This window comes from Ruegeria sp. YTSA072 (assembly GCF_059610285.1).
In genome coordinates this window covers 1-113,147 of record NZ_JBXWNI010000013.1, presented here as the reverse complement: position 1 = coordinate 113,147, position 113,147 = coordinate 1, and the positions used below count along the sequence as shown (strand labels likewise).

Below are 113,147 nucleotides of genomic sequence, written 5' to 3'. Positions count from 1 at the left end.
TCGTAGTTCTCGAACGCCATACCGCATTCCTGACCTGACTGAACCTCGGCCACTTCGTCTTTGAAGCGCTTCAGCGTTTTCAGCGTGCCTTCGTGGATCACCACGTTGTCGCGCAGCAGGCGGACGCCTGCGGAACGACGTGCCACGCCTTCGGTGACCAGACAGCCAGCAACTTTGCCGACGCCGGTGACCTTGAAGACTTCGCGGATCTCGGCGTAGCCGATGAACTTTTCGCGGATCTCGGCGCTCAGCAGGCCCGATGCGGCAGCTTTCACGTCATCGACCAGATCGTAGATCACCGAGTAGTAGCGGATTTCCACGCCCTTCTGGTTCGCGGTGTTCCGCGCCGACGCATTGGCACGCACGTTGAAGCCCAGGATCGGCGCACCGGATGCTTCGGCCAGGCCGACATCGGTTTCGGTAATCGCACCTACGCCCGAGTGCAGCACGCGCACGCGCACCTCGTCGTTGCCGATTTTTTCCATCGCCTGAACGATGGCCTCAGCCGAGCCCTGAACGTCTGCTTTCATCAGAATTGGCAGTTCGTTGACGTTCTCGTCTTCCTTGGCCTTCTGCATCAGCTGCTCAAGGGTCGTTGCGGCACCAGCGGCGGCGCGTTTGTCCTTGGCGGCCTGTTCGCGGTATTCTGCGATCTCGCGGGCCTGCGCTTCGGTCTCGGTCACGTTCAGAACGTCGCCAGCTTCGGGCGTGCCGTTCAGACCCAGAACCTCGACAGGAACCGAGGGGCCAGCTTCCTTGACGCGTTCACCCTTGTCGTTGATCAGCGCACGGACTTTACCGTATTGCTCACCCACGACGAAGATATCGCCCTGACGTAGCGTACCGTTCTGAACCAGAACAGTCGCGACCGGGCCGCGACCCACGTCCAGCTGCGCCTCGATCACGGCACCTTGGGCAGCGCGATTCGGGTTGGCTTTCAGCTCCAGAATCTCGGATTGCAGCGCGATGGCTTCCAGCAACTCATCCAGACCCTGACCGGTGATGGCAGAGACTTCGACGTCCTGAACTTCACCCGACATTTTCTCGACGATGACTTCGTGCTGCAGCAGGTCGGTGCGCACCTTGTCCGGGTTCGCGCCCGGCTTGTCGACCTTGTTGATCGCCACGATCATCGGCACTCCGGCCGCTTTCGCGTGGTTGATCGCTTCGACCGTCTGCGGCATCACCGCGTCATCGGCGGCAACAACCAGAACCACGATATCCGTGACCTGAGCACCGCGCGAGCGCATCGAAGTAAAGGCCGCGTGGCCCGGCGTATCCAGGAAAGACAGCGTGGTGCCGCTATCGGTTGTCACCTGATAGGCACCGATGTGCTGAGTGATGCCACCCGCTTCGCCTGCCACAACCCGCGCATCGCGGATCGCATCCAGCAGCGAGGTTTTGCCGTGGTCAACGTGACCCATGATGGTGATGACTGGCGGACGCGATTTCAGATCTTTGTCGTCGTCTTCGACCTCTTTGATGACGTCCTCGACATCCGAATCAGAGACACGGGTCACTTTGTGACCGAATTCTTCGATGATCAGCTCGGCGGTATCGGCATCAATGGTCTGGTTCTGCGTGACCATCATGCCCATGTTCATCAGCGATTTGACAACGTCTGCCACACGCTCGGCCATACGGTTGGCCAGCTCTGACACCGTGATCGCCTCGGGCAGCTGTACGTCGCGGATTACCTTTTCGCGCTCGACCGTACCACCCATGGCTTTCTGACGCGCCCGCTCCTGCTTGCGCTTCATCGCCGCCATAGAGCGGTGCCGATTACCTTCGCCGCCCGTTGCCTGACCCAGTGTCAGCTTGCCGGACCGGCGGTTGTCATCACGGCCTTTGCCACGATTTCCGCGCTGTTCACGCTCGCGATCGTTTTTCCGCGGCGTTGCAGCCGGTGCAGGCTTGTTCGCCGGGCTGCGCGGAGCAGCCGCCTTGGGCTCTGCCGGTGCAGCCGGAGCAGCAGCGCGTTGGGCCGCAATTTCAGCCTCTTTGCGCTTGCGATCTTCTTCTTCGGCCTTGGCACGTGCACGTTCTTCGGCCTCACGCTGTTCGCGTTCCTTAGCCTCTTGCTCCGCACGACGACGGGCGCGTTCTTCTTCACGCGCTTTTTCAGCTGCCTCGCGGGCGGCGGCCTCTTCGACCTCGCGGGCTTTGGCAGCCTGCAGCGCCTTCATCCGGCGGGCCATCTCCGCATCGGAAATCCCGGCAGGGCGGCGCGACGGATCACCCGAGGGCGTTGCTCCGCCACCCGGCTTGCCGGCACCCGGCTTGGGAACCACCACGCGCTTGCGTTTGGTCTCCACCACGACATTCTTGGTACGTCCGTGGCTGAAACTTTGTTTCACATTTCCGGGGCGTGCCCCGCCACGAAGACCCAATGTCTTTTTGCCGTCATTATCGCTCATAAAGCTTCTTACCCTTCCGCGCGGCCCCTGCCGCCGTCATCCGTTTCGCGCAAGCCACGCAGGCGCTGCGCTTCCTCTACAACACGTTTGGCGAGTCCGCCAGAGGCGAGCGCCGCATGAATCACAGTTTGGCGCCCAAATGCCTGTCCCAGCTCGTCCGCCGTCAGCCAGCCGATGTATGTTCCGAAGTGCGGCGTGCTCAGTTTCGACTTGCCGCGCCCTGATCCATCAGAGGCTTGTATCAGTACCTGGGCCTCTTCCCGGTCCAGCCACGTCTTGACCTTTTCGTAACCGGCGATCGCATCACCGGATTTACGCGCAAGGCTCACCAACTCGATCACACGGCGCGCAATCTGACGCTCAACTTCATCCGCGAGATCGTTAGGCACGCTGACTTGTGCCTTGAAACCACGTGCAAACAACTTTTTGCCCACGGCCTTGTCCAACGCGCTTCGATCCGCCGCGACATAGACACCGCGCCCCGGTAGTTTCGCCGCGACATCCGGAAAGACCTGACCATCCGGCCCCGTCACAAAGCGGATCAACCCAAATTTAGGTTGAACCTCGCCCGTGGCGATGCACTTGCGTTCAGGTCCTTCGGACCGATCCTTATGGACGCCACCGCGACCCATTTGCGCCACCCGAAGCCTGAGATCAGGCCTCGGCCTCCTCTTCGGTAACTTCTTCTTCGGCCTGCTCCAACTCAGCAGGATCGACCCAGCCCAGCATGATCCGAGCTGTCATGACCAGATCCTGCGCCTCTTCCAGCGTTACACCGAAAGGTTCCAGAACACCGTCATCTTTGATTCGCTGGCCGTCGACCGTGGTCCAACCACCGGCCAGTTCCCAGTCAGCGCAGGTTGCGAAGTCTTCCAGGTTCTTCACATCGTCCTTGGCCAGCGCTTCAACCATCTGGGGTGTCAGGCCTTCGAATTCAATAAGACTGTCTTCGGCACCCAACGCGCGGGCGCTTTCCAACGCTGCCTTGGCCTGTGCTTCCAGGTGTTCGCGCGCCCGTGTTTGCAGCTCTTGCGCGGTGCCTTCGTCAACGCCGTCGATCACCAGCAGTTCTTCGATCTCCACATAGGCTACCTCTTCGAGGTTGGTGAAGCCTTCGGACACCAGCAACTGTGCAAAGAACTCGTCCAGATCCAGGCTGTCCATGAACAGCTGGGTGCGGGCTTCGAATTCTTTCTGACGACGCGCCGATTCTTCGGCCTCGGTCATGATGTCGATATCCAGATTGGTCAGCTGGCTGGCCAGACGCACGTTCTGACCGCGGCGACCGATGGCCAGCGAAAGCTGTTCCTCGGGAACCACAACCTCGATTTTACCGGCTTCTTCGTCCAGAACCACCTTGGAAACCTCAGCAGGCTGCAGCGCATTCACCAGGAAGGTCGGTTGATCTTCGTTCCACGGAATGATGTCGATTTTCTCGCCCTGCAGCTCGTTCACAACGGCCTGCACGCGGCTGCCGCGCATACCTACGCAAGCACCAACGGGATCAATCGACCCGTCATAGGAAATCACGGCGATCTTGGCGCGCGAACCGGGGTCACGGGCCACGGCTTTGACCTCGATGATGCCGTCATAGATTTCCGGCACTTCCATCTTGAACAGCTCGGCCATGAATTCCGGCGCGGTGCGCGACAGGAAGATCTGGTGGCCACGAACTTCGCGACGCACTTCCTTGATATAGGCACGCACTCGGTCATTCGGACGATAGCTTTCGCGACCGATCTTGTCATTGCGGCGTAGAACGGCCTCAGCACCGCCCAGATCGACGATGACATTGCCAAACTCTTCGCGCTTGACCGCACCGTTGATGATGGTGCCTGCCCGATCCTTGAAATCTTCGTACTGACGATCGCGCTCGGCTTCGCGAACCTTCTGAAGGATCACCTGCTTTGCGGATTGCGCCGCGATACGGCCCATTTCAACTGGTGGCACTTCTTCAACGAAGACGTCACCAACCGAAGGCGTTTCCATATACTGCTTGGCCTGCTCGACGGTCATCTCGGCCTGATAGTTTTCCAGCTCTTCATCCTCGACCACGGTGCGAACGCGGGTGAATGTCGCTTTGCCGGTCTTGCGATCGATGCTGACGCGGATGTCCATCTCGGCGCCGTAGCGGCTTTTGGCGGCACGGGCGAGCGATTCTTCCATCGCTTCGACAACCAGACCGGGGTCGATCATCTTTTCGCGGGCCACGGCCTCGGCGGTCTGCAGCAGCTCCAGCTGGTTGGCTGAGGTGATTGCCATCAGTTCGTCTCCTCTTCGGACCCTTCGGTCTCAATCTCGTCGAAAGCGTTTTCGTTCAGGGCACCGGCGTCTTTGCGCTGGCGCAGCATTTCCTTGATCAGGTCGTCGGTCAGGACCAGCTTGGCGTCGCTCAGCCAGTCGAATTGCAGTCCGATGGTGATCGTCTCGTCCCCCTCGGTGAGATTGATCAGGACCTCATCTCCCTCGATCCCTGCCAGCTCACCTTTAAAACGGCGGCGTCCGTCGATCAGTTCGGCGGTTTCGATCTTGGCCTCATATCCTTCGAACGCCTCAAAGTCCTTGAGACGGGTCAGGGGGCGGTCGATGCCGGGGCTGGACACTTCCAGCGCATAGGCGTCAAGGATCGGATCCTCAACATCCAACGTGGCGCTGACCGCGTTCGAAATCTCGGCGCAATCATCCACTTCGATACCGCCATCAGGCTTGTCAGCCATGATCTGCAGCGTGGTTTGTTTGCCGCTCATCAGGCGAATACGCACAAGTTCATACCCCAGATCCTCGATCACGGGAGTGATGATCTCGGCCAGTCGCCGGTCGATGGCTGCTTTGGCTATCAGGTCATTTGTCATCTGGTACTCTACCCTGTCAGTCGGGCACAAAAAAACGGGCGCGCGGCCCGTCGATCTTTTCCGGTGGAGCCCCGGACCGAAGCCCGACACGCCGCTGTTAACGGCCATATAGCCAAGCGACTGCAAGATTGCAAGCCCAAGCGCCAGGATGGGCAATCACAATATCAGTCTGACAAAATCCACTCGCCATTTTCACATAGGTAAGGACCAACGCGGTCCCCGTCTTCGTAGACCTCGCCGTCAAACAGGCATTGACGTCCCTGGGCATGTAATACGCCTGACAGAGTGACGGTCACAAGTGCAATAATGGCAGCGAGAACAGCAAGTTTATTCATGGAATGCTCCTATTCCGCCGAAGATGCAAAAAGCGCAGGCTGCGTGTTGCGCGGGTAAATAATAACCGAAAGAGTGCCCCTGCCCTGAAACTGCTCGGCATTCGCCGTCCGCGGTGGGAAGAGTTGATCAAAGGCCACCCGGTTCAGCCCCAGCTTCATTTCCGAACCCGACAAAAACTCGAACGGTGTCCTCGCGGCGCAGGCATGAAAAACAGGATCTTGCCGAACCGTGAACTGACGCATGATATTGGATGACCCGCCGGTCGGCTTGATCAAGACGGTGATCCCCGGTTTCAAAAAACTGTCGGGGCAGGTGTACACCATCGGTTTTTCGTTCCCATTTGCGTCATGCAACAACACGCCCTCGGCCGTTACCTCGTGCTTGAAGGGGCTGAACACGGTCTCTTGCTGAATGAAGTTCGTGTAAAGCGTCGCAAATAGCTGGCTGTCACCACGCGGTTCGGACTTTATACCCTCGTACAGATCAGCGATCGCCTGCCACATCCGTGAATCCGCCCCACGCAATGTTCCGGGCAGCGAAAACGGACCTTCCAGATCATACAGAACGTCGCGCAGCCCGGCCGACAGGGGATCCTCCTTTTTCAGCCCTCTAATCTCATGAACCAGATCCGAATCGTTCAACGCATAGTAACCATGCGACTTCAGCGTGCGGGTCAGAGCCCGCATATCGGACAGTTTCCGCGCTGTCGTCTCTGCACTATCTTCGGGGTTCGCCTCTACGGCCTCAAAACCCTTGTCCAGCAACTGGGTCAGCGACTGCCCTTCGCGGGCATCCAGCTCTATCGTCCCGTTTTTGCTGACTTTTACGGTAACGTCTTTACCTGATTTCAGGGCAAACACCGCAACAACCGCCAATGCTACGGACAAAATGGATATTGATATATTCTTTAAACTTTCAACCCTCATGGGAATTCTCCCATTTTCGAAACAATTAAGCTAATACAGCGCTTACAATAGCAAAATTTTGCACAAAGTTGAAGTCAGGCGAATTTTCGGCGTTTAAATCAACCACCAACGCTCGGCAACGCGGCCATCATCCAGGGGGCGATCCGTTCCGATCTGACGGGGCATGCCGACATGCCCTGCTACAGCCAGCGCCATATCGGATTCGCTTGGAAAAAAGCGCAATCCGCGGTGCGGGCTGAACCCTTCGCCCTGCGGCAGTGCCGCGATATCCACAAAGCCGTCTCGCAGTGCCTCGGTACGCACGCGAGCGTCGGGAATCACGATAACTTCCAGGGTTTCGGCCCAGCCAGCAAATCCATCCTTGTAGTGGCCCGCCACACGGCGCCCAAGGAAATGACGATCATCCTCCGCCCGTTCAACTCGGTAGCATCCGGTGCCGTTCGCCGCCTGCAAGGGCGTGACACCTTGCCCGTTGCGCGTAATAACGAACCTGCTGTCGGCCAAAAGGAAGGGTAGACCCGGGTTGGCCTGAGCCAACTCCAGACGCACGCGATTGTCTGACAAGGCGTCGACCTGCCCGACATCGCCCAGAACAGCCATCACATCCCCTACATCAAGGACTGCGCCATCGTGAAAACGAGCGTTCTCGCGCAGATCAAAGCTCCAGATGCGGGCTTGGGAATCAGTTTGCCAACCGGTCGCAAGCTCTCCGCGCAGGGTGCCGTCGGATGCAATCTCGGTCAGGGTGTCGAACACGGCCCCGCGGGCAACCTGCTCCAAACTGTCATCGCGCGGCACAGCCAAGCGCAGCGTACCACCCACTTTGGGCGTATCGGCTAAAGACGCACCGGTCGCCGCAAGCAGAGCGGCAGCAGCACCGGAAGCAAACAAAGCACGACGGTCGATGCGGGTCATAGCGCGCCCTCCGCCACGCGGTCCATGATGCGAACCAATTCCGCGCTAATTCCGGGTTCGGACAGCGCATGCCCTGCCTGACGCACCATCTTCAGCTCGGCATTGGGCCACAGCTGGGCAAGGTTCCACGCGGCCTGAGGCGGACAGATCATGTCATACCGGCCCTGCACGATATGGCCGGGAATATGTGCGATTCTGTCCATCTGGTCCAGAATCTGCCCGTCCTGTTCAAGGAACGCGCGGTTGATGAAATAGTGATTCTCAAGCCGCGCAAAGGCGCGCGCGTATTCACCGGGGCTTTCCCCGGTTGCGCCATGCGAATGGATCGAAGCCAGCGCGTTTTCCCAACTAGACCAAGCGCGCGCATACAGGATCTCGGTTGCGCGATCACCCGAAAACAGGCGTTTGTTATATGCGCCGATCGTGTCGCTTAGTTCACTTTCCGACAGCAGAGCAGTGAACTTCGCCCATTGCTCGGGCCAAAATTTGCCCGCGCCACCACCATAAAACCAGTCCAGCTCGGCCTGCGTCGCTAGGAACACACCGCGCAGCACCAGGCGATTAACCCGATCCGGGTGGGACTGCGCATAGACCAGCGCAAGCGTTGCCCCCCAGCTGCCGCCAAAGACAATCCAGTCGTCGATATCCAGCAGGGTTCTCAGACGTTCGATATCGTCCACCAGATGCCAAGTGGTGTTGTCCGTGACCGAGGCATGCGGGCGTGACCGTCCGCATCCACGCTGATCAATCAGAATCACCCGGTAAACGTCCGGATCAAAATAGCGCCGCATCGCGGGGCTGCAGCCACCGCCCGGGCCTCCGTGCAGAATCACCACCGGAATGCCGTTGGGATTGCCGCATTGTTCCATATAGATACGGTGTCCGTCGCCCACATCGACCATACGCTGATCGAAAGGATCGATCGGCGGGTACAGATATTGAACTGCGCGCTTTTGGTCCGGGTACTTGTCCATTATGGCCCTATATAGTCCTTAAGCGTAAAAGAGCATACGGAGACAGGAATGCAAGCGCATCCGAACACGGTTGACCCTTCTGAGATCGCAAAATTCGAAGCGATGGCCGCAGAATGGTGGGATCCGCATGGAAAATTCAAACCACTGCACATGCTCAACCCCTGTCGGCTGGATTATATCACACAGCAGATCGCGGGCGAATTCGATCGCGATTTAAAGTCGCCAAAGCCGTTCGAGGGCTTGCGTTTGCTGGATATCGGCTGTGGCGGCGGGCTGCTAAGCGAACCGATGGCCCGCCTTGGGGCCGAAGTGGTCGGAGCGGATGCCGCCGAAGGAAACCTGCCCGTCGCGCGCATCCATGCGGAACAATCCGGGCTGGAGATCGACTACCGCCACACCACTGCCGAGGACATGGCCGCCGTGGGTGAGCAATTCGATGTGGTGCTGAACATGGAGGTGGTCGAACATGTGGCCGACCCGTTGGGTTTTCTGACGGCCTCGCAGCAATTGCTGAGGCCGGGCGGCTTGCTGATCTGTTCGACCATCAACCGCAACCCGAAATCCTATGCGATGGCCATTTTCGGGGCCGAGGTCGTCATGCGTTGGCTGCCACGCGGCACCCATGAGTGGAACAAGTTCATCACCCCCGATGAGCTGTTCGACCTGCTGCGCCAAGCCGGGCTGGACCCGGTGGACCGCAAGGGTTTCGTGTTCAATCCAATCCTGTGGAGTTGGTCGATCTCGGACCGCGATCTGAGCGTGAATTATGTGACGGCGAGTGTGAAGCCGGGGTAGGATGGGTGTTCATACCCATCCTACTAGACCTCAGACCAACCTGAATTAGGCAAAATGCCTGTCATCTTATTGTCCAACATCGCTTGCAAAAGCGCATCTGAAACGAAAATGCCCGCAAAAGGCTGAAACCGAAAGTCAATCCAGGCGTTCAGGTTCCCAACCACAGACTTTCGCAACCTGAGGCGTTCCGGGCTCCTTAAACCGCTATAAGTCCAACCATGTTTACCATCTATCGGCCCTGAGACCGATTTTACACCATCAGCATTCCCATCAATTCCATCGACTACTTTATGTACCCACCAGACATAGTAGGTGTCGTAGATCGTCTCATCCTGATTCAAAATTTCAACGGGAAAGAACTGCCATCCATCATCTGGGGCTTGAAAGCCTTCGATTAGTTTCTTCAAACGCGGACTGACCAAGTAGGCTTTAGCATACTGATTGTTACTACCGGGAAATGATGTCACCAAATCAGGCAAAGCAGTTCCCTTCGTAATTTTTAGCTTTTCTGGCAAAAATTCTGCTCGCCAAGGTCTGTCAGAGCTTCGGAATTCCATAAGGTGCCCATCGCGGGTCTTCTCGAGCGCCGCCAATTCTTCCGCATCCAGCCAGTCTTTACCGGCCTGAAGGCGCACATCGTCATTCGGATCAAAGGTTTCGAGATAGAACTTCGTCCACAGACTTACATCGGTTGCGTCGTTGAGTCTTACAGCCATGTCTATTTCTTCCCGCCGGGGTTGATACCCAGCCCGATCAATTCAATCAAATGGAAGAAACTCTACTCCCCCTCCAACTGCAACCGCAAATCCCGCAACACGGGCAGCGTGCTGCGGACGCGCTCCAGCCCCAACTCTCCGACCACGCGGTTGATCAGCGGGGCAATCGACGCAATCGCCTGATCGCGCGCGCGGCGACCGGCGGGGCTGATGGCGACCATCTTGCGGCGGGCGTCGTCCCAGTCGGGGCGGATGTGGATGTATCCGGCCCATTCCAGCTTGGCCAAAGTGTTGGTCATCGCCCCTCGGGTGACGTGGAATGTATCCGCCAATTGGGCCGGGCTGCGCTCGTTCCCGACAAAAACCAGGTGATTGAGCACCGAGAAATGCGAAATCTCCATACCCTTGGGCAGCACCCGGCTAAGCCGATTACGCAACAGCTGGTCGGCGGTCAGGATTTCGCTGAACAGCGTGACCGCAAGGGCATTGTGTTCGTCAGTCATGGTCCGGTTCTGGATCAGGGTCCGTCAAAGCGACGGACGTGAGTCAACGAGGGCACCCGACGGCGCGCCTCAGACACAGAACTATCATGCATATCGAAAATGTGAATGCCCGGATCGGTCCCTGCGTCGATGACGACCTCGCCCCAGGGGGCGACAACCATGCTGTGGCCATAGGTATAGCGCGTCTTGCCGCGGGTTTTAGGGTGATCGCCAGTTTGTGCGGGGGCCAGAACCCAACAGCCAGTCTCAATCGCCCGGGCGCGTAGCAACGATTCCCAATGGGCCGCACCCGTGACCGGCGAAAACGCGGCCGGAACCGTCAGGATTCGCGCCCCTGCGTGCGCCAACGCCGCATAGAGCGCCGGAAACCGGACGTCATAGCAGACACTCATGCCAAGCTGGCCAAAATCGGTGTCGGCAATCACCGCCTTGTCGCCGGGGCGGTAATTTTTGGATTCGCGGAAGGTCTCGGTTTCGGTGACCTGCACGTCGAACATGTGTATCTTGTCGTACCGCGCCACGATCTGCCCCTGCGGGTCGATCATGAAGGACCGGTTGGCAAACCGACCGTCTGCATCATGGGTTTTGATCGCCAAAGACCCGATCAGCAGCCAGACACCCAGCGCAGCGGCCTTATCCCGCAGGCCAGCCAGCGATTGGTCATCTTCTTCGTGCTGCAAGACTTCGCGCTGCCGCGTGGTGCTGGTGGACACACAATTCGTCACCTCGGGCGTCAGGATGAACCGCGCGCCTTGTTCAGCAGCCTCGGCCATCATGGCGCGCACCCTGTCCAGATTTTCGGCCGGATCATCCGACGAGGTGATTTGCAGCAGCGCGGTCTTCATCAAGCTGCGAGCAGGCGATCCAGCTTGCCCTGACGCTCCAGCTCATACAGTTCGTCACAGCCGCCCACGTGCTGCGCACCGATAAATATCTGTGGCACGGTCCGTTTGCCACCCGCGCGCTTGATCATCTCAGGCTTGCGCTTGGGATGCATCAGCACGTCGACTTCCTTGAACTCGACGCCTTTCTGTTTCAGCAGGCGTTTGGCCGCGTGACAAAAACCGCACAGCGGCGAGGTGTAGATTTCTACCGGTTTCATATTCCGTACCTTCGCGTTTCGCATAATCTTGGGCGAATTAGGCATCCTTGGCAACGCGCGCTAGGGTCAACACGGAAATATGATTTGCTCCGGATGCAAGGCAGACACGCGCGCAAGCCGCCAGTGTTGCGCCGGACGTCATCACATCGTCCACTAGCAGGATATCGCGGCCCCGCAAGCGGTCTTGCCGCTTTGGATGGGCGATGATCGCGCTTTTAAGGACTTCAGCCCGCTCTGCCGCTGTTTTGCCATCCAGAACAGGCGTCTTTCGGCGGCGAAGTAAAAGGTCCGGGCACACCTCAAGCCCTGCCTCTTTCCCAAGGTGCTGCGCCAGTAGGGCGGACTGGTTGTACCGGCGTTTCAACAACCGGGACCAGTGTAAAGGAACCGGCGCAAGCAGCATCCCCTCGCGGAACATCTCTTGCCCGGCCCGCGCCAGCCAGCGTGCGGCGGGGCGCGCCAGTTCGGGCCTGTCACCATGTTTCAAGGCCAGCACCAGCGACCGCGCTTTGCCATCGTACAAAAGGGCCGAACGCCCATCTTGCCAGGGGCGCGGCGCAGCCAAGCAATCGTCGCACTCAATCCGGTGACCGTCTGAAACCCCCGGTAACGGCACCCCGCAGCTTTCGCAAACAACTCCACCGATAAAGAGCGTCTCGCGCCAGCAGGGCCCACACAGCCCGAAATCCGATTCGGTCAGTTCCCCGCATCCCAGACAGCGCGGCGGATAGATCAGCGCGACAGCGGTTTGAATCCGGTGCCACATGCGATAATTGCGCCCTATGAAACTGCCTGAGTCCAATACACCCTCTTTGTTTGATCGCCAGGTCCTTACCCGGCACCGCGCCCGCGCGAAGGATGAGGCCCTGTTCCTGCATCGTGCCGCTGTGGACGAAGTGCAGGATCGGCTCTCCATGGTTAACAAAACCTTTACTGCCCCGGCGATCGTGACGCCATTTGCGCATATCTGGCAGGACGTGCTGCCCGGGACGCGGATCATTGCGGATGATGAGTATCTGGCCCTGAAGCCCGGCGCGCATGATTTGGTCATCCACGCCATGGCGCTGCATTGGGCCAATGATCCTGTTGGGCAACTGATCCAATGTCGCCGTGCTCTGCGCCCCGACGGGTTGCTGTTGGTCGTGTGTCTGGGCGGAGAAACCCTGCACGAATTGCGCGCCGCATTGGGACAGGCCGAAATCGAAGTGACCGGAGGCCTCAGCCCCCGTATCGTCCCGATGGCCGAGCTGCGCGATCTTGGCGGGTTGCTGCAACGGGCGGGGTTTGCGCTGCCGGTCGCCGACACCGCGCGCCTGACGGCGGAATACCGCGACATGCAGCACCTGATGCATGACCTGCGCGCCATGGGTGAGACCAACAGCCTGTCCGGGCGCATGAAACAACCCACCAAGCGACAGGTTTTTACGCGCGCGCAGCAGGTCTATGCCGACAACTTCTCAACGCCCGGGGGACGGTTGGCCGCCACCTATGAATTGAACTGCCTGACCGGCTGGTCTCCCGATGACAGCCAGCAGAAACCATTGCGCCCCGGATCAGCCAAAGCCCGGCTTGCGGATGCGCTGGGCACAAAAGAAGGTAAACTGTCCAATTGACGACCGGGCTTTTCCGGTTATCTCAGGCCAGTACAGAGAAATCTCAGGAAGCATCAGATGTTTGACGCCACTCGCCCCGATCATGCCGCCGCAGACCATCCAAAGGTCAAAATGGGCCGCGTCGGCATTCTGCTGGCCAATCTCGGTACGCCGGATGACTACAGCTATTGGCCGATGCGCCGGTATCTGAATGAGTTTTTGTCGGACCAGCGCGTAATCGACTATCCCAAGTGGAAGTGGCAGCCGATTCTGCAAGGCATCATCCTGTCCAAGCGCCCGTTCAGCTCGGGTGAGGCCTACAAGTCGATCTGGAACCATGACAAGGGCGAAAGCCCGCTGATGACGATCACCAAGGACCAAACGGCCAAGTTGCGAGACGCAATGCAGGAACGTTATGGCGATCAGGTGATGGTCGATTTCTGCATGCGCTACGGCAATCCCTCAACCAAATCCAAAGTACGTGAAATGGTGGCCGCGGGCTGTGAACGCATCCTGTTCTTCCCGCTTTACCCGCAATATGCTGGCGCGACGACTGCAACAGCCAATGATCAGTTCTTCCGCGCGCTGATGGACGAAGCCTGGCAACCTGCGTCTCGCACCGTTCCAGCCTATTTCGACGAGTCTGCTTATATCGACGCTTTGGCCGGGTCAGTGGAAAAAGCCTATGCGGCGCTGGAGACCAAACCGGATGTGCTGGTCTGTTCCTATCACGGCATGCCAGAGCGCTATTTGCAGCAGGGCGACCCCTATCATTGCCAATGCGCGAAAACGAGCCGATTGCTGAAGGAACGGCTGGGCTGGTCGGACGATCAGTTGGTCTCAACCTTCCAATCGCGATTCGGTCCCGAGGAATGGCTGAAACCCTATACCGTGGATCACGTGGCTGATCTGGCGCGACAGGGAAAGAAGAACATCGCGGTAATCGCACCGGCGTTTTCCGCCGATTGCATCGAGACGCTGGAAGAGATCAACGAAGAGATCAAGGAAAGCTTTGAAGAGGCCGGCGGTCAGACCTTTACCTATATCCCCTGCCTCAATGACGATGATTCGCACATTGGCGCGCTGGGCAAGGTAATCGAAGACAATCTGAAGGGCTGGCTCGACTGACCGTTTCCCATCATCAAGAAATGAAAAAAGGCGGTGGATCACTCCACCGCCTTTTCTCTATATTTAGCTCGTCAAGTTAGCTTGCTGCAACAGCTGCGGCAACTACGACCAGCAGGATCAGCGGCAGGATGATACCCTGCGACGAACCCTGAGTTTCCTCTACAACAACCGGTGCTTCAACAACCGGCTCTTCCAGGTTACCGGCATAAGCGGTCGAAGCAGCAGCAGTCAATGCAGCGGCGAGAACGAGTTTTTTCATATTAACCTCCAGAGTTTGCACGGCTCCATCAATCGGATCCGCACACCTAAGACTTACCTCGTGGTTTTTTTCTAATCAGCTATATGACTGGAATGCAATTGCAACTTGAGCCACAAGCGGGTTCGTGCGCGAAAATGTCGTCATATTAGCAACACTTGCGTGCCGACCTTCGCCATCGAGAACAGTTCAGCGATATCTTCGTTGAACAGGCCGATGCATCCGTTCGACGACCGGCGACCGATTTTGCGCGTGTCATGCGTTCCGTGAATCCGGTAGTATTTCCAACTCAGGTATAAAGCATGTGTTCCCAATGGGTTATCAGGGCCCGGTGGAATATGGTCCGGCCATTCGGGATTTCGTTTCTTCATAGAAGGTGTCGGCGACCAACTGGGACCCTCAACTTTGCGGATGACGCTGGTGCGGCCCCGGCGGGTCAATTCTTCGGTCAGCGGAACGGATGAGGGGTAGAGTTTGTATACAGATTGATCATCTGACCAATAATGCAGCGCTCGGGACACCGTATCGACCAGAATGGCCCCATTTCTCGTATTCGAGAAATAAGGCTGCCAATCCAGGGCGCGGAACCCCGAGACATTGCGACGCACGTCTGGCTCGGCCTCGGGGGCTGGGCGCAGTGGGTCACCAGGAACGTACTGGGCAATCGCCGGCGATGCCAACAAGGCCGAAGCACCGGCCAGAAATGCTCGGCGGCTAGATGAATGAATGGGTTTCTTGACCATAGTGACCGGTCCTTTGCGAAAGTTGTCCTGAAATTTTCACGTATTTTATTGCCAGAATGCGTCAATCGCAAATCAAACCGGCAGAAACATGCAAGAATCAGCCATTGCAGGTTTGCCGAAGGCTGCATGGCGCGCTATGCCGTATATCGACACAATAATCAGGTCGATCATGACGCGTATTATCACATTACTGTTTCTTTGCTTTGTTGCGCTGGCTGCATGTACCCCAAGCAGCACCCCAACTTACGGATCGGATGGCCGTCCACTGCCGTCGGTCTACAAAATCCGCGGCAACCCCGAAAAGCTCCAGTTCCGTATGCTGGATTCGGTAAATGCCTTGCGCCAGGCTCAGGGTTTACAGGCGGTGCAGCTGAACTCGCAGCTGAATGCCGCGGCCGCGACCCACTCTAAGGACATGGCGCGCCAGAACCGCCCATGGCACTTCGGTTCGGACGGATCGTCGCCCATAGATCGCGCGCAACGCGTTGGTTATTACGGAACTTTCCTGGGTGAGGCGATTTCGGAAACCTATGAGACCGAAACCGAAACCTTGGCCGCCTGGATGCAGGAACCTGGCCCCCGAGCCGTGATCATGGACCCGAAAGCCTCACAAATGGGCTTTTCCTGGCATCAGGAAAGTGGCGGGAAAATCTGGTGGACGCTGGAAATGGGAGCAGGCGGGTAACCAAAAGCCGCCTCGAAGAAAAAAGCCCCCAGTTTTCGGGGGCTTTTTTATTTCAGCAAGGTCAGGCAGCCTGCATGGACTGCGCTTCGGTCAGAATCGCGTAAAGCTTGACCGGATCAGGGTTGGCCCGCAGTTTTGTGCAAACAGACGTATCACGCAGTGTACGGGACACCAGCGCAAGCGCCTTAAGGTGATCGACACCCGCCTCTTCCGGCGCAAACAGTGCAAAAGCGATGTCCACCGGCTGCCGGTCGACCGATCCAAAATCAATCGGTTTTTCGAGCATTACAAACACACCCGAGACAGAGTCCAGATCTGTCAGCCGAGCGTGAGGCAAGGCGACACCGTGTCCAACCCCGGTCGGTCCAAGGCTTTCGCGCTCCAGCAAGCAATCGACGACAGTCTGCGCATCCAGGTGCAAAGTCCCGGCAGCAACATCGCCAATCTCCTGAAACAACCGCTTCTTACTAGAAGCGGCGGACAACACACGTACTGCTTCGGGCTTTAATATGCTCGAAAGCTCCATCATCACGCTCCATGGCGGGGCCCCTGCAATTGCAGGGGCGTGCCTTGCTAGTCTTGCCTGTTACGGATCAATCCAGCCGATATTACCATCTTCGCGACGGTACACGACATTCAATCCGTCCTTGTTTTCGTTCCGGAACACCAACACCGGCGCACCGGCAAGTTCCATCTGCATGACCGCCTCTCCAACACTCAGCGATGGGATCTTGGTTTCCATCTCAGCCACGATCATGGGCTGCAGAGTATCGGGCTCGTCAGCCGTCTCCGATTCGTCAGAGGCGAGGATATAAGACGACGCTCCGAAGAGTTCAACAGGCTCGGACCGATCCTTGTGGTGGTCTTTCAGTCGGCGCTTATAACGGCGCAGTTGCGTTTCCATCTTGTCGCAGCATCCCTCAAACGCCGCGTAAATCTCGGTTGCGTGTGCCTTGGCCTGAGCGGTCAGACCAGTGGAAAGATGCACTGTGGTTTCGCATACATATTCATGCGCTGAACGGGAAAAGACGACGTTGGCATCTGTCGGACGTTGGGCATATTTGCCCACGACCTCGCCCAGTTCGGTCTGCACATGAGTCTGCAGGGCCGCACCGATGTCGATCTGTTTTCCGCTGATTTGGTAACGCATGTGATCTCCTTCACAATTCACACCCATTTCTGACGTCACGTAATGCGACGCGCTTGTTTTTATCGGGTGGGGGACATCGGCAAATCCTGCGGTAACCGCACCGGCCCCCCTTCCAGGAAGGGACGTCGTGATCCAGTCGGGAACCGAAGAAATGCCATAGTCCAATTGAGGCAAGAGACGGCGGGAGAGTCAATCAAAACAGGCGTGTATATACGTGATTTCCGCCATGCGCCTGGCGAAAATCTGCGCAAGCTTATGAAATACGGAAGTTTTCGCCCAGGTAGACCCGGCGCACGTTTTCGTTTTCCACCACTTCGTCGGGTGTGCCGGACATCAGGACCTGACCGTCATGCAGGATGTAGGCACGATCCACGATCTCTAGTGTTTCGCGCACGTTGTGATCGGTGATCAACACGCCGATTCCACGCTTTTTCAGGTCCGCAACCAGATGGCGAATATCCCCGACGCTGATCGGGTCGACACCTGCAAAGGGTTCATCCAACAACAGATATTTCGGGTCTGCTGCCAAACAGCGCGCGATCTCGACCCTGCGGCGTTCACCGCCCGACAAGGCCAGCGCGGGTGCGCGGCGCAGGTGTTCGATCGAGAAATCGGACAACAGTTCTTCCAGCCGCTCCTTTCGGCGGTGAGCATGGTTGACGGTAATATCCAGAACGGCGGCGATATTGTCCTCGACACTCATGCCACGGAAAATCGACATCTCTTGCGGCAGATATCCGATCCCAAGTCGCGCACGGCGATACATAGGCAGCGTTGTGACAACCTGACCGTCAATCGTAACAGTGCCGGCCTCAGGAAACACAAGTCCCGCGACCGAGTAGAATGTGGTGGTCTTGCCTGACCCGTTCGGACCCAACAGCGCCACCACCTCGGATCGACCCAAGGTCATGGAAACGTCGCGTATCACCGTCTTTTTTCGGTACGACTTGCGAAGTTTTTCGATTTTCAGGCCAGACGCGCCTTCGGCTACCGTCAGGTTTGGCTGAGCCATCAGTTGGCCCCCTGCTGCAGGATGGTCTTCACGTTGCCGGTCATCGTCGCTTTGCCGGTGGTCAGGTTGGCGTTCATCTGGTCGCCGCTGATCGTGCTTGGACCCTGCAACAGTAGAACGTTGCCCTTCATGACGATCTCACCTGAATCGATGGTGTATTCCGCCCAGTCGCCTTCGGCCGCATCCGGAGGGCTGACCAGAATCACATCTTCGGTCGCTTCCATCCGTTCGATGCCTGAACGGTCTTCGTTATAAATGACTAGCACGCGTTCCGCCGTCAGGCGCATTTCGCCCTGAATGACGATCACGTTCCCCAGAAACTCGGCCGAGCCGTCTTCCTGATTTACGTTCAGCTTTTCCGAGGTCACCTCGACTGGCAGGCTTGGGTCGGCATTAGCCGAACCGAAAGCAACCTGAGTTTCCTGCGCTGTCGCAGAGATCGCACCAGTTACCAGAGCAGCGCTTACAAGGGCTAATCGAAAATAGAACACAGGTTATCTTTCTGCTTTTTGAGGCTCATACACCAACTTCACGCCATCTGTAAAAATAATATGGACCGGTCCATCTTTTTTTTCAGTCCCAAATGTCATTCTGCCCGCAGTAAAATCACCAATAATACCGGTTCCGTCGACCTGACCGGGCGTGTCACCCTGAATTTCGTCCAGCGCGGTGTTCAACAGATCCGTTGTGACGACGATGCCGTCCGTTGTTGTTATAACCACATCCCCGACAAAGGTAGCCGTATTCTTGTCCGGACGGATCATGCCAGAGTTGGAATCCAAAGTGATTACGCCGCCATTCAGCAGGCCAAAGCGGCCCCGAAATTCGGCCGCTGTTGGCGCTTCGCCCTCAGTACCCTGCGTTGCCCGGCTTGCCTCGATCTGAACGTCTTCGCCTTTGCGGGTCGTTCCTTGGTAGTTGGGCTGCGTCACCACCTGATCCGCCAAACGTTCATCGATATCCTGCTGGTTGAAGGGCACGGACACATTGGTTTCGATGCTGCGCGACAGCAGGAACACAGTCGACAGCATAGCGATAGCCACCAACGGCAGCACCACCTTGAAGAACTGTACCCTGCGTGAGTGTCCGTCCACCGCACTACCCTCCGCTTAGCCCAATCCGACGCGCAGGCAGTCGTGGATATGCAACAGCCCCTCGGCTGGGCCTTGTGTCTCGGGGTCGACCACGAACAGCGAAGTGATCTTGCGGTCGTTCATGATCGCCACCGCCTCTTCCGCCATTGCGTTCGGGGAAATGGTCAGCGGATTGGTGGTCATGACCTCTTTGGTGGTCTTGTCCAGAAGGCCGTCCATGTTTCGGCGCAAGTCGCCGTCAGTCACGATGCCAATCAGGCGGCCCGTCTCATCCGTCACGCCGACAACGCCAAAGCTTTTCTGGCTCATGACCAGAAGCGCCTCGCTCATGGGGGTGCCCTCAGACACAACTGGCAGATCAGCGTGCATCAAATCCCGCACTGTGGAAAGCTGCGCCCCCAGCTTGCCGCCAGGGTGGAAGGCGCGGAAGTCCTCGGGCTTGAAATCACGGTATTTCATCAACGCAATGGCCAGGGCGTCGCCCATCGCCAACGTCAACGTGGTTGAAATCGAGGGCACCATGCCAAAACCGCAAGCTTCGCCCAGCGACGGGATCAGCAAATGCACATCCGCCTGCTTCATCAGCGTACTTTCCGGCTTGCTGGACAATCCGATCAAGGGAATGCCAAAGCGGCGGGTAAAGGCCAGTAGATTGACCAGTTCCGGCGCTTCGCCCGAGTTTGAGATGGCCAGAACCACATCGCCTTTCGACACCATGCCCAGATCGCCATGGCTGGCCTCGGCCGGGTGCACGAAATAGGCCGGCGTGCCGGTGCTGGCCAGCGTGGCGGCAATCTTGTGGCCGATGTGACCAGATTTGCCGATACCGCTGATGATGATGCGGCCCGGAGCCTGCAGGATCATCTGCACGGCTTCGGCAAAATCTTCATTCAGGCTTTCGGCAAGCACGTCCAGCGCGCGGGCCTCGTCGGTGATGACCTGACGTGCGGTTCTCAGGAATGCTTCGATATCGGTCATGAGTGCGCAAAAATATCCGTTTCGGGCCAACCGGCGAGGTCCAGTTTCGCACGCATCGGCAGGAAGTCAAAACAGGCCTGCGCCATTTCGGTGCGGCCTTCGCGGGCCAGGCGTCCGTCCAACGCCTCGCGCAGCTGATGCAGGTACAGAACATCAGAAGCCGCATAATCCAGCTGCGCGTTGGTCAGGGTCTCAGCCCCCCAATCGCTCATCTGCTGCTGTTTTGAGATATCTACGCCGATCAGCTCCTGACACAGGTTCTTCAGCCCGTGTCGATCCGTATAGGTGCGCACCAGCCGGCTGGCGATCTTGGTGCAATAAACCGGAGCGGCCAGCGCGCCAAACGCATGGTACATCGCGGCGATATCAAAGCGCCCAAAGTGGAACAGCTTCAGCACGTCAGGGTTTTCCAGCATCGCACACAGGTTCGGGGCCTCGGTCTGTCCCTTCTCCACCTGAACGATGTGGCTGTTTCCGTCGCCGCCTGACATCTGGATCACGCACAGCCGGTCCCGATGCGGGTTTAGCCCCATAGTCTCGCAGTCAATGGCCACAACAGGGCCCATATCCAACCCGTCCGGCAGGTCGTTTTTGTAAAGATGGTTTGCCACGGGGCTTGTCCTTTGTCCGGTATCGTCCCCGAGATAGGAGGTTTGGTCCCTAAACTCAACGCTATCCATGACAGTGCGGCAGGGACCCGCAGGTTACGTTGACCATATCCCTATGGGGAGGATAGGGTTATTGCATGACACAGCACAAACACGAGTCGCACCCGCAGATCCACGCGCGTCTGAAACGCGCACACGGGCATCTGGCCCGGGTAATATCCATGCTTGAAGATCAAGAGCCCTGCACCGACATCGCACAGCAAATTTTTGCGGTTGAAAAGGCGATTACCAACGCCAAACGGGCCTTGATCCACGATCATATTGATCACTGCCTGTCACCAACGACCGCAACCAAAAACCCGGACGTGGAAGATTTCAAAACCATCACAAAGTACCTCTGACCGATGCTGAGCGTCCTGAAGAACCGCGTCTATCGGCATTTACTGGCGGCTCAGGTGGTTGCGTTGATGGGAACCGGGCTGGCGACGGTTGCCTTGGGGTTGCTCGCCTTTGATCTGGCCGGTGACGCGGCGGGTATGGTTCTGGGAACCGCCCTGACCATCAAGATGGTGGCCTACGTGGTTGTCGCCCCGCTTGCCGCTGCGTATGCAGAACGGCTGGACCGACGCAAAATGTTGGTGGCGCTAGATCTTGCGCGTGCCGCCGTCGCGCTTTGCCTGCCGTTCGTAACCGAGATATGGCAGATCTATGTGTTGATCTTCCTGCTGCAATCGGCATCTGCCGGTTTCACTCCTGCCTTTCAGGCAACGATCCCGGATGTTCTGACAGATGAGCAGGACTATACCAAAGCTCTGTCGCTGTCCCGGCTGGCCTATGACCTCGAAAGTCTGCTCAGTCCCGCTCTGGCTGCAGCGCTGTTGTTGATCATTAGCTTTGACAGCCTGTTCTGGGGCACAAGCTTTGGGTTCGTTGCCTCGGCAATACTTGTCGTGTCGGTCGCCCTGCCTTCGCCCAAACCGACGAAACGCAGGGGGGGTTACGACCGGACAACCCGGGGCATTCGCCTATACCTTGGTACGACACGATTGCGCGGTTTGCTGGCGCTGACGTGGACGGCCGCGTCACTCAGCGCGATGGTCATCGTCAACACTGTCGTCATCGTGCGCGCCGATCTTGGACTGTCGGAAAGTGCTGTGGCCGTTGCATTGGCCGGGTATGGCGGCGGCTCGATGGTGGCGGCCTTCATCCTGCCGTCTCTTCTGAACAACTACGAGGATCGCAGCGTTATGCTGGCTGGTGCAGCATTCGGGACACTTACGATGGCCGTTGCAGCGGGGTTGTTCGCCTCGACCCAGATGACTTTGTGGGGGCTCGCGGTGTTATGGGCGGGTGCTGGCTTTGGCTATTCAGCCACTTTGACACCGTCCGGCCGCCTGCTGACACGCACGGCCTGCCCGGAAGACCGACCAGCAGTTTTCGCCGCGCAGTTCACCCTGTCCCATGCCTGCTGGCTGGTGCTGTACCCGTTGGCCGGGTGGCTGATGACCACCAAAGGGACCGAACAGACATTGATCTGGATGACTATTGCAGCCCTTGCGGGGCTTGGTATTGCCCTTCTGATCTGGCCGCGCTCCAAGCAGAAGATCACGTCGGGCGAACACGCTGACAAACCTTGAGCATCCCAAGGTATTTGCACTACACCTTGGCCCTATGGATCAGCTTGACCGCCGCATCATAACAGCCCTGCAGCACAACGCCCGCGAATCTACGACTAAGATCGCGGCGAAACTGGGTGTGGCCCGGACCACCGTGCACGAACGCATCCAACGGATGGAAGAACGCGGCGTGATTGCCGGGTATTCGGTGGTTCTGAGCGAGCCCGAAGACGCCCCGCGCGTTCAGGTCGTTGTCTTGCTTGAGGTTCAGCAAAAAGAGACCAAACGTATTATCAAGCGGCTGGAAACTTATCCCGAGGTCAAACTTTGCCTGTCGATCAATGGGGAATTCGACCTGCTGCTGTCCGCCGAAGCCCCCAGGATCGAGGATCTGGACATACTGGTCGACGAATTGGCAAAGATCCCCGGGGTTTTGCGAACCAACACCAGTGTCGTGTTCGGCCGCCGGATCGACCGAAACTGAGTAGTCGATAACCCTCTGTAAACCCTGACACAGCTAGCTTGGCCCGGACTGATCAGAATCCCGGACCGGCAGAATGCCATATCGAACGATCTTAGGACTGACCTTGGTGACGCTGTTGGCTGCGCCGCAGGGTTTTGCCATGCCCAACACCCAAACGGCCCGCACCTGCGACCACGCCGCCCAGCGCGCCGCCCGGTCCGAAGGTGTGCCACTGGATGTCATGCGTGCAATCGCCCGGGTTGAAACAGGCCGCACGGTTGACGGGGCACTGCAACCATGGCCCTGGACAATCAATGTTGAAGGAAAGGGCATTTGGTTCACCTCAGAGTTCGAGGCAAAGTCATATGTGTTCGACATCTTCAAAGCAGGCAAACGCAGCTTTGATATCGGGTGTTACCAGATCAACTACCGATGGCACGGCAAGGCGTTCCGCTCGATCGACGCCATGTTCGACCCAGATGAAAACGCCACATATGCCGCGCGGTTTCTGAAAGAACTGTATGCCGAGCTGGGCTCGTGGAACGCCGCCGCCGGGGCTTATCACTCGCGCACGCCTGCTTTGGCAAACGCCTACGTGACACGTTTTCAAACCGTTCTGGCTCAGTTGGGTCAGCAAACTCCAAACGCATTTGCGACGCGCGATCCGTTTACCGGGGCTGCCGATCCATTGGTTCCCCTTCGAGCAGAGCCTGCCAACACTGGCGCGATGGGATCTCTGGTGCCGGTGGCCGGCGCAGCGACTGCCTTTATCCAGTTCAACTAGGAGCTCTGTGTGCCCAAGATCGACGCCCGTTCGCTTTTCTCTCCGACCGTGCTGCTGGCGCTGGCGTTGATGACGGTCATCGTGATGATGATCCTGCCGATGCCCGCATGGGTACTGGACGTCGGCCTGTCCGCCTCATTTGCACTGGCGATCCTGATCTTTACCCTGACGCTGTTCATAGAACGCCCGCTGGATTTTTCGTCCTTCCCAACCATCCTGCTCGCCTCGCTGATGCTGCGGCTGTCGCTGAACGTGTCCTCGACCAAGCTGATCATCGGTCAGGGCCATACCGGCCCCAGTGCTGCCGGAGACGTGATTGAAGGGTTTGCGAATTTTGTTATGGGCGGCAGCATCTTTCTGGGCCTCGTCGTCTTTGGTGTACTGCTAATCGTGAACTTTATGGTCATCACCAAGGGTGCGGCCCGCATGGCCGAAGTTGGCGCGCGATTTGCTCTCGACGGAATGCCCGGCAAACAACTGGCCATCGACAGCGATATGTCCGCCGGCGCCATTGATCATCAGCAAGCGAAAGAGCGCCGCGAACGTGAACAACAGGAAACCACGTTCTTCGGCTCGCTCGACGGGGCCTCGAAATTCGTCAAGGGGGATGCGGTTGCGGGGCTGTTGATCACGCTTCTGAACCTTGTGATGGGCCTGATTATGGGCGTGATTGTGCAGGGAATGCCCATCTCTGCCGCGTTTGAGACCTATGCCATTCTGACTGTCGGCGACGGGCTGGTTTCGCAAATTCCCGCTGTGATCATCTCGATCGCCTCGGCGCTATTGCTGGCGCGGGGTGGTACTCAGGGTGCAACCGACAGCGCGATTTTTTCGCAATTGGGTCGGCATCCGGCCGCTTTGGGCACAGTGGCCATGCTGATGGTCTTGTTTGCGCTGGTGCCCGGCCTGCCTTTTCTGCCCTTCATCCTCGGCGCGGGCGTTCTGGGGTATGCGGCATACTCGGTTCACCGCAAACAAAAGGCCGAAACAGACGCGGAACAGGCACCTTCATCCGAGGATGAAACCCCGGTTTCCCAAGCCATCGGGGACATTCTGGATCTGGATGATGTTCATCTGGAATTCGCCCCTGATCTTGTCAGCATGGTTCTCAACCCCGGCACCGGGTTGGACGCACGAATTGCCAATATGCGCACATATGTCGCCTCGGGCTTTGGACTGATCCTGCCTGACATCCGCCTGACCGACCGGGCAGAACTTCCACTGGGAACCTATGTGATCAAGGTACAGGGGGTCGAGCAGGCGCGCGGTGTTCTCAACCCAGATCTGGTATTGGCGCTGGTGCAGGACGGCCATGACATGCTGCCCGAAGGCAATGATGTGACCGAACCTGTTTATGGCGCCCCGGCGCGCTGGATTATACCAAAGGATCAGGAAGCCGCGGCGCTGAGCGGCGCGACCATCGTTTCTCCCCCCGAGATTTTGGCGACCCATCTGCTTGAGATCATCAAACAGAACTTCGCGCGGCTGCTGACTTTGAAATCCCTGCGCCGCCTGCTGTCCGAGATGACACGGCTTAGCGATCCGGTTCGGGCTGAAGCGAACCGCAAGCTGCTGGACGAGCTGATCCCGGACAAGGTGCCGATCGACACGTTACATTCTGTATTGCGACTGCTGCTGGAGGAAAAAGTCTCGATCCGTAACATGGCCCTGATCCTTGAAACTGTGGCTGAGGCGCGCCTGACGACGACCCAACCCGAAGGGATTTGCGAACTGGTCCGGCAGAGATTGGGTTTCCAGTTGGTTGCCGACATGAAGCGGGGAGACGGTTCCATTCCGCTGATCCAGCTTGCGCCTGAATGGGAAGACACGTTTGCCTCGTACCAGATCGACGCGCCCAACGCCGGATTGGATGTCGCCCTGCCGCCGAACCTGTTCAACAAACTGGCAGATGGTGTCGTCGAAACCGTCTCGCAATCCGCTGATCACGGGGTGTTCCCGGCCGTCGTGACCTCGACCCGCCGGCGTCGACTGCTGCGCACGATCATGCAGGCGCGGGGGGTGTCGAATCCGGTCCTGTCCTTTGAGGAAATCGGGCTCGAGGCCAGACCCGCTTTGGTCGGAACCATACCCGCATGATCGCCGTGCCGCTCGCATTGCTACCGGAACTGGCAGATGGCCTGTGGCACCTCTTTGCTGTCTTCCTGCGCGTGTCGGCGCTGGTATCGCTATTACCCGCCTTCGGGGAACGCAGCATTCCAACCCGCGTCAAGCTGGGGATCGCCGCGGCATTTACACTGATCGTTACGCCCGCTGTTCCTGCGCCCGACCACGGGCAAGGTGTGTTGCCTTTGGTGCGGATGATTGGCACCGAAACACTTGTCGGATTGGCAATGGGCATTGGTTTGCGTTTGTTCGTGCTGGCCTTGCAAACTGCGGGGTCCATCGCGGCGCAATCGACATCGCTGTCACAGATTCTGGGCGGGGCCGCTGTCGATCCTGTTCCTGCAATGGGATATCTGTTGGCACTCGCAGGTCTGACATTGGCGGTTCTGCTGGGCTTGCACATCCGCGTTGCGCAGTTCTTGATCCACAGTTACACGCTGTTTCCAATGGGCGTTGTTCCACTGGCACCGGACCTGTCGCAGTGGGGCGTGCAACAAATCGCGCGCAGTTTTGGTCTGGCGTTCAGCCTGGCCATGCCCTTTGTCATCGCGTCGCTGATCTATAACCTTGCGCTTGGGGTCATAAACCGGGCGATGCCGCAGTTGATGGTGGCCTTTGTCGGCGCCCCCGCGATCACCTTCGCGGGTTTGTTTCTGCTGTTTGCGGGCACCCCTTTGATCTTGTCGGTGTGGTCCGATGCCCTGTTCGCCTTCATTGTGAACCCGATTGAGGTTGCAAGATGAGCGGTCAGGACGACGACAGTGACAAGTCCTTTGAGGCGACACCGCAAAAGCTGCAGAAGGCGCGCGAAAAAGGGGAAATCGCCAAGTCCAACGATCTGAACGTCGCGGCGGCCTATGTCGGTTTGCTGATTGCCATGCTTGCTGCGGGGCAATTCGCTGTGGACCGTATGGGCACATCGTTCATCGTATTGATTGATCAGGCAGATGATTTTGGCCAACTGCTGACAACAGGTTCGGCTTCCAGCCCCGTGGGGGGGATGCTGCAGACGGCTGCTTGGTCTATTTCGATCCTGTTTGGCCTACCTGCTGCCGCCGTCCTGCTCAGCCTGATTTCGCAACGTGCGCTTGTTTTTGCGCCCACCAAACTGAAACCCAAGCTGTCGCGCATTTCGATACCGTCCAATGCGAAGAACAAATTTGGACGCAGCGGCTTGTTCGAATTTGCCAAGAGCTTTGCAAAACTGGTGATCTATTGCACATGCCTGGCGCTTTTCCTGCGGGCCAACCTCAGCGAGATTCTGTCCGCAAGCGCGACCCAAGCCCAGTCTTCAGTGATGTTTATGATGAATCTGCTATTTCGGTTCATGTTCATCGTCATTGCGGTGGCTCTGGCCATCGGGGTGATCGATTTTATCTGGCAATACGCCGAACATATGCGCAAGAACCGAATGTCGCGCAAGGAAATGCAGGATGAGACCAAAGATGCCGAAGGCGACCCGCATGTAAAACAACAGCGCCGCCAGCGCGCCCAGGACATCGCAACCAATCAGATGATGGCCGAAGTGCCAAAAGCCGATGTTGTAATCGTCAACCCAACCCATTTTGCCGTCGCGCTGAAATGGTCCCGGACCGCCGGATCGGCACCGGTCTGCGTGGCAAAGGGCGTGGATTCCGTCGCAGCCGCCATTCGCGAGGCCGCCGGGCATGCCGGCGTCCCAATCCACCCGGATCCGCCAACGGCACGTGCATTGCATGCCACGGTCGAGATCGGGCAGCAGATCTCGGAAGAACATTACCGCCCCGTCGCCGCTGCGATCCGGTTTGCCGAGGCGATGCGCAAACGGGTGAAGGGGCAAATCTGATGCAACGCACACAGCTGCAGGATCTGGCCAAAGTGACCGAAGCCTCGTTTCAGCAAGAATACCAATCCCTGCACCCGCTGCTGGAGGCCGAGGCACGGGTACAACAGCAATTGGCCCGACTTGACGCCCAAGTCCAACAAACCCGGCAAGAGACAGCGTCTGCAGAAGGCTACCGTGTTACCGGAACGGATGTTCTCTGGAACGGGTGGGAATCGGCGACACGCAGGCAGCTCAACATGCAACTTGCGCGGTTACGAGCACAAAAGCTGACAGCCCTTGCGAATCTGCGCGTCGCATTCGGGCGCAAGCAGGCGGTTTCAAATTTATGCAAAAAACCCCAGTAAGGACCTGCCCGTGATCCAACCAAGGGCCGCCGACCCGTCACGTATCCTGACGGTTCACACTCATGATCAGAACCTTTGAAACATCGTCCCCCAAATCCTTGCGCGCCTCATCCAGCAGCGCCTCGCGTAAGACCCCCAGGTTATCCGAGCGGGTGAAGTTCCCGTCAAAACCACCGGTATTGGCGTGGTCGAACAGCACCTGTAAAAAGCGGTCACGCAGCTTGGGTTCCGAGGCATAGAAAGGCTCGGCCATTCCAGGTGTGACCTCAAGGCTTAGCGACATGGTGACAAGTGCTGCAATCCGATCAGATTCCACGATCGGAACCACGAATTGCTTGGTCAGCTTCAGATACTCATAAGAACCCGAACCTTCCTTTTTGTCCGCTTTTCCAGACCTTTTTGCCGTGGCTTTCGGGTCTATCTTCTTAGTCTTGTCTTGTCTTGACTCGACGTTCATATCTTTGGCAACTTCTGCCTTTTTGTCCGAAGGGGCCAGAAACACGCCTGCCGCGATGCCGCCACCCAAGCCCGCGAAAAGAAGGACGACCGAGATCAGTTTTTTCATCACTCTCTCCTCAGAATGGCAAAATTGAATCCAGGATTTGCTGCCCGTAACGGGGCTGCTGAACGTCAGTGATCTGACCGCGACCACCGTAGGACACGCGCGCCGACGCGATCTTGTCATAGGTAATCTCATTCTGGCGCGAGATATCCTGAGGGCGCACATAGCCCGCGACCAAAAGCTCACGCAGTTCAAAGTTGACGCGCAATTCCTGCGAGCCCGAGATCGAAAGCACCCCGTTTGGCAAAACATCAATCACGGTCGCGGCCACCCGCAATGTCAGCTTTTCTTTTCGCTTCACTGATCCCTTGCCTTTGCTGGTCGACGAGGAATCGATCGACACGGCTTCGTCCAGGGATGCGCCATTTGGCAGGTGCTCGGCCGCGCGTTGCGGCAAGCCAAACAGCCCCGGCACCTCAAGACTTTCCGAGCCGCTACGGGATCGGTTGGTGTCATTCGATATCTCGGCCTTTTCGTCCAGCTCGATCACGACCGTCATGATGTCCCCTTTCTTGATCGCGCGCTGATCTCCCAGCAGGGACTGCTGGCCACCGCTCCAAAGCGAGGACTTGTCAACGTTACGCGCCGGCTGCGTATGCAAGGGCAAGCCGGGCCAAAGCATCGCCACATGTTCCGGCGATTCATCATTGGGCGTAAAGCTTGGCGGTTTGCCAAGGTGATCCACGCGGCCACAGGCCGACACGATGAGAACGGCAACCAACAGAGTTTTTGAAAGTGCAGACATCATTTTACCTCAATCTGGCCGTTCGGCCGGATACTTCCGGTGACGGTTGTGCGTGACGACAGGTTCATGACCCGGATACGATCCCCGACCGCGCCGCGGCCCAATGCGCGACCTTCGGCGGTGATGGACAGGGGGCGGCGGTCAAAAACAAGAACGACAAGATCGTTTCGATCCACAATTGCCGGAGGACCGAAATCGCCCTCACGAATAGGACGCCCGGGGTAGAGGGCGACGCGCGCCTCTTGTCCGATCAGAAAGTCCGCATCGCTCACCGCGCTTGGAACAATCTGATCCTTGGTTTCCAGGTCAGTGGCTGAAATGATTTCCTTGGCCCGGATGGTGCGTTTCGACACCACAATTTCAGCCATTGCCGGGATCGGAGCCGTCAAGGCCAGAACAAAGCTCAAAACCCGCATCACCGCACCTGCGTCGTTGCGCCCATCATCTGATCGACGGCGGAAATGACCTTGGCATTCATTTCATATCCTCTTTGTGCCTCGATCAGTTCGGTGACCTCGCGCACCGCATCAACCGAGCTGTCTTCGAGATAGCCTTGCCGCAGCGTGCCCATCCCATCCTCTCCGGGTGCGCCAACCACGGGCGCGCCCGAAGCTTCGGTTTCCTTGAACAGGTTGCTGCCAATCGCCTCGAGCCCCTTGGCGTTGGAAAAACTGGCCAGGGTGAACTCTCCCAGCAGTTGCCCCTCTGGCGCGTCGTCGAAATAGGCATAAACCTCGCCCGCTGGGTTAATCGAGATCGATAGCGCATCGTCAGGAATGGTAATTTCGGGTGCGACAGCAAACCCGTCCGAGGTTACGATCAACCCCTCAGCGGATCGATTCAGGCTGCCATCGCGGGTATAGCCGGACTGTCCGTTGGGCAGCGTCACCTCCAGATAACCGCGCCCTTCGATTGCAACATCCAGATCGCTTCCGGTGGCTGACAGGGCGCCCTGCGACAGCTGCGCGGTCACGGCAGCCGGGCGGACCCCAAGGCCCAATTGGATACCCGTTGGTAGAACCGTGCCGTCAATGGCATTGACCGCACCCGCCCGTGCCATCTGCTGATAGTGCAGATCGGCGAACTCGGCCCGCCGCGCGTTGTAGCCCGTGGTGTTCATATTCGCGAGGTTGTTCGAGATCGTCTCGACCCGCATTTGCTGCGCCGTCATTCCTGTTGCCGCAATTTTCAATGCCCGCATGTCAAATTCTCCTTGTTCAAATCAGCGCATCAGCGCCTTTAGCGCGCCGCGCACCCGTTCGTCTTCGGTTTCCAGAAAGCTCTGACCCAATTCATAGGCGCGCTGGATTTCGACCATGCGCGAGACCTGCGCGATGGCATTCACATTCGATCCTTCGAGAAAACGGTGAACGACCACCGGCTCTTCGACCGGTTCAATGTCACCATCGGCTCGGAACTGCGTGCTGCCTTCACGCTTCAGCGTTTTAGGATCGGCAACGCGGTAAACCCCGATCTGGCCCAGCAATTGCCCGTCGACACTCAGCGTGCCGTCGCTGCCGACATCTATGGATGCCGCGTCAGGCGGGATAAAAACGGGCGCGCCATTGCTGTCCAGAACGCGGTGCCCATCCATGGTCACCAGATCTCCGTCCGCACTGGACGAGAAAGCACCAGCCCGGGTCAGCCGATTGCCCGCCGGGGTTTCGACCATAAAGAACCCATCCCCTTCGATGGCAAAGTCGAACTGCCCTCCGGTTTCGGTCAGCACGCCTTGCTTCAGCGAAGTATTACGCACTTCGGCACGGCTCATGGACAGGGATGGATTTCCGGGCATATCGCGTACGAATTCCGAGAACACCAAACCTTGCGCGCGGTAGCCGGTGGTGTTGGCATTGGCGATGTTGTTCGCGACTAACCGCATTTCGTTCATCAGACCCGATTGCCGGGACAGGGTGACATAGGCGGTATCCATCAGCGACCTCCTGCGATTAAAGGGATGAGTGTTCCTGAAAAAAAGGTGACCAGCGTCTGGGTCATGAATCCCATGGAAATCCAGAACACGATGACGATGGCGATCAGTTTGGGCACGAAGGTCAGCGTCATCTCCTGCACCGAGGTTAGCGCCTGGAACAGGCCAACGATCAGGCCCGAAACCAGCGCCACCGCCAGGATCGGAACCGAGGTGATGACCGCGACCCAAAGCGCCTGACGCACGATGTCATAGAACAGACCTTCGCTGAGCATTGCGTCAGACCGGCATCCGCAGGATTTCCTGATAGGCCTCGACCACCTTGTTGCGCACGATCACAGCCGTTTCCACGGCCAGTTCGGTCTGCGCCAGCGCCTGAACCAAGGCATGCGGATCCGCCTGCCCGGTCATCGCGGCCTGCGACATCTGCTCGGACTGTTTCAGCGTCGCCGCAAAATCCTGAAACCCTGACCGCAGCCCCTGCGCCATTCCGGCATGGTCTGGATCAGCCTGTGTCGCCGGGCGCGCGCCCGCGTAACTCTGGGCCGCATTGATTGCTCGGATATCCATTCTGGTGTCCTTTATTTTCTGAGGAGGTCCATCAGGCTCGACGACATCTGACGTGTCTGATCGAACATCTTAAGGTTGGCTTCGTAACTGCGCTGCGCCTCGCGGGCATCCGCTATCTCGATCATCAGATCGACGTTCGAGCCGCGAAAATGGCCTGTGTCATCGGCCATCGGATGGCTTGGGTCATAGACGCGCGACAAAGCGCGGCGGTCCAGCTTGACCCGCCCTGCCTGCACCATTTCTTTGCCGTCTTTGTTCACGGTTTCAAACGGTACCGTCTTGCGGCGATAACCCGGTGTATCCGCGTTCGAGATGTTTTCGGACACATGGCGCAAACGTGCGGCCTGCGCGCGCAGAGCGCTGGCCGAGGCGGTCAGGGAATGGAAAAAGTCACTCATCCTATGGCCCCCTTATGCCCGGCCGACGCTGCTGCGCAGAATGTTCATTGAAGATTTGTAGATCGCCAGGGCGCGATCATGCTGACGCTTGACCTCAACGCCCTTTAGCATCTCTTCCTCGACGGAAACGCCATTGCCGTTTGGGTCACCCGAAGGAGTGGCTTCAACCTCAGCCCAGGGCTTTGGGCCACCAACACCATTCAAATGCCCCGCCCGCGTGGCAGTCATCGCGACCTCACGACCCGAGCTTTCGAATACTCTTTGAAAGGCCTCGATATCGCGGGGCTGGTAGCCTGGCGTATCCGCGTTGGCCATGTTTCGTGCAATGACGGATTGCCGTTGCCCGGCATGGGTTGCCATTGCGTACGCGGTCTTAAAGACGTTCAGGTCATAGAACATCGGGGCTTCTCCCTCGATCAATTTCAATCAAGGCTTAACCCCGATTCCTTTAAAAACCGTTTTCAGAAACCGTTGGAGAACCCACGATGTCCGATCTCGACCCGATGCTATTAAAATGTGAAATTGACCGCCTGACTGCCACACGCCATATGGGGCATGTGGCCAGCGTCGCGCGTGGGGTTATAGAAGTTGAAGGCCTCGCAGCGCATGCGCGGATCGGGGATCATGTGACCTTACGCCGACGCAATGGGCCGGATCTGGCAGGCGAGATATTGTATGTCGAATCGGATCTGATTTACATGCTGCCCGCCACGGCACCGGACGGGGTCTGCCTTGGTGACAGAGTGATTCTGCAGCAAACGCCCGCCTTTGCGCCGGGTATGCACTGGTTGGGACGCGTGATTGACCCGTTCGGTCAGCCGCTGGACGGAAAACCGCTGCTGCAGGGCGTCCAAACGCAGGACATCATGCGATCCCCACCAGCGGCAGTCGATCGCAAACCTCTGGGTGGCCGAATGGAAACTGGTCTTGCTATGCTGAACACCATGCTGCCATTGGTTCAGGGACAGCGCGTTGGTTTGTTCGCCGGTTCGGGCGTGGGAAAGTCCACTTTGCTGGCGACTCTGGCGCGGTCGATGCAGGCGGATGCAGTTGTCGTCGCGCTGGTCGGTGAGCGTGGACGCGAAGTGAACGAGTTTGTCGAACACGCGTTGGGTGCCGAGGGGATGAAACGGTCAGTCGTCGTGGCCGCAACGTCTGATCAGTCCGCCCTGGCGCGCCGCCGATGTGCCTGGTCCGCGATGTCGGTAGCAGAGTATCTGCGCGACCGGGGGCTGAATGTCCTGTTCCTGGTCGATTCCGTCACCCGTTTTGCCGAAGCGCATCGCGAGATTGCTGTTGCTACAGGTGAACAACCGTCGCTTCGCGGGTTTCCACCTTCAGTGACCCCATTGATCGCGGGCCTTTGCGAGCGCGCGGGTCCGGGCACCGGCGAACAGAGCGACATCACCGCCGTATTTAGTGTTTTGGTCGCAGGATCGGACATGGATGAACCAATAGCCGATATCCTGCGCGGTGTACTGGACGGCCACATAGTCCTGAGCCGCGAGATTGCCGAGCGTGGCCGGTTTCCCGCGATCGACCTCAGCCGCTCTGTCTCGCGCAGCTTGCCCGGTGCGGCCACAGAGGAAGAAAACCTGTTGATTTCGCAAGCCCGCCGACTGGTTGGCAGCTATGAACAGTCCGAAGTCATGATAAAAGCCGGGCTCTATTCCGAGGGCGCCGATCTGCTGTTGGATCAGGCCGTGCGCGTGCATGATGAGCTGGACGCCTTTTTCGCCAAGCCCGAAACGGATGGAATCAAAAACAGCTTTGATCGCCTGCAACTGATCCTGCGCCGCGCCGGAGCCACCTTGGTGTAGCAGCGATATCGCGACAGTTTTAAACGTTAAGCCCGCCTTAAGACCTGCACTGCTAACCCGGTAGCGGGTGATAAAAAGGTGGTGGAGATGGGTGCGCAATCCAATGCGGCGCCAATCATCATCAAGAAGAAACGTGTGTCCGGTGGCGAAGGTCACCACGGTGGCGCGTGGAAAGTCGCATATGCCGACTTTGTCACGGCCATGATGGCGTTCTTCATGTTGATGTGGCTGCTGAATGCAACGACGGAGAAACAACGCAAAGGACTGGCGGATTACTTTTCGCCAACAATACCGGTGAATCCGGTGTCAGGCGGCGGTGACGGCGCCTTTGGCGGCAACAATATGTTCTCTGAAAAGACCATGGTGATGGATGGTTCGGGCGCCAGCCAGAAAAGCCCGACGGTTGCCCGGCAGGCACGCGGTTCGGTCGGCGTGAACGCAGAAGGTGGTAAAGAGACCGTCGAGGATTTTTCGACACTCGAAGCCGAGCTTCTGGGGCGCACGGGCGAAAGTCTGGTTTCGGACAAGGTCCGGAAACATTTCGTCACACGCGTCACTGACGAAGGCTTGGTTGTCGAGCTGTTCGATACCGAGGATCAACCGCTGTTCGAATCGGGAACCGACAAGCCCACCGCCATGATGCGCGCGCTCGCCTTGCTGGTGGCGCGATCTTCGGACCTGGTGCAGAACTCCATTGCTGTCGAGGGACATGTGCGTGCCTCGCCGGTCGTTCTGGCGCAAAACCCGGCCTGGGATTTGTCGACGACCCGCGCTCAGGCCGTGCGCCAGATGTTGCAAGGCAAGGGTCTGGCTGCCGAAAGGCTGGATCGGGTCACGGGGCACGCAGACCGCGAGTTGACGGCCAAAAACCCGATGGCGGTTCGCAACAACAGGATCGAGATCATTTTTCTGCGCACGCCGTAGAATTCAAAAGGATAGAACGCATTTTACCTGTTAGCGTGCTGTTAAGGGCCAGTACGTTAGCTGTTGCATCACGTTTTGACGCAACAGAAGGGCGTGCCAATGACAATTTCCTCTTCGCTGAATGCCGGTGTGGCCGCTTTGAAGGCCAACGCGAACCGGCTGGCGACCATCTCTGACAATATCGCCAACTCGTCCACCTTTGGCTACAAACGGGTTGAGACCGACTTTCACTCGATGGTCACCTCCGGTCAGGGCGGAAGCTATTCGGCAGGTGGTGTCAGAACCACAAGTCAACGCATGATCGACCAGCGCGGATCGCTGGTCACAACGAACAATTCAACCGACCTGGCAGTGCGCGGCCGTGGCCTGCTACCTGTGCGGCCCAGCTCTCAGGTGGCGTCAAACTCGAATGAAATGCTTCTGACCACAACCGGCTCGTTTCGCACCAATGAGCAGGGTCATCTGGTAACGCAATCGGGGCTTGTTTTGTTGGGTTGGCCCGCTGGCCCGGACGGATCGATCCCTAATGTGCCAAGGGATACACCAGCTGCGCTGGAACCCGTCAAACTCAGCGTCAATCAATTGACCGGCTCGCCGACCACAAGCATGAACCTGCGCATGAACCTTCCGGCCACGGCGACGGATGCCGGCGCACCGGGTGACGCACAGCCTTTGTCGGTTGAATATTTTGACAACCTCGGAAAATCAGAATCCGTAAACATTGAACTGGTCCCGACTGTGCCCGGAACAGGATCCAGCAATGAATGGACCATGACGCTGCGCGATACCGCATCTGGCGGTGCGGTGATCGGAGAGTACCGCCTGACCTTCACCGACAGCCGAACCGCAGGCGGCACGCTGGCCAGCGTGACTACCATTTCAGGTGGTGCTTACGATCCGGCAAATGGCAGTTTTGTGGTAAACGTAGATGGTGGGCCGATGGAGATTAATATCGGTCAGATTGGCGACAAAGATGGGATTACCCAGCTGTCGGATACATTTGCCCCAGTATCAATCACGCGCGACGGTGCCCCGGTTGCGACGATGACCGGCGTAAAGGTGAACGAAAACGGTTACGTCTACGCGCAATACGACAGCGGTGTCAGCCGGCGCGTGTACCAGATTCCGCTTGTCGATGTTCCCAACCCGAATGGGCTAACGGCGCTGGATAATCAGACCTATGCCCCATCCCGCGACAGCGGAACGTTCTTCCTTTGGAACGCGGGCGATGGGCCAACGGGCGATCTGGTGTCCTTTGCGCGCGAAGAATCGACGACAGATGTTGCAACTGAACTGACATCAATGATCCAGACGCAGCGGGCATTTTCCTCAAGCGCCAAAGTGATCCAGACAGTCGACGAGATGCTGCAGGAAACGACGAATATCAAACGTTGATCTGGGGCATTCAGCTAGGGAAAGGACCTATCCAATGAACATGACGACAGCATTGAACAACGCGTTGGGCGGTCTGACCGCCGCAAGCCGCGGGGCCGCAGTTGTCTCGGGCAATATCGCCAACGCCCTGACACCGGGCTATGCGCGTCGCTCGCTGGAATTGGCGACAAGTCCGATCTCAGGCAACGGCGTGCGCACCGTCGGCGTGGCGCGCCATCAGGACCCGGCCCTGATCGCCAACCGGCGCGATTCCGACGCAAAGCTTGCTGGTACAAGCGCAATTTCAGAGTTCTACACCCGTTTTGAAAAGGCCGTGGGTTCGGTTGATGACCCCAAATCCATTGCCTCTCGGTTGACCGAATTTGAGAACGACATGACAACGGCCGCCAGCTTGCCCGATTCCAAAGTGCGGCTGGATCAGGCGGCCCGCGCTGCCCGGGATTTGGCGGACAGCCTTAACGCGGCATCCGAAGGTTTGCGTCAGGCACGGTCGGACGCAGACAGGACCATCGGCAAGCAGGTCAACCGCCTGAGCCAGTCCTTGCAGGACATCGAAAACCTGAACAACAAGATCCCCAGCATCAAGAATTCTGGAGGCGATATCAATGCCTTGCTGGATCAGCGCCAGATATTGATTGATCAAGTGAACGAACTGATGCCGGTCAATGTCGTAGCGCGGGATAACGACCGTGTGTCGCTATATTCAGACGGCGGCCTGATCCTTTTAGAGGGGCAGGCAGCAGAATTCAGTTTTACGACTACCGGCGAAACCAAGCCGCACATGACAATTGCCAACAGCCTTTTGTCCGGTCTTGAAGTGAACGGGCAGCCTGTGCGCACCGGCGGCAATAGTGCGCAGCTTAGGGGCGGCGCGCTGGCGGCTCAGTTCGAGATTCGCGATGAACTGGCGGTTGAGGCTCAAGTACACTTGGACACCGCCGCCCAAGACCTGATCGAACGGTTCGAGACCGCCGGTCTTGATCCGACCGTCGCGGCAACTGATCCCGGCGTGTTCACCGATGATGGCAATCGCTACGACGCAACTGCGGAAATCGGATTGGCTTCGCGCATACGCTTGAACGTGACGGTGGACCCCGATGCTGGTGGTGACAGCTGGAAATTGCGGACGGGCCTCGGCGCCGCCACTCCGGGGGATCCGGGCGATGCAACGCAGCTGAGGGCCTTTAGCGCGGTCCTGAACGATGCCCGTCCCGTTGCCGGGGGGTTATATGGCACCGGCAACATGCGAGCTGCGGAAATTGCCGAGGCACTGCTGTCTAAGGCCGGGGCAAACGCCCATGCCGCCGAGGGGCGCATGACATTCGCCAAGCACTCACAACTGGAAATGGCCAAGATCGAAGCCGAACGCGGCGTGGATACTGACACCGAACTGCAAAATCTGATGCAGATCGAAAAGACATATGCCGCGAATGCGCGGCTCATCTCGACGGTGGATGAGATGATGGACACTCTGCTGAGGTTATGACGATGAACTTGACATCCATAGGTGATCTGGCGCGCGGATTGACGCTGAGAACCCGGTCGACCGAGATCAAAAATCAGATCGAAACACTGTCCTACGAATTGTCATCCGGACGGGTTCAGGACTTGTCTGGCCATCTGGACGGTGATTACTCTCATCTGCTGGATCTGGATCGCAGCCTGTCCAGACTGGATGCGTTCAAAGTATCGACCGCCGAAGCCGGGTTGTTCACGGATGCGATGCAGCTGAGCCTGAACACAGTTGCCGGCGCTGTTGAGGGGATTACCGCCTCACTTCTGTCCTTTGGCACCTCAAATCAGGCGGTGACCCACGAAAACGCATCGGCTCAGGCCAGAAACGAACTGGACGCGATCGTATCTGCGTTGAACACCCGCGCCGGAGGACGCAGCCTTTACTCGGGCACCGCAACGGATGTCTCTCCGCTTCCGTCCGCTGACACGCTGATCACCGCGCTAGAGGCCGAGTTGACGGGCGCAGCTACTGTTGTGGACATCCGGCAGAGGGCAGAGGATTGGTTCAACGATCCTACCGGTTTCGATGCGGTAATTTATCAGGGATCAGGCACAAAACTGGCCCCCATGCAAATATCCGAGAATGAAAGCGTTTCAATTCCTGTGACAGCAACCGACCCAGCCATCAAATCTGCACTTCGCGACATCGCTGTCGCAGCCGTGGTCGCGGACAGCGGTCTGAATGTCCCGATGCAACAAAGAACGGCCTTGTTCAAACAATTGGGCGTCGATCTGGTCAACGCCAAGGATCAGTTGGTGGGACTGCGCGCCGATGTCGGCGCGACCGAGGCTCGAATCGAACAGGCGCAAACGCGAAATAATGCGGCGCAGACTAGCCTGCAAAGCAGCCGAAGCACATTGATCGCGGCGGATCCCTATGAAACCGCCGCTCAGTTGCAAACCGTGCAGTTCCAACTGGAAAGCCTGTATTCGGTCACCGTTCGCAACGCGAACCTGTCGCTGGTGAATTTTCTGAGATGAGAGTTCTTGTTTTTCTTCTGATGTTGCTTCCTAGCCTGGCCTCCGCCGGCGCGATCCGACTGAAAGATCTGGTGGACTTCGACGGAGTCCGCGGAAACGATCTGGTCGGTTACGGTCTGGTTGTGGGGGTGAATGGAACCGGTGACGGGCTCAGGAATTCGCCCTTTACGGAAGAGATCATGTCCAACATTCTCGAAAGGTTGGGCGTCAACGTCAACGGCGAGGATTTCCGCCCCAAAAACGTAGCCGCCGTTCTGGTAACTGCAAGCCTGCCGTCTTTTTCGCGCGTTGGGGGGCAGATCGACGTGACGGTTTCTGCCATCGGAGATTCCAAAAGTCTGCTGGGCGGTACGCTGGTCATGACGCCATTGAACGCTGCCGACGGGCAGATTTACGCTGTTGCGCAGGGCACCGTTTTGGCAGGCGGCGTCGCGGTTGAGGGAGAGGCTGCCTTGGTGGTGCAGGGCGTTCCTACTTCCGGAGTGATCCCCTCCGGAGCAAGGGTGGAACGTGAAATCGATTTCGAACTTTCGGCGCTTACCCAGATGCGCCTTGCTTTGCGAGAGCCTGATTTTACTACGGCAGGCAGGATCGAGCTTGCCATCAATACCGAGTTCAACAGCGCAGTGGCCATCATGCGCGATTCCGGGACGGTTGAGCTGAACATCGCGGCAACGCAGGCAATTTCGACGGCCCACGCGCTTGGGCGGATCGAGAACATTCTGGTCGAACCCGAAACCAAGGCCCGCGTCGTGGTCGATCAGCGTTCGGGCACGATTGTGATGGGGCAGGAAGTGCGGATATCCCGCGTGGCGGTCTCGCAGGGCAACCTTACGCTAACAGTCGAAGAGGCGCCGATTGCGGTTCAACCCAACCCCTTCGCGCGCGGCGAGACCGTTGTGGTGCCCAGAACAATCGCCGGAATAGAAGAAGAGGAAGGCACCGGGTTGGCTGAAATACCCGAAGCGGCAACCCTGTCCGAAGTCGTGGCAGGTCTGAACGCGCTTGGGGTGTCGCCCCGGGACATGATCGACATTCTGAAGACGATCAAAGCCGCCGGGGCGTTGCACGCCGAATTTATCGTCCGCTGAGGAACTCCGATCAGCGGGTCACTGCCAAGACTGGCGGAGGGGCCAAACGGCCCCTCCAAAACTTATTTGGATTTCCAACTGTTCAGCCACTTTCGGAACCTGCTGCCCTGCTCTTCTATGGCGTCGCCGGCGGCATAAAGGCCATCTTCCATATTCTCGATCACGGGATCAACCCGCGCCTCGCGAAACCGGCGCCAGCGGACCCAAAGGGCCCAAACAATCGCGAAGAAAACGGTCAGAAAAATGATGTTGAACCAGGGAATGATCCGAACGTCTTGGCTATCTACTGACCAAATCTTCACTGCATTCGGGAAAATCGACAGGAATTCACTTCGCCAACCGTAGTGGCGAACAACCACCCAGCGAGGCGCTTCGGTTGTTGACTTCAAGTCTGCGGCTTCGGCCTGAAGGTTCGACGAGTTTAGTTTGAAATAAGGTGGCCAGCCCCAGCCGGTGTCTTCGTTCCGATACACCATGACCTTGCCGTTGGTCTTGCGGGTCTGAATGAAAAACACATCGCGGTTTGGTGTTGTCGCATCACTGCCGACGTCATGAACCGACCAGAAGATGCTGTTCTCACCGGGGTCGATCCGTTTCTCATAGGTATCCGAAATCCGAACCACATCGTGCTGCGGAAGGGTGTAATTCAACACCGCCGCAATCGTGCCCCAGAACAGGATGATGATAGCCCATTTGACGTAACGCATCAGCGAAACCCTCACATGAAATTCGTAACATAAATCAGGATTGCGATAAGGCCCAGCGGCACCACGTAAATCCCAAGGATCAGTTTGCGTCGAAACGATCCGTCGTATTTTTTTAGCCCGCGCTGGACAAATGCATCGCGGTCGCCGGTCAGACCCTTTTTCTCCCAATGGGCGATCAGCTTACTGCGCCGTACCCAGCGGGAATAGATTGATACGCCCACATAAATGACCGTCAGAACGACCAGCAACGGGATCAAAAAGCGCAGTGCGACGAACATTTAACTTCTCCCTACTGCGCCCCAGGGGCCGACGCGTGCGATGATGTCTTCGCTGACCCGGTCATTGCCGCTCATATCCGGTTCGTGGCCGAATAGTGCGGCCCGGGCGCCAGCCTTATCCACCTGATACTCGCGCGCAAGGAAGTCGGCAACATAGGCTTTCTTGGCCTCGGGCCATGTCGCATAGGTGCGGTAGAACAGCTCCTTATGGCAAATGAATACCTGACGCGGGTCCAACGGGGCCAGTTCCGCCAACAACATGTTCACCAGATCGCGGTTCGGTGTGTTGGTTGCGCGCAGCGTATAGAAATAGGCCGGGTGATCTGACGTGATGCGCGGCCACGGCCCGCCATCCTTTGCCCAGCGCAGCAATTGCGCCAGACCGTGATAGGCGTCGGGCAGACGATCCGAATGGTTTCGCGCCAACCTTCGCATATCGCCACGGTCCAACCCTGTCAGGTCAACGCCTGCATCGGCTGCGGCATCCACGGTCAGGAAGTCCATTTTCTGCTGCAGGATTGCGGCGGAATTGACACCGCGCGCCTCGATGATCGTTTCGACTAAGTCGTTTAGCCCGAGGAACTTGGCGATCTGGTTCCGCTGAGATGGGTCAAAAACGTATTTGATCGGCATATCGTCGGGCTTTGCGCCCATGCAGATCGCCGCCGGATGATCCAGATCGGGGAACAGGTAGAGCCCATCGAAATGCGCCGTCCAGAAGTTGCGCTGTTCAAACACGGTATGTCGCAGGCGGACAGGGTTGCGGGTTACGTCGCCGGTTTCCTTGGCTGTCTCGATCATCTTGGCGATCAGCACATCGTCGAACCAGGCGTCCTCTTCGGTCTTGAACTGTTCCACCATGCCCGCCAGTTGCTGTGCCTTGCGCAGTGTGCCGCCTGCGGTGTCAGCCTCAACCTCGATCTTGCGCAGGTTCAGCAGATCGCGTGGGGTCGTGAGTTTGATGACCGAGTTCACCAACTCGCCAGCCACCGCATCGGTGGCGGTCAGGGCAAACAGTTGCGCCTCGTTCATTTCGATGAATTCGCGCAGGATATCGCGCGAGGTCGAGAATTTGACGTTCAGCAGAGGCGCGCGTTTCTGCTCGGTCGTCAACAGGATGAACTGTCGGTTGACCCCGTTGGGGTTGAGGTAGAGCTCATCCTCCAGCTCAATCCCCACCTCTGGCGAATAGCCCGAGATATCGACATGGAAATCCGTCAGCGCCGTGGTCTTGCCCGCCAGATGCTGCAGCGCGCGGTTGTACCGCTCGACCAGAGCCGGGCTGGAGATGTGGACGAGATTGCCGAACATCAGGCCTTTTTTGATGAGGCGGATCATTCGGCCCACCTATGCGATGCCTGCAAATTGATGCCATTTATCAAACCTGCCCAATAAGGCGCAGTCAAAACCAACCCTCCTAGCAACAGTACTGATGAATCCAACCTTTCGTCCAAATTCAAGATCTCGAAAAGGTAATAAGCCACTGAGGCGATCACACCGATGTACGCGGCTACTGCCATAAAAAGAGTGAGGGTCCACCAGAAGAAAAACCGCAGCCACATGAATCTACCGAGAGGAACTGGTAAGCTAAAACGAAAAGCCCAGAGGACAAACTTGATTCCAGCATAGGCTAGAAGAACACATGTTATCAGAAAGACGACATCAAGCACTCAGGCACTCCTTACAAACGGATCGAGCATGTGTTGCACTCAGTTTACTCTCCGGCTGAGCCTACCTACAAATACGGCGGCCAACGCGAACAAAGGCAATGCAAACGCTCGTGCCGTGATCTGCAGGTTGAAACCTATGTAAGACGCCAAGCTGCCCTCAAATAGGATCAGCGATTCTTCCCATGTGGTGCCCTCGAACCCGCTGCCGGTGTTCACACCGAACTGGGTCAGGAACAGAACCACCACCGCGCCCAGAAAGCCGAGCAAACCCCAGCGCAGGGGCTGGATCAGACCCAAAACAAGGGCCAAACCAGTGATTGCGAGTGTCAATGTCACGTCTGTGCCTCCTTTGACCGACGGCGCGTATACGCATACGCGCCTCCGGCCAAGATCAATGCGGGCACGAACCAGAAAAATGCCATCCCAAGGATATGTGATGGCATTTCACCGGGACCAAAGGCGTGGAGCAATGAGGTCGGGCGTAAGACAGACGCGCCGTTCATCCAGATTTCGAACAAGGCACTCCAGATATAAGCGACTGCAAAGACGATCAGCACCAGCATGCCAAAAGCGCGCAGGGAGGGCGGTCGACGGCGCGCGACCGAAATGCCGAAAAACAGGCACGAACCGATCATCGACCCGAAGATCAGGATCAGGCTGCCGATCATATTTTGTCCTCCAAATACCGCCGCTTGGCCTCTTCCATCCGGCCCATCTCACGCACCGCGTTCTCAATGGCGACCTCGTCGCTTTTGTCGGCATAACGGAACTCGCTGTCGGCGTAGCGGTTGATTTCCTGGATCACCATTTCAACCGTGATCGGCTGGCGCAGGTCCTCGATCATCGCCTTCTTGGTGTCGTAGTCGCGGAACAGGAACAGGTCGGGGTTTTCCATCCATTCGTCGGGCAGTTCGAAATCCATCGCGCGGACCTTGACGGCATCGGTGATGTTCTTGATCGCGCGGCCGGTAAAGCGCTCATCCGCCTGCTGGATTGCCTTGAGATAGGTGCCCATCTTGGCAATCGTATCCATCTGGCCGATATCGCCGGTGACCCGGTCATAGACCTGCAGTAGAGCCTCTTCGTGCGGGCGGGAATGACTTTCGAAACTGGCAGCGACAGCCTTTTTGATTTCCTGCGCGGCATAGGCCTCGTGTTCGCCCAGCGGGATTTCGTGATTGCGGCCCATCAGCAGGTGCAGGATGTCGATGTAATCCTCACGCGTCTGCGGCCCGTCCACCAGGAACCGCGCGCCCGCCCGTTGACGCAAGGCGTCGTCCACATTCTCGGGGTAATTCGAGAACATGCCAAAGGTACAATTGCCGCGCACGACAGTGTTGGCGCCGGCAAAGCTCTCCATCAAAACGGCGGTGATTTCCAACTGCCCGGCTGAGGACTGCCGGTCGCCGCGTTTGCCTGCTAATTGGTCGATGTCGTCGATGGTGCCGAAGCCGATGACCGAGGGGTCGATGATCGTGTTGATAAAGGCCTTCGCGTTTTGACCGGATTTGCCCTGATAGCTGTCGATATTATCGGTGCTCAGGTTCTGATAGCGGAACGGATAGCCCGCGTTCTGGCAATAGTCGTTGATTAGCCCGGCCATCATCTGGATCAGAGTGGTCTTGCCGGTGCCCGGCTTGCCGTCGCCCATGAAGGTAAAGATGAACCCGCCGAGTTCCGCGAACGGGTTCAGGCGGCGGTCGAAGTCATAGGCCATGACCATCTTGGCCAGCTTCATCGCCTGATATTTGGCGATATGGTTGCCGACCACTTCGTTTGGTTTCTTGAACGTCATGGTGAGGGTGGTGGATTTGGCCTTTGAGGCCGGTTCGAATCCCCGGATCGTCAGATCATCAGCCTCGATGTGCCATGCGGCGTTCTGGAACGGGGCCAGATGGCCTGCTGACTGCGCGCGCAGCGCGGCCTTTTCCATCAGTTGCTCGGCATAGGCGCTGGTGGCGGCAATCAGGTGGGCATCGTCGGGGGCATGTTTGGCGAGGGTCTGGTCCAGCTCCCACAGCGTGCCATGCAGGGCAAGTTGGCCGTTATCGGTCAAAACCTCTTCGATCTCACCGATATCGGCGGTGGTTTCACCCAAATGCGAGGACATCAAGTATGCGAGCGCATTGCCGAACGTGTGAGAGGTGATCAGAGCCTCCGCCGTCAGCAGTTCCGAGAATTCGGTCTTGCGTGCGGCGGGCAAGTCTCCAGCGAGATTCGCGCGTTTCAGATCAGCCAGCGAGGTCTGTTCCGCGTAGGTCTCAGCCACAGCCAAGGCGATGGCAATGGCGCGGCGAATGGCCTGCTGCGTGGTCGCCTGAGGCGGCGAGACCAGCGTATCGCCATCATCCGAGGCCTCGATCCGTTCGACCAGATGCACTCCGGCTGCGCGCACGGTTCGGCGTGTCACCAGCCCCGGCGTCGTGGAGCGAAACCGCCGTCCAGTTGAAACTCCCGGAGACCGTTCGGTCGCCACCTCAACCGCTTTGGCTATCCGCGGCGCGTGTTCAAACCCGTTCAGCAAGGCGGTCGCCGCTGGATAGTGTTTGCGAATGTCGTCTTCGCGTAACTCCATTTGATCTGACGTCAAACTCATTTGAAAATAGCCTTTGTTGTCTTCAATATCTCAGCACCTGCCCGCTCTTGCTGACCACGAATTTGCGCACATCACCAAATCCCGGCGGGTTACGCTCAGCCAGCACCTGAAACGGGCGTTGGGGCAGAATGATCGACCGTTGGGTGCGCGTGGCCCCGGTTTCGGCCCCTTGCCCGCCGAATGGGTCCAGCACGAAGACCTCGCGCTCGACTGTGGAAAACCATCCGGCGCGCTCTTCGATCACCTCTTCGCTTTGCAGCTCTTCGGTGGTCCAGGCCAGTGCCCAGTCCTGACCTTGCGGTGCCTGTGCGTCCTCAAGCACCTGCCGCAACGGGCCGGTTTGCTCGGTATAGGCCGAGGAATACATCGGCCCCACGTGGATGCGGCGCAGGTGTTTGGGGTGCAGGTCGTCGAAATCCTGATCGAAGCCTTTGGCAATAGTCACCAGTTTTAGACCGCCTAAGCTTTGCGCCATCAGATGCGCCTGAACTTCGGGCCAACGACGTTGGTCCTTGGGCAGGGCGGTTTTGCCGCTGTCCTCCAACTGCATCAGGTAGATGACCGGCAGGTTGATTTGGCTGTCATAGACCGCCCAGTGGATCATGAACTTGCGCCGTTCGCCCTCATTCCCGATCCAGTGGCATTCGGGATCGTTGCGGGCCCAGAACAGCTGACCTTTCAGCAATTCCTCGTAATAGAGCCTTTGAGACAGTGCGAATTGCAGCTTTGTGGGAATTTCCTGTTCGCTGATGATGGTGCGCACCATGTCGGTCTTCAGGTCATCCTCGGACGGCATGTTCTCCAGATGCACCTGCGCCTGCTGCGCGTCATTGGCCATTGTCAGCAACTCAGCCGCCACCGGAAATCCGCTGTCACGCTTGTCCATGGCGAGACTGCCAAAGAACCGCCCCGTATCGCGCCCGACCAGCAGGTACTTCATGCTGAGCGCGCGGAAGGTGTAGAGCAGCCCTGAAAGGTAGCGCGACACGATCCGCACCTCTTGTTTGCTGATCGTGCCCTCCGCCTCCATCGTCGCAGCCACGCGCAGGAGGTGGACGGTGATCACCTCGAATTTGCGGAAATAACGGCGCGAGGCGAAGGTGTCGGTCAGGCCGATATGGTCTTGGGTGGGGTCGGTCATTTCATCTTCTCAAATCCAAATCGCTCTGCAACCACGTATCAAGCTGAGCAGTCTTCAGACCAAGCCAAGGCCACCAATAACTAAGAATGCGAAGGAAAAGCGGTACAAAACGCACGACAAATGGTGTTGCGAAGGCAACGAAAAACCCCAATGCGCCAACCAGTTGTAGCAGCTTCACATCGACGACGTTACCTATCCACACCACGACTAAAAATGGGAAACATGACAACACTGCCCAAAAACAGATTTTGAACCATCTTGGCTGTGCCTTCGGTTCAAGATCTTTGAGGCTAATAATTCTAGTAGGCTGATTTGAGTTCTTGAAATCGAACAGCATCACCCACCATACAAATTCTTATCATGCTTCTCGACAATCGAGGCGAACCGGCGGGCAAAGCGTTCGTCTGCCTTGGCCTTTTTCTCCAGCACATCACGGGCAAAGACCATGTGGTCCTCATGCGCCTCAAGCATGTCGGCCATCTTCTGGTTGGTCGCGGTGCCGATGGCGGCCATGGCGGTTTGCGCCTCTTGATCCGTCTGTACGCCGATCTCGTTGATGCGGTGGGCGACGTCCTGCTGCTGAGCGGTTTTCAGCGATTTGGTCAGGGCGTCATACAGCACCACACGCTGTTGCGTGTCTGTCTGCAGCTTGTTGATCAGCACCATCTGCGTCGCCGCCTGGTTCTGTAGGGAGTCGACCCAGGTCTTGCCCTTTTCGATGTAGCGTTCGAGCGTTTGTGACTTGGCCAACTTGACCTGCTCTTCCTGAACCTTGGCGTTGTATTGCTTGTTCAGCTCGGCCAGTTCGGTTTCCAGCTGCGTGCGCGCGGCGGCGTCCTGTTCGACACTGATCTTGTTTTCCAGAGTGATAATCGTCGGATCCATATCCTGAATCTCGGCCCGCAGCGCCTCTAGTTCAGCAACAGTGGCCTCGCGGTCATCCAGCGTACCAGTCAGGTTTTCCTCGACCTTCACCCGCTGTTCTTCCAACACGGATAGCTGCCCTTGCAGCAATTGAACGATTACGTCGGATTTGGCGATCAGGTCCTGCAGCTTGTCGTCGATATTGGCGGTGCGCATGCGTTCCTGCCGCATAGACTCGGATTTGCCCTTGGAGAAGATGCCGACAAACGTCTCCCACCCGGACTTCGAGCGCATCTCGTCAAAATCCTTGGAAAAGGCGCTGGTGACGTCGTCCAGACCCATGATCAACTCAGCGATATTGGCGTTCATCACCTCGGTATGGGCGTGCACATCCTCAAGCGTGGCGTTTTCGATGTCGATATCGGCCTCGGCAGAGCCGATCTTAGAACGCGCAGCTTCAATCCGGGATGTCAGCCCTTCGATCTGAGACTGGCTTTCGCGCACTTTTTGCTGCGTTTCCTCAATCAACGCATCAAACTGCTGGTTCGACATCTGTCCTATTCCTTTTTTAATTATGCACCCAACAAGATAGGAGATGTTACGATCATTTACATCCCCTTTGGCATCCAATCCTGTGGAACTTTGGCAAACTCCGCCAAAAAAAGATAGGCGGGTTGACACTTTGGCCTCAGATCGCATGAATGCGCCCCGGTAGGCAAAAAACGTCACGTTTACCATATGAAAACTGGATTGATCTGACCCCACGGGTGGCCATAGACAATCCGGGAGGCACATGTTTGAGTGCTAACAAATTTTTATTGCCGGAGGCTGACCCATGCTGGACGCGACAACCGACCTGAAATCAATCCTGAAAAACCCCGATCTGCTTGTAACCAAAGCCTATATCGGCGGTCAGTGGGTCGACGGGGACAATGGCACCTTTGCCGTGACCAACCCGGCGCGCGGCGACGTCGTAGCCGAAGTCGCAGACCTGAGCCGTGCGCAGGTCGCCGGCGCGATCGCACAAGCTGAGGCCGCGCAAAAGGAATGGGCCAAGCTGACCGGCAAGGAACGCGCCGTGATTCTGCGTCGCTGGTACGACCTGATGATGGAAAACGCCGAAGATCTGGGCAAGATCCTGACCGCCGAGCAAGGCAAGCCGCTGGCCGAGGCCGTTGGCGAGATCGGTTATGGCGCGTCATTCATCGAGTTCTTCGGCGAAGAGGCCAAGCGCGTTTATGGCGAAACGATCCCCGGTCACCAGCGCGACAAGCGGATCATGGTGCTGAAACAGCCGATCGGTGTTGCGGCCTCGATCACGCCGTGGAACTTCCCCAATGCGATGATCACCCGTAAGGCGGCTCCGGCGCTGGCGGCAGGCTGTGCATTCGTCGCACGTCCGGCCAAGGAAACTCCGCTGTCCGCATTGGTCATGGGCGTTCTGGCCGAACAGGCTGGCATCCCGGCTGGTGTGTTCAACGTATTGCCGTCCTCCAGCGCCAGCGAGATTGGCAAGGAATTCTGCGAAAACCCCGGCGTGCGCAAACTGACCTTCACAGGCTCGACCGAAGTCGGTCGCATCCTGCTGAAACAGGCGGCCGATCAGGTCATGAAATGCTCGATGGAACTGGGCGGCAACGCGCCATTCATCGTGTTTGACGATGCCGATCTGGATGCGGCTGTCGAAGGCGCGATGATGTGCAAGTTCCGCAACAACGGCCAGACCTGCGTTTGTGCCAACCGCATCTATGTGCAGGCGGGCGTGTACGATGAATTCGCGGCCAAACTGAAAGCCGCTGTCGAAGCATTGAAAATCGGCGACGGTCTGGCTGAGGGCACAACAACCGGCCCTCTGATCAACGCCGAAGCAGTGGTCAAGGTCGAAGAGCACATCAAAGACGTCACCGACAAGGGCGGCGCGGTTCTGACCGGCGGTCTGCCGCACGATCTGGGCGGCACCTTCTTCCAGCCCACCATAGTGACTGGCGTGACCCAGGACATGATGGTCGCACAGGACGAAACCTTCGGCCCGCTGGCGCCCCTGTTCAAGTTCGAAGACGAAGATGACGTGATCGCAATGGCCAACGATACGATCTTTGGTCTGGCGTCTTATTTCTACGCCAAAGACCTGAGCCGCGTGTACAAAGTGGCCGAGGCTCTGGAATACGGCATCGTCGGCGTGAACACCGGTATCATCTCGACCGAGCTCGGCCCGTTTGGCGGTGTCAAACAATCCGGCTTGGGCCGCGAAGGCAGCCATCACGGCATGGAAGATTATCTTGAAATGAAGTACGTCTGCCTGTCGGTCTGATCTGAAATGGCCCCGGTGCACAGCGCCGGGGCCATTTGGTTTGTCACAAAACTGCAAACAAACCGTCACATCCCTGCAATGACCCGCGTTCATCCCCCTCTCATCCAAGTGAGAGAGGATACCACCCGATGTCGTTGCGCTTTGTCTGCCTGACATCTGCCCTTGCCCTGACCGCCGGTCAGGCTGTGGCAGAAATGAATTTCAACCGAATTGCGTCTTTCCCCGTCGTCAAAAACATGGCCGAGGGGACGGATACCACCCGTGAGACCTCGCCCGAGATCATCGCGACAACCGCGGACGGTATGACGCTGGTCTATACCGACAGCCCGTTGGGTGTAGTTGGCATGGTCGACATCACCGACCCTGCGAACCCGGCGCCTCTGGGTGCGATGGAGGTGGGTGGTGAGCCGACGTCGGTTGGGATTGTTGGCACGACGGCTTTTGTGGGCGTGAACACTTCGGAAAGCTATACCGCCCCATCGGGCAAGCTGATCTCGGTCGACATTACGGGCAAAGCCGAAACCGGTGCCTGTGACCTGGGCGGTCAGCCCGACAGCGTCGCCATTGCTCCCGATGGCAGCTTTGTCGCCGTGGCGATCGAGAACGAGCGCGACGAAGACTTGAACGATGGCGTCATCCCGCAGCTGCCAGCTGGTTCGTTGGCGCTGGTGCCGTTGATTGAAGGTGCTCTGGATTGCGCGGGCATGAAGATGGCCTCGCTGACCGGGCTGTCGGAGGTTGCGCCTACTGACCCAGAACCGGAATTCGTGGACATCAATGATCTGGGTGAAACAGTGATAACCCTGCAGGAGAACAACCACATCGCCGTCGTCGACAAGGACGGCAACGTGATCAGCCATTTCTCGGCCGGCGCGGTTGATCTGGAAGGCATCGATGCCACCGACGAACGCGGCGCGCTGATCTTCACTGAAAGCCAAAAGGGCCGCCTACGTGAGCCTGATGCGGTGAAATGGATCGACGACAACCACTTCGCCACCGCCAACGAGGGCGATTATAAGGGCGGTTCGCGTGGCTGGACGATCTTCCACAAGGACGGCACCGTTGTTTACGAGAACGGCACCGATTTCGAGAAAGCCATCATCCAGATCGGCCACTACCCTGACAAACGCTCGGACGCCAAAGGTGTTGAGCCTGAAAGTGTGACCGCAGCGACCTTCGGTGACACACCAATGATCTTTGTAGGAGCCGAGCGCGCCTCGGTCGTGGGTGTCTATGACGCCACCGATCCGGCCAACCCGGTTCTGAAACAGCTTCTTCCCTCGGGCGTTGGCCCCGAAGGTTACGTTGCGATCCCAGAACGGAACCTGCTGATTTCGGCCAATGAAAAGGACTTGATCGAAGACGGTGGCCCGCGCGCGCATGTGATGATCTACGAATATCAGGACGCCCCGGCCACCTATCCGCATCTGACATCCGCAGGGGCGGATGAACTGATCGGCTGGGGCGCTCTGTCCGGTCTGGTCGCGGATAAGGACGGCATGATCTATGCGGTCAATGACAGCTTCTACGGCTTCCAGCCTTCGATTTTCAAGATCGACCCCAGCCAGCAGCCCGCCCGGATTGTGGATGTGATCCGCATCCACCGTCAGGACGGCAACCCGGCGCAGAAGTTGGACCTTGAGGGCATCACGCTGGACGGGAAAGGCGGGTTCTACGTCGCCTCCGAAGGGCGCACCGACCGTGTTATCCCGCACGCGATCTACCACGTGTCCGCTGATGGCCTGATCAAGGACCGCAAAGGCGAGATCGGTCTGCCACCTGAGCTTATGGCCGTCGAAAAGCGCTTTGGGTTTGAGGGCATCACCCGCGTTGGCAACACCCTGTGGATGGCCGTTCAGCGCGAATGGAAGGACGACCCCAAGAACCACGTGAAACTGGTCGCCTATAATCTGGACACCAAGGAATGGGGCGCGGTGCACTATCCCAAGGCGGAGCCGGAAAATGGCTGGGTCGGTCTGTCGGAAATCGTGGCCTTTGGCGACCACGTCTATGTCATCGAGCGTGACAATCAGCACGACCACCGCGCCGTGGCCAAAAAGGTCTACCGCATCCCGCTGTCAGAGATGACCCCGGGCCCACTCGGCGGCCCACTGCCCGTCGTCAGCAAGCAAGAGGTCCGCGACCTGTTGCCTTACCTGACCTCGACCGGTGGCTACGTTCTGGACAAGATCGAAGGTCTGGCCATCCTGCCCTCGGGCGAAGCGTTTGTGATGACCGACAATGACGGTGTCGACGACGCCTCAGGCGAGACGATGTTCTGGTCCATCGGGTCGGTGACTGGCGGGAACTAAACTCAACAGGAAAATGCAGAGAAGCCCCGCACGAAATTGTGCGGGGTCATTTGTTTTCAGACGTCAGCTATGAGCCCAGACCAACAAAAATCTCCTTCGCAGCCAAAGTCTGCTTTGATCGCGCCGCGCCGTTACGTTGCAACAAGCCGGTTGACGTTTCAAAAATCGAAGACTAAATACGGCGAACGCTTTAGGCGAGTTGCCTCTAGCAATGGAGATTTTATGAAAGAGAATCGGGGCTAACGCCCGTTCCTGGCGAAGCAAATTCAGGAACACTAACATTAATAGGCTCACTCACGCGCGACGCTGAGTGTCCTGTTTCTGTACTTTCATAAATTCGAGACATCCCATGAACATCTCAAAGCACGAGCAACGTGTTTTGCATGAACTCGCCTTAGGTGGCGAGATAAAATACGCGCGCGCCGACAATGGTAAGGTGCAGTCCGTCGAGTGTTACACACGTGATGGCTTTGTCTTCTCTGCCTGCACGATGGACGTGTTCAAACGCCTAAAAGACAAGCGCTTCATCAAATCAAAAAATGGCCGCCCCTATCGGATCACCCATTTAGGGAACCAGTCCGTTCGCGCGCAAACGAACCAACGATAATCAAATCAAGAAGGAGAGTTTTCTATGAAAACACCTCATCAAATCCAATACGACGCTTTCGCGGCGGCCGGAGGCTTATACGATGAACGACATGCGAAACTGTATGCCGATTTTGCGGATGACCTGATCGCAGACGGCAGCTTTTCCATCGTTTATGAGGGGGTTGCACATGCTTGCTATACCCCGCTCACAATCGACACGGCACCGCACTTGAAGTGCTTTGTGCTCGCTCCATTGGCTGTGCTGCCCGAGTTTCAAAGAATGGGCTATGCCACACGCCTGATGGAAGAGGCGGAACGACAACTTGATGCAGATGTGATCTTTGTGATGGGGGAACCTTTCCACTATGGGAACCGATACAACACCCCCCACAAAGTCCTGCCACCTGTTAGAACTCGGGCTCCGCTTGAGTGTTGGTTTGCGCGCGAACTTACACCGGGCGCTATGGATGGCATCGGAGAAAGCACTTCCAGCGTGACAGGCCCATATGCTGCGCCGCTCATGTGGGGTCATCCAAGCGGGCAAGTTTAGAGCCGAGTTCTGAAAACCAGAAAACGCAACTCTGCTTCGCGCACTGGAACATGAGCTCACGACTATGGGGGCATTTGGTGCGCGAATAAACTCACTAAATCTAGGAATGAACTATGAAACAATCAGAATTCGACGCCATTTTGGAAGTCCACAGACTTGCGTTTGGCGAAGCAGAAGGCGAGGAAACCGCTCGACTCGCAAAAGACTTCCTTGATCACCCAGACACAATCTCGATCAGTGTCAGACGTGACGGGCGGATCGTAGGCAACGTGCTGTTCACACCGTTTGTCTTCGAGGATCACCCAGAAGCAAAATGCTACCTACTCGCACCTTGTGGCGTGTCGCCGAAATATCAAGGTTTTGGCATCGGCAGGGAGTTGATGGAAACCAGCATCGAACACCTAAAGTCCATTGGAACGGACGCTGTGTTCGTTCTGGGCGTCCCGACCTTCTACCCGCGATATGGTTTTGTCCCAACTGACAAACAGACGCCTTATCCTGATCTGTTGACGGCGCATGAAGCATGGATGGCCCTAGAGCTGACAGCCGGAACGGTCGAGTGCTTGAACGGCACGACGATGGCGATCCCTCAGTTCATGCAAGCGCATTGGTGGGACACCTCAGGGCGCGAGTGACGCGAATACCGAGAACCAGACATTGGGCATTGATTGTTTAATGTCTGGTTTGTCCGCAGAGCAGACATCCCGGTCTTACAAAAACAACGCCCCGCGTCTGGAGGAACGCGGGGCGTATGGTGCGATAATCCAGAGAGGAACGATTATCGCGGCGTATTGCCGTCGCCTTAGTTCACGGCTTTGGCGTCGACCACGTCCTTTTCGATGGCATTGGCCGAAGAAATCTCGATCCGGCGCGGTTTCAATGCCTCGGGCACTTCGCGCTTCAGGTCGATGTTCAACATGCCGTTTTCATGGCTCGCGCCGATGACCCGTACGTGATCAGCCAGAGCAAAGCGGCGTTCGAAAGCGCGGGTGGCGATGCCACGGTGCAGGTAGCTGCGCTCTTTGTCCTCGGCGGCTTTTTTGCCAGCAACGATAAGGGCGTTTTCTTTCATTTCGACCGAAAGGTCATTCTCCGAAAAACCGGCGACTGCAACGGAGATGCGATAAGTGTCGGCATCGGTCTTTTCGATGTTGTAAGGCGGGTAGCTCGGCTGAGCCACATCATTGGTCAGCACGCGATCCATCATGTCGGCGATCTGGTCAAAACCAACGGTGGCACGGTGCAGGGGTGCAAAATCAAAACTACGCATGTGTCATATCCTCATATCAGAGCGATCTGTGTTCTGCCCTCCGTTCGGACGGGCATCTGGTTGATACGGGCCCCGTTCGTGGCGACCCGATACAGTTCACATGGGTAGCAATTTGATCGAGTTCAACCCCCGCCCGAGCTGATGAATTTCGCGCCGGAATTCGACTTGCCGGACCCGACCTGCAACCGGCGGATCGTTGCCTGTGGACGCGGCGCATCGCGTCGCAGGTCCGCCTTTAGTTCGGCAACGATTCCAGATAGTTCCATGCCAAATCCTACTTTCTGATACCCGTTGGACGCGACTGCGGAAACCACAGACAGAATCTGCCAACGCGGGCCGTTTTTGGCAAGTAAGGCAGAACCGGAGGACCCAAAGGTGATATCGCAGTTGAAAGTGATCAATCCCTGGTCTCGATCCAATATCCGACAGGACCTTTCACGTGTAATCGCCTCGGACCGGCCGCGCCCGTATGAGGCCAGGCTGACCTCATTTCCCGAGACCCTACCCTGATGCAGGGCAAAAGGATCGGCGATGGAATATGGGATTGGCTCGTCCAGACGCATCAGAGCCACATCAACCTTCACCCGCGGTGCCGACACCGGGCCGTTTGCCACGAAATCCGGGTGCGCCGCGATTTGAATTACCTTACGGTCGGCTAATGCGTCCTCGCCGCTTAACCCCGCCCGAAAAGTCACCATCCCCGGCGGGTACGGTTCGCCGGTGGCCTTGTCCAACGCACAGTGCGCAGCGGTCAAAACCAGATCCTGCGCAATCAGGGTGCCTGTGCAAAACCCGTCATCGCCGATGTCCAGACGTCCAACCGCCTCCCACCCATAAAGGTCATCGCGGTCCGTCAGTTTACGCTTGGCGGTCTGGGCGTAAGTTGCAGAAGCGGAAATTGAAAGAAACAAAAGAAAATTCAGAAAAAAGCGACTCATGGTTTTATGAACCTTGCTCCAATATTGCGGCGTGTCCCTCCTTGGGAGGAAGATACGCCAAATCCGCGGCCAGCCGACAATTCTGCCTGCAGCAGTTTCAATGAATCTTCGACTGCGGTGCCGACAGCCACGCGCTGCCCGTTGAATTCGGCCTTGGCTGCGACGACCGAAACGATGCGCGGCCGGTCCCCGTCAAAGGAAAAGACCGGTGCGCCCGACGACCCGAACTCGACGTCACAGGACAACACCAAAACGTTGGATGTACGCGTCATGACCGAGCACACTTCTTGCAACGAAGGGGCCTCGGCCCGATCCTGCGCGTAGGACACGACCCCCACTTCGGCACCTCGGGCCGGGCGGTCTCCGGTCTCGAACGGAATTACGCTCGTATTGCGGATCGGTTGCCACAACTCGATCAGCGCGATGTCATTGTACAGCCGCGAGGCCGTTGCCTCGGTGCTGTATTCGTAGTCCGGGTGAACAACAGCGCGACGTGCGGCCCGATAGGCCGATGCACGCCCAAGACGCCAGGCGGCCAGAAACTCGACCTCTGCCAGGTCAATTCGCTGACCAGTTACCTTATCGAACAGACAATGGGCAGCCGTCAAAACCTGGGTCGGAGAAATCAGTGTCCCGGTGCAAAACCCGGCGCCGTCCTTGATATCCAGGCGCCCGACCGCCATCCACGCGCGCCCCGCATCGGTGGTGTCCAGGCTTTTCAACCCGGTATCCTGGGCTACGGCGGACAACGGCGTCAAAGCCAGCGCCAATGCTGTGATCCAGTTTCGCAAACGGCACTCCGGCTTTGCTGTTGACGTATTTTCCTACGTCTCCGGTGCGGCAAAAATAGGGCGATGACGCCCGCGCCCGTTTAACGGGGCGAGTGGTGCGCAGTTGCATCAGCATGGTCTATCTAAGGACCGGAACCACAGGTTTGGCCGGTTCACGCAATGCCCGCGGCACCGGACCGCCTGTTGCCCAATCCAAAAGCTCGACCGTGTGCAGCACGGGAATGTCCGTGCCAGAGCCGATCTGCATCATGCATCCGATATTGCCTGCCGCGATCACGTCCGGCTTTTTGGCTTCCAGCGTTTTGACCTTACGGTCCTTCAGCTTTCCCGAAATCTCGGGCTGCATCAGGTTGTAAGTTCCCGCGCTGCCGCAGCACAGGTGACTATCCAAAGGCTCTAACACGGCAAAACCGGCCTGTTTCAGCAGTGTTTTAGGATGAGCTTTGATCTTTTGACCGTGCTGCAGAGAACAAGCTGCATGATATGCAACGGTCAGGCCCCTTTCTTCACCTTCAGGCAGTTCCAGCTGGATCAGCAGTTCGCTGATATCCATTGCAATCGACGACACCCGCGCCGCGTCTTCGAATATGGGATCGTTGCGAAACATATGGCCATAATCCTTGACCGTCGTGCCGCAGCCCGAGGTGTTGATGATAATGGCGTCCAGCCCGTCGCCGTGCATTTCTGCTGTCCAGGCCCTGATATTGGCCTTTGCGGCCTCATGGCTTTCACGGGTCTTGCCCATGTGATGGGTCAGCGCGCCGCAGCACCCTGCCCCTTCGGCCACGACGACCTCGCATCCCATCCTAGTCAAAAGTCGAATAGTTGCGTCGTTAATGTCAGTATTCAAAGCTTTTTGCGCACAACCCGTCATCAGCGCAACGCGCTTGCGCTGCGGTCCTTTGGCCGGAAATCTCTGCGGGTCGTCATTGCGACTGACGGGCGGGATATGTTTGGGCGCCATATCCAGCATGGCACGCAACCGGGCGTCGGGCATCAGAAAGCGGAATGGCCGCCCCAGCTTCGCCCCGATCAATGCCCAGCGGAACCGCATCGGATAAGGCAAGATCTGTGCCAGTACCCAACGCAACGCACGATCCGAGAAGGGGCGTTTATAGCTCTCTTCGATGTATTCGCGCGCATGATCGACCAGATGCATGTAGTGCACACCCGATGGACACGTGGTCATACAGGCCAGGCATGACAGGCAGCGGTCTATATGCTTTACCGTTTTCTCATCCGGTACACGCTCGTTTTCCAGCATGTCCTTGATCAGGTAAATGCGCCCCCGTGGACTATCCAACTCGTCCCCCAGCACCTGATAGGTCGGGCATGTGGCTGTACAAAACCCACAATGGACGCAGTTTCGCAGGATTTCATTTGATCTTTGGATCGCGGGATCTTGCAACTGCTCTTCGGTGAACGTCGTCTGCATCGGCTTACCCCATCAACCCCGGATTAAACAAACCGCGGGGGTCGAATCTTTGACGAATACCCTTGGTTAGAGCCGAAATACCGGGTGCTTCCGGTTGAAAACGCCCCAGTTCGGCCAGTGTTTCCTGCCCTGCCCGCACGATGTTTGCGTGACCGTCAAACGCGCCTAATTGCGCCCGCAGATCAGTTCCAACCGGCACCAAGGCCCAGATCAACCCACCGCCCCAATCAAACAACGTTCGATCTGCCCGGATGCGCGCAACGATGCCCGGCGCATCCGAGGGTTTGACCGAAATGCGCCAGACATCACCGCTTTGTTCGTGGAAACCGGCTGCGTCACTCAGGTCGGCCCACAATGTGCCGGGCTCCCCAAGTTCGGCAACCTCGCCGAAACCAGACAGTAGGGATTTTAGTTGATCCGACCTGTATGTCACCGAACCCGCAAATCCTTCGAGGCGCAGTAAGGCGCTTCCCATATCCGGGTCGTACGCTGCTCCGCTGACTTCAAAAGGGGATTTCAATGCGGTGGACAGCGTCGCAATTGCGGTGGTCACATCAGGTACCTGAACAGACAGCGTTGCGGCGACTTCGGGCTTGGGCAGTACCTTCAACGACACTTCGGTCAAAACACCCAGAGTGCCCCAGGATCCCGCCATTAGTTTGACCAGATCATAGCCGGTAACGTTCTTCATGACCCGACCGCCATTCTTAACGACCTGCCCCATGCCATCGACATAGCGCACGCCCAGCAGAAAATCGCGGCATGCCCCAGCCTGTACCCGCCGGGGCCCAGATATGTTGCCCGCCACAACACCGCCTATGGTCGGTGTGCCACTGGTTCCCAGCAGTCCCCGGTGATCCATCGGCTCAAAGGCCAATTGCTGACCTTCAGCGTCTAGCGCGGCCTCAATCTCTCCAACCGCCGTGCCGGCCTTCGCCACCAGCGTCAGCGCGCCGGGTTCATACAGCGTGATCCCGGTCAGCCCGCTGGTTTGAATCGCCATGTCCGGCCCCGCGACGCCACGCGTACCACCCCCGGTAATTCGCACTGGTTCATCTAACCCGGCCACCATCTCGACCAGTTCGGCTTCTGTCTTTGGTTTCATGACAATTCTTCTTTGTTAGAGCCGATTATTCAGCGGCAATCCGCGCGATGCGTCGGGATTCAGACGCACTCAACGGAAAAACCTTGGCGGGGTTCAGCAACCAATTCGGGTCGAACACATCCTTGATGACCATCTGAGCCTCAAGGTCCGCAGGCGCGTATTGGTGGGACATCAGATCGCGTTTTTCGATCCCAACGCCGTGCTCACCTGTCAGGCAGCCACCCACATCAACACAAAGCTTCAGAATATCGGCTCCGAACGCCTCGCATTTCTCAAGATCACCGGGTTTGTTGGCATCGAACAGGATCAATGGGTGCATGTTGCCATCGCCTGCATGAAACACATTTCCGACCGGCAAGCCGTATTCTTCGCTCATTTCACCAATCCGGCGCAGCACTTCCGGCAAGGACGACACCGGGATCGTGCCGTCCAGGCACATGTAGTCGTTCAACTGCCCCATCGCACCAAAGGCTGACTTGCGCCCCAGCCAGATTTTCGCGCTTTCCTCGGCGGATTGGCTTTCGCGCAGTTCGACCGGATTGTGACGCTTGGCGATTTCGATGATTTTTGACAACTGATAGTCCATCTCGGCCGCGGACCCCTCGACCTCGACAATCAGCAAAGCGGTGCAGTCGGGGTAACCGGCATGGGCGAAGTTTTCGCAGGCGTTGATGCACAAGGTATCCATGAATTCGATCGCAACCGGCAGAATGCCGGACTTGATAATGTCCGAGACGCATTGCCCGGCAACTTCGTTATCATCAAAACCCATTAATACAGGCCGGGCACCTTCAGGTTTGCGCAGAATGCGCAGCGTGGCTTCAGTCACTACGCCCAACTGCCCTTCAGACCCACAGATGACACCCAGCAGGTCCAAGCCGCCAGAGTCCAGATGCGCGCCGCCAATCTCGACCACGCTGCCATCCATCAGCACCATCTTTACGCCCAACAGGTTGTTGGTGGTCACGCCGTATTTCAGACAATGCGCCCCGCCTGAGTTCATGGCGATGTTCCCAGCAATGGCACAGGCGAGCTGTGAGGACGGATCTGGCGCATAGAAGAAATCGTCTTCCTCGACCGCGCCGGTCACGCTCAGGTTCGTGCGGCCTGATTGAACGCGAATGAAGCGGTTGTCATAGTCGACCTCCAGCACCTCGTTCATCCGGGCGACTCCAAGGATGACGCAATCCGCTGTTGGCAACGCGCCACCTGCCAAGGAAGTGCCCGACCCGCGCGGAACCACTGGAACGCTTTCCTCGTTGCAGATGCGTAGAACGTCCGAGACCTCTTGCGTGGTCGACGGCAACACCGCCAGCATCGGAGGGCACCGATACGCCGTCAGTGCGTCGCATTCATAAGCGCGTGTCTCGGACGGTTCATGAATAACCGCCTCTTCGGGCAAGACCTGCAACAAACGTTGAAGAACCACGACCTTGCGGCGCAGAACGTCAGGATTTGGCGTTGGCATTTCCATGGCTGATCCTCCATTTGGTAAAATAATATTACCAATTTCTCCATCTGGCAAGTTCTCATGTCTGGCCCTAAGGTCGCCGCATGACGTGGATTGATCGGGCACAACTTTTTTCACCGCTGGACTATGCGGCAATTGCCGTGCTGCTGGTTGCTTGGCTCTGGATCGGGTGGCGGATCGAAAATCCCTCCCCTACCAAGAGTTCTGTTACGATGATGATGGATGACTATCGTCGAGAGTGGATGCGGGAAATGGTCACTCGGCAGCCCCGAATGTTCGACGCGCAGGTGGTCGCGGCGATGCGGCAGGGCAGCACGTTCTTCGCCTCGACTACGATGATCGCTGTCGGGGGCGGGTTGGCTTTGCTGGGCAATACCGAACGCCTTGCCGGTGTCGCCAATGATTTGGCCATCGGCAGCGCACCGGCCATGGTGTGGGAGATCAAGATTCTGATCATCATCCTTTTTCTGGCCAATGCATTCCTGAAATATGTCTGGGCGCACCGGTTGTTTGGCTATTGCGCGGTTCTGATGGCCTCGGTGCCCAATGAGCCATCGGACCCACAAGCTTATCCGCGCGCAGCACAAGCGGCCGAGATTTGCGTCACCGCGGCGCGCAGCTTTAACCGCGGTTTGCGCGTGACCTATTTTGCCCTGGCTTCCGTTGCCTGGATACTTGGGCCTGTGGCGCTGTTGCTGGGCACGGCGATCACGTTCGGTGTCCTATACCGACGCGAGTTTGCGTCGCATTCCCGGCTGGTCCTGCTGTCCCAACCGGGCGACACGGATTCGTGATCGCGAAGCCGACGGACAAAGCCTAGGATCGCCACATGCGGTATTTGATTCTCAGCCTTCTTCTCGCCAGCCCGGCGCTTGCCGACCCTTCTGTGATTGAAAAAGTGGCGGCCAGCCAAAGCGGTGACACGTGGCGATTCGACGTGACGATCCGCCATCCCGATACCGGGTGGGATCACTATGCTGATGACTGGCGTGTTTTAGACATGGACGGCAATGAACTGGGCATGCGCGTATTGCATCATCCACATGAGAATGAGCAGCCCTTTACACGTTCCCTATCCGGGGTGGCAATTCCAGATGGCGTGTCTCAGGTTCAGATTCAGGCGCGGTGCAGTGTCGATGGCTGGGGTGACGAGACGACGTTGGTCACACTGAACTGATCTTCAGAACACACCCAGTGCCAGACCCGCACCCAACGCAGCCCCAATATCACGGCACTCATCCAGTTGGTTTTGCGGGATCGTCTTTTCTGCAAGTATAGCCTCGGGCGTCTGCGCATGGGTACAGATGATCAGCGGCGACTGAACCTCTTTCAAGCGCCAACCAGTGGCAATCCGCGCGGTTTGGCGGGCCGCATTCTCGCCATCAGACCCGGCACAGATCATCTGGGCATAGGGCCGTCCTTCGATCTTGCCCAGAACAGGGTAGTAACAGCGATCAAAGAACTCTTTCATCAGACCGGAAATCGCCGCCAGATTCTCGGGCGCGCAGAAAATATACCCATCCGCGGCCAGCAAATCCTCAGGGGTCGCCTGATCTGCAGTTTTCAGAACCGTTTCCGCTTCGTTCCGCGCTCCTGCCGCGGCGGCTTGGGCCATTTGACGGGCTCCGCCGGTGCGCGAATGGTAGACGATCAAAAGCTGCGCCATGTCAGACCCGGTGATAGGGACCGCCCGACAGGATGGTCGCGGCCCGGTAAAGTTGCTCGGCCAGCATCACACGGACCAGCTTATGGGGCCAGACCATCGACCCGAATGAGATGGAAAAATCGGCCTCGGCCCGCAGATCAGGGTCTATTCCGTCCGCACCGCCAATGATCAATGCCAGATCCTGCCGCCCGGCATCGCGCCAGCCACCCAGTTTCTTGGCAAAATCAGGCGAGGACATCACCCGCCCGCGTTCGTCCAGTGTGCAGATCACCGCACCCTTGGGCAGGGCTTTGCGCAGCAACGCGGCCTCGGCCCCCATGCCTGCGTTTTTCTTGTCTTCGACCTCGACCACCTGTGCAGGACCAAGGCCCAGGCTACGGCCGGTCCGGTCAAATCGGGTCAGATAATCGTCAAGCAGGGACTTTTCCGGTCCGGCACGCAATCGCCCGACCGCACAAATGCTTATACGCATATTTCTCTCGCCTCCGGCCTGTTAATGCAGGCCGGGATGGCGCCTCAGTTGGCCGAGGCGCTGCCGCCCTGAGGCAGCCACATCTTTTCCAGCTGATAGAATTCACGCACTTCGGGGCGGAAGATATGGACGATCACGTCGCCCGTATCGATCAGCACCCAGTCGCCGGCATCTTTGCCTTCGACCTTCGAGGTGAAACCGAATTCCTGCTTGATGCGATCCGTCAGCTTTTCCGCCATAGCTGAGACCTGACGGGTCGAACGACCCGAAGCAATCACCATGTGATCCGCAACCGACGATTTGCCTTGCAGGTTGATCTGCACGACGTCTTCGGCCTTATCATCGGAAAGTGAGGAAAGGATACGTTCAAGCAGCTTGTCGCTGATTGACTGAGAGTGGGCCATTACATTGGCCCCATCATCGGCGGGCAAACCCGCCTGTGTATGTAGAGACAGGACATAGTCCTCCTTTGTTGCGCGCCGCCAAACCCCGGCGCAGGGGTACTAATAAGGTAACAAGGGGAATGCAACATTTCAATGAACGGGCGCTTTAGGGGCCGCACAGGCGCTCACTCTTTGGCGATCTGTTGCTGCTCTGCGCCGTCCGACAGCAACCGAACCTCGCGCTGAGGGAAGGGAATCGATATCCCCTCGGCCTTGAAGGCGTCCCAGAGGGCGAGGTAAACATTACCACGAATGTTGGTCAGCCCCTTGGTCGGATCACTGATCCAGAACCGCAGCACGTAATCCACGCTGCTGTCTCCGAACCCGGTGATATGGCAGACCGGCTCATGCGCCCCCCCGCTGAGAACACGTTTCACTGTTTTGACCGACCGGATCGCCGTGGCGCGCACCTGATGCGGGTCGTCGTCGTAACTGGTGCCAAAGTCCAGATCCAGACGCACATAACGGTCCGAATGCGACCAGTTCACCACCTGATTGGTGATCAAGTCTTCGTTCGGGATCAGGTATTCACGCCCATCCCGCGTGACCACCGATACATACCGCGCGCCCAGCGCGTTGATCCATCCGAATGTGTCACCCAACGAGATCACGTCGCCCGGTTTGATCGAGCGGTCCATCAGGATGATGATCCCCGAGATCAGGTTTGACACCACTTTTTGCAGGCCAAACCCGATGCCCACGCCGATCGCACCTGACAAAAGCGCGATACCTGTCAGATCAAACCCAAGCGTGCGGATGGCCGCCATAAAGACAGCTCCGTACAGCAGAACTTGAATGCCCTTTGCCAACAGAACCTGCATCGAAGGCGTGATGTCGTCGTTCCTCTGCAATCCCCGCTCGGCCGTGCGGGTCCCGATGCGGGCCAACGTCAGCAGCACGCCGATCAGCAAAGCGGCCTTGAGAATCCCCAGTGCCGAGATGTGCAAATCACCGATGGAGATCGCTACGCCGTCCAGAAACTCGGCCACGTCATCGGTCAAATTCAGCGCAACCAGCGTTGCATAGACCCACATTGCCCATTTGAAGATCCGCCGCAGCGTGCGGTTACGCACCAGTCGGGCCACCAGCGCAATCGCCAGCCATGCGGCGGCCAATGTCGCGATCACGCCGATAATGTAACTGTGCGACGGCCAGGTCACATTCTGCATGATCAGGTAAAGCGTCCAGGACAACAAAACGAAATAGACCAGCGTCAGGCGCTGCATCAGCTGAACCAGAGTGCGCAGCCGCCATTTGGGCCAACCAGTGCGGGCACGTGCCCAGGTTTCCCACCGGTTTTGCGTGACCAGCTTGAGCACATATGCCAAAGCCCACAGAGCGAGAATGATGATCAACTGGTGCCGCCGCCAACCCGGCGTGACGATCAGATCGACAAGTTTGCCGAACTGCACGGAAAACCCCGCGACCATGTTTTCATAGAGTTCCGACAGCGAGCTGGGGATCAGGTCTTGGTTCATACAGGTCTCCTGACACGCAGCTTGGACAGCAACTCGGGGTGATGCAAGCCCGAGGCCGGATTGAACCTTGATTGACGGGCACACGCGATATATCTGAGGCGCATGAGAGTCTTTTTGGCCCCTGCTCCGACACTGCAAGACCGCACGCGCCTGCGTGAACGGTTCTTTGGGGCCGCCCGCACGGTTCTGGCCCGCCTATAAGCGGCGCCCAGCCACTCGCCAGCCATTTCTCATTACATACGGGAGAGGACCGATGTCCCCCAAAACACTCTATGACAAGATCTGGGATGCCCATGTCGCGCACGAAGCCGATGATGGAACCTGCCTGCTTTATATCGACCGCCATCTGGTGCACGAAGTCACCAGCCCGCAAGCCTTTGAAGGGCTTCGCATGGCGGGTCGTCCAGTACGCGCGCCGGAAAAGACCATCGCCGTGCCGGACCACAACGTTCCGACCACTGCGGATCGGGTGAACGGGATCGAAAACCCCGAATCACGCATTCAGGTCGAAGCGCTGGACAAGAACGCGAAGGATTTCGGCATTCACTATTACCCGGTGAATGACGTTCGTCAGGGCATCGTGCACATCGTCGGCCCCGAACAGGGCTGGACCCTGCCTGGCATGACCGTTGTATGTGGCGACAGCCACACGGCCACTCACGGCGCGTTTGGTGCTTTGGCCCACGGCATCGGCACGTCCGAGGTTGAACATGTTCTGGCCACGCAAACCCTGATCCAGAAGAAATCCAAGAACATGAAGGTGGAAATCACCGGCAAGCTGCAGCCGGGTGTGACCGCCAAGGACATCACTCTGGCTGTGATCGGTGAGACCGGTACTGCCGGCGGAACCGGCTATGTTATCGAATATTGCGGCGAAGCGATCCGCGATCTGTCGATGGAAGGCCGCATGACCGTCTGCAACATGGCGATCGAAGGCGGTGCACGTGCAGGCCTGATCGCGCCGGACGAGACCACCTATGAATATGTCAAAGGTCGCCCCCACGCGCCGAAAGGTGCCCAGTGGGAAGCTGCTCTGACATGGTGGAAAACGCTGTTTACCGACGATGACGCGCATTTCGACAAGGTCATAACCCTGCGCGGCGAAGATATCGCACCTGTCGTGACCTGGGGCACCAGCCCCGAGGACGTACTGCCGATCACCGCAACTGTACCGAACCCCGAAGATTTCGAAGGTGGCAAGGTCGACGCAGCCCGCCGCTCGATCGAGTACATGGGTCTGGAAGCTGGTCAAAAGCTGAGCGATGTCGAGATCGACACCGTTTTCATCGGATCCTGCACCAATGGCCGCATCGAAGACCTGCGCGCCGCGGCCGAGATCCTGAAGGGCAAAAAGGTCAAGGACGGCATGCGTGCCATGGTCGTGCCAGGTTCGGGTCTGGTTCGGGCGCAGGCCGAAGAAGAAGGTCTGGCCGAGATTTTCAAGGATGCCGGTTTCGAATGGCGTCTGGCCGGATGTTCGATGTGTCTGGCGATGAACCCTGACCAACTGCAGCCGGGCGAACGCTGTGCAGCGACCTCGAACCGCAACTTCGAAGGCCGTCAGGGCCGGGGCGGACGCACCCATTTGCTGAGCCCTGCAATGGCTGCCGCAGCGGCAATCACAGGACGGCTGACAGACGTACGTGAATTGATGTAAGGTCCCATCACATCTAGATATTCGAGGGATTGAAAACATGAGTGACTGGGTCAAATGGCTCCTGCTGGGGCTTCTGTCCATAGCGTTCGGTATCTTTGTACTGGGCGCGCCAGTTGTGGCGTCTGTCGCCGTGACGGTGGTAACCGGTGTGTTGCTGCTGGTCTCGGGCGCGCTGCAAGTTGTTGGCGGCTTTACGGTTGAAGGTACCGGCAACAAAATTCTGTCACTCATCATGGGTGCGGTGATGCTGTTTCTGGGCTGGTCCTTTCTGGATCACCCGCTGCAGGGAACCCTGACACTGGCAACCGTGATGCTGATCCTGTTCATGGCAGGCGGCATCGCGCGGGTCATTCTGTCGTTCCAGATGAAGGGAACACAGTTTTTCTGGCCCACGATGATCTCGGGCGTCTTGTCGATCGTCCTCGCGGGCATCATCTGGACATATGTGGGAAGCGATCCTCAGGTGCTGCTGAGCATTTTGGGTATCTTCCTGGGCATTGAGATGCTGTTCAACGGGTTCGGATTGGTCTTCATGGCGTTCTTCATCCGGAACGCACCCAACGACGCAACAACAGAAGCGAAAGAAGCTTAAACGCGGGATACGGGCGCGGCCCTCTCCTGCAGGAGTGTAGACATGGAAAAGTTTGACAAAGTCCACGGGGTGGCCGCCCCAATGCCGCTGATCAATATCGACACCGATATGATCATCCCGAAAGTGCACCTGAAAACCATCAAACGGTCCGGCCTTGGTGTCGTGCTGTTTGATGAGATGCGATACCATCAACATGGTGGCGAAAACGAAGACTTCGTGCTGAACAAACCCGCCTATCGTCAGACAGAGATTCTGGTTGCCGGTGACAATTTCGGCTGCGGCTCGTCGCGCGAACACGCGCCCTGGGCGATCAAGGATTTCGGCATCAAGGTTGTGATCTCGACCAGCTTTGCCGACATCTTCTTCAACAACTGCTTCAAGAACGGCATCCTGCCCATCGTGGTGGAAGAGGAACATCACGCCATTCTGATGGATGACGCACATAAGGGCGAAAACGCCCGCATGACCGTGCATCTGGAGGATCAGCAGATCACCACCTCGGATGGCGTTGTGATCGAGTTCAGTGTCGACCCACATCGCAAGCATTGCCTGCTGAATGGTTTGGACGATATCGGCCTGACGATGGAGAAAGATCACCACATCGACAAATTCGAGGATCACGCAAGTCAGGCCCGCCCCTGGGTGTGATTCCAAGAACGAATCTGTCGATACTCAACCTATCGGGGTCGCATAGGCGACCCCTTTCGCGTTCTTGGGGTTATCAGCCCAGCAACCACAACATGTGGTGCGCCCCCTCTGATACACGCCGAATTTGCGACGAAAATGATGCAACGGCGCACCAGTTTTGCCATCATTTTGCCCAAAATCACATGTTTTCTGCACCTTGGCTTGAGCGGATTGTCGCTGATCGTCAATGTTGGCGATAATGGAGGTCTCTGGCAATAAATACGCCGGACCCAAGATGGGACGAAGCCGCCAAAGAAAAAGAAACGGTCAATCCGTTTTGAAAGGGTTTGGATAGTGATTGCGCGCACAACAGGGGCGGCGATTCGGGGATTATTGGTCGCACTTATGGTGCTGACACCCGCGTTGTACCTGCCTGTAACGTCTACGAATGGGACCGAGATAGTCGTCTTTCTCGCCATTCTCGCGTTTTTTCTGACGTTCGCTGAATACAACTCTGCCTTTCCCAGCTTTATCGAATTCCGCGATGCGCCACCTGTGAACCGTTTGCGCTTTGTCGGACTGATGTCGATGATCACGTTCCTGACGTTGATCTGCAAGAACGCGTACACGCCGACCGGCCTGACGACGACCTTCTATTCCTTTGGCCTGGGCGTCGCGAATGTGGTCGACTTCCCCTATTCGCCGGTAAGGTTGATCATTCTGATGCTGCCGGCTGACGCGAGTGCACCCCTGATCGAACTTGTCCGTATTTCTGCCAGCGTCGCGTATGTCGCTGCTTTGGTGACGATCGCCAGCTTTGCCTACGCGGTGAAAGTGCGCGGCTGGCCGACAGGAAACGGTGCCTTCAATGTCTGGACCAATCTTCCGTTGTTCGACCCCACCAAAGGCGGTGACGTGGTCACCCGCCTGCAGCGTGACGGACGGCTGAACATTTGCATCGGTATTCTGCTGCCGTTCCTGATCCCGGCGCTGATCAAACTGCTGACTGACTATGCCGATCCGATCTCTCTGAGCGATCCTCAGACCCTGATCTGGACGCTCAGCGCTTGGGCCTTCCTACCGGCCAGCATGATCATGCGTGGCATGGCGACCCTGCGCATTGCCAATCTGATCGTCGAAAAACGGCGCGCCTATTCCACAGCCGAGTCTACGCAGACCGCATGATCCGCATCTTGATCCTGCTGCTGTTGCCCGTTGTGGCGCAGGCAGAGACGATCCGTATTGCCACCTACAACACAGAACTCAGCCGCGATGGACCGGGGTTGCTGCTGCGGGATATTCGCCGCGGAGATGATCAGGTTACGGCAGTCATCGGGGTTTTGGCGCAAACTCGTCCCGATATCATTGCGCTGCAGGGTATCGACTGGGATTTTGAGGGGCAGGCGCTTGCAGCCCTGGCAAGTCGGTTACGCGAAGCCGGTTTAGACTATCCCTACACGTTCGCAGGTCAGCCAAATTCCGGTCTGGAAACGAATCTGGATATGGACGGAGACGGCCGCACCAGTGGCCCCGGCGACGCACAGGGCTGGGGGCGGTTCACCGGTCAGGGTGGCCTGGCTGTAATGTCCCGTTATCCTATCGCTTTGGATCAGGTTCAGGACCATTCAGATTTGTTATGGCGGGACCTTCCCGGCGCTGAACTTCCCCACCACGGCACGGCGCCCTTCCCATCAGAACAGGCCCAAAACGTTCAGCGACTGTCTTCGGTAGCTCATTGGGTTGTGCCCATCGAAACTCCCCGGGGGCCGCTGGATTTGATGACCTTTCATGCCTCACCCCCTGTGTTCGACGGACCCGAGGATCGCAACGGTCTGCGAAACCGGGATGAGATTCGCCTCTGGTCTGCAGTGTTGGACGGGGATGTCGGGCGCGCACCCAGTGGCCCGTTTGTCATCGCCGGGGATGTTAATCTGGACCCAGAACGGGGCGATGGGCGAAAAGAAGCGATCCGAAACCTTTTGAATGACCCGCGCGTTCAGGACCCTTCACCTGAAAGTCCCTCAGGTGAGTTGACGACAGTGGTCTGGAAAGCGGTTGGCGCGATGCGGGTTGATTATGTCCTGCCGTCCGCGCATTGGCAGGTGGCAGATTCAGGTGTGCACTGGCCTGCCGCAGGCACCTATGAACGCAAAACTGCGGAAACTGCCAGTCGTCACCGGCTGATCTGGGTCGACCTGAAATTACCGCGCTGATACGGCCGCGTGCGCCTTGTTCTGGCCTGCAAAGCAGGCCTGACGCAATTTTCAGACGCTAACGGAAACAAACCTGTATTTTCCTTGCCGTCAGACGGGATCGTCTCATTGACCCGATGCCGTGCAGGCGCTAGGGCCTGTGCTGTAAAACGCAAGGAGATCCTTCATGTCCAACCCCTCGCTCCTCATCCTGCCCGGAGACGGAATTGGCCCCGAAGTCATGGCCGAAGTGCGCAGAGTCATCGACTGGTTCGGTGCGAAACGCGGCTTGGAATTCGACGTGAGCGAGGATCTGGTCGGCGGTGCCGCGTATGATGCGCATGGCAAGCCCCTGTCGGACGAGACGATGGCCAAAGCGCAAGATGTTGACGCGGTTCTGCTGGGTGCTGTTGGCGGCCCGAAATACGACGATCTGGATTTCAGCCTCAAGCCCGAGCGCGGCTTGCTGCGCCTGCGCAAAGAGATGGACCTGTACTCGAACCTGCGCCCGGCACAGTGCTTTGACGCGTTGGCCGATTTCTCGTCGCTGAAGAAAGACATCGTTGCCGGCCTCGATATCATGATCGTGCGCGAGCTGACCTCGGGCGTCTATTTCGGCGAGCCGCGCGGCATCTTTGAAGAAGGTAATGAGCGTGTGGGCATCAACACCCAGCGCTATACCGAATCTGAGATCGAACGCGCCGCGCGCTCAGCCTTTGAGCTGGCAATGCGCCGGAACAAAAAGGTCTGCTCGATGGAGAAGGCCAATGTCATGGAATCGGGCATCCTGTGGCGCGAAGTTGTGAACCGTGTGGCCAAGGACTACCCCGAGGTCGAGTTGAGCCATATGTATGCCGACAATGGCGCGATGCAGTTGGTGCGCGCGCCCAAGCAGTTCGACGTCATCCTGACGGACAACCTGTTCGGCGACATCCTGTCGGACTGTGCCGCGATGCTGACCGGCTCGCTGGGAATGCTGCCGTCGGCCTCGTTGGGTGCTCCTATGGCGAATGGCCGCCCCAAGGCGATGTACGAACCGGTCCATGGTTCGGCCCCGGATATCACCGGTCAGGGCAAAGCCAACCCGATCGCCTGTATCCTCAGCTTTGCCATGGCGCTGCGCTACAGCTTTGATCAGCTTGAAGAAGCAGATCGTCTTGAAGCCGCGATCGAGAAGGTTCTGGCCGACGGTGTTCGCACAGGCGACCTGCTGGCAGATGAAGGCGTCACGCCGGTTTCGACCACGGAAATGGGTGATGCGATTTTGGCCGCCCTTGACGACAGCCTCTGATCAGACCCACATTCAATTCAAAAGGCGGTGCCCAGCGCACCGCCTTTTTTAGTTTCCGCCGAAGATGTTGTTCAGCAGGTTGTTGATGGCCCGGTCCAACCCGGTTTGATTCTTACGGCGCTGCTGCTGCGGTTGCGCTGTTCTGACCGGTGGGTCCGGGGCCAGCATCGGCAACGGTGTCGGTGTCATGCCTTCGGTCACGCGCAGCATGGTTTCTTTCCAGATTTCAGCCGGCAACCCGCCTCCGGTAACACCGGATAATGGGGTGTTGTCGTCATAGCCCATCCAGATGCCCGTTACGTAATCGGCCGTGAACCCGATGAACCACGCATCCCGCGCAGCCTGCGTCGTGCCGGTTTTACCCGCCACCTGCCAACCAGGCAATTGTGCGCGCGCACCGGTTCCCTCAGACACAACACGCTCCATCATCCAGGTTAGTTGTTTGGCGGCTTTGTCGTTGATGACCCGCTCACCAATGCCGGTTGTCGTCACCATGACCGGGGTTTGATCGCCCAACAGCTTCAATTCGGTCAGCCCATAGGGTTCCACCGCCGAGCCACCGTTCAGGATGCCGGCGTAAGCCCCCGTCATCTCGATCAGCGTGCTTTCCGACGCGCCCAGCGCCAATGCGGGGCCCTGCGCCAGATCGCTATCAATCCCGAACTCGCTGGCCACCGTGCGGACATTGTCCAACCCTGAAATCTCGGCCACTCTGACCGCCGGGATGTTCAGCGAGTTTTTCAATGCATCTGCCAGTGTGACGCGCCCGTAAAACTTGTTGGTGTAGTTCTTGGGACACCATTGGCCAGAGCCCGGAATGTTCACGCAGTACGGCTCATCCACCACCGTATCCAATGGCGAATAGCCAAGCTCAAGCGCGGTAGCATAAACGAAGGGTTTGAAGGAAGACCCCGTTTGCCGCAGCGCCTGCGTGGCGCGGTTGAATGCACCGGACACGCGGGTCTTGCGCCCGCCAACCATGCCGCGCACAGCCCCGTCCGCCGACATCACCACGATCGCGGCCTGCGCCTTTGATCCTTCGCGGACCTTCTCCTGAAAGATGAACTGCAACGCCTCTTCGGCTGATTTTTGGATACGTTGATCCAGCGTGGTGCGGATCACCACATCTTCGGTCGTGTTGCGTGTAAAGAACTCGGGCCCGCTGGCCATCACCCAATCGGCGAAATAGCCCCCCGCCCGCGCAGCCGCGGCTTCGGACAGTTGCGCGGGGTTGCTGCGCGCACTGCTTGCTTGTGCCGAGGTCAGATATCCTTGCACCTCCATCAGGCCAACCACCAGCCGCGCCCGATCCTGCGAACGTTGAAGGTTATTCGTCGGTGCATAGCGCGTAGGTGCCACCAGCAGACCAGCCAGCATAGCAGCCTGCGACGGGCTGACCTCAGCCGCCGAAATCCCGAAATAGCGTTGGCTTGCGGCCTCGAACCCGCGTGCACCCGCGCCCAGGAAGGCCCGGTTTAGATAGATGGTCAGGATCTCGTCCTTGGAATACTTGACCTCCATCGCCATCGCATAGACCGCCTCTTTGGCCTTACGCCAGAGCGAGCCCTGACGGCAATCGGATTCATATGCAGCCTCAGATTCCCATTCGCTAGGCTCATATGGCACACCCAGACATAACAGCTTGGCCGTCTGCTGCGTGATGGTCGACCCACCATGCCCCGACAGCGGTCCGCGCCCTTCGCTCAGGTTGATGCGCACAGCGCTTGCGACACCGCGCGGGCTGACGCCGAAATGGCGATAGAACCGCTTGTCCTCGGTCGCGACGACGGCGTTCTTCAGATGCGGCGAGACAGTATCGGCCGTGATCACCCCACCAAATTGGTCCCCACGCCAGGCAAAGACCTTGCCGTCCCGATCCAACAGGGTCACCGACCCGCGCGCCCGACCGTCTAGCAAAGCATCGACGTCAGGCAGAGAGGAGTAGACAACCCCAACCGCCAAAGCCAACAGCATGGCAGCCACCGCGCCCACACGCCAGGTCACACCCCAAATCAACCGCCAAATCCAACGGAACATGCGGCGAAAGAAGCCGCCGCCACCACCGGACGTCTTGCGGGTTTTCTTTCGGGCGGTTTTGCGCGTCGACGTTTTACGCGCCGTCGCCTTTTTGCCGGCGGGCTTTGTCGTCCGCTTTGTGGTTGCGGGTTTGCGCCCTTTGGAAGGGTATCTTTTGTCCGCAACAAGCGATGTCTTGCGGCGCTTGGACTCAGTCATGCTCAAACTCTGCCCGGTTATCGTTTTGAGGCACCATACCCTGCCCTAGACATGAAGTAGAGGTATGAATTTCCTCTATGCCACCTCCATAGCCTGCCCAAAAATCGGGCAGAAGCGCTTTTTTGTGCAAAAATTGTGCACCTGACCCCCAATTTCCCCTGCGTTCGGCCGTGCGAACCGTTTCTTATGACAGTCAGTCACGCTCTTTTTCTGCAGGTGCAAACAAACCGGTTCCGCCGGACAGGAAGAGGGGACAGACGTGAAACTGATCATTGCGACAATCAAGCCGTTCAAGCTGGAGGAGGTGCGCGAGGCACTGACCGAAGCCGGCGTGCGCGGCATGATGGTGACCGAGATCAAGGGCTTCGGCTCGCAATCGGGCCACACCGAAATCTATCGTGGGGCCGAATACGCGGTGAATTTCGTGCCCAAGATCAAGCTTGAAATCGTGGTGCCTGCCACGATGGCCGACCAAATCGTCGAGACCATCACCAAAACCGCCAAGACCGGCAAGATCGGTGACGGCAAGATTTTCGTCCTTGATGTCGAGCAGGCGCTGCGCGTGCGGACCGGGGAAACGAACGAAGAGGCGCTGTAAGCGCCGCCACTCCAAAGCATTCGAGGACTGACAATGAACCTGATGAAATCTCTCATCCCAGCCGCCGCGCTAGTCGTGCTGCCGCAGATGGGTCTGGCGCAAGAGGCCGCCGAGGGCGAAGCAGCGCTGCACACCCAGTATATTTTTACCACCCTGCTGTTCCTGATGGCAGGCTTCCTTGTCTTCTTCATGGCAGCAGGATTTGCCATGCTCGAGGGCGGTCTGGTGCGTTCCAAGAACGTTGCCATGCAGATGATCAAGAACATCGCGCTGTTTTCGATTGCCGCGATCATGTACTGGCTGGTCGGCTTCAACACGATGTATCCGGGCGACTTCAATGGTTTCTTTGCCCTTGGCGGTCCGACCGTACTTGATGCCGTGGGTGTTGCGCCCGCAGACGCGGCGTTAGACTACGCGTCTATCGGTTCGGACTTCTTCTTCCAGCTGGTCTTTGTGGCGGCAACCGCGTCCATCGTGTCCGGTGCCGTGGCCGAGCGCATAAAGCTGTGGCCCTTCCTGGTCTTCGTCATCGTGCTGACTGGTATCCTCTACCCAATCTCGGGGTCGTGGAAATGGGGCGGCGGCTGGCTGGATGCCATGGGCTTTTCCGACTTCGCCGGTTCGACAGTTGTGCATTCGGTCGGCGGCTGGGCCGCTCTGGCGGGCTGCCTGATCCTTGGCCCGCGTGTTGGCAAGTATAAAGACGGCAAAGTCCACCCTATGCCCGGTTCCAATCTTGCGCTGGCAACTCTGGGAACGTTCATCCTGTGGCTGGGCTGGTTCGGTTTCAACGGCGGATCGCAACTGGCGATGGGCACCGTAGGTGACGTATCCGACGTGTCGCGCATCTTCGCCAACACCAACATGGCCGCCGCATCTGGTGCTATCGCAGCCCTGATCATGACGCAGGTGCTGTACAAAAAACCTGACCTGACCATGGTGCTGAACGGCGCGCTGGCCGGTCTGGTCTCGATCACTGCAGAACCGCTTGCCCCGACCCTGTTCGGAGCGCTGTGGATCGGCGCAGTTGGCGGCATCATCGTGGTCTTCGCGGTTCCGATGCTGGACAAGTTCAAGATCGACGACGTCGTCGGTGCCATCCCGGTTCACCTGTTCGCAGGCATCTGGGGCACCATCGCCGTGATCTTCTACGGCGAAGCAAACCTGATCACACAGCTGACCGGTATCGTAGCTTATGGTGTGTTCACATTTGTTGGCGCGTTGATCCTGTGGACAATTCTGAAGGCGACGGTCGGCATCCGCGTCAGCGAAGAAGACGAGATCAACGGCCTCGACATGGCAGAACTGGGTATGGAAGCTTATCCAGAGTTTTCGAAAGGCTAAGAGCCTGCCACTCGAAAACAAAAAAACCCGGGCGTTCGCGCCCGGGTTTTCTGATTTATTGGCTTGAATCAGACACCGACGTCAATGATCGCCTTGGCCAGAATCGGAACTGTCGTCGCGTTCAAGCCGGCAATGTTCAACCGGCTGTCACCGACCATGTAGATGCCGTGGTCCGCGCGCAGCTTTTCGACCAGTTCCGGTGCCGCCCCCAGACGCGAGAACATGCCGCGGTGCTGGGCGACAAACCCAAAGCGATCGGACCCACTTTGGGCCTGCAGCTCGTCTGCCAGTTGTTGGCGCAAGCCCAGCATGGACAGGCGCACCTCTTCCAGCTCAGCCGCCCAGTCAGCGCGCAGGGCTTCATCATTCAGGATCGTCGTCACCACCCGTGCGCCGTGATCCGGCGGGAACGAGTAGTTCTGACGGTTGAGGAATGCCAGCGTGGACTGGTTAAGGGCTGTTTGCGCCGGGTCATCACTGATCGCCATCAACAGGCCGGTCCGCTCGCGGTAGACACCGAAATTCTTCGAGCATGAGGCCGCGATCAGGCAGCGCTTGACGGATGAGGCCACCAAACGGGTTGCCTGCGCATCCTCTTCCAGTCCGTCGCCAAAGCCCTGATAGGCGATATCGATCATTGCCACGAGGCCGCGCTCGTTGATCAGGTTCACGACCTCCTGCCACTGCACCATGTTCAGGTTGGCACCGGTCGGGTTGTGGCAGCAACCGTGCAGCAGGATCACGTCGCCCGCATTCGCGGTTTTCAGGTCCTCGATCATGCTGTCGAAATCTACGCCACGGGTTTCACCGTCGAAATACCGGTATTGGACCGTCTCCATCCCCAGGTAGTTCAGGATCGACAAGTGGTTCGGCCAAGTGGGGTTAGACACGAACACGCGGGCCGATGGGTTGGCCATGCGGATCATCTCAAACGCCTGACGGCAGGCACCGGTTCCGCCGGGCGTCGCCACGGCAGCGATGTTGCCGCGTGGAACCGAGGTGCCCAGGATCAGGCCAATCATCGCATCGGCATAAGCCGGGTCGCCCGCCAATCCGGTGTAGGCCTTGCTCTCTTGCTCTTCCAGGATGCGCTTTTCGGCCGCTTTCACCGCACGCATCACCGGGGTCACGCCCTCGGCATTTTTGTAAACACCAACTCCCAGGTCGATCTTTTGATCGCGCGGGTCTTCGCGATACGCCTGCATCAGCGCCAGAATCTTGTCGGCAGGCTGCGGTTTGAGGTTTTCGAACATCAGTTCTCTCCGGTTGCGACGGGCAGGGTCGGGAAGGCACCCCATTCGGCCCAGGAGCCGTCATAAAGCGAGTGGTCTTTCTTGCCCATGCGCTCAAGCGCAAGGCTGAGGATCGCAGCCGTCACGCCAGACCCGCACGAGGTGATCGCCGGTTTGGATAGGTCGACGCCAGCGGCCTCGAAGATGGCGCGGCATTCCTCGGGGGATTTCATCGTGCCATTCTTGTTCAGCAAAGTGCCGAAGGGCACATTGCGCGACCCTGGAATACGGCCTGGGCGCAGACCTTCGCGCGGTTCTGTCCCGGTTCCGGCAAAGCGGTCCGCAGAGCGCGCGTCGATGATGTCATGATTTCCCAGCTTGGCGGCGGCGGACACCTGCGTGACGTCACGGACCAGATGGTTCTGGACCCGGACGGTCATGTGGCGGTCGCGGATCACCGGCGGCAGATCTTCGATCTCATGTCCCTCGGCCTGCCATTTCGGCAGACCACCATCCAGAACGGCGATGTTTTCCTGCCCCATCAACCGGAACAACCACCAGACGCGGGCGGCAGACATCAAACCGGCCCCATCATAGACGACAACCTGATGGCCGTCGCCCACGCCCATCGCCCTCAGGCGGGACATGAACTTTTCGACCGGGGGCGCCATATGCGGCAAGTCCGAGCGGTGGTCCGAGATATCATCAATATCAAAGAACCTCGCACCGGGGATGTGGGCCGCGTCATATTCGGCCTTTGCATCCCGCCCTTGCTGAGGCAGATACCACGACCCGTCCAGCACCCGCAGATCCGGGTCCTTGAGATGGGCGGCAAGCCATTCGGTAGAAACGAGGGTTTTCGGATCGTCCTGCATAAAAGCCTCCCCTAAACGCGTTTGGTTTTTCCCTATACTTGGTGGGATGCTGGTTCAAGGCTGGATAACGCTAGCGCCCAAGTCGTTCTGGATTTACCGCACCCGACGCAGGCGAAAATACTGAATAATCCCGATGACGCTGATTATAATCCAGAACCCTTCGATCAGCATCGACGCCAGATTGAAGTTCTGCATCAACGAAAACACGATCAGAATCGAGCCGATCAAGTTCACCATCGGAAAAGCAAGGTCATCCGAGTTCATCATTCGCATCTGGGTGGCAAAATAAGCCGCAACTACAATCAATGCCCCGAAAGAACCAATAGCATCCACGAAGGTCAGGCTGTCAAAAAATGCGGTCATTGAAGTGTTCGGTCCTGCTCTGGAAACTCAATTGGTTGCGAATAGTGATGCATGTTGAGGAATGCCGCCCCACGATCACCGGCGCGGTACCCGTGCGGCACGTCAGCTGCGAACCGCAACCCCTGACCGGCTTGTAGTGGAACCCAGTTTCCATTGCGCAGGACGTCCAGTGTTCCGTTCAGTACAAAAACCTCTTCGGTCACGCCGGCTGCATGGGCGGGTGATTCATGACTTTGATTCGGCGACAGATCTACGTGAAATGTTTCGGCGCCCAACGCGGGATCAAAGGGGAAGACAATCTTGACCTCGATGCTGCCCGGAAAAGTTACAGTGCTAAATACGCCGGTATCCTTTGTGTCGCGCATCGCAGCGGTGCCGATCAAAGCACTTAACGGAAGCTGGAAGCCTTTTGCGATCTTCCACAAGGTCGCGATCGTCGGGCTTGATTCGCCGCGTTCAATCTGACCCAGCATGGCTTTGCTAACCCCGGTAAGTTCGGCCACTTTGGACAGGCTCAGCCCTGACGCTGCGCGAACATCCCTGAGTTTAAGTGTTAGTTCGTCCGATTCCATACCCAGGCCTTGCGATTTGTCTTGTGCGTTATAACGTACATATGATACGTGCGCTATAACGTACACACCCAATATCGCAGCTTGGGTAATAGGGAAACAGCATCATGCCAATGTACCGATCCAGAACCTCTACCCATGGCCGCAACATGGCCGGTGCCCGCGGCCTATGGCGCGCCACCGGAATGGGTGACGACGATTTCGGCAAACCGATCATCGCTATCGTCAACTCTTTCACCCAATTCGTGCCGGGCCACGTGCACCTGAAAGACCTGGGCCAGATGGTCGCGCGCGAGGTTGAAGCCGCTGGAGGTGTTGCGAAAGAGTTCAATACCATCGCGGTCGATGATGGTATCGCCATGGGCCACGACGGAATGCTGTATTCTCTGCCCTCGCGCGAAGTGATCGCGGATTCGGTCGAATACATGGTCAACGCCCACTGTGCTGATGCGATGGTGTGTATTTCGAACTGCGACAAGATCACCCCCGGCATGCTGATGGCCGCTATGCGCCTGAATATCCCAGCGATCTTTGTCTCGGGCGGCCCGATGGAGGCTGGCAAGATCGACATCGCCGATCTGGACGCCAAGAAGATCGACCTGGTTGACGCAATGGTCGCCGCCGCCGATGACAAGTTCACCGACGAACAGGTCCAGCACATCGAAGAAAACGCCTGCCCAACTTGTGGGTCATGTTCCGGTATGTTCACCGCAAACTCGATGAATTGTCTGGCCGAGGCGCTGGGTCTTGCTCTGCCGGGCAACGGCTCAACTTTGGCCACACACGCCGATCGTAAAGAGCTGTTTCTCGAGGCCGGTCGTCGGATCGTGGAAATCACCAAGCGTCACTATGATCTGGATGAAAAAGGCTTCCTGCCCCGAGAAATCGCCACGTTCGACGCGTTTGAGAACGCGATGTCGCTGGATATTGCCATGGGCGGTTCGACCAACACGGTTTTGCACCTGCTGGCCATCGCGCATGAGGGTGAGGTGCATTTCACCATGACCGACATGGACCGCCTGAGCCGTCAGGTGCCGTGTCTGTGCAAGGTCGCGCCCAATACTGAGAATGTTCATATGGAGGACGTGCACCGCGCCGGTGGCATCTTCTCGATCCTCGGTGAACTCAGCCGCGCGGGACTGCTGCACGAAGATTGCAGCACCGTGCATTCGGCAACCATGGGCGAAGCGATTGCCAATTGGGACATCAAGGTCGCCAACAACCCCGCAGCGCAGGACCTGTTCAAGGCCGCGCCCGGCGGCGTACGCACGACGCAGGCTTTCAGCCAGTCGAACCGGTACAAGGAACTGGACACCGACCGCGAAGGCGGTGTGATCCGGTCCAAGGAACACGCGTTCAGTCAGGATGGCGGTCTGGCAGTCTTGTTCGGCAACATCGCGCGCGAAGGATGTATCGTGAAAACGGCAGGCGTTGACCCCAACAGCCTGACGTTCACCGGCTCTGCCTATGTCTGCGAAAGCCAGGATCAGGCCGTGAACGACATCCTGACCGGCAAGGTCAAAGAGGGCGACGTGGTGGTGATCCGCTACGAAGGCCCGCGCGGCGGTCCGGGGATGCAGGAAATGCTCTATCCGACGTCTTACTTGAAATCCAAGGGTCTGGGCAAAGCCTGCGCCCTGCTGACCGATGGGCGTTTCTCGGGTGGCACTTCGGGCTTGTCGATTGGCCACGTTTCACCAGAGGCCGCCGAGGGTGGCGAAATCGGGCTGGTCAAGCAAGGCGACAAGATCGAGATCGACATCCCCAACCGGACGATTCATCTGGCCGTGTCTGACGAAGAACTGGCCGCCCGCCGCGAAGAGCAGGACGAAAAGGGATGGGTGCCCGCCGCACCGCGCAAGCGCAAGGTGTCAACCGCGCTCAAGGCCTATGCCAAGCTGGCGACAAGTGCCGCGAAAGGTGCCGTGCGCCAAGTCTGACGAAGCGGTTTCCAAACCACCCAAACTGCAATAACTTCAAAGGTCTCGCTAGTTCGTTTAGCGAGACCTTTTTCTTTTGTATTCAACGATATCCATAGCACAATCGGTGAGAAGCATGACATTCTGGCGCCCGCATAACGGTATCCGTGTCAAAGCCATCGGCTTACATTGGCGGGGGGACCGCCTTCTTGCTGCTGAAGTCCCAAATGACGACGGTCGCATCAAGGGTGTTCGCCCGTTGGGCGGATCGGTCGAATTCGGCGAAACATGGCGTGACGCGCTGAGACGTGAGTTCCGCGAAGAACTCGATGTGACGGTTGAAGTCAGAGGGCAACCGCTGGTGATTGAGAACCTGTACCAGCATGAAGGGCATCAGGGGCATGAGATAATCTTTGTGGCCGAGATTCAGTGCCCCGAGCTTTTGAACTGGCCCGACGCGCCGATTTCATTCACCGAAGACAATGGCCTGAGCTGGACAGCAGGATGGTTCAGTCTGGATGCTCTGGATACCGGCGGCCCAGAGCTATACCCGTCTGGCCTGAAAGAGTGCCTGATCAATCGCTGACTCGTTCGCCTAGTCGCCCAGTTTGGCGTGAACTTCGTCCAGATCAATCTCACCAATTGGCATCTTGTTGCCCGGGTTCTCAAAATCGTATTTGAACAACTCGAAATCGTGTTTGTAGATTTCGTAGACCAGATGCATCGACAGGTCGTCAAAGTAGTCCTCGACCGGATGCGCACGTTTCGGCCCGTGGCCTTCGGATTCATTGAATCGCGGGATTTCGGACAAATTCACAGCGTGCGGTGTCTCTAACCGATCAAGGACACTTTGCATTCCTTCATTGAACTGCTCAGTCCAAAAAATCTGATCGTACTGCCCACCATTCACGATGAAAGTAGAAACATGCCCGGACATGGCCGACCAGTGAATGTCAGGGTCCATCGGACGCCGCCAGCGGATCGTATCACGTGCAAACAGCAAAAACCGGCGGAAACTGGCGATCTGATCGAACTCACCCTTACCGTCATCACCGCCAACCTCGATCCCGTAGTTGTAGATCAAGGTCGGCACCAGATTACCCCGATACCGCTTGCCATTGCGCTGAATGCCGCAGATCTTGTCGAAGAACGAGCTTAGAATTCGGGTGTAGGGGTTGCGCACGCACGTGAAGGCCAGGGATTTGTGATCCCGCACATTGCCCGAGATCTGATCCTGACTTGGGCCGAAGGCCCATTTGTGCATCCCGTCCTTCGCGTCATGGATATCACCGTCAAAAAACTGCCCGTGATCCGAATAAAACATGATCTGACCAATGGTCGAACAGGCGCATTTCGGCACCACACGGTAAACCATGCTTTCGCTTTCGGTCATCCATGTACCGGGAAAACCCATCTGCTGTGCCTCCTTTGCTGATCTGGTCTCAATATTGACGCGCCAGCATTTGAAACCAAAAAACCAAAAATATTCTATTTATTCAATCGCTCATCCTCAGTATCACGGTTGGAAACGGGCAGAAACGGAAAACAATAGGCCAATATGGCAAGAATTGCCTACATATTGCTATGTCACAAAGACCCTGACGCAATCATCGCGCAGGCCGAGCAATTGACCGCCGTCGGGGATTGCATGGCGATCCACTTTGACGCGCGGGCCAGTGCGAATGCTTACGCACGCATTCGCGAGGCTTTGAAAGACAACCCCAATGTCACCTTTGCCAGCAAGCGCATCAAATGCGGCTGGGGGGCGTGGTCACTGGTTCAGGCCACGCTGAATGCCCTGCAGGCCGCTGTGGATGCGTTTCCCCGCGCCACTCATTTCTACATGGTGTCGGGTGACTGCATGCCGATCAAATCGGCTGAGTACATCCACGACTTTCTGAACCAGCACGACGTTGATTTCGTCGAAAGCCATGATTTCCTGGAAAGCAACTGGATCAAGACCGGCATGGTTGAGGACCGGTTGATCTATCGACACTATTTCAACGAACGCACACAGGCCAAGCTGTTTTACGGGTCGTACAATCTGCAAAAAAGGTTTGGTTTGACGCGCGAGATTCCGTCAGACGTTCAGATAATGATCGGCAGTCAATGGTGGTGCCTGCGCCGCAGGACTATCGAAATGATCCTGGATTTTCTGCAAAAGCGCCCGGATGTGAAACGGTTTTTCTCGACCACCTGGATTCCGGACGAGACCTTTTTTCAGACGTTGGTGCGCCATCTGATCCCCAAGACTGAGATCGACAACCGCACTCCCACATTTCTGATGTTCTCGGATTATGGCATGCCGGTGACGTTCTACAACGATCACTATGACTTGCTTCTATCGCAAGATTACCTGTTCGCCCGCAAGATCAGCCCCGAAGCCCATGAGCTGAAGGACAGGCTGGGTCAGATGTACGCAACCGAAGGGATGACCTTTCACATCTCGAACGAAGGCCGCAACCTGTACAGCTTTCTGACAGGGCGTGGCCGGGTGGGGCGGCGCTATGCGCAACGGTTCTGGGAGGCGGGCAATTCACTGGGCCCTGAGCGCGAAGTGTTTCTGATCGTGAGTAAGAAATGGCATGTTGCCAAGAGGTTGGTGGATCAGGTCGTCTCGGAAACCGACATTCCCTGCGTGGAATACCTGTTCAACGAAGAAGACACTTCTTTGCCTGATCTGGGCGGCATTGAATCGTCTCTGGCCAAGCGCACGCGGCACCGGCGCGCGGTGGCGCGCATGCTGTTTGAAAGCTTTGATTCCAACAAGCTGGTCATGTGCGTGGATCCCGCAGATCTGGATATCATTCAGGATTTCTGCTCGGTTCAGGCCCGCAGCCATGTTCTGGAAATCGAGTGCGAGTACTCCGACGATTATCTGATCGGCCACGCCCGCCGGGTGGGGTTGGCCGGAGAAAGCAGTCCTCGGGAATCCGTGGCCCGTCTGATCCCAGCACTGCGCAGTTCACTGGTGCACGAATCCGAATTGATCCGCGAGGCAGAGTTCGACGGATACCTGCGTATCCGCGAGACCAACTCAAATATTGAGAATGAGACCGCGATTGCCGAGTTTCTGGGCGTGTCGCTGGACAAGGCGCAAGCCATCATGAGCCTTGACTATCTTTTTGCGGATTAACGCGGATCGTCCAGCGGCGCGCCGAGGCGCCGCTGGGTAATTAGTTTAGATGTCGAATTTGACGCCCTGTGCCAAAGGCAGCTCAGCCGAATAATTCACAGTATTCGTCTGACGACGCATATAGGCTTTCCACGCGTCCGAGCCGCTTTCGCGCCCGCCACCGGTTTCCTTCTCACCGCCGAAGGCTCCGCCGATCTCGGCACCCGACGGGCCGATATTGACGTTGGCGATGCCGCAATCCGACCCGGCTGCGGTCAGGAACTGCTCGGCCTCGCGCATGTTCAAGGTAAAGACGCAAGAAGACAGGCCTTGCGGGACGTCATTCTGCAGCTCAATCGCATCATCAAAATCGTCATAGCCCATGACGTAGAGGATCGGCGCAAAGGTTTCGGTTTTCACAACCGCCGTCTGGCCTGGCATTTCGACAATGGCCGGTTCCATATAGACGCCCGCAGGCACACCCTCGGTTACGCGACGTCCACCGTGCACGGTGCCACCTTCAGTCTTGGCGGCCTCAAGCGCTGCGGTCATGGCCGCGCCCGAGGCTTCGTCTACCAACGGGCCTATCAGCGTGCCTTCGACCAGTGGGTTGCCGATGGGCAATCCCGCATAGGCTTTTTTCAAACGGCCGACCAATTCTTCGCGGATCGAGTTATGTACGATCAGGCGACGCAGCGTGGTGCAGCGCTGACCGGCCGTACCGACGGCCGAGAACACAACCGCACGGACAGCCATTTCCAGATCGGCCGAGGGGCCAACGATCATCGCGTTGTTGCCACCCAGTTCCAGAATGCACTTGCCAAAGCGTTGCGCCACGATGGGGGCCACGGCGCGACCCATACGGGTGGACCCTGTGGCCGAGATAACCGGAACGTCTTCGCTTGCGACCAAGGCTTCGCCCAGCGCTGCGCCACCGATCAGGGTCTGCAGCAGGTTGTCCGGCGCATCGCCGAACCGGGCCAGCGCGCGTTCAAAAATCTTCTGACACGCCATCGCGGTCAGCGGGGATTTCTCGGACGGCTTCCAGATCACCGGATCACCGCAGACCAGAGCCAGTGCCGCATTCCACGACCACACCGCAACCGGGAAGTTGAAGGCCGAAATCACCCCGACCGGGCCTGCCGGATGCCACGTCTCCATCATCCGGTGACCCGGACGTTCCGACGCAATGGTCAGACCATACAATTGACGCGAAAGACCGACCGCAAAGTCACAGATGTCGATCATCTCCTGCACTTCGCCCAGACCTTCCGAGGTGATTTTGCCAGCCTCCCAACTGACCAGAGCACCCAGATCGTCCTTGGCGGCGCGCAATTCCTCTCCCAACAGGCGGATCAGCTCACCCCGGCGCGGGGCCGGTACTGTCCGCCATTCTTTGAACGCCGTTTTAGAACGGGCAAAGATGGCGTCCATGTCGGCAACGGGTGTCTCATGCACGTCGGCCAACACGCTGCCATCAATCGGAGACGTCACTTTGAGCGTGCCGCCGGTCAGTTCGGCCTCGGTCAGATCCAGGTTGGCGAGGGTGGTTTGGGCTGTCATCACGATGTCTTTCATATCTTAGGCCGCCTTGTTCTGTTCGGTTACGTCGCCGGCACGATAGAGCCGGCCAAATTCGGTGTTCAGGAAATCGGACAGGTTCACCTGTTCCTGCCGGACAAAGCCCTTCGCAGGCAGTGCGCCGGTCCGCATCAAATCAACCACACCCAGAACGCCTGCGGCTGTGGTGACCTGAATGGCGCTCCAGACCTGGCCGTTGATCGTGCGGGCAAAGCTCTTGTTGATCAGGGATTTCTCGCGCAGCGCGCCGTCGATCATGCCCTTTGCGGTGCAATAGACCAGCACCACATCCTGGTCGGTGCGTGGCAGCGCGGTCTCAAAAATATCCTTCAGCAGATCGCGGCGATGTTCCAGGCCAAGGTCCTTGAGAAGCAGTTTCAGGATATCGCAATGGCCCGGATATCGGATTGAGCGGTAGGACACCGCCCGCGCCTTGCCATCCAGCGTTTCGGGCAAGGTGCCCAAACCGCCTGAGGTGTTGAAACATTCGTACTCCACCCCGTCATGGCCAAGCAGCTCATAATCTTCCAGCGGAGCGGTCTTGACCCGTTCACCATTCACAATGGCATCGCAAGGGTTGCAGTATTCGTTGATCAAACCGTCGGTGGACCAGGTCAGATTGTATTTCAGCGCGTTGGTCGGATAGAGCGGCAGCGCCCCAACCCGCATATGCAGGCTGTCGATTTCATCGAATTCCGCGGCCAGCGATGCCCCTGCAATACCGACAAAACCCGGTGCTAGACCACATTGCGGCATGAATGCCGTATCACTGCCTTGTGCCAAGTCACGCACGGCATTGGTCGCCGCAACGTCTTCGGTCAAATCAAAGTAATGTGCACCAGAGGCCTTGGCCGCCTTGGCAATCTTCGGCGTCAGAAAGAACGGGGCCGCCGAGATTACGGCATCGAACTCACCCAGACCTTCGGTTAGTTGCGCTTCGTCGCTCACATCGATTTGCCGGGTCGAAATGCCCTGCTTGTTCAATGCTGATAACGCAGCCAAATCCCGATCCGCCACCGTGACCGAGTAGTTGGCCGATGACTTCAGCAAGGTCGCAATCATCTGACCGATCTTGCCTGCTCCGATGACACAAATGTTCCAGCTCAAAACGCGCCTCCTCTTTCATTTTTAAAAGTATGAGGCCGCTTCTGTCCGAAACGCAGGGGCAATCTTGACGAAATCGCGGTCATACCTGTCATATTGACGGAGATCTTGTCAATTTGCCGTGTTACCTGTGCGACCCTCCGCACTCGGCGGTACGATGAACGACGTGATCACCCCATGGCAGCAACGCAATTGGTCCAATCAACAACGTCAGTGATTTTTATATTCAGATATTATACAGTGCGCTCAATTGGACCCTTTTGTTCGCGCATATCAATGTGTTCAATCGGTCCGCCCAGCGCGGGAAATTACGTCAGGCCGGTTTTCTATTCTGTATGACCGATGGGTGCCTGACCCAAAAACAAGCTACTGCGTTGGGTCTTTGACAATTTTCACGCCGAAGTTCAGGGGGGACCAGACGTGCCTAAAGATCCAATTGAAAGCTCTCAATCATTCAATCCATCCCAAGATGATCTGAAATTGATAGATGAGGTCCTGCCATCCAAAGATCCATCAGTCATTCATTCGAAATTAGAATTCTACGAAGTATCCGAAGAAACAGTCCTGCCCTCAGAGGGTATGTTTGTGGTCCTTGGCGGCATGGTTCAGCTAAGGCAGGACAAAGCGGTTTTGGCGACCGCAGACAGCGGGGATTATTTTTACGAAGAACATCTCGAAATCGAGGACATTCCCGTCAGTCTTCAGGCGCTGGCCACCCCGGGCACCCGATTGGCCTATCTGCCCAAACACCAATGGAAGGCAATCCCGAAAAAGATCAAAGACGCCTGTGAAGATACGCTGTTTGGCGATCTGGTCAGTGTGCATCTGAAGAACTATCAACAGCCAATCAATTGCTGCAGCGTGACCGCCGCAGCCCTTAGCATGTCGGCGCTTGGATTCAGCTACGAAGTCAATGACATCTTTCGCGAATGCGGCTTGCCGACCTCGTTTGTCGTGAACGACGGAATATCGCTGGGCGAGCTATTCGATGTCGCCTGCACATTCATCCATACCCAGGACCTGCGCGATGTCATTCAGGTGCAGGCCTATTTCATGGATGAGGCCACGACATCCGTGGATCTGTTGCTTGAGGCAATAGACGAATCCAATCGGCTGGGTGGAAAGAACGATATCCTTGTGGCGAACTTTCAAGTCGGTGTCGCACATGGCAAGGAAAACATGCCGGGCGGCCATTTTGCCATTATCGCAAAGTGCAACCCCAGCACCGGCCTTGTGCATATGATGGACGTTCACCCGGAAAAGTACGGCAAGCTATGGGTGACAACCATCGATCGGTTGTGGGCCGGGATGACCGACCGCGATGGAACATCGATGCGATCACGGGGGATGCTGCGGTTTTCGGCGCTAGACGCCGTCAAAACATACCTGCAAACCCTGAAGCAGGACTGCAATTATGTCGACAGTACGCAATACTTGGCCAAGGACCCAAAAAAGCGGCGTAACCTGTTCCGACGGGCCAGCCCGAACATGAACTCGATGGGCGTTCTTGCCGAAAGTCTGGCCATCCTTGGGGATGAACAGGTTGACGAAGACAAACTGCTGAGAGCAACGCAAACCGATTTGGCCGAAGCGCTTAGCCGTGTGTCGACAGCCCGGGAAATGCACGCGATGGCGCAACGGTACCTCAGTCAGGAACCGGACGTGCATCTGGGCAGCACTTTCCGCAGCTACGCCAAACGTTCGGACAAAAACGTCAGTTCACCCGAAGACTGGTTCCACCACCAATTGCAAAGTCTGAACGAACACAAAGATCTTCGTCATCTGATGATCAATATCGATTTCAACAAGGTACTGGGGTCTGAGGTCATTCGCCCCCCGAAGAATGCGTTCCGCGAAACGGCCCTGTTGGAGGAGTTCTGGTGCCTGTGTATCGCATATAAAGAGGCCACCGATATGGTGACGGTTGTGGACATGAGCCCCGCAACCTCACAGGTATGGCAGGCACCGCGCGGGCATTTGTTCCGCGGCCTTCGGGACCTCAAGGACCCGGCCTTGCTCGTGATCGAAAAACAGGACCCACCAGAAGACCCCAGCGACGTAGACCAGATCGTCAAAAACAACCCACTTGTTCTGTTTTATGCGGATGAAGACCCCTGGTCCTACATGCTGCGCAGTATCCTGGCCAATATCGGCATCACCGACATCAAGCTGATTGATGTCGAGGGGCACGGTGCAAATGTCATGAAAATGCGCCGGCAACTGATCGCCCGAACCGGCAAGGAAACCGTTCCGTATCTGTTTTTCAATGGCGTTTGTCTGGGCCGGCGAAACGACATCGTGGACAGTATCCTGAAAGGTGAATTTCAGAAGGACGTGGAAAAGGCCGGGTTGCCGGTTCTGCTGCGTCATGAATCCCCCAGCCTGGACAAGAACATCTTTGGGTACCCCAAGGGTGGGCTGACAGATGCCCCCAGCGAAAAGCGCAACGTATTGCTGTGTGCTTGCGGATCTTCTGCCGCAGACAAGGTGCCGCAACTGGTGAAGAAAATTACCGCCGCTGGCCACAACGTGAAACTGATCCCTTCAGTGTCCGCTGAAAGGTTCTTTCGCGATATTGAGATTGAAGCGGATGTCGAGATTGAAAGGGGGTATGAGCCCGAGAAGGTCGAGGACTATATCTCGCACAACGACTATTACCGCGACGACGACGAATGGAACTTTCGATACACCAAGTTCGGCATGCCGCTGCGCGCCTCACATCTTGCGTTGTGTGATTGGGCCGATTGCGTGATCGTGGCACCCGTGACCTGCAATACAATGGGCAAGATCGCCAATGGGATTGCCGACAACCTTTTGACCTCGGTCTTTGTCGCCTGGCAGTACCGGAACAAACCGGCGATCCTTTGCCCGGCGTGTAACACCAACATGTGGAACAACGTCACAACCCAAAGGAATGTCGAAAAGCTGCGCGATCTGGGTGTTGATCTGGTCGGTCCCCGCAAAGGGCGGCTGTCGAACGGCATGATGGGGATCGGTATGATGGCCACCCCGGACCAGATTATGGAAGTTCTGGACGAAGCGTTCGAGGAACTGGCCGATCAGGAGCACAACATCTGCAAATGGGCGCAAGAAGCCGCAGCTTCGGATGAGTTCGCGCAATGGCGCCGTGTTTTCGACGCGATTGAAAACGGGATGGCCGGGATCGACATCGTGGATGAGCACAATGGCGATACGCTGTTGCATTACGCAGCTGGCGGCGAAGGTGAGTTGCATGAAAACGGAAAGGGCTTGGGCAAACCTGACATTGAGGCCGCGCAAGAGCTGATACGGCGCGGCATCAACGTGAATGCGACCAACGACCATGGGTTTACCAGCCTGCACGTGGCGGTGATGAACAACTCGGTTGATATGGTCAAAACACTGTTGGCCGCAGATGGCATTGACGCAAGTTCGTGCATCCACTTCCTGCAAGGCCCCAAAAACGCCGAGGACGTCAATGAAGCCAAAATCTCGAATGAAGTGCTGGCCATGCTGGATGACTGGGCCAACAGCCACACGCTTGCGGAGATCGAGGAAGAGAGCGAAGACGATGTCGTAGATGACCGTGAACGTACCTATCTCTACTTCACCTATGGCTCGTTGAAGAAAGGCTTCCCAAACCACGAAGCCCACACAAACGTGCTGGATGATTTCGTTGGCAAGGCCGTTACCCGACAGCGAATGCCCCTGATCGTGCCGCATGAGCCGCATTGCGATAATCCGAATTGTGGTTATCTGCATCGGATGGCCACGCTGGTCGACCAGAAAGGCCGTGGCAAACCAATCCACGGAGAGGTGTATCGGGTGACTTCGTCCGGTATGAAAGAACTCGACAAGCTCGAAGGTTTTCACGGACCCGGATCACCCGAGAACGTCTACGTCCGTAAGCGGATCAACGTGCTGATCGAGGGCGTAATGAAACCAGCATATGCCTATGTGATCGCGCAGCCCACCAAGTATCTGGATCAGTTGGAGAAGGGCGCAGCCGAGGTTGTCGGGGAATACACGCTGGACATGGCCACAGGCACAATAAAACCCGGGTGGCAGCCGCCCGCCTAGTTTTGAACCTGTATCCCGACCTCATCCTTAGGGCTGTCCTTGAGGTTGAGGTTATAGGCCGTGATGATCACCATGCACGACAGGACAAAGGGCCAGAAACAGGCCTTGGGAATCAGGTTGTCTTTATAGTGGATGAACCACAGGGACGGCACGGCCTCGGCTGCAAAGAAGTAGGTGTTTACCGACACTGCCAGCAGCAGGAAATACATCAGGAAAAAGAACGATTCCATGTAGATCACGGGCGATCCGGCGAACCCTTCACGCAATTGTACATGCGCCAGCAGGATCACGAAAAACAGGACTGAGCATGTGCCGATAACACTGGACGTGCTAAAATCGTGCCGTTCCACCAGATTGGGGCGTCGCGTGACTGTCATGACAGCCCCGAACAGCAGCATCGTCACAACAATCAGCGGGATCATGTGGACGATAAAAGCATTCGCAAAGTTCCGTTTGATGACGAAGTTATAGTGCAGCTCAGGCAGGTTGGTCTGATATTCGTTCTTGCCGATGCCAAGGGTCGTATCCAGATCGGACAGCCGGTAGTCGAAATAGGTGTTTTCACGCTCCCACGTTCCCATGACGATCCGGTTGTCGATGCCAAAGATATCGTTCGGCCCCGTGGCCGGATAGGCCGAAAAGTCAGGGATTAGAGCCACATTGACGTCAAACTCACCCGGCCAGAAACGGACCCAGACGGTTTTGTGGTCAAACGGATAACTGGTATAGTCAAAGGCCTGGCGCAAGGTCTGTTCAAAATACCAGCCGATCAACTCGGACCCGCCCTGATCTATCCTGTAGGCTTCTTCAATCAGGCCACTCGCTGCCTCGGCAGCTTCCGGCAGGATGAACCCCACTTCGCCTTCGGCTGGTTTGATGGCGTCATGCACACCGTCCTCATAATGCTGCCAGATATAGCCGCTGACATGCACATCACTGGCACCGGTGAAACTGAAGGATTTGATAAATATGCCAGTTTTGACCTGATAGCTTGGCAAATTTGGAAGGTCTTGCAAGTAAGCGTCGACCGACGCCTGATCTGGCAGTTGCGTCGGATCCTCGTCGAAATGGTTCAGTTCAATCCAGAGTTTAAACAGAACAAGGGCCAGACCCAGCGTAACAAAACCCGAGATCAGCCAGACTTTCTTTTCTATGCTCATTCAGCCCCTCACCTGATTAGTCCAGCGGCCCGACCAGCGATTGTTTGATGCCCAGGTTCTGAAACCGCGCCCTCAACTCATCGAACGCTTCATGTGCCGTCAAAGGAATGCCCCACCCCCCACATTCAGCCAGTGTTCGAGCCTGCAAGATCGACAGATCGACCATCGGCAAGGGCTCATCCGCTGTGAAATCGGCCAGGGCATCTGCGTACCGCGTGACTTCGTCCCACTGCTTGCGCGCCAGCATGACGGCAGCGGCGTCCGTATAGAAATGCAGGTGGCTATGGCCAACACAGCCTTCGGCGATGATCTTCTCGCCAAGCTTTAGGTTTTCATCCTGCGCAGTTGGGTCCTCTTCGGCCATGGCCAAAGCTGACAGCGCTTTTGGTCCGACAAAATTCCGACCGTGCTCAAGGGCAATGTCGACCGCGCGGCGACCGGTTTCGCGCGCCTGTTCCAGTTGTCCGGCATAGACCTGCGTGCGGGCAAGATGTTCAAGCGCCTGCGCCTCAAGGCGTTTTGCACCAACTCGGTTTGCGATCTCGGCAGACAGGGTGAAGGCGTCCAGCGCCTGATCTATTTCTCCTAAAAAAGTGTGTGCAACACCCAAACAGGTCTGCGCAACGCATTCCGGAACAAAGGCAAAATACTTCTGTGACACCTCGATGGCTTCCTGCGCATCCAGCTTTCCTTGTGCCACATCACCGGTATAGCTGCGCGCGACGCTCAGATTGTGCAGGTTTGCGGCCAGATCGCGGACCAAACCCTTTTCTCGCGCCCGTTCGACTGCCTGCGTGTAGAACCCTGTCGCAGTCTGCATCGTGGCATTCATGAAATTGGCATCGCCAAATCCACTGAGCGCACCAACCTCAAGTCGCGCGGATTCAAGCTTTCTGGCCAGTGTTAGAGCCTTTTCGTTACTCTCAAGCGCCTTTGTCACCTGCCCCAGCGGGAAGTATACATTGCCGCGCACATAGTTGATCTGAGCAATGTCGCGGTCAGACCCGCAGCGTTCCGCAGCTGCCTCGGCAATGTCCAGACTTTCCAGAGCTTCCTGGTACAGGCTGGCCTGCCGCGCGGCCTGCGCCAGGCCGATTTGCGCCCGGCAGATTTGTTCATCCGTCTCGGCCAGTTCTGCGGCCTCTTTGAATTCACGCAGGGCATCATTGGATAGGCCCTGCAGCCGGTGCGTCTCACCCCGGGCGCAGAACAGATCAAAGCGAACGCCTGCGGGTGCTGGCAGTTCCAGCCCCCGTTCGATCAACGGGCTGGCATCGTCGAACTGAAAAACCTGTATCAGCTTGTCCGCGGCTTCCAGATAAGCCTGGGCCGCATGGGTTGCACCCGCGCGATCCAGATGCTGTGCTCGCAGGGTGGCGTCACGGTCCTCAAACCAACTCGCGGCCTGACGATGCAGGCGCGCGCGTTCGGATTTCACCAAAGTTGCATAAGATCCGTCGCGGATCAGCGCGTGGGCAAACATCAGATCGGCCTCAGCCTCGCGGATCAGGGCCGAGCGGATCAGGGTCGAGGTATCCAGATGCCCTTCACCCAGAACAAAATTCAAAACTTCGGGCGAGAACCGCTGCCCCAGCACGGATGCCGCCTGGATCGATGTCCGACTGGATCTGTCCAGCGAATCCAGACGGGACTGAACAATGCCCTGAATGCTGCCGGGAACGGATTCCTGTTTCAGCACATCGATATTGCGCAATAACTGCTCAAGAAACAGCGGATTGCCCCCGGCGCGTTTCACGCAGGCGTCTAACAGTTCAGGATCGATCCCGGTGAACTCTTCGACCAGTTGTCGGGCTTGTTCGTCCCCCATCGGCGCCAGTTCCAGCTTGGATATCAGGGCACCATCCGTCGCAAGTTGCCATTCGCGGTCGATCGGATCGCCTTCCACGCGGCTGGTCATTAGCAACACGCAGGGCAGATTACGCGTCATCGCCGCGATATGGGCGCAAGCTGTCAGGATCTCGGGTGCAGCCCAGTGGATATCCTCGATATGGATCAACAAAGGCGTTTCCTGGCTGCGGGCCGAGATCAGGTCGTCGATGACCTGACGCCGCCCCCGCAGACGGGTTGCATTGTCCATCACCGCATAGACCTCGGCCAGACCGGGGTCTTGTTCAAGCTCAAGCAGCGCATTCAGATGCGCGGCATTCGCCGCTGTTACCCAACCCTTGCTAATTGCATCCTTCGCGACAGATGCACAGGTTTCCGTATCATCCGTCGGCTCCAGCCCCAGAATACTGCGTGTCACGGATTGGATAGCTGAATGCCCCTCGCGCGCGCCGAAATCCATGACCACGCCATTGTGGACGGAATAGGACAGGCTGTCGGCCAGCTCAGCCACCTGTTCCGACAGGTGGGTTTTGCCGATGCCCGGCTCGCCCAGTACGATATGGACTTCACCCTTACCGTGCCGCTGGCATCGATCGAACGTTGCCGAAAACAGGGACAGCTCTCGCTCGCGGCCCACAAAGCGATGCCTGCGCGACCGGATGTTGCGCGCCATCCGGTCCAGCCGCCACAGCTCAACCGGATCACCAAGGCCTTTGATCGCCTTTTCGCCCATCGATTCACCGACAAAAAGCGGCCCTAACGCACGCTGAATGTCATGTGAAACCAAAGTTTCCCCCGGCGCCGCCATGTCGGTGATGCGCGAGGCCAGGTTCACACCATCACCGGTCACTGTGTATTCCGTATGCGCCTGACTGCCTGTCGTACTGGCAATCACCTGCCCTGATGCAATCCCAATATGGCAGGTCAGCGGAGGGTTCAGGCCGGGCAGAACCGTGTGAATTTCCAGCGCGGCCCGCGCGGCCCGTTCGGTATCGTTCGTGTGCGAGATCGGCGCGCCGAACACGGCCATGACCGCATCGCCAATATGCTTGTCGATCCGGCCACCGTATTTTTCGACGACTTTATCCACCCTGGTGAAAAACGCGTTGAGCAGCGCGTGCATGTCTTCGGCATCCAGTTCGCTGGTCAACCGGGTAAAACCGGTCAGATCGGCGAACATGACTGTCACCTGGCGCTTCGCAGGCTCCAGCGATTCCTCAGGCTGAAATGGCGGGGCGGTTTCGAACGTCTCAAGCTCGGCAATCGCGCGCAAAAGCCGCCGGCGGTCGCCGACAGCAGTGACTCCGATTTCGATCAGGTCTTCACCCGTCAAATCGGGTAAAATTCCAAAATCAATTTTGTTATCCAAAAAGGCCTGCGCGTAGTCAGATAATCCAAGTGCGCTTAGCCAGTCCCTAAGGTCTTGAGACATTTCGCCCCTCTGAAGCCCCCAACTCCAAAGACAGACGTAGCACAACAGACCCGGATGAGTCTGCAAAGTTTGAATATTTTAATGTATATGCACACCCAATTGCCCGCGTGACAGGCAATTGGGTTTTTGGAATTAGATCTCGGCCTCTAGCCCGTCCGTCGACAGATCGTCCAGTTTCGGCATTAACCGCAGCAGCTCGTTTGCATATTCGGTCTGCGGGTTGGCGAAGAGTTCGTTGGTTTCTTGAAGTTCAACCACTTTGCCCTGCTTCATCACGGCCACCCGATCACACATCTGGCGCACCACCGGCAGGTCGTGGCTGATAAACAGCAGCGTCAGACCCAGATGTTCCTGCAAATCCTTCAGGATGTTCAGGATTTGCGCCTGAATGGACACGTCCAGGGCGCTGGTCGGTTCGTCACAGATCAGGAACCGCGGCTGCGTCGCCAGCGCACGGGCAATCGAGATCCGCTGTCGCTGACCGCCCGAGAATTCGTGCGGGTATTTCAGCCCGGCCTCATGGCCCAGCCCGACCTGATCCAACAGCTCGTCCACGCGGCGCTTGATGTCGGACCCTTCCATCAGTTTATGATGGCGGATCGGTTCGGCCACGATATCATCGACCCGCATCCGGGGGTTCAGCGACGAATAAGGGTCCTGGAAGATCATCTGGATGTTCTTGCGATAGGCATCCAACGCGGCCCTGTTGGTCAGATCACTAACCACCTGCCCTTCAAAGGTGATCGTACCGCCATCAACAGGGTACAGCCCCGCGATCATCCGCGCGATGGTGGACTTGCCAGAGCCGGATTCACCGACCACCCCGAATACCTCACCCGCACGAATGTCAAAGCTGACATCGTCAACGGCAGTGAAATAAGTGCGGTCCCACGGCAGCAGGCCTTTGCGCTGCAGGAACTTCTTGGTCAGATTGCGAATCTCGAACACCGGTTTGCTGGTGTCGTTGTCCACCTTGGGCCAGTGCCGGGCCATATCGTCGATGGCAAAACGGGTCTCACGCCCGCCATAGCTGATCTGCGGGAAACGGTGCAGTTTCAGAGTCGGGCGCGGAACAGCGGCGATCAGTGACTTGGTGTATTCGTGCGTGGGCTGACCCATGACCTGAGACGTCGGGCCGGTTTCCACCACCTTGCCCGCATACATGACCGTCACCTTATCCGTGGTATCCGCGATCACGCCCATGTCGTGAGTGATCAGGATAACGCCAACCTGCCGTTCCAGCGCCAGCTCTTTGATCAGGTCTAGGATCTGCGCCTGAACGGACACGTCCAGCGCCGTGGTCGGTTCATCCGCGATAATCACGTCCGGCTCGGTGCACAGCGCAAGAGCGATGACCACACGCTGCCGCATCCCGCCCGAGAACTGGTGCGGATATTGGTCCAACCGCGTGTCCGGGTCAGGAATGCCCACCCGGTCGATCAGATCACGGGCTCGCTGGTTCGCCTCGGCATCCGTTCCGCCCAAATGGGCCTGGATCGTCTCGGTCAGCTGTTCGCGCACGGTAAACAGCGGGTTCAGCGAGGTCAGAGGATCCTGGAAGATCATCGAGATTTTCTTGCCACGCAGGCCGCGCATTGCGACGGCATCCAGACCACTGATTTGGTCGCCGCTCAGCTTGATGGTGCCGCTGGCAATCCGGCCGGGCCGGTCCAGCAGACCCATGATGGCCGCTCCGATTGTGGATTTGCCCGCACCGGATTCGCCCACCAGACCGTGGATCTCGCCCGGTTCAACGGACAGGTCCACGTGGTCCACGGCGGTAAACAGTTGGCGGCGCGTCGGGAATTCGACCGTCAGGTCGTTGATCGTCAGAAGGCTCATGTTATCACCGCAGCTTGGGGTTCAGCGCGTCGCGCAGCCAGTCGCCCAGCAGGTTGACAGACAGGGCCAGCGCCAGAAGGGTGCAGGCCGGGAAGAACAGGATCCACCACTCACCCGAGAACAGGAAGCCCTGTCCGATACGGATCAGTGTTCCCAGCGACGGTTGGGTCGGCGGTGCACCGACACCCAGAAAGCTGAGCGTTGCCTCGGCGATAATCGCAAGCGCCAGAGAGATCGTGGCGATCACCAGAACCGGGCTGAGGACATTGGGCAGTATATGGCGGAACATGATCGGAATTGGCCCGCGCCCGATCAGACGGGCGGCCTGTACGTATTCCTTGTTCTTTTCCACCAGCGCAGCACCGCGTACGACCCGCGCAAATTGCACCCAATCGGACAGGGCAATCGCGATGATCAGAACATAAATCGCCATCTCGTTGCGGTATTCGGGGGGCGTAACGCCCTTGGCGATACCAAAGATGAGCATCGCGACCAGAATGGCCGGGAAGGTCAGCTGCACATCGGCAATCCGCATGATGAGCGTCTCGACCCAACCGCCAAAATACGCTGCAACCAGCCCAAGGATGACACCTATGATCAGCGCCAGCATCACGGCTGACACGCCGACAAACAATGAGATTCGCATGCCATATAGAATGGTCGAGAATACGTCGCGTCCCTGATCGTCGGTCCCCAAAAAGAAGGTTTCCTGCGTAAAGGCATTGGGCGTGCCCGGCGGCGTAAAGCCGTTCATCAGGTTCAGCGATGCCGGATCAAACGGATTATAGGGTGCGATGACCGGGGCAAAAACGGCGGCCAGCAAAAGGATCAGCACCACCAGTGAGGCGATCAAGGCAACCGGAGAATGCCGGAAGGACCACGCAAAATCGCTGTCCCAGAACTTGGCAAATCGCGATTTGGTTGGGGCGGTCGGGGTTTCGATGGTATCGGTCATGTGGCCCTCGCGTCGACACGCAGGCGCGGGTCAATGGCATAATAAAGAAGATCGACGATCAGGTTGATCGAAACGAACATGACCGAAATCAACATCAGATAAGCGGCCATGACAGGGATATCGACAAACTGGATCGCGTTGATGAACAGCAGGCCAACGCCAGGCCACTGGAACACCGTCTCGGTGATGATGGCGAACGCGATGATCGAGCCCAGCTGCAGACCGGTGATCGTGATCACGGGAACCATAGTGTTCTTCAGCGCGTGGCGGAAGTTGATCACCCGGTCCGACAAACCGCGAGCGCGTGCAAACCGGACATAATCGGCACGCAACACCTCAAGCATTTCCGATCGGACCAGACGCATGATCAGGGTCATCTGATACAGGCCCAGCGTAATCGCGGGCAGGATCAGCGCCTTGAGGCCAGAGGCCGTCAAGAAGCCGGTGGACCAGTTGCCAATCATAACTGTCTCGCCCCTCCCGAAGCTGGGTAAGAGGTCTAATTCAACCGAGAAAATGTAGATCAATAAGATCCCGATCAGGAAAGTCGGTAGGGACACCCCGATCAGGGAAACGGTCATGATGACATTCGCAGCAATCCCTTGTCGTCGAATGGCTGTGAACACGCCCAGCGCAATCCCCATGGTGATTGCCAGAAAGCCGGAAACAAAAGCCAGTTCCAGTGTGGCCGGCGCGCGCTCGGCTATGATGGTCGAGACAGGACGTCCCTGACGATAAGACACACCGAAATTGCCTTGAACGGCATTTTTCAGAAACTTGTAGTACTGAACCGGAAACGGCTGATCCAGCCCCAGTTCAGCCCGCAGCCGGTCGATATCGGCTTGCGTACGCTCCTGACCCAGCATGTTGTCGATCGGATCGCCGACAAACCGGAACATAGAAAATGCAACCAGACCCACGACCAACAGTACGATCACGGATTGGAGCATCCTTCGGACGATATATGCGAACATTCACTTTCCCCATTGATCCGCTTCTCTATGCACGGGTCGGCTAAATGGTCAAGGTATCGCTAACGGGATGGTATCAGAGCGATCCTTATTTCCTGCGTCATCGGCTTTGAGCAGGGTACGATGCGGATTGGCGGTGCCGAACCGGCCCTCGCCAATCCAATGCTAAAACGTCTTCAGTTTACGGTTACCCAGCGCAGCAAAAAGAAGTTGTCGGGGCGCTGTGTCAGCTCGACATTGCTGCGCGTGCCCCAGACCAGTGGCTGCACATACATGGGCACATAGACCTGTTCGTCCTGAATGATCTTAGCCACTTCGTCCAGCATGGCCTGACGCTTGGTCTCATCCAGCTCGGATTGGATGGCAGGCAGCAGTTCATCCACCCGTGCGTTCGAGAAGCCGCCGAAGTTCCAGCTGCCCAGCTTTTTCTCTTCGTTTGGCGTCGCGACAAGGAACCGAACGGGGTGTTCCGCGTCAAATGTGCCGGGGCTCCAACCCAGCAGGTACATGTCATAGTTATCCTCGCGCAGCTCGGGCCAGTAGTTGCGCACGGGCATCGCTTCCAGCTCAGCCGAGATCCCGATCTGGGCCAGCATGCTGACCACAGCCTGACAGACGGCTTCGTCATTGAGATAGCGGTCATTGGGACATTTCAGTCCGAATGAGAACCCATCGGCATATCCCGCCTCGGCCAGCAGAGCCTTGGCACCCTCAACGTCAAATGCGGGACGTTCGGCATGGGCCGCAGAATAGCCGCTCATGGCTGGGCTCACCAATTGCGAGGCCGCTTCGGCATTGCCGCGCATGATGGTGGCCAGAATGGCATCGACATTCACCGCCTGCGCCACTGCCTTGCGGACGCGCGGATCGCGGAACGGGTTAGGCTTGCCCTCATCGTCTGTGTATTTCAGCGTCTCAGCCTCGTGATCAAAGCCCAGCATGATTACGCGGGCCTCGATCCCCTTGATGACCTCGACATCACTGTCTTCTTGCAGGCGCGCGACGTCCTGGATTGGCACCGGGTTAATCATATCCACATCGCCCGACAACAGCGCGGCAACGGCGGTTGCGGGGTTCTGGATCGGGTTAAATTCGGCGCGGGTGATGTTGTGTTCAACGTCCTCCCACCAACCTTCGTGGGGTTCCAGTACGGTTTTCAGGCCAGGTTCACGCTCGGTGACCTTGAAGGCCCCTGTGCCATTGGCGTTGATCGTCGCATAATTTCCGGCCTCTTTGTCCGGAACGGCGGCATCATTGGCTTCGGTCCAGCCCTGATCCATTATCATCCAGTTGGCAATCGAGGATGGAAACAACGGGTTCGGCGCGGTCGTCATGAAGTCTACGGTATAATCGTCAACGACGATGACTTCACTGATGGGCGCAAACCAGCTGCGCGTATCCGCGGCCTCGCCCGAGGCGCGTTGATAGCTGAACAAAACGTCCTGCGCGTCAAAGGTACTGCCGTCGTGAAAGGTCACGCCCTCACGCAGCTTGAAGCGCCAGCCGTCGCCTTCGCCAATCGGTTCCCAGCTGACGGCCAGGGCAGGCTGAACGCTCATATCCTTGTCGCGGCGGACTAGCCCTTCGTAGACGTTGTTAAGAAATCCCAGAACCGGAGCCGAATTGACCGCGTGCGGGTCCATGGTTTGCGGGTCCGTGGTGGAGGCCCATTTGAAATCTGCAGCTTGAACACTGGTGGCAGCCAGCATTGTAATGCCAATGGCGCTGTTCCTGAGGATCATTGTTATGTCTCCCTGTTTCTGGGGTCGAGTTTTCTTGGTTTTTGCCGCATGCGCAAGGAAATCTCAGATCGCAACAAAAAACAGGGCGCGAAAATCGCGCCCTGTCTGATCGTCAAAGGTTTTGACTTACTTAATGGTGAAGTATTTGACCTTGGGCTGGTCTTCGGCATCCACTTCGATGCCGACACCGTCAGCCATACCCCAGTTCAGAACCTGGTGATGAATGGGGATGTAAAGCGCCTCATCCTGCACGACACGCCAGATGTCCGCGATGTCGGCATTCCGGGCGTCCAGGTCGGTGTTCGAGGCGAGCGACTTGATCTTCGAGTCCAGCGCGTCGTCCTGATAGCCGGTTCCGTTCCATGTGCCGATGTCGTCTTCGCGACCGTGGACAAGGAAGTTGAAGATATACTCCGAGTCATATGTCGGAACACCCCAACCCAGCATGTAGAAATCTGTCTTGCCGTCGGTGATCAGCGGGAAGTGCTGGGCCTTGGGCTTTGCGTCCAGATTCACGGTCACGCCGATCTGGCCCAACATCCCAACGGCCGCCTGACAGATCCCTTCATCGTTGATGTATCGATCATTCGGGCAGTCCAACCGGAGCGAGAAGCCATCGGCATAACCTGCCTCTGCCATCAGTTCCTTGGCTTTTTCCAGATTAGTGGCGGATTCGCCGTCCATCGCTTCGGTCCAGCCGTTCACGAAAGGCGGTGCGATCATGCCCGCAGGCTGCGATTGGCCGCGCATCACGACCTGCTTGATCGCATCACGGTTTATCGCCATCGACATCGCCTGACGCACACGCACATCGGCCAGAGGATTCTTGCCGTCTACGTTGTCTGCTTCGATATCGTCCGCACCCTGGTTCATGCCAAAGAAGATCACACGGTTCTGTGGGGCTTGCTTGACCATCAGGCCATCGGCGCCATTGACGCGGTCAATGTCTTGCACCGGCATATCCTGCAGGAAGTTCACCTCACCCGACAACATCGCCGCGACACGGGTCGCAGCGTTCTGGATCGGGGTATAGACGATTTCGGTCACTTCCATGGGGAACTGGTCGATGCCCCAATAGTTGTCGTTGCGCACCATCACGGTTTTGACGTCAGGCTCGCGGCTTTGAAGGACATAAGGCCCCGTACCGTTGGCGTTGGTGGTGGCAAAGGTGATCTCGCCACCCTCGAAATCTTGCACATTGACAGTGTTGTTTGCCTCGGCCCAGCCTTTGTCTAGAATGAACAGGTTGGTCAGGTTCGACGGCAGGATCGGGTTCGGACCATCGGTGACGATCTCGACGGTGTAATCGTCGACCGCGCGCACTTCGGTGATCGAACCGATCAGCTCTTTCATGTCCGAATTAGGCTGCTTGGCCCGTTCAAAGCTGAACACCACATCTTCGGCGTTGAAGTCCGCGCCGTCATGGAATTTCACGCCCTCGCGCAGCTTGAAGACCCAGACATTCGGGTCATCAGCCTTGGGACCCCACTCGGTCGCCAGCCCAGGTTCAAACGCGCCTGTTACGTCGCGAATGATCAGCGGCTCGTACATCTGGTGCCGTATTGTGTGTGACGGGCCTTCGTTTTGCGAGTGCGGATCCAGCGTCAGCGCGTCACCAGCACGTGCCCATCGCAGCGTTTCCGCCGATGCGGCACCCGCCATCAATGCGGTCGCACTGGCAGCGATCATCAAGTTCTTCAGGATCATCATAATCTCCCCGTTTTTTCGTTGGTACCGTTCCGTGGAACGGCAGACCGGTTTTGTCGGTCTTGGTAGTGCTGATCATCCAGATCATTCTGAAGGTTGCAACACCAGATTGTGAACTATTTGGATTTCCGATCAAATTTGAAAAGCCGACATATCGCGAACACCCGTTTCAGCGCAAAATGACCGAGCGCTGATGCAGATCATCCGGGAAAACGCGCCCGGATTGGACACATTGAAAAATATGCCGGAACACCAGGCCCGCCTCGCCGCCCGGCGAAACCAGACCAAAATACTTGTGGCCGGTGGGGGTGTCATAGGCCGTATTGATATCGTCACAGTCGACCTGAAATATGTTATGCGGCGTTCGATCGATATTCTCTGGCCCCGTATGTCCCAAACGGCGAGACGCCACTTTGTTCTTGAGGTTTGCTGCCTTGCTGGCCCGCAGCGCGAGATCGTCGGATGCGAAATAAACAACCACGTTCCGCGACGCATGGCTGACCAGCACACCGGGCTCATGTTCATGCACGGTTTCATTGACGACATCTGCGGCGACCATGAATGTGTTGCGAAACAACAGCGGCACGCCCGACGCCAGATCATACCGATCCCATTCCATCAACGTCTGGCGCAAAACCCGATTGCCCATCGAATGCGCCAGTAGGTTGATCCGTTTCAGGCAGGGGGCAGATTCGGGCTCGTTATCCTCACTGTTGCGCCATTCCAGGAAACGCTCCAGCACCCGCGCAAAGGAAAAGCCGCTTTGGTCCGCGGACTTCTGGTCATCCCAGTATTTCTGAACGATCCCCTGCTTGGCGTCGCTGGGCCAGATCAGAGGCAACACCATCACTTCACCGGGTTTGGCCTGATCGCACAGACGCTGAAGCTCGGCCGTTGTTTGAAACACATCGTCGGGCAGGTTGTTGAACCCGTGCAAGTATAACAGGATCTGACGGCAATCGCTGTCGCGCACCCGCCGCAAGAGCTCTTTGCTGGTAATTTCGGTGTGGTGTTCATCTTCACCCTTTTCACAGTAAAACACCGAATTTGAAGGCGCGTTATTGTCCAGATCAAAGGTAAAACGGCGTCCTTTGCGGGTGCGAATACTCTGGGTCGGAAATCTATTGGTAATAAAAAGCATAAAACCCCTCCTATTCAGAATAGGAACAGACTAACAAGCCGCCCGCGGGGGTGACAAGAAAACCTGGAACTCCGGCAATTGCCGCCGGTAAGAATCGTTGGCTGATATGTCCTATGCCCGATGCCCAGAGTTCTTGCGGGTGTTTTGTTTTTCTCGACCGCAATGCTTTGTGCGAAGCACACATGCGCATTTACAATCGGTAAGCAATACAGCAGGTGAAGTAGTCACCGGCTTGCGAATATGAGGGCAAAGGTATGAAGATTGCAGTTGTAGGTCTTGGATATGTGGGATTGTCCAACGCGGTGCTAATGGCACAAAACCACGATGTCACGGCAATCGACATTTCTGAAGAGCGGGTCCAAATGGTCAATTCCGGCCAATGCCCCATCGTCGATGCTGAGCTTGAAGACTTTCTTGCCAACCGAACGCTGTCGCTCAGGGCAACTACGGAACCTTCCTTCGAAGATGCCGAATTCGTCGTTGTTGCAACCCCTACAAATTATGATGCCAAATCCAACTACTTCGATACATCCAGTGTCGAATCTGTCGCCCGGCAGGTGAATGCGATTAACCCCAAGGCCACCGTCATCATCAAATCGACGATTCCGGTAGGGTTTATTCAGTCGCTGCGCTCTGACCTGGGCAGCGACAACTTCATCTTCTCGCCGGAGTTCCTGCGTGAAGGGCGCGCGCTTTATGACAACCTGCACCCGTCCCGCGTAATCGTTGGCGAACGTTCGGACCGGGCGCGGGTATTTGCCGAGCTTTTGCTTGAGGGTGCCCTGACCAAAGACGTGGACGTCCTGTTCACCGACCCGGATGAAGCCGAAGCGATCAAGCTGTTTTCCAACACCTACCTCGCCATGCGAGTGGCCTTTTTCAACGAACTGGACAGCTATGCCATGGCTGGCGGTATGAACACACGCCAGATCATCGAGGGGGTCTCGCTGGATCCCCGAATTGGCGATCACTACAACAATCCGTCCTTCGGGTATGGAGGGTATTGCCTGCCAAAAGATACCAAACAGCTTTTGGCCAATTACAGCCATGTTCCGCAAAACCTTATTCGTGCCATCGTGGACGCGAACCGGACGCGCAAGGATTTTTTGTCAGATCGAATCCTGATGAAAGGCCCACGCGTCGTTGGTATCCACCGGCTGGTCATGAAAGTCGGCAGCGACAATTTTCGTCAGTCTTCCATTCAAGGCATCATGAAGCGGCTGAAAGCCAAAGGCGTCGAGGTCATTGTTTATGAACCAACGTTGGAGGAAGATGAGTTTTTCCGCTCTCGTGTCGTGCAGGATCTCGAAACCTTTAAATCCGAAGCCGACTTGATCGTTGCCAACCGGCATAGCCCCGAACTTGAAGATGTCGCGGACAAAGTGTTCACCCGAGACTTGTTTGGCGCGGACTAAACGGTTTTCACTTGTTCTGCACTTCTGGGCACTGACCTTATTGATCGGTTTGACAGGATCAAAAACCGACGATCAGCTTTGCTTGATAAGTTAGGTTTGCAAGGCTGCAATCCCTGCCGCGCGTTTTCAAACCAATGTCACACAGATCCCGGTGCGCAGTTCAGCCCTTGGCCCCCTGCCCGCGCGCGTATTTATCTTCGTAACGCACGATATCATCCTCGCCCAAATACGTGCCGGTTTGCACCTCGATCAGGACCATCGGGACCGTTCCCGGGTTTTCCATCCGGTGCATTGCCCCAAGAGGGATATAAACAGATTGGTTCTCGGTCACCAACTTCTCACGATCATCGATTGTCACGCGGGCCGTTCCCTCGACAACAATCCAATGTTCGGAACGATGGAAATGGCTTTGCAAGCTCAACGATGCACCAGGGTGCACATAGATACGCTTGACCTGAAATCTCTCTCCGACCACCAGGCTTTCGAACCATCCCCACGGGCGGTGATCCTTCGGGAACGCCGTCGCCTGCGGCGCGCCTTTTTCCTTTAGCGCGCTAACCGCTTTTTTGACATCTTGCGCCCGCGATGCATCGGCAACCAGAACCGCATCATTCATCGCCACAGCGATGATGTTATCCAACCCGATACCCACGATTTCCAGCTGTTCGCTGTCCGACCGCAAAAGGGTGTTCTGGCAATCAATCGCCGTTGCCCCCCCACTGGTCACCACACCTTGCGCGTCCGGGCCGCTTTCGCGCCATACGGCGTCCCAGCCGCCCAAGTCCGACCATGCGGCGCCGAAGGGCACAACCGACAAGTTCGTTGCCTTTTCCATCACGGCATAATCGATCGAAATGTCTTCGGCCTGCGCCCAGCTTTCAGGGTCGAGGCGCAGGAACCCCAGATCTTGCTTTGCTTTTTCTACCGCTGCCTTGACCGGCTCGATCATATCAGGGGCATGCGCCTGGAAGGCTGCGATGATGTCCACCGCCCGGAACAGGAAAATCCCCGCGTTCCATTTGTAATTCCCGGCCTCCAGCATTTCGGTCGCACGGGCGAGGTCTGGCTTTTCGACAAATTTCTTCAACGGAACAGGCGCACCGTCACCGTCCGAACCAGCGGCCAGTTCAAGGTATCCGTACGCTGTTTCCGCATGTATCGGGGTGATGCCAAAAGTCACCAGTTTGCCCTGCGCAACTGCCTCCAAACCCCGTGCAACAGCGGCCTGAAATTCAGCTGCATCCGGAACCACGTGATCGGAAGGGGCAACCAGCAATACAGCAGCCTCATTCTTGGCATAAGCATGCACCGCCGCCGCAAGAACCGCTGGCGCTGTGTTGCGACCCTCAGGTTCAATCATGATCGTGCCGGGGTCAATTCCGATAGCCTGCAGTTGTTCCGCGACAATGAACCGAAAATCCGAATTGGTCAGAACAACCGGTGGTTCAAACTCCAATTCCGCGTTTGCCCCCGACAATCGGCGGGCAGATGCCTGAAACAGGGTCTCTTCTCCGACCAACGGAACGAATTGCTTCGGGTAGCTCTTTCGGGACAAAGGCCAGAGGCGCGTACCGGAGCCTCCACAAAGAAGGACAGGACAGATCAACATAAAAAGCTCTATAATTTAACGCGGTTCCTAATTTTCCTATTGAAACCGTCATGACCTGACAAGGCCCGGCTAGGTTTGGTCGGAAAAAAGGTTTACCCGTACCGCGAACGCCGGTGAGGATCCGAAACTACGCACCATCAAAATTTTCAAGAGTTTTCAAGCGTGTATTTGCATGAAATCCGCTGTGAATCGACACTGATGAATCTAGGCTCGCCACCGCCCAGAAAACGGCACTCAGAATGCCGGTGGCAAAGGCCCCGGTATCCATGGCAATCTGTCCGTGCCGCGCCGTGGGTTAGTCGACAATTGTGTGACCGTATCGACGGGTCAGTTCGATCATGTCGACCACCAGTCGGTCTTCGTCAGCGCGACCTTGTGGGACTCACCGTTGTTCGGACCGGTGTTGCTCCGGCACGTGGTATCCAAAATGCAACTTCAAAGATAAGCAACCAATCCACGAATCCTGATGAGTATTTTCGCAAGGATTTCGAAGGGTCCTGCTTCTAAACTGTAGACTGTGGCTGAGCCAACCATGCCAAGCTGTGCGGCGTGGCCGGGCAAGCCCTCAGGCCAGTCCAGAATGACCAGAACCTCGGAACTTGAACCGATGGACGCAGCCGAGAGCAGTTCCGAACTCACTGGTATCTGCCCGCCTGATGTGCCTGGCGAGACTTGGGAAACGCTGGAAGTCAGGATTTTTCCCGGCACCGCATCCAGTACTATTTCTGCTGGCATCCCCGCCATTAGGGTGGCCGAGCCATTCTGGTCAAACACACCGACCAAACGCAATGAATCCGTTTCTATGAAGGGCATCACCCCAGCCGAGGATCTGACCTGATTGCCAGGCGACAGGTTAACGGCTGTGACGATCCCGTCCTTTGGCGCAAAAACTGTAGTGTTTTCGAGGTCGATTTGTGCCGATTGTAGCCGCGCTTCGGCGGCATCGAGAACCGCGCGGCTTTCGTCCAGATCCTGTTGTGAGATCGACAGCCCGGGATTTTTGTCATAGACGGTTTGCTGCCGCCGCAGAGTCAGGGATGCAATCTCCACAGAAGCTTGAGCCTCGGCGACAGCGGTCTGAAACGGTGCTGGATCTATTTGGAACAGCACTTCTCCTGCAGCCACAGACTGGTTGGGTTTGACCGGAACCTCTATAACTTCTCCGCGCACCGTTGGCGCAATTTCCACAACCACGCCCATGACGGCAATCCGACCCGAAGGCGTCGTCGTGTTTAGCTGGGCAATGACATACAGGCAAATCCCCAGACCGACCAGAGCGGACATGATTTTGCTGGGCCGATTCCACGGTAGCAGCTTCAGCTTAAAAAAAACGAGCCATAGAAGCCCAAAATAGATCAGTAGGATAATTACCATTTGGCGCCCCAGGCTGCCTGACGTTCATACACCTCAATAGCACTATAGGAAAAACTTAGCCCGTTCGACCACCCAGACCATTGCGACCAGACTGGCGCAGACGGCGACAGCGGCGCGGGAACCGACCCAGACGCGACCGGGCTGCTTTCGCAGGAACAGAACCAGCGGCCAGACCAGCAGGACGATCATCAGCTGACCGGCTTCGACACCCACATTGAAGGCCAACAGGCTGTGCCAGACATTGGGTGCGTCCACGCGTAGAATCTGATGCAGCATGAAGGAGAAGCCGAAACCGTGTAGCAGCCCTATGCCCGAGGTGACTGCAAAGGCCTTGAGGTCTCCGTGGTCTTGTTCCGGTGGTAGGACAGCCAATATCGCAGCATAGATGATCGACAGCGCAATCAACAGCTCCACCGTTGAGATGAACCACGCACCACTGGGGGCAAAGCCGAAGAAGCCGAGGATCAGCGTGACTGTGTGACCAAGGGTGAATCCTGTGACCCGCGCCAGAAGACTGTGCAGGTTTAGCGCTCCAATAATCATGCACAGAACGAACAGCACATGATCGGGACCTTCGAGGATATGGCGGATCCCCTCGGCAAAGAAAGTCGAGGCCGCAGCTGTTGCTGATCCGGACACGTGGACCGGCTCGTGCATCAGGCCCGTGGCGCGATAAGTTCGGATCTGATCGCCGTCATAATCGAGGATCAGGTTTGCCGTATCCTCCTGACCTTTTAGGCCGGGGTCAGACCTGTATGACAGGGAGTAAGCTGCGACCGGCCCAGCGGCATAGTGAAGGTGCAAGTCTACCATAACGTCACCCACATAGACGTCACCTGTCAGCGGAATTACATCTCCCTCTGCCAGCGCGGTCTGTGCCTCGGATAGAGTCGCAAAACCCGGTTCTGATCCCAGAGGATGCAGGCGCAAGCCGACTATTGATGCATCCTGTTCCTGCCCTTCAACCGCTAGTTCGAAGCCAGCTTCTACAAGTGCCGCCAACCCGTTCGGATCATCACGCAACGCCCCTTGATCTGCGTAGTGCATTAATAGGCCGTCTTCGATCTGATTGTAGGTGTAGGGGGCCGGTTCAGGCAGGCCATCCGACCCCGTTGGGCCGACCAATTCTGCCACCACGTAGGACATCGGCAAACGCAGGTACACGTCCAAACCACCTTCCGAGTGCAACACATGGTGCACCCGTACGTTCTAGTTCAGCTTGAAATGAGCAAGGGCAGGCTGACTATGAAGACTAATCAGCAAAATAAAAGCGATATGAATGGCTCTCATGAGTTGCCTCCCTCTGACGAAGGTTGGTTTTTCATTCGAGTTTCAAGAATTGTGAGGCCGGACAGAAACCAAGCGTCCCCGTCAAGCTTGACGTCAAGCAGCGCACGGTAAGAAACATTGCGCCGATGCATGTGCCCCCAATGCCCGCCGCTAACCACCGCATCCCAGCGCGCCAGAATCCTATCGCCGCCATCGGCCATCGGTTCGATGCCCTCCACTAACAGCTTCTCGGTGGGTCCGATAATAGCAGTGGCACCCGATGGCAGAACTACGGACAAACCCCGGCGGGTTTCCGCCGCAACGTCATTCAGGCTTTCTTCCGTAACGAATTCAGCCAGTGCCTTTGTCATTTGAGGGCCTTGCGTTTCCATTCGGGCGATTGCCAGATTTGCGACAATCGCTTCGGTAACTTGCGCGGCTGCAGCTGCATCAGGGATGGCTTTGGTTGGAAGGGTGACCTCAAACATCGTCGATCTTAGGGCACCTGATGCCAGACAGACCGACAGCACTCCCACAGCCCAGCCATGCCAATGAGTGGACCGATTCTTCCAAGCGAGGGCTGAGAAAAACAATGCGACTGCGACAAGGCCAAGTGATAGAACCGGCACCTGAGTGGTCCGCAAAGTTGCGACCGTCACAGGCTGAGTTCTGGGATCGCTCCATCTCAGGATGTAGTTGGCCCACGAGATTTCAGGCGAATCTCTGGTCACCTGTCCGGGCACAGCCCCGGCGGGGTCAGTTATCTGAACGGGGATTGTGTCTGTGTCTTTCGTAAATAGTTCCCACGTTAGAGACAGATCTTTGGGCAACGTATCTTGTGGATAAGACAGAACGATGCCAAGTATTGCAGTGGCGCGGTTTGTTTGGGGCGGTTTTTCCAAAACCTTCAAACCTTCAACACCGACGATTAACTGTTTGGCTTTTGCCGAACTGGGAAGACTGGTTTTACCGTCAATTGTTAGTGGATTTCTTTTCGAAAACAGATCAATGGCCTGTTGTTCGACCCTTGCCATAGTGTCGGAATCAAGGACCGCCGTTTCTTCAAGATTGAGATCAAGCCAGCCTTCCAAATCGCGCAACCGAAAGATAACTTCGTGGCGAACCTCCCGCGGCTCAACTGACACGAACGACATCAGCGCCGATTTATGGTGACGGGTCAGGTTTGGGTTTTCGAACTTGCTGTACCAGGGATCGTCCCAGTCGGGATAAAAGACCTCCGACCGGGAAAGGTATCGGTAATCTGTCACAGCTACACCAAGGTGATCGAAGATCACTCCGATAGCTGCTGCGGGTATTCCCTCAGGTGTTAGCGGTGGCTTAAAGGTGATCGCGGTTGGTTTGTGATCAAAGCGGTAGTCAAGGACGACATAGACAACCTGGGCAGATCGTTCGTCCTGTAAGGACACGCCATAACTTGGCCTGATGGCCGTTACCCGCGGCTTTCTTGCTCGGACTTCAAGGTGAAGCGTTACGGGCATTAGTGCCACACCATCAGCGAAAACCTCAAAAGCTTTGCCTGTGCGTTCAGAAAGATTGCCTGTCGGGTCTTCTCCTGCCTTTGGGTCCGCCAGAAATGCGTGCACGTCGTCCAAGTCAATCTCCAACGCGACCTGGACTCGATCCTCAAGCACAGAGACTTCCGCAAAATTGGCGGCCGTTTCCGCACCGTTAGCGGGCAAGAGGTCGGCGTGAATTGCCAGCGGAAGCAACAACGGGAAAACCGCCAGAATGATACAACGTTTGAGATACATCATGAGGGAACGCTCCTATACCGGCTCCGCTCTGTGCTTCTGGTTCCAAACACGAGGCACAGTCTGAAAAAAGAAACACAGAGAGACCGGCGCCGGATGGCAACGCCAACAAGCGACGGGTTACTTTCAGGATTTACTTGGGTTCTGATTTTTCAGGGTAAGGGAATTCCTGACCCAATGCTTCGCTGGCATCTTCGTAGATTGGCCGCAGAACATCATCTACGTCCCAGACGCCACTGGCGATGAAGTCACTGAAATCAAGGGTTTCCACTCCCAGCTGTTCAGCCATCGCAGTTTTGTCTTCTACTTTTGGTGCCTCGGCCGGGGCCGCCAGGGGCGGTGCCCATGTCCGCTCCTCAGTTGCTGCCATCCGTACGAGGATGTCATCCTTGGTTACGTTCCAAACCATGAAGTCTTCTGACAAGCTGAGCGGGCCGTCATAGGTGGACCGGATGCGCTCATACACTCCATTGACGGTGTCGAAGTCGTTAAAGAAGTGATACGCAACCGCCATGCGAGGCTTTATTTCGCTCATGACCTTTCCGAATGCCTCCGGCGCGGTGCGAACTTGGGTGCCTACCTGCAAGGCCGATTCCGGTGTGAACTTCATCTTGCTGACCAATTCGGGCACAGCAATGAAACATTCATGGATGACCAGATCGGCGTCTTTGGAATATTCGACGAACCATTTGTTTGGATAAGTGTCCGAGCTGAAAACAAACTTCAGATCGTTCCACTCCAGTGCATAGCTAACCGAGCCATCAATGGAATGGATCGCAGGAAAAGTGCGAATGACAACGCCGTTTTCTTCATAGATGGGTTCATTCTCGAGCTTGTAGTCAAACTCGGTCACGTCCAGCACGTAGCCGCGGAAATCGACATTTCCGGCCCGACCCGCCAGATCCCACGATAGCATCTCTTGCATGCGGTCCAGAGCGTAAGCAGTACCAAGTTCTGGAACCGCACCGCTGGGCCCCCAGACGCGCAGAGGAACATTGCGCCCCATCAATGCACCGCCAATAAACAGGTCATGCAGCGCGCCAAAATGATCGGTGTGCAGGTGGCCGATGAACACTTTGTCCAGATAGTTGTAGGGGATTTGCAGTGAAGAAATCCGTTCAGCCGAACCCGACCCTATATCGAACAAGAACTTGTCGCCGTTCCCTAGCTCGACGAGGAAACAAGCCGCCGCCTGCGCCGCGCGGGTGGTCGGCATTCCGGTTCCGCAGGCAATCACCCTCATTTCATCAGGTTGAAGGTCTTCACTGTTTGGGTAGTATGTATCTCTCTCCCTCGCCTTGACCGGAGATACTTCCGGGGTTGCCTCCTGGGCCAAGGCCATAGAAGGGCCGAAAGTGTCGCTAATGATTTTCACCCCCCCGTTCGGGGCGGCCAGCCAGAACCCAAAGGTCACCCCGGCCACCAGATAGATCGAGTATTTCAATAATCGCTTTCGTCTATTCATTATGTGCGCTCCCTTGCTTGCCAAGCCACCGACGAAAAGGAATGAAAGTACTTGCGTCGACGACGAGGCATCAATTGCGATGCTAGGCCAGTGTCTCGTAAGATTTTCTCATAGGTAACGGAATCACTGTGACACAGGGGTGACTCACGGCCTGTTCTTGTTCATTATGTTATCTGAATGCGTTCTTCATTACCTTAGAAACAAATGGTTTTATGGGTTTCGATATTGAGAACATCGACAAGACCAGAGCTTTACAGTCCGTTTGTGAAAGCGAATTGTTTTCCCATTTGGACCGCCTTTGTGCTTTTCTGACATACATCGTTACAGAGGAGTCAGAAGGACGCGGCGAGCTTATCATGGGCAAAACAATTGCTCAGGATGTGTATCGCCGGGATCCAGCCGCGATGGGTGACATCAACAATGTGGTCAGAGTGGATGCGCGGCGACTTAGGCAAAATCTGGACCATTACTATGAAACTGCCGGAAAAGCTGATCCAGTCAGAATATTTGTGGACACGGGAGGGTACAGACCGCGCTTCGAACGGGCCAAGATCGTCTCGTCTGGCAAGAAAGAGCATTCTCTTCGCGCTTTTGGCTGGGCAGTACTTTTCTTTGTGATTGGGACATTTATCGGCTTAGCGATTGCGCTGGGCCCCCTGCAGAGCAAATTCCAACCACAGGTTCAGGAGTTGCACCGGGAACCTACGCAGGAAGTGTTGAAGCGTCAGGCGGTGATTGAACATTCAGCGTCTTCGTTGCAGGCCATGAATTTGGCCGATCAAGCGAGAAGTATGATGTTCCCCATCTTTGACCGGCCCCGCCAACAGTTGGTCACGGAAGTTTTCCGCCGCGATATTGATCTTGGCCCGAATTATTTCGGCGGTTATGCCGGTGCGGCTCAGGCGCTTGGAACTCTTGCTATCATGACAGCTCCGGGTCCTGAAAAAGAAGTGTTGATCAGGGAAGCCTATTTCATGGCAGGTAATGCGGTTCGTCTGGCACCCACTGACCCTTGGGCTCAATCAGCCCAGGCTTGGGTCAAATTCGCGAACAGAGAATTTGATGAGGCGATAAGAATATCAACAAGAGCAGTGGCAATAGCACCCGAAGATGAACATGTTTTAGATATTCACGGCTCGATTGCGCTGTTTTCAGGTCATTTTGCCGAGGCCGCGAGTTCTGCCGAAAAAGCCATGAATGTAGGCAATAGTAACCAGCGATTTGCGAACCGCAATATATATGGTGCCGCAAACTTTCATCTGGAGCAATATCAGAAATCTTTGGAAGCCTTTTTAGCAGCGGCAGACTACGGAGATCCGATCAGCGCTCCATCCTTCGCGTACCAGACCGCTGCGTTGTACGAATTGGGCAGAATTAAAGATGCCGCTCGCAAATATTCTGAACTAAAGAATTCGTGGCCTGAAGCAGATGTGGAAAGGATGCTGACTGGGATATTTAGTGATCCATCGCATGTCGAAAAAGTTATGAGAGGCTTGAAAGGCGTAGAAGCGGAGCCGAACTAAGCTTGAGTTTAATGATGTATTCAGACGTAGGTCCGATTACCCCAATCCAGATAGGTTGCAGTTCGTTTTACCGATGTTCATCATGTTGAACAAACTACCTTGATCTGGGAATATCAGTATTACACTTTGTTCAATCGGTTCTGTTCTCGGTACGCCGAACTGCAAAGAACTCAATCTAGGTTCGAATGCGGAGTGGTACACGCTTTGTGTTGGAGTTAAACATACCCGGATTGCGACGTGCTCTGTTGCGCTACTTCATGAACTCTCTGGATGACCGCTCGAGAAAGTTGCTCTAGCACTGTTCAGTTGCTTTCCATTACGCTGCTGTCGCAGCGTGTGATTTTGTTATATGCGATGCGCTCCAAGCCCCATCTCAGCCAAACTTGAGCGTAGACGCTATTGAGCTCTGTCGTCTCGATCCGGGCTTAAGATTTGCGTCTTCGACGTTGCGGGTTATGAGCCTGACGAGGTGAGGACGTTAAGCAATTGATCCAGTGGATCAATTGTTGTCTAAACGGGCTATTTTGTATTATCTGACGTTGGTTGCGGGAGTAGGATTTGAACCTACGACCTTCAGGTTATGAGCCTGACGAGCTACCGGGCTGCTCCATCCC

General features: G+C 57.2%; 111 protein-coding genes (1 of these 111 running past the window's edge). 39 read left to right on the top strand and 72 right to left on the bottom strand.

Annotation, left to right across the window (positions count from 1 at the left end; genetic code table 11):
* The 8 genes from infB to pip form a co-directional block, all read right to left on the bottom strand.
* Nucleotides 1-2,417 carry the 5' portion of a translation initiation factor IF-2 gene (infB, locus tag AC2FIB_RS18685; protein ID WP_058272980.1) on the bottom strand. 67 nt of this gene lie to the left of the window's left edge, so 2,417 of the gene's 2,484 nt are visible here — the first part of the coding sequence; it begins with the start codon at nt 2,415-2,417; its stop codon lies beyond the left edge, outside the window.
* An 8-nt stretch (nt 2,418-2,425) separates the two neighbouring features.
* On the bottom strand, nt 2,426-3,049 hold the full coding sequence (locus AC2FIB_RS18680; protein ID WP_496736866.1) for an RNA-binding protein: 624 nt from the start codon (nt 3,047-3,049) through the stop codon (nt 2,426-2,428).
* A gap of 22 nt (nt 3,050-3,071) precedes the next feature.
* Nucleotides 3,072-4,679: a transcription termination factor NusA gene (gene nusA / locus AC2FIB_RS18675; protein WP_496842591.1), complete on the bottom strand. Its 1,608-nt coding sequence runs from the start codon at nt 4,677-4,679 to the stop codon at nt 3,072-3,074.
* A complete protein-coding gene (rimP, locus tag AC2FIB_RS18670; RefSeq protein ID WP_058272983.1) occupies nt 4,679-5,269 on the bottom strand; it encodes a ribosome maturation factor RimP in 591 nt (196 codons plus the stop codon). Before rimP ends, nusA begins: the two co-directional genes overlap by 1 nt.
* Before the next feature lie 164 nt (nt 5,270-5,433).
* Nucleotides 5,434-5,604 (bottom strand): hypothetical protein, encoded by a 171-nt coding sequence (locus AC2FIB_RS18665; protein WP_496736867.1) that lies wholly within the window; start codon nt 5,602-5,604, stop codon nt 5,434-5,436.
* Between the two features lie 9 nt (nt 5,605-5,613).
* Nucleotides 5,614-6,531 carry a hypothetical protein gene (locus AC2FIB_RS18660; protein ID WP_496736869.1) on the bottom strand — a complete coding sequence of 306 codons (918 nt, stop codon included), beginning with the start codon at nt 6,529-6,531 and terminating at the stop codon, nt 5,614-5,616.
* A 93-nt stretch (nt 6,532-6,624) separates the two neighbouring features.
* A complete protein-coding gene (locus tag AC2FIB_RS18655; protein WP_496736871.1) occupies nt 6,625-7,446 on the bottom strand; it encodes an ABC transporter substrate-binding protein in 822 nt (273 codons plus the stop codon).
* Nucleotides 7,443-8,420, bottom strand: coding sequence for a prolyl aminopeptidase (gene pip / locus AC2FIB_RS18650; RefSeq protein WP_496736872.1), 978 nt, complete (start codon nt 8,418-8,420; stop codon nt 7,443-7,445). Before pip ends, AC2FIB_RS18655 begins: the two co-directional genes overlap by 4 nt.
* A gap of 48 nt (nt 8,421-8,468) precedes the next feature.
* Here pip and ubiG point away from each other — a divergent pair, with 48 nt between their 5' ends.
* Nucleotides 8,469-9,215, top strand: a complete 747-nt coding sequence (gene ubiG / locus AC2FIB_RS18645; RefSeq protein ID WP_496736874.1) for a bifunctional 2-polyprenyl-6-hydroxyphenol methylase/3-demethylubiquinol 3-O-methyltransferase UbiG — start codon at nt 8,469-8,471, stop codon at nt 9,213-9,215.
* A gap of 23 nt (nt 9,216-9,238) precedes the next feature.
* Here ubiG and AC2FIB_RS18640 read toward each other — a convergent pair whose 3' ends face one another.
* The 5 genes from AC2FIB_RS18640 to AC2FIB_RS18620 form a co-directional block, all read right to left on the bottom strand.
* Nucleotides 9,239-9,931 carry an imm11 family protein gene (locus AC2FIB_RS18640; protein ID WP_496736876.1) on the bottom strand — a complete coding sequence of 231 codons (693 nt, stop codon included), beginning with the start codon at nt 9,929-9,931 and terminating at the stop codon, nt 9,239-9,241.
* 62 nt (nt 9,932-9,993) lie between these two features.
* Nucleotides 9,994-10,434, bottom strand: a complete 441-nt coding sequence (locus AC2FIB_RS18635; protein WP_472722373.1) for a MarR family winged helix-turn-helix transcriptional regulator — start codon at nt 10,432-10,434, stop codon at nt 9,994-9,996.
* Nucleotides 10,435-10,448: 14 nt separating this feature from the next.
* Nucleotides 10,449-11,279, bottom strand: coding sequence for a carbon-nitrogen hydrolase family protein (locus AC2FIB_RS18630; protein WP_496736878.1), 831 nt, complete (start codon nt 11,277-11,279; stop codon nt 10,449-10,451).
* The gene (gene grxC / locus AC2FIB_RS18625; RefSeq protein ID WP_058272991.1) at nt 11,279-11,536 is read right to left on the bottom strand and encodes a glutaredoxin 3; all 258 of its coding nucleotides are present in this window, start codon (nt 11,534-11,536) and stop codon (nt 11,279-11,281) included. Before grxC ends, AC2FIB_RS18630 begins: the two co-directional genes overlap by 1 nt.
* 37 nt (nt 11,537-11,573) lie before the next feature.
* Complete coding sequence (locus tag AC2FIB_RS18620) at nt 11,574-12,302, bottom strand: ComF family protein (RefSeq protein WP_496737001.1); 729 nt, start codon at nt 12,300-12,302, stop codon at nt 11,574-11,576.
* A gap of 16 nt (nt 12,303-12,318) precedes the next feature.
* Here AC2FIB_RS18620 and AC2FIB_RS18615 point away from each other — a divergent pair, with 16 nt between their 5' ends.
* Nucleotides 12,319-13,149, top strand: coding sequence for a methyltransferase domain-containing protein (locus AC2FIB_RS18615; RefSeq protein ID WP_496736880.1), 831 nt, complete (start codon nt 12,319-12,321; stop codon nt 13,147-13,149).
* A gap of 57 nt (nt 13,150-13,206) precedes the next feature.
* The gene (gene hemH / locus AC2FIB_RS18610; RefSeq protein ID WP_496736882.1) at nt 13,207-14,256 is read left to right on the top strand and encodes a ferrochelatase; all 1,050 of its coding nucleotides are present in this window, start codon (nt 13,207-13,209) and stop codon (nt 14,254-14,256) included.
* 76 nt (nt 14,257-14,332) lie between these two features.
* On the opposite strand, the gene AC2FIB_RS18605 is transcribed toward hemH, so the two are convergent.
* A complete protein-coding gene (locus AC2FIB_RS18605; RefSeq protein WP_010442520.1) occupies nt 14,333-14,515 on the bottom strand; it encodes a hypothetical protein in 183 nt (60 codons plus the stop codon).
* 140 nt (nt 14,516-14,655) lie between these two features.
* Nucleotides 14,656-15,255: a L,D-transpeptidase gene (locus AC2FIB_RS18600; RefSeq protein ID WP_496736884.1), complete on the bottom strand. Its 600-nt coding sequence runs from the start codon at nt 15,253-15,255 to the stop codon at nt 14,656-14,658.
* Between the two features lie 169 nt (nt 15,256-15,424).
* Between AC2FIB_RS18600 and dalA the strand changes: the two genes are divergently transcribed.
* Entirely contained in the window at nt 15,425-15,940 is a 516-nt protein-coding gene (gene dalA, locus AC2FIB_RS18595; protein WP_058276578.1) for a divisome-associated lipoprotein DalA, read from the top strand.
* 61 nt (nt 15,941-16,001) lie between these two features.
* Here the strand turns inward: dalA and AC2FIB_RS18590 are convergent, their stop codons facing one another.
* From AC2FIB_RS18590 to AC2FIB_RS18560, 7 genes are all read right to left on the bottom strand, one after another.
* Nucleotides 16,002-16,466, bottom strand: coding sequence for a PTS sugar transporter subunit IIA (locus tag AC2FIB_RS18590; protein WP_058273066.1), 465 nt, complete (start codon nt 16,464-16,466; stop codon nt 16,002-16,004).
* A gap of 60 nt (nt 16,467-16,526) precedes the next feature.
* Nucleotides 16,527-17,090: a ribosome hibernation-promoting factor, HPF/YfiA family gene (hpf, locus tag AC2FIB_RS18585; protein ID WP_058273067.1), complete on the bottom strand. Its 564-nt coding sequence runs from the start codon at nt 17,088-17,090 to the stop codon at nt 16,527-16,529.
* Between the two features lie 253 nt (nt 17,091-17,343).
* Nucleotides 17,344-18,102, bottom strand: coding sequence for an LPS export ABC transporter ATP-binding protein (gene lptB / locus AC2FIB_RS18580; protein ID WP_058272996.1), 759 nt, complete (start codon nt 18,100-18,102; stop codon nt 17,344-17,346).
* Nucleotides 18,102-18,593, bottom strand: a complete 492-nt coding sequence (locus tag AC2FIB_RS18575) for an LptA/OstA family protein (protein ID WP_058272997.1) — start codon at nt 18,591-18,593, stop codon at nt 18,102-18,104. The genes lptB and AC2FIB_RS18575 overlap by 1 nt, the downstream gene beginning before the upstream one ends.
* A 3-nt stretch (nt 18,594-18,596) precedes the next feature.
* Entirely contained in the window at nt 18,597-19,196 is a 600-nt protein-coding gene (gene lptC / locus AC2FIB_RS18570; protein ID WP_058272998.1) for an LPS export ABC transporter periplasmic protein LptC, read from the bottom strand.
* A 15-nt stretch (nt 19,197-19,211) separates the two neighbouring features.
* Nucleotides 19,212-20,174 carry a KpsF/GutQ family sugar-phosphate isomerase gene (locus AC2FIB_RS18565; RefSeq protein WP_496842589.1) on the bottom strand — a complete coding sequence of 321 codons (963 nt, stop codon included), beginning with the start codon at nt 20,172-20,174 and terminating at the stop codon, nt 19,212-19,214.
* Nucleotides 20,171-20,785, bottom strand: coding sequence for a ribonuclease D (locus tag AC2FIB_RS18560; RefSeq protein WP_108861705.1), 615 nt, complete (start codon nt 20,783-20,785; stop codon nt 20,171-20,173). Before AC2FIB_RS18560 ends, AC2FIB_RS18565 begins: the two co-directional genes overlap by 4 nt.
* A gap of 134 nt (nt 20,786-20,919) precedes the next feature.
* Between AC2FIB_RS18560 and AC2FIB_RS18555 the strand changes: the two genes are divergently transcribed.
* From AC2FIB_RS18555 to AC2FIB_RS18520, 8 genes are all read left to right on the top strand, one after another.
* Nucleotides 20,920-21,183, top strand: a complete 264-nt coding sequence (locus AC2FIB_RS18555; protein ID WP_496842587.1) for a metal-sensing transcriptional repressor — start codon at nt 20,920-20,922, stop codon at nt 21,181-21,183.
* A gap of 3 nt (nt 21,184-21,186) precedes the next feature.
* Nucleotides 21,187-22,419, top strand: coding sequence for an MFS transporter (locus AC2FIB_RS18550; RefSeq protein WP_496842586.1), 1,233 nt, complete (start codon nt 21,187-21,189; stop codon nt 22,417-22,419).
* 34 nt (nt 22,420-22,453) lie between these two features.
* Complete coding sequence (locus tag AC2FIB_RS18545) at nt 22,454-22,882, top strand: Lrp/AsnC family transcriptional regulator (protein ID WP_109311283.1); 429 nt, start codon at nt 22,454-22,456, stop codon at nt 22,880-22,882.
* Between the two features lie 73 nt (nt 22,883-22,955).
* A complete protein-coding gene (locus AC2FIB_RS18540; protein ID WP_496842585.1) occupies nt 22,956-23,645 on the top strand; it encodes a lytic transglycosylase domain-containing protein in 690 nt (229 codons plus the stop codon).
* 9 nt (nt 23,646-23,654) lie between these two features.
* Nucleotides 23,655-25,742 (top strand): flagellar biosynthesis protein FlhA, encoded by a 2,088-nt coding sequence (gene flhA / locus AC2FIB_RS18535; RefSeq protein WP_496842584.1) that lies wholly within the window; start codon nt 23,655-23,657, stop codon nt 25,740-25,742.
* Nucleotides 25,739-26,512, top strand: a complete 774-nt coding sequence (locus AC2FIB_RS18530) for a flagellar biosynthetic protein FliR (protein ID WP_496842582.1) — start codon at nt 25,739-25,741, stop codon at nt 26,510-26,512. The genes flhA and AC2FIB_RS18530 overlap by 4 nt, the downstream gene beginning before the upstream one ends.
* Nucleotides 26,509-27,594 (top strand): flagellar type III secretion system protein FlhB, encoded by a 1,086-nt coding sequence (gene flhB / locus AC2FIB_RS18525; protein WP_496736895.1) that lies wholly within the window; start codon nt 26,509-26,511, stop codon nt 27,592-27,594. Before AC2FIB_RS18530 ends, flhB begins: the two co-directional genes overlap by 4 nt.
* Nucleotides 27,594-27,938, top strand: coding sequence for a hypothetical protein (locus AC2FIB_RS18520; RefSeq protein ID WP_496736896.1), 345 nt, complete (start codon nt 27,594-27,596; stop codon nt 27,936-27,938). The genes flhB and AC2FIB_RS18520 overlap by 1 nt, the downstream gene beginning before the upstream one ends.
* A gap of 37 nt (nt 27,939-27,975) precedes the next feature.
* Here the strand turns inward: AC2FIB_RS18520 and AC2FIB_RS18515 are convergent, their stop codons facing one another.
* From AC2FIB_RS18515 to AC2FIB_RS18475, 9 genes are read right to left on the bottom strand one after another with little or no spacing between them, the layout of a single operon-like run.
* Complete coding sequence (locus AC2FIB_RS18515) at nt 27,976-28,503, bottom strand: flagellar basal body-associated protein FliL (RefSeq protein ID WP_496736897.1); 528 nt, start codon at nt 28,501-28,503, stop codon at nt 27,976-27,978.
* Nucleotides 28,504-28,513: 10 nt separating this feature from the next.
* Nucleotides 28,514-29,245 carry a flagellar basal body L-ring protein FlgH gene (flgH, locus tag AC2FIB_RS18510; protein WP_496736898.1) on the bottom strand — a complete coding sequence of 244 codons (732 nt, stop codon included), beginning with the start codon at nt 29,243-29,245 and terminating at the stop codon, nt 28,514-28,516.
* Complete coding sequence (gene flgA, locus AC2FIB_RS18505) at nt 29,245-29,661, bottom strand: flagellar basal body P-ring formation chaperone FlgA (RefSeq protein ID WP_496736900.1); 417 nt, start codon at nt 29,659-29,661, stop codon at nt 29,245-29,247. Before flgA ends, flgH begins: the two co-directional genes overlap by 1 nt.
* Nucleotides 29,661-30,446 carry a flagellar basal-body rod protein FlgG gene (gene flgG, locus AC2FIB_RS18500; RefSeq protein ID WP_496736901.1) on the bottom strand — a complete coding sequence of 262 codons (786 nt, stop codon included), beginning with the start codon at nt 30,444-30,446 and terminating at the stop codon, nt 29,661-29,663. Before flgG ends, flgA begins: the two co-directional genes overlap by 1 nt.
* Nucleotides 30,447-30,467: 21 nt before the next feature.
* Complete coding sequence (locus tag AC2FIB_RS18495) at nt 30,468-31,178, bottom strand: flagellar hook-basal body complex protein (RefSeq protein WP_496842578.1); 711 nt, start codon at nt 31,176-31,178, stop codon at nt 30,468-30,470.
* Nucleotides 31,178-31,450, bottom strand: a complete 273-nt coding sequence (locus AC2FIB_RS18490) for a flagellar biosynthetic protein FliQ (protein ID WP_282170851.1) — start codon at nt 31,448-31,450, stop codon at nt 31,178-31,180. Before AC2FIB_RS18490 ends, AC2FIB_RS18495 begins: the two co-directional genes overlap by 1 nt.
* A gap of 4 nt (nt 31,451-31,454) precedes the next feature.
* Complete coding sequence (gene fliE, locus AC2FIB_RS18485; RefSeq protein ID WP_496705886.1) at nt 31,455-31,745, bottom strand: flagellar hook-basal body complex protein FliE; 291 nt, start codon at nt 31,743-31,745, stop codon at nt 31,455-31,457.
* 11 nt (nt 31,746-31,756) lie between these two features.
* Nucleotides 31,757-32,143, bottom strand: a complete 387-nt coding sequence (gene flgC, locus AC2FIB_RS18480; RefSeq protein WP_496736903.1) for a flagellar basal body rod protein FlgC — start codon at nt 32,141-32,143, stop codon at nt 31,757-31,759.
* 12 nt (nt 32,144-32,155) lie between these two features.
* Complete coding sequence (locus tag AC2FIB_RS18475) at nt 32,156-32,542, bottom strand: FlgB family protein (protein WP_496842576.1); 387 nt, start codon at nt 32,540-32,542, stop codon at nt 32,156-32,158.
* Nucleotides 32,543-32,628: 86 nt separating this feature from the next.
* Here AC2FIB_RS18475 and AC2FIB_RS18470 point away from each other — a divergent pair, with 86 nt between their 5' ends.
* The 6 genes from AC2FIB_RS18470 to AC2FIB_RS18445 all read left to right on the top strand — a co-directional run bounded on the left by AC2FIB_RS18470 (nt 32,629) and on the right by AC2FIB_RS18445 (nt 39,869).
* A complete protein-coding gene (locus AC2FIB_RS18470) occupies nt 32,629-33,963 on the top strand; it encodes a FliI/YscN family ATPase (protein ID WP_496736906.1) in 1,335 nt (444 codons plus the stop codon).
* 87 nt (nt 33,964-34,050) lie between these two features.
* A complete protein-coding gene (locus tag AC2FIB_RS18465) occupies nt 34,051-34,887 on the top strand; it encodes a flagellar motor protein MotB (protein WP_496736908.1) in 837 nt (278 codons plus the stop codon).
* Nucleotides 34,888-34,986: 99 nt separating this feature from the next.
* The gene (locus AC2FIB_RS18460) at nt 34,987-36,282 is read left to right on the top strand and encodes a flagellar hook protein FlgE (RefSeq protein ID WP_496736910.1); all 1,296 of its coding nucleotides are present in this window, start codon (nt 34,987-34,989) and stop codon (nt 36,280-36,282) included.
* A gap of 34 nt (nt 36,283-36,316) precedes the next feature.
* Nucleotides 36,317-37,768, top strand: a complete 1,452-nt coding sequence (gene flgK, locus AC2FIB_RS18455; RefSeq protein WP_496842574.1) for a flagellar hook-associated protein FlgK — start codon at nt 36,317-36,319, stop codon at nt 37,766-37,768.
* Between the two features lie 2 nt (nt 37,769-37,770).
* Nucleotides 37,771-38,778, top strand: a complete 1,008-nt coding sequence (locus AC2FIB_RS18450; protein ID WP_496736914.1) for a flagellin — start codon at nt 37,771-37,773, stop codon at nt 38,776-38,778.
* Entirely contained in the window at nt 38,775-39,869 is a 1,095-nt protein-coding gene (locus AC2FIB_RS18445; RefSeq protein ID WP_496736915.1) for a flagellar basal body P-ring protein FlgI, read from the top strand. Before AC2FIB_RS18450 ends, AC2FIB_RS18445 begins: the two co-directional genes overlap by 4 nt.
* 62 nt (nt 39,870-39,931) lie before the next feature.
* Here the strand turns inward: AC2FIB_RS18445 and AC2FIB_RS18440 are convergent, their stop codons facing one another.
* The 10 genes from AC2FIB_RS18440 to AC2FIB_RS18395 are packed head-to-tail and all read right to left on the bottom strand — an operon-like array spanning nt 39,932 to nt 47,677.
* Complete coding sequence (locus tag AC2FIB_RS18440; protein WP_496736917.1) at nt 39,932-40,576, bottom strand: DUF1523 family protein; 645 nt, start codon at nt 40,574-40,576, stop codon at nt 39,932-39,934.
* Nucleotides 40,577-40,587: 11 nt separating this feature from the next.
* Nucleotides 40,588-40,854, bottom strand: a complete 267-nt coding sequence (locus tag AC2FIB_RS18435) for a hypothetical protein (protein ID WP_058276531.1) — start codon at nt 40,852-40,854, stop codon at nt 40,588-40,590.
* Nucleotides 40,855-42,192 carry a DUF6638 family protein gene (locus AC2FIB_RS18430; RefSeq protein WP_496842570.1) on the bottom strand — a complete coding sequence of 446 codons (1,338 nt, stop codon included), beginning with the start codon at nt 42,190-42,192 and terminating at the stop codon, nt 40,855-40,857.
* Complete coding sequence (locus tag AC2FIB_RS18425) at nt 42,189-42,524, bottom strand: hypothetical protein (protein ID WP_496842568.1); 336 nt, start codon at nt 42,522-42,524, stop codon at nt 42,189-42,191. Before AC2FIB_RS18425 ends, AC2FIB_RS18430 begins: the two co-directional genes overlap by 4 nt.
* Nucleotides 42,525-42,563: 39 nt before the next feature.
* Nucleotides 42,564-42,860 carry a hypothetical protein gene (locus AC2FIB_RS18420; RefSeq protein WP_496736923.1) on the bottom strand — a complete coding sequence of 99 codons (297 nt, stop codon included), beginning with the start codon at nt 42,858-42,860 and terminating at the stop codon, nt 42,564-42,566.
* Nucleotides 42,857-43,192: a hypothetical protein gene (locus AC2FIB_RS18415; protein WP_496736925.1), complete on the bottom strand. Its 336-nt coding sequence runs from the start codon at nt 43,190-43,192 to the stop codon at nt 42,857-42,859. The genes AC2FIB_RS18420 and AC2FIB_RS18415 overlap by 4 nt, the downstream gene beginning before the upstream one ends.
* A complete protein-coding gene (locus AC2FIB_RS18410) occupies nt 43,189-45,120 on the bottom strand; it encodes an AAA family ATPase (protein ID WP_496736927.1) in 1,932 nt (643 codons plus the stop codon). Before AC2FIB_RS18410 ends, AC2FIB_RS18415 begins: the two co-directional genes overlap by 4 nt.
* A gap of 22 nt (nt 45,121-45,142) precedes the next feature.
* Nucleotides 45,143-46,261 (bottom strand): hypothetical protein, encoded by a 1,119-nt coding sequence (locus AC2FIB_RS18405; RefSeq protein WP_496736929.1) that lies wholly within the window; start codon nt 46,259-46,261, stop codon nt 45,143-45,145.
* Between the two features lies 1 nt (nt 46,262).
* On the bottom strand, nt 46,263-46,598 hold the full coding sequence (locus AC2FIB_RS18400) for a hypothetical protein (RefSeq protein WP_496736931.1): 336 nt from the start codon (nt 46,596-46,598) through the stop codon (nt 46,263-46,265).
* The gene (locus AC2FIB_RS18395; RefSeq protein WP_058276579.1) at nt 46,598-47,677 is read right to left on the bottom strand and encodes a coiled-coil domain-containing protein; all 1,080 of its coding nucleotides are present in this window, start codon (nt 47,675-47,677) and stop codon (nt 46,598-46,600) included. The genes AC2FIB_RS18400 and AC2FIB_RS18395 overlap by 1 nt, the downstream gene beginning before the upstream one ends.
* A gap of 283 nt (nt 47,678-47,960) precedes the next feature.
* On the opposite strand from AC2FIB_RS18395, the gene AC2FIB_RS18390 reads away from it, so the two are divergent.
* The 5 genes from AC2FIB_RS18390 (at nt 47,961) to AC2FIB_RS18370 (ending at nt 53,521) form a co-directional block, all read left to right on the top strand.
* Nucleotides 47,961-49,436: an NAD-dependent succinate-semialdehyde dehydrogenase gene (locus tag AC2FIB_RS18390; protein ID WP_496736932.1), complete on the top strand. Its 1,476-nt coding sequence runs from the start codon at nt 47,961-47,963 to the stop codon at nt 49,434-49,436.
* 128 nt (nt 49,437-49,564) lie between these two features.
* A complete protein-coding gene (locus AC2FIB_RS18385) occupies nt 49,565-51,748 on the top strand; it encodes an esterase-like activity of phytase family protein (RefSeq protein ID WP_496736934.1) in 2,184 nt (727 codons plus the stop codon).
* Nucleotides 51,749-52,097: 349 nt separating this feature from the next.
* On the top strand, nt 52,098-52,355 hold the full coding sequence (locus AC2FIB_RS18380) for a YjhX family toxin (protein ID WP_496736936.1): 258 nt from the start codon (nt 52,098-52,100) through the stop codon (nt 52,353-52,355).
* Between the two features lie 24 nt (nt 52,356-52,379).
* On the top strand, nt 52,380-52,886 hold the full coding sequence (locus tag AC2FIB_RS18375) for a GNAT family N-acetyltransferase (protein WP_496842564.1): 507 nt from the start codon (nt 52,380-52,382) through the stop codon (nt 52,884-52,886).
* Nucleotides 52,887-52,999: 113 nt separating this feature from the next.
* Entirely contained in the window at nt 53,000-53,521 is a 522-nt protein-coding gene (locus tag AC2FIB_RS18370) for a GNAT family N-acetyltransferase (RefSeq protein ID WP_496736939.1), read from the top strand.
* Between the two features lie 167 nt (nt 53,522-53,688).
* Here the strand turns inward: AC2FIB_RS18370 and AC2FIB_RS18365 are convergent, their stop codons facing one another.
* The 6 genes from AC2FIB_RS18365 to AC2FIB_RS18340 all read right to left on the bottom strand — a co-directional run bounded on the left by AC2FIB_RS18365 (nt 53,689) and on the right by AC2FIB_RS18340 (nt 59,899).
* Nucleotides 53,689-54,156, bottom strand: coding sequence for an Hsp20 family protein (locus tag AC2FIB_RS18365; RefSeq protein WP_058276541.1), 468 nt, complete (start codon nt 54,154-54,156; stop codon nt 53,689-53,691).
* 122 nt (nt 54,157-54,278) lie between these two features.
* On the bottom strand, nt 54,279-55,094 hold the full coding sequence (locus AC2FIB_RS18360) for a trypsin-like serine peptidase (RefSeq protein ID WP_058273017.1): 816 nt from the start codon (nt 55,092-55,094) through the stop codon (nt 54,279-54,281).
* On the bottom strand, nt 55,091-55,885 hold the full coding sequence (locus AC2FIB_RS18355) for a trypsin-like serine peptidase (protein WP_496736941.1): 795 nt from the start codon (nt 55,883-55,885) through the stop codon (nt 55,091-55,093). The genes AC2FIB_RS18360 and AC2FIB_RS18355 overlap by 4 nt, the downstream gene beginning before the upstream one ends.
* Nucleotides 55,886-56,003: 118 nt before the next feature.
* A complete protein-coding gene (gene glcF / locus AC2FIB_RS18350; RefSeq protein WP_496736943.1) occupies nt 56,004-57,320 on the bottom strand; it encodes a glycolate oxidase subunit GlcF in 1,317 nt (438 codons plus the stop codon).
* Nucleotides 57,321-57,324: 4 nt separating this feature from the next.
* On the bottom strand, nt 57,325-58,425 hold the full coding sequence (locus tag AC2FIB_RS18345; protein ID WP_496736944.1) for an FAD-binding protein: 1,101 nt from the start codon (nt 58,423-58,425) through the stop codon (nt 57,325-57,327).
* Nucleotides 58,426-58,450: 25 nt separating this feature from the next.
* A complete protein-coding gene (locus AC2FIB_RS18340; protein ID WP_496736946.1) occupies nt 58,451-59,899 on the bottom strand; it encodes an FAD-linked oxidase C-terminal domain-containing protein in 1,449 nt (482 codons plus the stop codon).
* An 80-nt stretch (nt 59,900-59,979) separates the two neighbouring features.
* Between AC2FIB_RS18340 and AC2FIB_RS18335 the strand changes: the two genes are divergently transcribed.
* The gene (locus AC2FIB_RS18335; protein ID WP_058276546.1) at nt 59,980-60,690 is read left to right on the top strand and encodes a DUF599 domain-containing protein; all 711 of its coding nucleotides are present in this window, start codon (nt 59,980-59,982) and stop codon (nt 60,688-60,690) included.
* 35 nt (nt 60,691-60,725) lie between these two features.
* A complete protein-coding gene (locus tag AC2FIB_RS18330) occupies nt 60,726-61,073 on the top strand; it encodes a hypothetical protein (protein WP_496736948.1) in 348 nt (115 codons plus the stop codon).
* A gap of 3 nt (nt 61,074-61,076) precedes the next feature.
* Here AC2FIB_RS18330 and AC2FIB_RS18325 read toward each other — a convergent pair whose 3' ends face one another.
* The 4 genes from AC2FIB_RS18325 to AC2FIB_RS18310 form a co-directional block, all read right to left on the bottom strand.
* Complete coding sequence (locus tag AC2FIB_RS18325) at nt 61,077-61,562, bottom strand: flavodoxin family protein (RefSeq protein ID WP_496736950.1); 486 nt, start codon at nt 61,560-61,562, stop codon at nt 61,077-61,079.
* Nucleotide 61,563: 1 nt separating this feature from the next.
* Nucleotides 61,564-62,034, bottom strand: a complete 471-nt coding sequence (gene rlmH / locus AC2FIB_RS18320; protein ID WP_496736952.1) for a 23S rRNA (pseudouridine(1915)-N(3))-methyltransferase RlmH — start codon at nt 62,032-62,034, stop codon at nt 61,564-61,566.
* A 44-nt stretch (nt 62,035-62,078) separates the two neighbouring features.
* Nucleotides 62,079-62,438, bottom strand: a complete 360-nt coding sequence (rsfS, locus tag AC2FIB_RS18315; protein ID WP_058276550.1) for a ribosome silencing factor — start codon at nt 62,436-62,438, stop codon at nt 62,079-62,081.
* 164 nt (nt 62,439-62,602) lie between these two features.
* Complete coding sequence (locus tag AC2FIB_RS18310) at nt 62,603-63,955, bottom strand: mechanosensitive ion channel family protein (RefSeq protein WP_496736953.1); 1,353 nt, start codon at nt 63,953-63,955, stop codon at nt 62,603-62,605.
* Nucleotides 63,956-64,208: 253 nt separating this feature from the next.
* On the opposite strand from AC2FIB_RS18310, the gene leuC reads away from it, so the two are divergent.
* The 6 genes from leuC to leuB all read left to right on the top strand — a co-directional run bounded on the left by leuC (nt 64,209) and on the right by leuB (nt 70,314).
* Complete coding sequence (leuC, locus tag AC2FIB_RS18305) at nt 64,209-65,612, top strand: 3-isopropylmalate dehydratase large subunit (RefSeq protein ID WP_058276552.1); 1,404 nt, start codon at nt 64,209-64,211, stop codon at nt 65,610-65,612.
* 37 nt (nt 65,613-65,649) lie between these two features.
* Nucleotides 65,650-66,204, top strand: coding sequence for an HdeD family acid-resistance protein (locus AC2FIB_RS18300; protein ID WP_496736955.1), 555 nt, complete (start codon nt 65,650-65,652; stop codon nt 66,202-66,204).
* Between the two features lie 42 nt (nt 66,205-66,246).
* On the top strand, nt 66,247-66,852 hold the full coding sequence (leuD, locus tag AC2FIB_RS18295; RefSeq protein ID WP_496736957.1) for a 3-isopropylmalate dehydratase small subunit: 606 nt from the start codon (nt 66,247-66,249) through the stop codon (nt 66,850-66,852).
* Between the two features lie 333 nt (nt 66,853-67,185).
* A complete protein-coding gene (locus AC2FIB_RS18290) occupies nt 67,186-68,016 on the top strand; it encodes a hypothetical protein (RefSeq protein WP_496736959.1) in 831 nt (276 codons plus the stop codon).
* A complete protein-coding gene (locus tag AC2FIB_RS18285) occupies nt 68,013-69,044 on the top strand; it encodes an endonuclease/exonuclease/phosphatase family protein (RefSeq protein ID WP_496736960.1) in 1,032 nt (343 codons plus the stop codon). The genes AC2FIB_RS18290 and AC2FIB_RS18285 overlap by 4 nt, the downstream gene beginning before the upstream one ends.
* A 166-nt stretch (nt 69,045-69,210) precedes the next feature.
* Nucleotides 69,211-70,314, top strand: coding sequence for a 3-isopropylmalate dehydrogenase (gene leuB / locus AC2FIB_RS18280; protein WP_496736962.1), 1,104 nt, complete (start codon nt 69,211-69,213; stop codon nt 70,312-70,314).
* Nucleotides 70,315-70,362: 48 nt separating this feature from the next.
* On the opposite strand, the gene AC2FIB_RS18275 is transcribed toward leuB, so the two are convergent.
* Nucleotides 70,363-72,549 carry a transglycosylase domain-containing protein gene (locus tag AC2FIB_RS18275; protein ID WP_496736964.1) on the bottom strand — a complete coding sequence of 729 codons (2,187 nt, stop codon included), beginning with the start codon at nt 72,547-72,549 and terminating at the stop codon, nt 70,363-70,365.
* Nucleotides 72,550-72,808: 259 nt separating this feature from the next.
* On the opposite strand from AC2FIB_RS18275, the gene AC2FIB_RS18270 reads away from it, so the two are divergent.
* Nucleotides 72,809-73,147: a P-II family nitrogen regulator gene (locus AC2FIB_RS18270; protein ID WP_058273036.1), complete on the top strand. Its 339-nt coding sequence runs from the start codon at nt 72,809-72,811 to the stop codon at nt 73,145-73,147.
* Between the two features lie 33 nt (nt 73,148-73,180).
* Nucleotides 73,181-74,491 (top strand): ammonium transporter, encoded by a 1,311-nt coding sequence (locus AC2FIB_RS18265; protein ID WP_496736966.1) that lies wholly within the window; start codon nt 73,181-73,183, stop codon nt 74,489-74,491.
* 68 nt (nt 74,492-74,559) lie between these two features.
* Here AC2FIB_RS18265 and AC2FIB_RS18260 read toward each other — a convergent pair whose 3' ends face one another.
* The 4 genes from AC2FIB_RS18260 to AC2FIB_RS18245 form a co-directional block, all read right to left on the bottom strand.
* Entirely contained in the window at nt 74,560-75,744 is a 1,185-nt protein-coding gene (locus tag AC2FIB_RS18260) for an amino acid aminotransferase (protein WP_496736968.1), read from the bottom strand.
* The gene (gene sseA, locus AC2FIB_RS18255) at nt 75,744-76,598 is read right to left on the bottom strand and encodes a 3-mercaptopyruvate sulfurtransferase (RefSeq protein WP_496736970.1); all 855 of its coding nucleotides are present in this window, start codon (nt 76,596-76,598) and stop codon (nt 75,744-75,746) included. Before sseA ends, AC2FIB_RS18260 begins: the two co-directional genes overlap by 1 nt.
* Before the next feature lie 93 nt (nt 76,599-76,691).
* Nucleotides 76,692-76,961, bottom strand: coding sequence for a CBU_0592 family membrane protein (locus tag AC2FIB_RS18250; RefSeq protein WP_282120956.1), 270 nt, complete (start codon nt 76,959-76,961; stop codon nt 76,692-76,694).
* Nucleotides 76,958-77,533 (bottom strand): helix-turn-helix domain-containing protein, encoded by a 576-nt coding sequence (locus tag AC2FIB_RS18245; RefSeq protein ID WP_472722419.1) that lies wholly within the window; start codon nt 77,531-77,533, stop codon nt 76,958-76,960. The genes AC2FIB_RS18250 and AC2FIB_RS18245 overlap by 4 nt, the downstream gene beginning before the upstream one ends.
* A gap of 104 nt (nt 77,534-77,637) precedes the next feature.
* Between AC2FIB_RS18245 and ilvD the strand changes: the two genes are divergently transcribed.
* Both ilvD and AC2FIB_RS18235 read left to right on the top strand, forming a co-directional pair.
* A complete protein-coding gene (gene ilvD / locus AC2FIB_RS18240) occupies nt 77,638-79,470 on the top strand; it encodes a dihydroxy-acid dehydratase (protein WP_058276562.1) in 1,833 nt (610 codons plus the stop codon).
* A gap of 115 nt (nt 79,471-79,585) precedes the next feature.
* The gene (locus AC2FIB_RS18235; protein WP_496842562.1) at nt 79,586-80,035 is read left to right on the top strand and encodes an NUDIX hydrolase; all 450 of its coding nucleotides are present in this window, start codon (nt 79,586-79,588) and stop codon (nt 80,033-80,035) included.
* Between the two features lie 9 nt (nt 80,036-80,044).
* Here AC2FIB_RS18235 and AC2FIB_RS18230 read toward each other — a convergent pair whose 3' ends face one another.
* Nucleotides 80,045-80,863, bottom strand: a complete 819-nt coding sequence (locus AC2FIB_RS18230; RefSeq protein ID WP_109311313.1) for a sulfotransferase family protein — start codon at nt 80,861-80,863, stop codon at nt 80,045-80,047.
* A gap of 144 nt (nt 80,864-81,007) precedes the next feature.
* Here AC2FIB_RS18230 and AC2FIB_RS18225 point away from each other — a divergent pair, with 144 nt between their 5' ends.
* Nucleotides 81,008-82,585, top strand: a complete 1,578-nt coding sequence (locus AC2FIB_RS18225; RefSeq protein ID WP_496736974.1) for a DUF5928 domain-containing protein — start codon at nt 81,008-81,010, stop codon at nt 82,583-82,585.
* Between the two features lie 45 nt (nt 82,586-82,630).
* Here the strand turns inward: AC2FIB_RS18225 and amaB are convergent, their stop codons facing one another.
* Nucleotides 82,631-84,127, bottom strand: coding sequence for an L-piperidine-6-carboxylate dehydrogenase (amaB, locus tag AC2FIB_RS18220; RefSeq protein ID WP_496842560.1), 1,497 nt, complete (start codon nt 84,125-84,127; stop codon nt 82,631-82,633).
* 18 nt (nt 84,128-84,145) lie between these two features.
* On the bottom strand, nt 84,146-85,252 hold the full coding sequence (locus AC2FIB_RS18215; RefSeq protein WP_496736977.1) for a saccharopine dehydrogenase family protein: 1,107 nt from the start codon (nt 85,250-85,252) through the stop codon (nt 84,146-84,148).
* 417 nt (nt 85,253-85,669) lie between these two features.
* Here AC2FIB_RS18215 and AC2FIB_RS18210 point away from each other — a divergent pair, with 417 nt between their 5' ends.
* Nucleotides 85,670-89,308, top strand: coding sequence for a flavoprotein (locus AC2FIB_RS18210; protein WP_496842559.1), 3,639 nt, complete (start codon nt 85,670-85,672; stop codon nt 89,306-89,308).
* Here AC2FIB_RS18210 and AC2FIB_RS18205 read toward each other — a convergent pair.
* The 8 genes from AC2FIB_RS18205 to AC2FIB_RS18170 all read right to left on the bottom strand — a co-directional run bounded on the left by AC2FIB_RS18205 (nt 89,305) and on the right by AC2FIB_RS18170 (nt 102,106).
* On the bottom strand, nt 89,305-90,468 hold the full coding sequence (locus AC2FIB_RS18205; RefSeq protein WP_496842558.1) for a hypothetical protein: 1,164 nt from the start codon (nt 90,466-90,468) through the stop codon (nt 89,305-89,307). The two genes, AC2FIB_RS18210 and AC2FIB_RS18205, sit on opposite strands and share 4 nt — an antisense overlap.
* Before the next feature lie 16 nt (nt 90,469-90,484).
* Nucleotides 90,485-93,748, bottom strand: coding sequence for an adenylate/guanylate cyclase domain-containing protein (locus AC2FIB_RS18200; protein WP_496842557.1), 3,264 nt, complete (start codon nt 93,746-93,748; stop codon nt 90,485-90,487).
* A 132-nt stretch (nt 93,749-93,880) separates the two neighbouring features.
* Nucleotides 93,881-95,590, bottom strand: coding sequence for an ABC transporter ATP-binding protein (locus tag AC2FIB_RS18195; protein WP_282170889.1), 1,710 nt, complete (start codon nt 95,588-95,590; stop codon nt 93,881-93,883).
* Between the two features lie 4 nt (nt 95,591-95,594).
* A complete protein-coding gene (locus AC2FIB_RS18190) occupies nt 95,595-96,545 on the bottom strand; it encodes an ABC transporter permease (RefSeq protein ID WP_058273051.1) in 951 nt (316 codons plus the stop codon).
* On the bottom strand, nt 96,542-97,519 hold the full coding sequence (locus AC2FIB_RS18185) for an ABC transporter permease (RefSeq protein WP_109311321.1): 978 nt from the start codon (nt 97,517-97,519) through the stop codon (nt 96,542-96,544). Before AC2FIB_RS18185 ends, AC2FIB_RS18190 begins: the two co-directional genes overlap by 4 nt.
* Before the next feature lie 173 nt (nt 97,520-97,692).
* Entirely contained in the window at nt 97,693-99,258 is a 1,566-nt protein-coding gene (locus AC2FIB_RS18180; RefSeq protein WP_496842556.1) for an ABC transporter substrate-binding protein, read from the bottom strand.
* Nucleotides 99,259-99,384: 126 nt separating this feature from the next.
* A complete protein-coding gene (locus tag AC2FIB_RS18175; protein ID WP_496842555.1) occupies nt 99,385-100,965 on the bottom strand; it encodes an ABC transporter substrate-binding protein in 1,581 nt (526 codons plus the stop codon).
* Between the two features lie 169 nt (nt 100,966-101,134).
* Nucleotides 101,135-102,106, bottom strand: coding sequence for an alpha/beta hydrolase (locus tag AC2FIB_RS18170; RefSeq protein ID WP_496842554.1), 972 nt, complete (start codon nt 102,104-102,106; stop codon nt 101,135-101,137).
* A 254-nt stretch (nt 102,107-102,360) separates the two neighbouring features.
* On the opposite strand from AC2FIB_RS18170, the gene AC2FIB_RS18165 reads away from it, so the two are divergent.
* The gene (locus tag AC2FIB_RS18165) at nt 102,361-103,521 is read left to right on the top strand and encodes a nucleotide sugar dehydrogenase (protein WP_496736988.1); all 1,161 of its coding nucleotides are present in this window, start codon (nt 102,361-102,363) and stop codon (nt 103,519-103,521) included.
* A 160-nt stretch (nt 103,522-103,681) separates the two neighbouring features.
* Here the strand turns inward: AC2FIB_RS18165 and AC2FIB_RS18160 are convergent, their stop codons facing one another.
* From AC2FIB_RS18160 to gntH, 5 genes are all read right to left on the bottom strand, one after another.
* Nucleotides 103,682-105,130 (bottom strand): mannose-1-phosphate guanylyltransferase/mannose-6-phosphate isomerase, encoded by a 1,449-nt coding sequence (locus tag AC2FIB_RS18160; RefSeq protein ID WP_496842553.1) that lies wholly within the window; start codon nt 105,128-105,130, stop codon nt 103,682-103,684.
* A gap of 435 nt (nt 105,131-105,565) precedes the next feature.
* A complete protein-coding gene (locus AC2FIB_RS18155; RefSeq protein WP_496842552.1) occupies nt 105,566-106,414 on the bottom strand; it encodes an efflux RND transporter periplasmic adaptor subunit in 849 nt (282 codons plus the stop codon).
* Nucleotides 106,415-106,546: 132 nt separating this feature from the next.
* A complete protein-coding gene (locus tag AC2FIB_RS18150) occupies nt 106,547-107,668 on the bottom strand; it encodes a HupE/UreJ family protein (protein ID WP_496842593.1) in 1,122 nt (373 codons plus the stop codon).
* A 122-nt stretch (nt 107,669-107,790) separates the two neighbouring features.
* Nucleotides 107,791-109,548, bottom strand: a complete 1,758-nt coding sequence (locus tag AC2FIB_RS18145; protein WP_496736998.1) for a hypothetical protein — start codon at nt 109,546-109,548, stop codon at nt 107,791-107,793.
* Between the two features lie 130 nt (nt 109,549-109,678).
* The gene (gene gntH / locus AC2FIB_RS18140; RefSeq protein ID WP_496842551.1) at nt 109,679-111,010 is read right to left on the bottom strand and encodes a guanitoxin biosynthesis MBL fold metallo-hydrolase GntH; all 1,332 of its coding nucleotides are present in this window, start codon (nt 111,008-111,010) and stop codon (nt 109,679-109,681) included.
* Nucleotides 111,011-111,222: 212 nt separating this feature from the next.
* Here gntH and AC2FIB_RS18135 point away from each other — a divergent pair, with 212 nt between their 5' ends.
* Nucleotides 111,223-112,533, top strand: coding sequence for a tetratricopeptide repeat protein (locus AC2FIB_RS18135; protein ID WP_496842550.1), 1,311 nt, complete (start codon nt 111,223-111,225; stop codon nt 112,531-112,533).
* Nucleotides 112,534-113,147 lie beyond the last annotated feature (614 nt).

What these genes read in the sequence shown, in the direction of transcription:
- AC2FIB_RS18680 (WP_496736866.1), bottom strand. Translation starts at nt 3,049, where the DNA reads ATGGGTCGCGGTGGCGTCCATAAGGATCGGTCCGAAGGACCTGAACGC.
- nusA (WP_496842591.1), bottom strand. Translation starts at nt 4,679, where the DNA reads ATGGCAATCACCTCAGCCAACCAGCTGGAGCTGCTGCAGACCGCCGAG.
- rimP (WP_058272983.1), bottom strand. Translation starts at nt 5,269, where the DNA reads ATGACAAATGACCTGATAGCCAAAGCAGCCATCGACCGGCGACTGGCC.
- AC2FIB_RS18665 (WP_496736867.1), bottom strand. Translation starts at nt 5,604, where the DNA reads ATGAATAAACTTGCTGTTCTCGCTGCCATTATTGCACTTGTGACCGTC.
- AC2FIB_RS18660 (WP_496736869.1), bottom strand. Translation starts at nt 6,531, where the DNA reads ATGAGGGTTGAAAGTTTAAAGAATATATCAATATCCATTTTGTCCGTA.
- AC2FIB_RS18655 (WP_496736871.1), bottom strand. Translation starts at nt 7,446, where the DNA reads ATGACCCGCATCGACCGTCGTGCTTTGTTTGCTTCCGGTGCTGCTGCC.
- pip (WP_496736872.1), bottom strand. Translation starts at nt 8,420, where the DNA reads ATGGACAAGTACCCGGACCAAAAGCGCGCAGTTCAATATCTGTACCCG.
- ubiG (WP_496736874.1), top strand. Translation starts at nt 8,469, where the DNA reads ATGCAAGCGCATCCGAACACGGTTGACCCTTCTGAGATCGCAAAATTC.
- AC2FIB_RS18640 (WP_496736876.1), bottom strand. Translation starts at nt 9,931, where the DNA reads ATGGCTGTAAGACTCAACGACGCAACCGATGTAAGTCTGTGGACGAAG.
- AC2FIB_RS18635 (WP_472722373.1), bottom strand. Translation starts at nt 10,434, where the DNA reads ATGACTGACGAACACAATGCCCTTGCGGTCACGCTGTTCAGCGAAATC.
- AC2FIB_RS18630 (WP_496736878.1), bottom strand. Translation starts at nt 11,279, where the DNA reads ATGAAGACCGCGCTGCTGCAAATCACCTCGTCGGATGATCCGGCCGAA.
- grxC (WP_058272991.1), bottom strand. Translation starts at nt 11,536, where the DNA reads ATGAAACCGGTAGAAATCTACACCTCGCCGCTGTGCGGTTTTTGTCAC.
- AC2FIB_RS18620 (WP_496737001.1), bottom strand. Translation starts at nt 12,302, where the DNA reads ATGTGGCACCGGATTCAAACCGCTGTCGCGCTGATCTATCCGCCGCGC.
- AC2FIB_RS18615 (WP_496736880.1), top strand. Translation starts at nt 12,319, where the DNA reads ATGAAACTGCCTGAGTCCAATACACCCTCTTTGTTTGATCGCCAGGTC.
- hemH (WP_496736882.1), top strand. Translation starts at nt 13,207, where the DNA reads ATGTTTGACGCCACTCGCCCCGATCATGCCGCCGCAGACCATCCAAAG.
- AC2FIB_RS18605 (WP_010442520.1), bottom strand. Translation starts at nt 14,515, where the DNA reads ATGAAAAAACTCGTTCTCGCCGCTGCATTGACTGCTGCTGCTTCGACC.
- AC2FIB_RS18600 (WP_496736884.1), bottom strand. Translation starts at nt 15,255, where the DNA reads ATGGTCAAGAAACCCATTCATTCATCTAGCCGCCGAGCATTTCTGGCC.
- dalA (WP_058276578.1), top strand. Translation starts at nt 15,425, where the DNA reads ATGACGCGTATTATCACATTACTGTTTCTTTGCTTTGTTGCGCTGGCT.
- AC2FIB_RS18590 (WP_058273066.1), bottom strand. Translation starts at nt 16,466, where the DNA reads ATGGAGCTTTCGAGCATATTAAAGCCCGAAGCAGTACGTGTGTTGTCC.
- hpf (WP_058273067.1), bottom strand. Translation starts at nt 17,090, where the DNA reads ATGCGTTACCAAATCAGCGGAAAACAGATCGACATCGGTGCGGCCCTG.
- lptB (WP_058272996.1), bottom strand. Translation starts at nt 18,102, where the DNA reads ATGGCTCAGCCAAACCTGACGGTAGCCGAAGGCGCGTCTGGCCTGAAA.
- AC2FIB_RS18565 (WP_496842589.1), bottom strand. Translation starts at nt 20,174, where the DNA reads ATGACCGATATCGAAGCATTCCTGAGAACCGCACGTCAGGTCATCACC.
- AC2FIB_RS18555 (WP_496842587.1), top strand. Translation starts at nt 20,920, where the DNA reads ATGACACAGCACAAACACGAGTCGCACCCGCAGATCCACGCGCGTCTG.
- AC2FIB_RS18550 (WP_496842586.1), top strand. Translation starts at nt 21,187, where the DNA reads ATGCTGAGCGTCCTGAAGAACCGCGTCTATCGGCATTTACTGGCGGCT.
- AC2FIB_RS18545 (WP_109311283.1), top strand. Translation starts at nt 22,454, where the DNA reads ATGGATCAGCTTGACCGCCGCATCATAACAGCCCTGCAGCACAACGCC.
- AC2FIB_RS18540 (WP_496842585.1), top strand. Translation starts at nt 22,956, where the DNA reads ATGCCATATCGAACGATCTTAGGACTGACCTTGGTGACGCTGTTGGCT.
- AC2FIB_RS18530 (WP_496842582.1), top strand. Translation starts at nt 25,739, where the DNA reads ATGATCGCCGTGCCGCTCGCATTGCTACCGGAACTGGCAGATGGCCTG.
- flhB (WP_496736895.1), top strand. Translation starts at nt 26,509, where the DNA reads ATGAGCGGTCAGGACGACGACAGTGACAAGTCCTTTGAGGCGACACCG.
- AC2FIB_RS18520 (WP_496736896.1), top strand. Translation starts at nt 27,594, where the DNA reads ATGCAACGCACACAGCTGCAGGATCTGGCCAAAGTGACCGAAGCCTCG.
- AC2FIB_RS18515 (WP_496736897.1), bottom strand. Translation starts at nt 28,503, where the DNA reads ATGAAAAAACTGATCTCGGTCGTCCTTCTTTTCGCGGGCTTGGGTGGC.
- flgH (WP_496736898.1), bottom strand. Translation starts at nt 29,245, where the DNA reads ATGTCTGCACTTTCAAAAACTCTGTTGGTTGCCGTTCTCATCGTGTCG.
- flgA (WP_496736900.1), bottom strand. Translation starts at nt 29,661, where the DNA reads ATGCGGGTTTTGAGCTTTGTTCTGGCCTTGACGGCTCCGATCCCGGCA.
- flgG (WP_496736901.1), bottom strand. Translation starts at nt 30,446, where the DNA reads ATGCGGGCATTGAAAATTGCGGCAACAGGAATGACGGCGCAGCAAATG.
- AC2FIB_RS18495 (WP_496842578.1), bottom strand. Translation starts at nt 31,178, where the DNA reads ATGGATACCGCCTATGTCACCCTGTCCCGGCAATCGGGTCTGATGAAC.
- AC2FIB_RS18490 (WP_282170851.1), bottom strand. Translation starts at nt 31,450, where the DNA reads ATGCTCAGCGAAGGTCTGTTCTATGACATCGTGCGTCAGGCGCTTTGG.
- fliE (WP_496705886.1), bottom strand. Translation starts at nt 31,745, where the DNA reads ATGGATATCCGAGCAATCAATGCGGCCCAGAGTTACGCGGGCGCGCGC.
- flgC (WP_496736903.1), bottom strand. Translation starts at nt 32,143, where the DNA reads ATGAGTGACTTTTTCCATTCCCTGACCGCCTCGGCCAGCGCTCTGCGC.
- AC2FIB_RS18475 (WP_496842576.1), bottom strand. Translation starts at nt 32,542, where the DNA reads ATGTTCTATGACCTGAACGTCTTTAAGACCGCGTACGCAATGGCAACC.
- AC2FIB_RS18470 (WP_496736906.1), top strand. Translation starts at nt 32,629, where the DNA reads ATGTCCGATCTCGACCCGATGCTATTAAAATGTGAAATTGACCGCCTG.
- AC2FIB_RS18465 (WP_496736908.1), top strand. Translation starts at nt 34,051, where the DNA reads ATGGGTGCGCAATCCAATGCGGCGCCAATCATCATCAAGAAGAAACGT.
- AC2FIB_RS18460 (WP_496736910.1), top strand. Translation starts at nt 34,987, where the DNA reads ATGACAATTTCCTCTTCGCTGAATGCCGGTGTGGCCGCTTTGAAGGCC.
- flgK (WP_496842574.1), top strand. Translation starts at nt 36,317, where the DNA reads ATGAACATGACGACAGCATTGAACAACGCGTTGGGCGGTCTGACCGCC.
- AC2FIB_RS18450 (WP_496736914.1), top strand. Translation starts at nt 37,771, where the DNA reads ATGAACTTGACATCCATAGGTGATCTGGCGCGCGGATTGACGCTGAGA.
- AC2FIB_RS18445 (WP_496736915.1), top strand. Translation starts at nt 38,775, where the DNA reads ATGAGAGTTCTTGTTTTTCTTCTGATGTTGCTTCCTAGCCTGGCCTCC.
- AC2FIB_RS18440 (WP_496736917.1), bottom strand. Translation starts at nt 40,576, where the DNA reads ATGCGTTACGTCAAATGGGCTATCATCATCCTGTTCTGGGGCACGATT.
- AC2FIB_RS18435 (WP_058276531.1), bottom strand. Translation starts at nt 40,854, where the DNA reads ATGTTCGTCGCACTGCGCTTTTTGATCCCGTTGCTGGTCGTTCTGACG.
- AC2FIB_RS18430 (WP_496842570.1), bottom strand. Translation starts at nt 42,192, where the DNA reads ATGATCCGCCTCATCAAAAAAGGCCTGATGTTCGGCAATCTCGTCCAC.
- AC2FIB_RS18415 (WP_496736925.1), bottom strand. Translation starts at nt 43,192, where the DNA reads ATGATCGGCAGCCTGATCCTGATCTTCGGGTCGATGATCGGTTCGTGC.
- AC2FIB_RS18410 (WP_496736927.1), bottom strand. Translation starts at nt 45,120, where the DNA reads ATGAGTTTGACGTCAGATCAAATGGAGTTACGCGAAGACGACATTCGC.
- AC2FIB_RS18405 (WP_496736929.1), bottom strand. Translation starts at nt 46,261, where the DNA reads ATGACCGACCCCACCCAAGACCATATCGGCCTGACCGACACCTTCGCC.
- AC2FIB_RS18400 (WP_496736931.1), bottom strand. Translation starts at nt 46,598, where the DNA reads ATGCTGTTCGATTTCAAGAACTCAAATCAGCCTACTAGAATTATTAGC.
- AC2FIB_RS18395 (WP_058276579.1), bottom strand. Translation starts at nt 47,677, where the DNA reads ATGTCGAACCAGCAGTTTGATGCGTTGATTGAGGAAACGCAGCAAAAA.
- AC2FIB_RS18390 (WP_496736932.1), top strand. Translation starts at nt 47,961, where the DNA reads ATGCTGGACGCGACAACCGACCTGAAATCAATCCTGAAAAACCCCGAT.
- AC2FIB_RS18385 (WP_496736934.1), top strand. Translation starts at nt 49,565, where the DNA reads ATGTCGTTGCGCTTTGTCTGCCTGACATCTGCCCTTGCCCTGACCGCC.
- AC2FIB_RS18380 (WP_496736936.1), top strand. Translation starts at nt 52,098, where the DNA reads ATGAACATCTCAAAGCACGAGCAACGTGTTTTGCATGAACTCGCCTTA.
- AC2FIB_RS18375 (WP_496842564.1), top strand. Translation starts at nt 52,380, where the DNA reads ATGAAAACACCTCATCAAATCCAATACGACGCTTTCGCGGCGGCCGGA.
- AC2FIB_RS18370 (WP_496736939.1), top strand. Translation starts at nt 53,000, where the DNA reads ATGAAACAATCAGAATTCGACGCCATTTTGGAAGTCCACAGACTTGCG.
- AC2FIB_RS18365 (WP_058276541.1), bottom strand. Translation starts at nt 54,156, where the DNA reads ATGCGTAGTTTTGATTTTGCACCCCTGCACCGTGCCACCGTTGGTTTT.
- AC2FIB_RS18360 (WP_058273017.1), bottom strand. Translation starts at nt 55,094, where the DNA reads ATGAGTCGCTTTTTTCTGAATTTTCTTTTGTTTCTTTCAATTTCCGCT.
- glcF (WP_496736943.1), bottom strand. Translation starts at nt 57,320, where the DNA reads ATGCAGACGACGTTCACCGAAGAGCAGTTGCAAGATCCCGCGATCCAA.
- AC2FIB_RS18345 (WP_496736944.1), bottom strand. Translation starts at nt 58,425, where the DNA reads ATGAAACCAAAGACAGAAGCCGAACTGGTCGAGATGGTGGCCGGGTTA.
- AC2FIB_RS18340 (WP_496736946.1), bottom strand. Translation starts at nt 59,899, where the DNA reads ATGGAAATGCCAACGCCAAATCCTGACGTTCTGCGCCGCAAGGTCGTG.
- AC2FIB_RS18335 (WP_058276546.1), top strand. Translation starts at nt 59,980, where the DNA reads ATGACGTGGATTGATCGGGCACAACTTTTTTCACCGCTGGACTATGCG.
- AC2FIB_RS18330 (WP_496736948.1), top strand. Translation starts at nt 60,726, where the DNA reads ATGCGGTATTTGATTCTCAGCCTTCTTCTCGCCAGCCCGGCGCTTGCC.
- AC2FIB_RS18325 (WP_496736950.1), bottom strand. Translation starts at nt 61,562, where the DNA reads ATGGCGCAGCTTTTGATCGTCTACCATTCGCGCACCGGCGGAGCCCGT.
- rlmH (WP_496736952.1), bottom strand. Translation starts at nt 62,034, where the DNA reads ATGCGTATAAGCATTTGTGCGGTCGGGCGATTGCGTGCCGGACCGGAA.
- rsfS (WP_058276550.1), bottom strand. Translation starts at nt 62,438, where the DNA reads ATGGCCCACTCTCAGTCAATCAGCGACAAGCTGCTTGAACGTATCCTT.
- AC2FIB_RS18310 (WP_496736953.1), bottom strand. Translation starts at nt 63,955, where the DNA reads ATGAACCAAGACCTGATCCCCAGCTCGCTGTCGGAACTCTATGAAAAC.
- leuC (WP_058276552.1), top strand. Translation starts at nt 64,209, where the DNA reads ATGTCCCCCAAAACACTCTATGACAAGATCTGGGATGCCCATGTCGCG.
- AC2FIB_RS18300 (WP_496736955.1), top strand. Translation starts at nt 65,650, where the DNA reads ATGAGTGACTGGGTCAAATGGCTCCTGCTGGGGCTTCTGTCCATAGCG.
- leuD (WP_496736957.1), top strand. Translation starts at nt 66,247, where the DNA reads ATGGAAAAGTTTGACAAAGTCCACGGGGTGGCCGCCCCAATGCCGCTG.
- AC2FIB_RS18285 (WP_496736960.1), top strand. Translation starts at nt 68,013, where the DNA reads ATGATCCGCATCTTGATCCTGCTGCTGTTGCCCGTTGTGGCGCAGGCA.
- leuB (WP_496736962.1), top strand. Translation starts at nt 69,211, where the DNA reads ATGTCCAACCCCTCGCTCCTCATCCTGCCCGGAGACGGAATTGGCCCC.
- AC2FIB_RS18275 (WP_496736964.1), bottom strand. Translation starts at nt 72,549, where the DNA reads ATGACTGAGTCCAAGCGCCGCAAGACATCGCTTGTTGCGGACAAAAGA.
- AC2FIB_RS18265 (WP_496736966.1), top strand. Translation starts at nt 73,181, where the DNA reads ATGAACCTGATGAAATCTCTCATCCCAGCCGCCGCGCTAGTCGTGCTG.
- AC2FIB_RS18260 (WP_496736968.1), bottom strand. Translation starts at nt 75,744, where the DNA reads ATGTTCGAAAACCTCAAACCGCAGCCTGCCGACAAGATTCTGGCGCTG.
- sseA (WP_496736970.1), bottom strand. Translation starts at nt 76,598, where the DNA reads ATGCAGGACGATCCGAAAACCCTCGTTTCTACCGAATGGCTTGCCGCC.
- AC2FIB_RS18250 (WP_282120956.1), bottom strand. Translation starts at nt 76,961, where the DNA reads ATGACCGCATTTTTTGACAGCCTGACCTTCGTGGATGCTATTGGTTCT.
- AC2FIB_RS18245 (WP_472722419.1), bottom strand. Translation starts at nt 77,533, where the DNA reads ATGGAATCGGACGAACTAACACTTAAACTCAGGGATGTTCGCGCAGCG.
- ilvD (WP_058276562.1), top strand. Translation starts at nt 77,638, where the DNA reads ATGCCAATGTACCGATCCAGAACCTCTACCCATGGCCGCAACATGGCC.
- AC2FIB_RS18235 (WP_496842562.1), top strand. Translation starts at nt 79,586, where the DNA reads ATGACATTCTGGCGCCCGCATAACGGTATCCGTGTCAAAGCCATCGGC.
- AC2FIB_RS18230 (WP_109311313.1), bottom strand. Translation starts at nt 80,863, where the DNA reads ATGGGTTTTCCCGGTACATGGATGACCGAAAGCGAAAGCATGGTTTAC.
- AC2FIB_RS18225 (WP_496736974.1), top strand. Translation starts at nt 81,008, where the DNA reads ATGGCAAGAATTGCCTACATATTGCTATGTCACAAAGACCCTGACGCA.
- amaB (WP_496842560.1), bottom strand. Translation starts at nt 84,127, where the DNA reads ATGACAGCCCAAACCACCCTCGCCAACCTGGATCTGACCGAGGCCGAA.
- AC2FIB_RS18205 (WP_496842558.1), bottom strand. Translation starts at nt 90,468, where the DNA reads ATGAGCATAGAAAAGAAAGTCTGGCTGATCTCGGGTTTTGTTACGCTG.
- AC2FIB_RS18200 (WP_496842557.1), bottom strand. Translation starts at nt 93,748, where the DNA reads ATGTCTCAAGACCTTAGGGACTGGCTAAGCGCACTTGGATTATCTGAC.
- AC2FIB_RS18195 (WP_282170889.1), bottom strand. Translation starts at nt 95,590, where the DNA reads ATGAGCCTTCTGACGATCAACGACCTGACGGTCGAATTCCCGACGCGC.
- AC2FIB_RS18190 (WP_058273051.1), bottom strand. Translation starts at nt 96,545, where the DNA reads ATGACCGATACCATCGAAACCCCGACCGCCCCAACCAAATCGCGATTT.
- AC2FIB_RS18185 (WP_109311321.1), bottom strand. Translation starts at nt 97,519, where the DNA reads ATGTTCGCATATATCGTCCGAAGGATGCTCCAATCCGTGATCGTACTG.
- AC2FIB_RS18180 (WP_496842556.1), bottom strand. Translation starts at nt 99,258, where the DNA reads ATGATCCTCAGGAACAGCGCCATTGGCATTACAATGCTGGCTGCCACC.
- AC2FIB_RS18175 (WP_496842555.1), bottom strand. Translation starts at nt 100,965, where the DNA reads ATGATCCTGAAGAACTTGATGATCGCTGCCAGTGCGACCGCATTGATG.
- AC2FIB_RS18170 (WP_496842554.1), bottom strand. Translation starts at nt 102,106, where the DNA reads ATGCTTTTTATTACCAATAGATTTCCGACCCAGAGTATTCGCACCCGC.
- AC2FIB_RS18165 (WP_496736988.1), top strand. Translation starts at nt 102,361, where the DNA reads ATGAAGATTGCAGTTGTAGGTCTTGGATATGTGGGATTGTCCAACGCG.
- AC2FIB_RS18160 (WP_496842553.1), bottom strand. Translation starts at nt 105,130, where the DNA reads ATGTTGATCTGTCCTGTCCTTCTTTGTGGAGGCTCCGGTACGCGCCTC.
- AC2FIB_RS18155 (WP_496842552.1), bottom strand. Translation starts at nt 106,414, where the DNA reads ATGTCCGCTCTGGTCGGTCTGGGGATTTGCCTGTATGTCATTGCCCAG.
- AC2FIB_RS18145 (WP_496736998.1), bottom strand. Translation starts at nt 109,548, where the DNA reads ATGATGTATCTCAAACGTTGTATCATTCTGGCGGTTTTCCCGTTGTTG.
- gntH (WP_496842551.1), bottom strand. Translation starts at nt 111,010, where the DNA reads ATGAATAGACGAAAGCGATTATTGAAATACTCGATCTATCTGGTGGCC.
- AC2FIB_RS18135 (WP_496842550.1), top strand. Translation starts at nt 111,223, where the DNA reads ATGGGTTTCGATATTGAGAACATCGACAAGACCAGAGCTTTACAGTCC.